A 91,190-nucleotide genomic window follows, 5' to 3' on the forward strand; every position below is an offset into this window, starting at 1 on the left:
GCGCCGGTGTGATCGTCGGCGGCATCGCGATGGGCTTCTGGGGCGGCCCCCGCCGGCAGCGGCTGCGCGGCATGCTCGGCCTCGCCGCGCTGCTCGCCGCCGCCGCCGTCCTCGGCGGCACCCAGCCGAGCGTGTGGATCGTCGGTGCCTGCGCCTTCGGCCTGTCCGCGGCGCTGTCGCTGGTCAACGGCGTCTACACCACGATCGTGCAGGTGAAGGTGCCGCAGCGCTACCACGGCCGGGTCTTCGCCCTGAACACCATGGTCGCCTGGTCGACGCTGCCGATCGGGCACGGCATCGTCGCGCCGCTCGGCACGAAGCTCTTCGAGCCGCTGCTGGCCCCCGGCGGCGCGCTCGCCGGGTCCGTCGGCGCCGTCATCGGCACCGGACCCGGCCGCGGGATCGCCCTCATGTACGTCGTGTTCGGCCTCGCCATGGCGGCCATGGTCGCCGTCGGTCTGCGGATCCCGGTGCTGCGCCGCTTCGACCGCGACGTGCCCGACGCCCTGCCCGACGACCTCGTCGGCATCCAGGAGCTGCGCCGGCGGGTGCCGGCCACGGAGGACGCCCGGCCGCTGGAGCCGGTCCGATGACCACCACCGCCAGACCGGTGCGCGCCCCGGCGGCCCCGGCGACTCTGCCCGAGCTGCTCGCCCACCGGGCGGACACCGAACCGGACCGGGTCGCGCTCGTCGCCGGCGACGAGCAGGTCACCTTCGGCCGGTGGCACGCCCGGGCCGGCGCGGTCGCGGCTGGGCTGCACGCCCGCGGCCTGCGCCCCGGCGACCGGGTCGCGCTGCACTACGGCACCGCGAGCTGGCACGACTACGCGGTCGCGTGCACCGGCGTGCTGCGCGCCGGGCTCGTCGCGGTGCCGATGTCGGACCGGCTCGCCCCCGCCGAGGTCCGCCACGTGCTCACCCACAGCGGCGCCACCGCGGTGCTGCGATCTGCCGGCCGTCCGGACACCGACCTGGCGTGGTCGGCGACCCTCGCGGAGATCGAGGCCGAGGCCGGCGGCAGTGTCCCGCCGCAGCCGCCGTCGCCGCGGGACCTCGCGCAGATCCTGTACACGTCCGGCACGACCGGGGTGCCGAAGGGCGTCGGCGCCACCCATGCCAACCTCGCGCACGGCTGCACCCTCGACCCGCGCCGCCGGCCGCTGGCGCACTCCACGCACTTCCTGCACGCGTTCCCGGTCGGCAGCAACGCCGGGCAGACGATGCTCGTCAACGCGCTCAACGCCCGCGCCGCCGCGCTCACCGCCGGCACGTTCACCCCCGGCCGGTTCGCCAAGCTCGCCGAGCGGTACGCCGCCGGCACCATCTTCCTCGTCCCGGCCATGGCGATCGAGATGCTGCACGCCAAGGTGCACACCACGCACGACCTGTCCGCGGTGCGGCTGGTCGGCTCGACCGCGGCCGCGCTGCCGCCGGCGGTCGCGTTGCAGCTCGCCGCCGCGTTCCCGGCCGCGACGATCGTCAACTACTACACCTCCACCGAGGCCGCCCCGGCGCAGACGTCGATGGTGTTCGACCCCGAACGACCCGGCGCGCTGGGCCGCCCGACGGTCGCGGCCGACCTGATGATCGCCGGGCCGGACGGGCGGCCGCTGCCCGCCGGCGAGGTCGGCGACGTGTGGCTGCGCTCGCCGGTCGCGGCCCGGTCCTACTACCGCGACGGCGACGCCTCCGCCGAGGTGTTCCGCGGCCGGTGGGTCCGCATGGGCGACGTCGGCCGGCTCGACGACGAGGGCTACCTGTACCTCGTCGACCGGGACTCCGACGTGGTCAAGTCCGGCGCGCACAAGGTGTCGACGCTGCAGATCGAGCACGCCCTGCACGAGCACCCGCTGGTGCGGGAGGCCGCCGCGTTCGGCGTGCCGCACCCGGTCCTCGGCACCGCGGTCGCCGCCGCCGTCGTCGCCGACGGCACCCTCACCGCCCCGCAGCTGCGCACGTTCCTGCTCGACCGGCTCGCCGGGCACGAGGTCCCGGGCCGGGTCCTGTTCCTGGACCGGCTGCCCCGCAACGACAACGGCAAGATCCTCAAACGTGAGCTGCGCCAGCTCCTCGACGACGACAGGGCGACCCAGTGACGACCCAGGCCATCCGGACCACCGCGGCGACCCCGCTCACCCCCGCCCAGCACGGCGTCTGGATCACCGAGCAGGCCCTGCCGGCCGGGGCCGCCTATCACCTCGCGGTGACGGTCCGGTTCACCGGCGGGCTCGACACCGATCGGCTGCGCGCCGCCTGCGCCGCGGTCGTGGCCCGGCACCCGGTCCTCGCCGGCGCCGTCGACGACACCGAGCTGCCCGTCCTCGTGCCGGCCGCCGCCCCGGTGGACCTCGTGGTGCGCGCGGGGGAGCCGGCGGACGTCGCGGCCCTCGTCGCCGCGCCGTTCGACCTGCGGCGCGGCCCCCTCGCCCGGTTCACCCTGCTGCGCACCGGACCGGACGAGCACCTGCTGGTGGCCGTCGTGCACCACCTGGTCTTCGACGGCACCTCCAAGCAGGTCCTCGTCGCCGACCTCGCCGCCGCGTACAACGGCACCGATCTGTCCACAGTGGACTCCGCGGCGGCGGTGCCGGCCGTGGACGTCGCGGGCGCCGCGGCGTTCTGGGCCGCGCGGTGGCAGGAGCCGGCCGCGCCGCAGCTGCCCGGCCTGCGGCACACCCCGCCCGGGACGGCCGGCGTCGCGGTGCCGTTCACCGTCGGCACCGGCGCCCTCGCCGAGGCGGCCACCGCGGCCGGCGTCACCCACTTCGAGTTCCTCCTCGCCGCCTGGCACGCGCTGCTGCGCCGGTACGGCAACGACACCGTCACCACCGCCCTGGAGCTGTCCACCGCCGGCCGCGACGCACCGCCGCGCATCGGGCTGCACGTCAACGAGCTGCCCGTCACCACCGCACCGGACCCCGCGCAGCCGTTCTCGGCGTTCGCCCGGTCCCTGCGCGCCCACCTGCGCGACGTGTACGCCCACCGCGGCGTCCCGCTCAGCCACGCCGTGCGCCTCACCCCGCGGGCGGCGCTCGCCCCGCTGACCGTCAGCTACCGGCGGCGTACCGACCCGCCCGCGTTCGCCGGCGCCGGCAGCACGGTCGACTGGCTCGTGTTCTGCGGCGCCGTGCGCGGCACCGCGAACCTGCAACTCGTCGAGGGCTCCACGGTCGTGGAGGGCAGCCTGCAGCTCGCCGCCGGCGCGTTCGACGCCGGGCAGGTCGCCGCGGAGTACCGGGCGCTGCTCGGCGCCGCCATGGCCGCCCCGGACACCGCGCTCGGCGACCTGCCGCTGCCGGCACCGGCGCCGGCCGGGACCGTCGGGTCCGCGCCGCAGGACACCGTCGTGGACCGGTTCCTCGCCCGGGCCGCGGCCGCCCCGGACGCGGCGGCGGTCATCTGCGGCGACCGGCGGGTCAGCTACGGCCGGCTCGCCGCGGCCGCCACCGGCCTCGCCGGCCGGTTGCGGCGGCAGGGGATCGGGCCCGGCTCGCTGGTCGGGATCGCGCTGCCGCGCACCGCCGAGCTGCTCGTCGCGGTGCTCGGCGTGCTGGAGACCGGCGCCGCCTACCTGCCCCTGGATCCGTCCTACCCGGCGGAGCGCATCGCGTTCATCCGCGACGACGCGGGCGCGGCCACCGTGCTCGCCGCCGGCGACGTCGCGCTGGACGGCACCGGCGGCACCGGCGACGCCGCGCCGGACGAGGCACCGTCCCCCGATGACGTCGCGTACGTCATCTACACGTCCGGCTCGACCGGGCGGCCGAAGGGCGTCGCCGTCCCGCACGGCGCGCTGACCAACCTACTGGACTCGATGCGCGACCACCTCGGCGCCACGGCCGGCGACACGTGGCTCGGGCTCACCTCGCTGTCGTTCGACATCTCCACCGTCGAGCTGCTGCTGCCGCTGACCGTCGGCGCCCGCGTCGTCCTCGTGCCGCCGGACGGACACCGCGACGCCGCCGCGCAGCTGCGCCTCGTCGACCGGCACGCGGTCACCCACGTGCAGGCCACCCCGTCCGGCTGGCGGCTGCTGCTGGAGGCCGGCCTCCCCGGCGGCGACCTGGTCGCGGTCACCGGTGGCGAGGCGCTGCCGGCCGACCTCGCCGCCGCGCTGCGCCCCCTGGTCAAGCGGCTCGTCAACGCGTACGGCCCCACCGAGACGACCGTCTGGTCGGCCCTCGCCGACATCGAGGCCGGTGCGCCCGTCACCATCGGCGGGCCGGTCGCCAACACCACCCTGCACGTGCTGGACGACGCCCTGCGGCCCGTCTCGGACGGCATCGCGGGGGAGCTGTGGATCGGCGGGGTCGGCGTCGCGCACGGGTACCGCGGCCGGTCCGGGCTCACCGCCGACCGGTTCCGCCCCGACCCGTCCGGCGCCCCCGGCACCCGCATCTACGGCACCGGCGACCGGGTCCGCCGCGGCCCCGGCGGCCTGGAGTTCCTCGGCCGGGTCGACAACCAGGTGAAGCTGCGCGGCCACCGGATCGAACCCGGCGAGATCGAGGCCCGCCTGAGCACCCACCCGTCGGTGGCGCAGGCCGCGGTGACCCTCGCCGACCCGCACGGCCCGCGGGCCCGCCTCGTCGCCTACGTCGTGCCGGACACCGCCTGCGGCACCGTCGACGCGGCGGCGTTGCGCGAGCACGTGGCGCGGGCGCTGCCCGGGTACATGGTGCCGGCGGCCGTGGTCGTGCTGGACCGCTTCCCGCTCACCCCGAACGGCAAGCTCGACCGGGCGGCGCTGCCCGCACCCGGCGACGGCGGACGCCCCGACGAGCCGCCGGCCGCCCGTACCGGCGACGACACCACCGCCACGGTGACCGCCATCTGGCAGGAGGTGCTCCGCATCGACGACATCGGCCCCGACGAGGACCTGTTCGACCTCGGCGGGCACTCCCTGACCATCACCCAGATCGCGGTCCGCATCCGCAAACGCCTCGGCGTCGACGTGCCGCTCGACGTCTTCTTCGACACCCCAACGATCGACGGCGTCGTCGCCGCGATCGCCGACCTGAGGGAGGCCCGATGAGCACGCCGGACACGTTCGCCGTCGTCGTCAACGACGAGGAGCAGCACTCGCTGTGGAACGCCGCCGAGGAGCCGCCCGCCGGCTGGCGGCGCACCGGCTTCACCGGCACGAAGGACGAGTGCGTCGCCCACATCGACGAGGTGTGGACCGACATCCGCCCGCTGAGCCTGCGCCAGCGGCTGGCCGCCCGATGACCGGGGTGGATCTGCGCGACCGGGTCGCGGGGATGGTCAGCACGGCGACCGACGGCGAGGTGAGCACGCAGGAGATCCTCGCCGCCGGCGGGTCCCTCGCCGCGCTCGGCGTCGGCTCCCTCGCCGTGCTGCGGCTCATCGACGCCCTCGACGACGAGCTCGGCGTCCAGCTCGACCTGGACGCGCCCGGCACCCACCTCGACGACTTCGACGACCTGGTGCGCACCGTGCAGGAGCGGGCGGTCCGTGATGACTGAGCCGCTCACCGAGCTGGTGACGACGGCCCGGGTGCCGTTCACCGGCGCGCGGTCGGGCGCCGGCCCGCTGACGTGGGGGCAGCGGGCCATCTGGCACGCGATCGGCCGCACGGTCCCGAACGACCACTACTTCAACCTGGACCGGGTCGTCGACCTCGGCCCGCGCACCGCGCCGATCGGCACCGCGCTGGACGCGCTCGCCGCCCTCGTCGCCCGGCACGAGGCGCTGCGCACCCGCCTCGGCGACCCGTCGGGCGACACCGGCGGCGCCGGTCAGGTCCTCGCCGGCGGCGGTGTCCTCGACGTGTCCATCGTGGACGGTGGTGGCGACCCGGCCGCCGCGGCCGCCCGCGTGCGGGACCTCCTCGCCGGCACCGCCTTCGACTACCGGGGCGAGTGGCCGCTGCGCGCCGCGCTCGTCACCACCGGCGGCGAGGTCAGCCACCTGGTCCTCGTGCTGTGCCACCTGGCCACCGACGGCCACGGCGCCGAGGTCCTCGCCCGCGACCTGCGGCTGCTGGTGCGGCGAGGCACCCGCGGGCTGCGCGAGCCGGAGACCACGCCGCTGGACCTCGCCGCCGAGCAGCACTCCCCGGAGGGGCACCGCCGCGGGGCGGCCGCCCTCGCCTACTGGGCCGAGCAGTTCGCCCGCATCCCCGCGACCATGTTCGCCACCCCCGTCGCGGCGCCGCAGGCACCCCGGTACTGGACCGGGCGGATCGTGTCGAGCGCGCTGAGCGGGGCCGTGGACGCGCTCGCCGCCCAGCACGGCGTCACCGGCTCCACGGTGCTGCTCACCGCCGCCGGCGCCCTCGCCGCGGCGGCCGGCGGGCACGCGACCACCGCCGTCATGCCGATCGTCAACAACCGGTTCACCACCGGCCACCGCGACCTCGTCAGCACCCTGTCCCAGGACGGCCTGTTCGTCCTGGACGTCGAGCGGCCCACGTTCGGCGCGCTGCTGCGCCCCGGCTGGCAGGCGGCGCTGCGCGGCTACCGCGCCGCCGCCTACGACCCCGCGGGCTGGGACGCGATGCTGGCCGGCGCCGCCGCGGCCCGCGGGACCGAGGTGCACCCGTACACGTGCTTCAACGACATGCGGCTCGTCGCGCAGGCCGGCGGGGGCCGCCCCACCCGGACCGCGGCCGACCTGCGCGCCCTGCAGCGGGGCACCCGCGTCGACTTCCCCGCCACCCAGGACCGCGTCGCCTGCCGGTACTGCCTGCACGTCACCCAGGACGGGCCGGCCCTCGTCGTGACGCTCACCGCCGACACCGCGTACCTGCCGCCGGCCGCGATCGAAGGCCAGCTGCGGGCGATCGAGGAGCTGCTGGTGCGCGCCGCCGGGGAAGACGTGCCGATGACCGCGCTGACCGGGCTGCTGTGACCCCGCAGGCGTACGCCCACGCCACTTCCTGCGTGGCCGGGACCCCGCTGCGGTTCGCGGTGCGCGGCGCCGGGCACGTCGTCGTCACCGACGCCGTCACCGGCCTGGTCATGCACCGCGACGTCGTCGACGGCCCCTCCTGGACGCTGCCGGTGCCCGCGTCGTGGCCGTCGTCGCTGTACCGGGCCACGTTCGCCGCCCCCGGCGCGGTCCCGCGCATCGACGGCGCCGGCGACGACGAGGCCTGGTTCGTGGTGCGCTCCGCGGCGCCGGTCGCGCCGATCCTGGTGTCGATCCCGTTCGCGACGTGGCAGGCGTACAACCGGGCGGGCCAGCCGTCCGAGGGCCTCTACTACGCGGAGGAGCCGACCCGGGCCACCGCCGTCACGTTCGACCGGCCGGGCGGCGGGCCACCGCCGGAGCGGTGGGAGGAGCCGCTGCTGCGCTGGCTGCGCGCCGCCGGGTACGAGGTGGAGTTCTGCTCCAACCTGGACCTGCACCTGGAGCCGGCGATCCTCGACGCGCACCGGGCGCTGGTCGTGTGCGCCCACGACGAGTACTGGACGTGGGAGCAGCGCGACGCCGTGGAGGGCTTCGTCCGCCGCGGCGGCAACCTCGCCGTCCTCGGCGCCAACACCGCGTGGTGGCAGATGCGCCTCGAGGACGGCGGCCGCACCATGGTCTGCCACCGCGACGCCACCACCGACCCGATCGCCGCCGTCGACCCGGGCCGGGTCACCGTCGAATGGTCCAGCGCCCCCGTCAACCGTCCCGAGAACACGATGACCGGCGTCAGCTTCCGCCGCGGCGCCGGCGCCTGGGGCGACGGGATGGCCGTCATCGGCCTGGAGGCGTTCACCGCCCGGTTCGCCGGGCACTGGGTCTTCGACGGCACCGGCCTCAGCGACGGCGACAAGTTCGGCCAGGGCACCCTCGGCTACGAGACCGACGCCGCCGACGTCGTCGAGGTCGACGGCGTGCCCCGGGCCACCGGCCGCGACGGCACCCCGCCGTCGTTCGTCGTGCTCGCCACCGCCGACCTGCGGCACTGGCGCCGGTACGGCCAGGGCGGCGCGGCCACCATGGGCGTCTTCGACCTCGGCGCCGGCACCGTGTTCACCGCCGCCACCGTCAACTGGGGCAAGGGCCTCAGCGACCCGGTCGTGGACCGCATCACCCGCAACGTCCTGGACCGATTCTCGGCGTCCATCCCGCCGCCGCCCGCCGCGCCCGTCGCGGACGGGGTGGCGGCCCGGTCCGCGCCGCGCGCGCCGGTGGCGGGCCGGCCCGCGCGGCGCGGCCCCGGTGATCACGGCTGGACCGTCATCGGGCCGCCCGCCGAGCTGCAGGCCCTCACCACCTGCGACGGGGCGTTCTACGCCGTCGCCGCCGACGGTGGCCTGCTCACCCGCGAGGCGTGCGCGCAGAACCTGCCCTGGCGGCGCATCGGCGACGCGCCCGGCGTGGTGTGCCTCGCCTCGCCCCGCGAGGCCGCCGGGCCGATGCTGCAGGGGCTGTGGGCGGTCACCGCCGGCGGCCGGCTGCGGTACCGGGACCCGGCCTTCGACGCGCCCGCCTGGACCGACGTGACCGACGCCCCGCCGGGCACCCGCTGCCTCGCCCTGTGCGACGCGGGCCTGTTCGCCGGCACCGCCGAGGACATCCTGTGGTACCTGCCCGCCCTGGAGCTCGGCAGCGGCGCCTGGCGGGCGGTCGGGGACGCCGGCGGCAGCCTGGCCCTGACCACGCTCGGCGGTCGCCTGTACGGCATCACCGCCGCCGACCGGGTCGTCAGCCGCCCGCCGGTGGCCCGGCCGCACCCGTTCACCGACGTGTGTGACGCTGCCGCCAGCCGTACCGTCGCCGCACACGCGGGACGTCTCGTCGGCGGCGGCCCGGGCACCCCGCTGCGGCACCGCCTGCCTGTTCAACACACTCATGGGGCCTGACAAGACCGACTTCGAAGCGCGACCTCGGCCGCGACCGCGTCGTGCCGCCCCTGGACGGCCTGTGGCCGGACAGGCAGCGCACCATCCTGCGGCAACCCGTCGCCGCCGCCGCGACCTGACCGCGCGGCTCGCGGCGCCGGCGGCTACGGTGATCTCGTGGCATGCCGAATCACCGAACTGGTCCTGGACGCCCGCGACCCCGAGCTGCTGGCCCGCTTCTGGTGCGAGGTGCTCGGCTACGTCGAGCTGTCCCGCGAAGGCGCCGACATCGAGATCGGCCCGCCCGGCATCGGCTTCGGCGGCCCGCAGCCGACCATCATCCTGAGCCGCTCCGACGAGCCCAAGACCGGCAAGCTGCGCCTGCACCTCGATGTCAACGCCACCGACCGCGACCAGGACGCCGAGCTGGAGCGCCTCCTCGCCGCCGGCGCCCGCCCCGCCGACGTCGGCCAGACCGGCGAGGAGTCCTGGCACGTCCTCGCCGACCCCGAAGGCAACGAGTTCTGCCTCCTGCGCCGCCGCGTCGCACCCGTGTGACCTCCCCGGGCGCAGCCGGCGGACCGTTCGGCACGCGCTGGGATCGCGTGGTTTCGACCTGGACGCGGGCAATGCAGTACCCGGGTGAGACGCCGCAGTGGTCCCGGCGGACCGAGGCTGATGGCCCGCGCCGACGCGAGCCGTCGTGCGGTGCGCTCCGAGTCGCCGGCGCCGGCCGCCCAGGTCCGCATCCGTCGAGGTCCGCGCGGCCGACGCACGTTCAGCGTGGCGACCCCGACCCGAAGGCCGGGGTCGCCACTGCTGTCAGGCCGAACCGGCCAGTGAGCGGGCCACCTCGTCGACCGGGGCCAGCAGCACCGTCTCGACCGGCAGCTTGGCCAGGGCGTCGACGTCGAAGCGGCTGTCCAGCTCGGTCACCGTCGCCTGGATCTCCTCGAGGCGGGTGCCGGTGGCGTCGAGGATCTCGCTGAGGTGGGTGGCCTCGGCGGTCTCGTGCAGGGCGACGTGCAGCAGGGTCAGGGCGTTGATGCGGGCGCCGGTCAGCTCGGGGACGAGCAGGACCAGGCGGCCGTCGCGGGCGCCGCGGACCAGGCGGACCATGCGGGACTGCACGGCGAGCCGCTTGGAGCCGCTCAGCTCCGCGCCGTCGCCGGCCCGGCTGGGCAGCCCCTCGGAGACGCCGGCCCGGCGCACGACGCGGATCGTGGTGCGCTGCGGCGACCAGCCGAGCTGGTAGCGGGTGGCGCCGTCGACGCGGTCGACGACGCGGGCGAAGGCGCGCAGGGCCACCAGGACCGAGTAGCTCATGGTGGCGGGGTCGGCGCCGACGTCGGCGATCGCCCGGGTCAGCGGGTTGTCGACCAGGTCGGAGTCGCCGCGGGAGGTGCCGACGGTGACGGTCTTGGCCTGGTGCTTGACGGAGTCGATGGAGCGGGTGAGGTCGTCGACGGCGGCGGTGATCCGGGCCCGGGTGAAGTCGACCGGGTCGGCGGCGACGCGGGGCGCCGTGACGAGGGAGCCGCCGTGGCGCAGCAGCAGCGCCGCGTCGGACAGCCGCAGCGCGGTGTCGCTGGGCAGCACGCCGCGCATCGTGCCCTCGGCGGCGTCGGCGAGGAACGGGTGCAGGTCGGCGCAGGCCCGTTCGATGTCCTGGAGGGTGACCTTGCCGCTGTCGACGGACAGCTCCAGCGCCGCGAGCGCGCCGCGCAGCGGATCGGCCTTCGCGTCGATGGCCCGCGCCGTGTGGTACGCGAACAGGTGCCCTGCGGCGGTGCTGAGGATCCACGCGAAGACCGGGTGGGCGGCCGGCACCCGGACCACCCACTGCGTCGCCCACGGCACGTCCATGCCCTCGTCGACGATGATGACGGGGGCGTTGCGGTGCGCGGCGAAGATGTCGACCTCCTTGGCGAGGTCGCGCACCTGGCCCGGCGGGGTGCCGGCGGCGCAGATGAGGATGAACGCCTCGGCGGACAGGTCGACGTGCTTCTTGTCCTCGACCGCGTCGGTGGACATGGTCTTGTAGCACAGCTCGGACAGCTTGATCCGGGCCTCCTCGGCGGCGACCCGGTTCGGGCCGGAGCCGACCACGGCCCAGTGCGGGTATCGCAGCGCGACCTCGCTGATCCGGGCGATCTCCGGCTCCAGGGCGCGCAGCTCGGCGAGCTGGTTGGGCATCTCCAGCAGCGCGTGCAGCAGCGTGTCCTCCAGCTCGGTGGCCAGCCGGTCGCAGACGCGGGCGATGTGCAGGCCGAGGACCGCGCCGGTGGCGACCTGCGAGTAGAACGCCTTGGTGGAGGCGACCGCCATCTCGACGTCGCGGCCGTCGGAGGTGTAGAGCACGCCGTCGCTCTTGTGCGCCAGGTCGCTGTCGCGGCGGTTGACGATGCCGAGCACGCGGGCGCCGCGGGCGCGGACCATGTCGACGGCGCGGTTGGTGTCGGTGGTGGAGCCGGACTGGCTGACCGCGACGACGCAGACCGTGGACATGTCGGGGCGCAGGCCCCATGCCGACAGCTCGGTCGCGGGCATCGCCTCGACCGTGATCGCCGGCTGCAGCAGCGGGCGGACGACGTTCGCGATGCCCCGGCAGGCGACCGCGGCGGTGCCCTGGCCGATGAGCAGGATCTCGGTGATCTCGCCGGCGGCGAACCGGTCGCGCAGCGTGCGGGGGAACGACGCCTCGCCGAGCACCGTGGTGAGGTGCTCGCCGTCGGGCACGATCCGGCCGCGGAGGCTGCGGCGGAACGACGACGGCGCCTCGGTGATCTCCTTGACCAGGTAGTGCTCGAACTGGCCGCGGGCGACGTCGCGGGTGGTGATCTCGGCGGTCGACACGTGCTCGTCGGTGACCGGGACGGGCCGGCCGAGCACCGTGTAGCGCTCCACGGCGGCGAGGGTGCCGGCGCCGGTGCGGTTGAGCGCCACGACGGTGCCGTGCTCGCCGTCGCCGTCCACGACCGCGCCGTCCAGCCGCAGGTAGCGGTCGGTCCAGCCGACCAGGCCGTACACCTCGCTGGCGACGAGGAAGCAGGCGGGCGCGAACCCGACGTAGAGCCCCTGGCCGCTGCCCCGGACGCCGAGCAGCAGCCGGTCGGGGTCCGCGTCGCTCTGCGCGGCGATGGCGAACGAGCCGTGGAACCGCCGGATCGAGGCGGCGAACGCGCGCACCGGGTCGCCGCCGGCGTCGATCTCGCGGCGCAGCATCACCGGGATGACCTTGGCGTCGGTGGTGATGCCGGACTCGTCGACCGGCAGCTCCAGGGTGTCCCGCAGGTCCAGGTGGTTGTCGATGTCGCCGTTGAGCACGGCCGTCGCGTAGCCGGTGCCGCCGTGGGCGCGGGTGGTGCTGTCCACCGGGTGCGCGTTGGCCTCGCTGATGCGCCCGACGCTCGCCCACCGGGTGTGCGCGAGGACGGTGACCCGCGCGCTGGGCATCGCCAGGACGGTGTGCAGGGCGTCGTCGGCCTCGATCGCGGCGCGCAGGAACGCGACGTTGTCGCCGAGCCGGCCGATGATCGAGGCCCGCTTGTAGACGAAGGTCAGGCCGGCGTCCAGCAGCGTGACGGCGGTGTGGCCGTAGCCGGGGTCGGTGCGGCCGGTGATGCCCGCCGCGGCGGCCCGGTCCCGCTCGTCGAGGGTCACCCAGACCTGCAGGCCGGCGGAGTCGCGCCCGCGCACCTCGAGGCGGTCGATCGCCTCCAGGGTCGCGTCGATCGCGAGGCAGGCGCGGCCCACGTTGACGTTGGTGAGCGCGCCGCGGGCTAGCCGGCTGACCCGCTGCGCGACCTGGACCCGGTCGTTGGCGATCGTCCACAGCAGGTCGCGGGCCTGCCCGGCGCGCCGCTGGACCGCCTCGAGCTGCTCGGGGTCCAGCAGGTGCCCGCCCTCGTCGAGGCCTCGGTCGAGCCCGTCGAGCCACGCGGTGTGCGCGTCGACCCGGTCCTGCACCTGGGTGCGCAGGTCGGCGTCGGCGGTCAGCCGGTAGCAGCCGGTCGGCGCGGTGAACAGCGCGGCGGCCGTGCCCAGCTCCTTGACCAGCACGTCCAGCAGGCCGGTCAGGCCGGCGTGCTCAGCCGCGCGGGCGGGGTCGGCGGTCGGCGGCTCGGGCAGGCTGTCCAGCAGCTGGGCTGCGGTGACCTCCTCGAGCTGGACACTGTAGTCCGGCAATGCGGCGACGATCCCACACACGTCGTAAACCCCTTCGCTACCCGCCCGGTGCGCCTTGGCGCTGTCGCAAGGCACCCCGCACGCTAGCAGCGATCGCCCATCCGTGGTGCGCGCAACGTCGCCTCCGGCGCCGTCAGGCCGTCACCGAGGCAACATAACCGCAGCTCAGAGAGGTTGCAAAATCGCGCATGTCAGATGCGCGATGTGTCGGTACGCCGCCCGCCGGATGCTCCAGTTGATGCCGAGCGTAGTTGGCGGGGCAGCGCACCGTGACGGTTTCAGGGGCGCAACAGCGTCTTGACCGCCCGCCGCTCGTCCATCGCGCGGTACCCCTCGGCGGCCTGGTCGAGCGGCAGCTCCAGGTCGAATACGAGACCGGGGTCGATGCGCCGCTCGAGGATCAGGTCGATGAGCTCCGGCAGGAACCGGCGCACCGGGGCCGGCCCGCCGTGCAGGTGGACGTGGGAGTAGAACAGCTCCGTGCCGGGCAGCTCGACGCCGTGCGCGACGCCGACGTACCCGACGTGCCCGCCGGGGCGGGTGGCGCGGATCGCCTGCATCATCGACTCCTGGGTGCCGACCGCCTCGACGACCGAGTGCGCGCCGAGCCCGTCGGTGAGGTCCTTGATCCGGGCGACGCCCTCGTCGCCGCGCTCGGTGACGATGTCGGTGGCCCCGTAGTGCAGGGCGAGCTTCTGCCGGTCGGCGTGCCGGCTCATCGCGATGATCCGCTCCGCGCCGAGCTGCCGGGCCGCGAGCACGCCGAGCAGCCCGACGGCGCCGTCGCCGACCACCGCCACGGTCCTGCCGGGGCCGACCTCGGCGGCGACGGCGCCGAACCAGCCGGTGCCGAGCACGTCGGAGGCCGCGAGGAGCCCCGGCACGAGGTCCTCCGGCGGTGCCTCCGGCGTCGCGACGAGGGTGCCGTCGGCGAGCGGCACCCGCAGCCGTTCGGCCTGCGCGCCGAGCGCGCCGACGGGCTCGCGGTGCACGCAGGAGCTCTGGTAGCCGGCCCGGCAGATCTCGCACGTGTTGTCCGAGGCGAAGAACGACCCCACCACGAACTGGCCCGGCTTGACGAGCCGGACGTCGCCACCGACCTCCTCGACGACACCGACGTACTCGTGCCCCATCGGCGAGGGCTTGTTCACCGGTTCGACGCCCCGGTACGGCCACAGGTCCGACCCGCACACGCACGTCGCGGCGAGCCGGATGACGGCGTCGGTCGGGTGCTCGATCCTCGGGTCCTGCCGCTGCTCGACGCGCACGTCGCCGGGCGCGTACAACACTGCTCCTCGCATGAGGTGATTCCTCTCGGTTTCCGTCCCGGTGGGCCACGACGCCCGGCAGCGCCGTCCCGGCCACCCCACGGTCGCCGGGGCCCGCGAGTCCCTCATGTCCCGGTGGGCCGGGTTCACACCTCCCGGGCGGCCGGCAGGGCCAGCGCGGGGCGCACGGCGGCGAACGTGTCGTGCATGCCGCGGGCGGCCGACAGCATGAGCATCCACTCGTTGCAGCCCTGCCACGGGCTCACGTCGGCGGCGCCGCCGCGGACCACCCGGCGGCCCGGCCCGGTGCGGGCGGTGCCGTCCACGGGCGCGCCGTCGTACCCGGGCGCGTACACGTCCGCGCACAGCTCGCCGAGCGAGCCCATCGCGGCCAGGCCGAACGCGTTCTCGCTCGCCGCGACCCGGTCCTCGGCCACGAACCGCTCCAGCAGCTCCGCCTCGTCGGGCACCCGGTCCCCGCGGTGCGTCAGCGTGGTCGTGCCGGCGCGGGCCGCGTACTCCCACTCGGCCTCGGTCGGTAGCCGGAACGGCAGCGCCGCGAGCAGGTCGTGCAGCTCACCCTCCAGCCTGGCGGCCACCCCGTCGTCCTCGGCGTAGTCGTCGCTGTAGTCGGGCAGCCAGTGCCGCACCTGTGCGACGGTGAGCGGGTGGCGGGCCAGCAGCAGCGGCCCGACGGTCACCTCGCGGACGGGGCGGACGGCCTCGAAGTCGCGCGGTGACACCTCGAACTCCTCGTGGGCCGCGAGACTTTCCCCGCGCTCCGCGATGCCGTGCAGCGCCGCGATCTCCCTGTCGGACAGGCCCATGCGGAACGTGCCGCCCGGCACCAGCCGGAACAGCACGCCGCTCGGGTCGTGCCGCCACGCCGCCCGTCCGGCGACGTCCAGCTGCGACCAGTCGTCACCCAGCGCGCTCAGCACGCGATGACGGTACCGCAGAGGCGGCGTCGAGCAGCTCGATCAGCCGCCGCTGCTGCGCGGCGTCCAGGCGGTCGATCATGGGGGTCAGCGCGCGCTGGATCTGCTCGTGCAGGCGGGCGGTGAGCTGCTGGCCGGCGTCGGTCATGTACACGTCGACGGCCCGCCGGTCGTCGGGGTTCTTGTCGCGGGCCAGCAGGCCGCGGCGTTCGGCGCGGTCGATCAGGCCGGACATCGTCGACTTGTCCAGGCCCAGGTACGCGGCCAGCTCGGTCACCTGCAGCCGCCGGTCCCGCAGGATGCCGAGGACCCGCAGCTGGGTCAGCGACAGGTCGTGCTCGGCGCCGGTGCGGGTGAGCACGCCCATCACCTGGAAGGCGTTGAGGACGAGCGCCTCCGCCAGCGGGTGCCGGCCATGCACGCTGCCGTCATCACCGCGTTCGACGCCCCACCGAGCTACCGCGAGCACCCCGAGCCCGTCGCCGCCGGCGAGCACGACCTGGTCGTCGACGTGCTCGCCGCCGGCCTGCACCACCTGACCCGGGCCAAGGCGAACGGCTCGCACTACTCCAGCACCGGGGCGCTGCCGCTGGTCCCCGGCGCCGACGCCGTCGTCCGCGACGCGCAGGGCCGGCTGCGGTACGCGGCGCTCGACGACACCCCGTTCGGCACGTTCGCCGACCGTACCGTCATCGACGAGCGGCGCAGCGTCGTGCTGCCCGACGAGGTCGACCCGGTCCGGATCGCGGCCGCGATGAACCCGGCGATGTCCTCCTGGGTCGCGCTGCGCCGCCGCATCGACTTCCGGCCCGGCGGGCGCGTGCTCATCCTCGGCGCCACCGGCAACGCCGGCCGGATGGCGGTCCAGATCGCCAAGCTGCTCGGCGCGGCGCACGTCACCGCCGCCGGCCGCGACCCCGCCCGCCTCGCCGCGCTGCCGGCCCTCGGCGCCGACCAGACCGTCACCTTCGACCAGATCGAGCGGGCCGCCGACGCCGACGTCGTCATCGACTACGTGTGGGGCGAGCCCTCCGCCGGCGCGATGATCCCGCTGCTCACCGCCCGCACCGACCGCGGCGCCCCGCTCACCTGGATCCAGATCGGGTCCCTCGCGGGCCGCACCGCCCCGATCCCGTCCGCCGCCCTGCGCGCCGCCCGCCTCCAGCTCGTCGGCAGCGGCATCGGCTCCGTGCCCGCCAGGCACTTCCTCGAGGAGCTGCCCGCCCTCGCCGCCGCCGTCACCCGCGGCGAGATCGACGTGCGGGCCCGCGCCGTGCCGCTCGCCGAGGTGTCGCACGCCTGGACCACCGCCGCCACGGACGAGCGCATCGTCTTCGTCCCGTGAGCCGGGTGCCGGCCGCTGCGAGGGCGGGACCGCCGCGGCGCGGCGACCTTCACCGCGGCGATAGGACGGCCTGCTCGGCCGACCTCCTCCCACGCCGTCCACATGCCCATGCGCCGGCGGGAGATGCCGAACGAGCGGCCGGATCAGCAGCCGGTCGCCGTGCCGGCTTCAGCGCAGGCCGGTGACGGCACCGATCGCCGCTGCCAGCGCATCCTCGGCCCGCCCAGGCAGGGTCCCGCGCCGGGCGGCGAGGCGGGCGGCGAGACCGGGCCCGGCCAGCCACTCGACGACCTGCCCGGGCCCCGGCCTGGGCGGGCCGTACAGGCCCTCGGGTTCCTCGACGGCCAGGTAGGCGTTCCAGGGCCGCGTCCCGGCTCGGATCGCGGCGATCTCCCGGGCGTACCCGGCCAGGTTCGCCAGGGCGACCGGGTCGCCCGAGTACTCCCAGTGGCGCAGGTACGGCCAGAGGTCGTCCTCGATCAGCATGATGCCGGTGAGGACCGGTTCGAACTCGCACAGGTGGACGTCCGCGGTGATCGACGCCTGCCAGTGCGCCGCCGCGAAGTCCCGCACCGCCGCGCGTTCCGGTGCGGGCCAGGTCGCGAAGTCACCGTACGCGAGGTGGCCGTAGACCACCTCGACGTGCTTGAGGTCGCCGAGGTCACCCCACAGCGTCAGCGAGTCGGCGGCGTACCGCCGCAGGTCCTCTTCGGCCAGCTCGCGAGGCGGCGCCCGGTGTGCCGTGTCTGCCGTGGCGATGGTAGGCCCTACCCGCCGGCCCGGCCGACGCGCGACGGCCCGGCGCCTGGGGCGGCCGGGCCGTCGGGGCGTGGTGCGCTGTTACGGGGCGGTCGGGTCGGGCTCCTTCTCCAGGGTGACCGGCCCGCCCGCGGGGACGTGGGGGACCGGTGCCCGGTCGCCGTGGCCGGGCCACCAGGCGGCGTGGCCGATGAGCGCGGTGAACGCCGGCACGAAGAAGAACGACATGACGAACGCCGACAGGACGATGCCGATCGCGACCGCGAACCCCATCTGCTGCAGGAACGAGATCGGCGCCAGCATCAGCACGCCGAAGGTGCCGGCGAGGATCAGGCCGGCCGCGGCGACGGTCGGGCCGCCGTGCTCGACGCCGAGCGCCGCGGCCTCGCGGGGTTCCTTGCCCTCCCGGGCCTCCTCGCGGAGTCGGGCGATCATCAGGATGTTGTAGTCGGTACCGATGGCGACGACGAACAGGTACAGGATGATCGGCAGCTGGAACGTGACGCCCGGCTTGCCCTGGAAGCCCTGGAAGACGTACACGGTGGCGCCGAGCGTCGCGGCGAAGTTGAGCAGCACCGCGACCACCAGGTAGATCGGGGCGACGATGCTGCGCAGCAGCAGGGCCAGGATGATGGCGATCAGGGCGGCGGCCACCGGCAGGATCACCGACAGGTCGCGGTTGTTGGCCGAGTTGATGTCGGCGAAGACCGCGGTCGTGCCGCCCACCAGGGCCTTGGTGCCCGCCGGTGCCTTCGAGTGCAGGTAGTCGCGCAGGTCGTCGCGGACCAGCTCGATGGCCTGGTTGGACACCGGGTTGAGGTTCAGCAGGACGTCGACGCGCACGACGTCGGGCCGGGAGCCGGGCACGGCCGGGCGGACCTGGCCGACGCCGGGGCCGCCCTTGGCCGCCGCCGTGAACGCCTCGACCGCCTGCTGGTCGAGCGGGGAGCCGTCCGTGGTGGTCAGGTACACCTCGGTGGGCTGGGCGGCGCCGGCCGCGAACGCCCTGGCCAGGTCGGCCTGTGCCAGCGCCGACTCGGTGTCCTGCGGGAACCCGGCGCTGAAGTCGTAGTCGGCCTTGTACGACAGGGTGCCGGCGGCCAGTGCCACCAGGACCAGCCCGGACAGCGCCGCGACGAGGGCCGGCCGGCGGCCGACGAGCGTGCCGAGCCGGCGCGAGATCGCCGCCTTCGGCTGGCGCTGCCACGCCTTGGACGGCCAGAACACGAACCGGCCGAGCTTCGACACCAGCGCCGGGATGAGGGTCAGCGACGTGATGAGCATGACGCCGACCGCGATCGCCAGGCCGGGGCCGAGCGAGCCGAAGAACCCGAGGGAGGCCAGCAGCAGCACCAGGAAGGCGACCACGACCGCGCCGGCGGCCGAGGCGATGACCTCGCCGACACGCTGCACGGAGACGATCATCGCGGTCTGCTTGTCGTCGCCGGCGCGCAGGCGTTCGCGGTACCGGAACAGCAGGAACAGGATGTAGTCGGTGCCGATGCCGTAGAGCACGATCAGCAGGATCGTCTGCAGGTCCTGCCCGACGTTCCAGTCCAGGGCCTTGCCGACGGTCGCGATGATGCCGGTGGTCACCGACATGACGATGCTGATCACGACGATCGGCAGCAGGGCCGCGATCGGGCTGCGGAAGATGACCAGGATCAGGCCGACGATGAGGATGAAGGTGGCGACACCGACGATGGCGAAGGCGCTGTTGAACGTGTCCTCGTTGTCCACGTACGCCGCGACGTCGCCGCCGACGCGGGCGGAGAGGCCGGTGCCCTTGAGGTCGTCGGCGAGCGAGGTGCGCAGCGTGCGGATCGCGTCCAGCAGTGCGGGGTCACCCGGCGAGTCGGCCTTCAGGCCGACGGTGACGAGCTGGATCGACTTGTCCGGCGCGACCGTCTGCGGGCCGGTGAGGTAGCCCTCGGTGCGGGCGATGCCGCGGGCCTTGAGCTTGTCCGCCAGCTGGGTGACCGCGGCACTGTCCGCATCGGACAGTGCCGCGCCGTCGGTGCGTTTGACGACGATGAGCGCGCTCGCGGTCGCCTGCTGGGCGAACGCGCCCTTGGCGAGCTGGATCGCTTGCACGGACTCGTATTTGGAGGGCAGGAAGTCGCTCTGCTCCGCCGACGTGATGTCGGTGAGCGACGGCGACAGACCGATGATCGCGACCGAGGCGACCAGCCAACCGGCGATCACCCACCATGCCCTGCGGACGACGAACCTTCCGAGCCAGCCGAACATACATTCCCCCTCTGTGTCGGCGCTGCCCCAAGAATAGGACGGCGTGGATGCCGGTCCGGTCAGGCGCGGTGGACGGTGATGTCGCCGAAGGACGTGTGCGCGCGGACCTCGACGGTCTCCTCGGTCTTCGCCGGCGCCTGGCCGAGGTCGTCCAGGCCGTTGCGGACCCGCCCGTGCCCGGTCTTCACGTCCAGCCACGCGGCGGTGCCGGCGGCGATGCCGACGTTCAGGTCGCCGGCCGCGGACTGCAGCGAGACCTGGCCGCGCGCGACCCTGCCGATGCGGATGGCACCGTTGGAGGACTTGGCGTCCACGCCGGCGTCGGCCCGCTCGACGGTGATCGCGCCGTTGGCCGCGCGCACCCGCAGGTCGCCGGCGACGGCACCGATGTCGGTGGTGCCGTTGGAGTTCTTGACGGCCGCGGCGCCGCCGACCTCGCCGATGCGGACGTCGCCGCTGCCGGTGGCGATCTCCGCGTCGCCGCCGATGGCGCCGACCGTGATGTGGCCGACGGTCTCCAGCCGGGCGGAGCCGGTGCGGTCCAGCCGGAGGTGCCCGACCGACGTCTTGAACCGGCACTCGCCGAGCGCGCCGCTGCTCCGCACGTCGCCGACGGCCAGGTCGCCGTGCACCGCGGACCCGGTGGGCAGCTCGACGCGCACGAGCACGGACCTGGTCCGCTTGGAGAAGTCGAACAGCCGGTGCTTCGGCCCGCGCACCGTGAGCGTGCCGTTGGCGTAGTCGACGCGGGTCTGCCGGGCGGCCTGCACGTCGGAGTCGTCGTGCTCGTCGCACGGGTGCACCTCGACGACGGTGTCGGTGCGGTCGCTCGCGACGAGCTGCACCTCGCCGACGGACAGCTCCAGCGAGACGGTGATCGGTGCGGGGGTGGCGTAGACAGGCATGGTGGTCCCCTCGGATCGGATGGCGTGCGGGAAACGGACGGTTACCGGGCCCAGCCGGTGTAGTGCTGCGGGCCGGCCCCTCTGCCGTGCCGGCCGGTGCCGGTGTCGCGGTCGGCGCCGCGCAGCGCGGCCGCGGCGGCGCGGGCCAGCCAGGCGTTGACGGAGCGGCCCTCCCGGCCGGCGGCCTCCTCGACCGCGGCCTTGAGCTGCTCCGGCAGGCGGACGTTGATGCGGGCGGTGGCGCCGTCCTCGAACGCGGCGGCGGGGTCGTCGGCCGGTGCCGCGCCGGTGTCGCCGTCGCGCGGCTGCTCCGGCTGGGGGACCGTCACGACGAACTCGGGGTCGCGGCCGCGCAGGCGCACCTGCACCGAGCCGGGTGCGAGGTCCCTGGTGATCTCGTCGGCGGCGGCCGACAGCGCCTCGAGCATGGCGAGCCGGATCGCCGAGTCCATCGACGCGGTGAGCCGTTCGACGAGGCCGGTGTCGTCGCGCCCGCCGGTCTCCGCGGCCGTCAGCAGCTCGCGACCGAGTGACGCCACGTACGGGTTCAGGTCCATGGCACCACTGTGGCACGCTGGTGTGCCACAGTCAACGATATTTGGCCCGGCGTGGCACCGGATGGCTCCGATGTCACGCCGGGCGGCTCACTGCAGGGTCTGGTCGCCGGTCCGGGTCGACCGGGCGGCGGTGGCGGTCGTGGTGCGGGGCGGGATGCTGGAGGTGTCGAAGGCGTACGTGATGACCGCGGTCGCGATCGCGTCGGCGTTCGTGTCCAGGGCGAACACGTTGACGTTGCCGATCAGCGTGTACTGGCCGCGCAGCTGGGCGTAGAGCGCCGCGTCGCCGCCCTTCTGCGTGACGCGGAACAGGTCGTCGCACGGGTCGTGGTAGCAGGGGTCGTACGCGACGCCGGCGACACCGCCGAACTTCGCGACGTCGGCCGCGGTCTTGACGCCCTCGGCGCCGGTGAACAGCCCACCGGCGGGGATGTTGACGCCGGCGGCGATGAACGGGCCGTAGTCGGACCGGCCGGTGAAGTCCGCGGGGTTCGTCGGCAGGCCGCGGGCGGCGAAGAACGCCTCGAACAGCGCCTCGATCTGCGCGGAGCCCAGCGGGCCGGGGCCCGCGCCCTGGGCGGCGGAGTCGTCGCCGTCGAAGACGCCGAACTGGTAGTTGGGCGAGGCGACCATGTCGAAGTTCAGGTACAGCTTGATCTGGGCCTGCTGCTGCGGGGTGAGGCTGTTGACGTAGAACGTCGAACCGACCAGGCTCGCCTCCTCCGCGCCCCACCAGGCGAAGCGGACCTTGTTCACCGGCTTCGTGCGGGCCATCTGCAGGGCGACCTCGAGCAGGGCGGCGCTGCCGCTGCCGTTGTCGTTGATGCCGGCCCCGGCCGGGACGGAGTCCAGGTGCGCGCCGGCCATGACGACGTTGTCGGCCCGCCCGGTCCTCGACTCGGCGACCACGTTCTCGGTGCTGCGGACCTCCGCGGTCGTCTCCGTCGCCAGGTGCACGGTCAGCCCCGGCGTCGCGGCGAACGCCTCGCCGGTGCCGTAGGAGACGCCGACCGCCGGGATCCCGACGGGCGTGCCGAGGGTGCCCGCCAGCAGCGCGTACCGGTCCGGTGCGGTGACCGGGTCGCCGTTGCCCTGGTTCATCACGATCGCGCCGGCCGCGCCCGCCGCCTCGGCGTTGGCGACCTTCGTGCCGAACGGGCAGCCGCCGCGCTGCATCAACGCGACCTTGCCGGCCACGGCGGCGGTGAAGTCGGCCGCCTCGCAGCCCGACGTGACGGCGGTGCGCGGCGCGACCAGGTTCAGGTCGACCGGCACCACCGCCGCCGTGACGTCACCGGAGCCGGAGCAGGTCATGACGTCGTAGTCGGTGCCCTCCACGTACGTCGCCGGCACCGGCGCGGTCTGCGCGAACGACGAGCTCGTCTCGTCACAGAAGTTGAACTGGAACGGTTGCCGGGTGACCTGGTACCCGGCGTGCTGCAGCAGGGTCGCCACGTAGTCGGCGCTGCGCTGGTGCCCGGGCGTGCCGGACGCGCGGTTGCCGCCGTTGAGGTCGGCGATCACCTGGAACGCCAGCAGGTGCCGCAGGACGCCGGGCAGCGTCACCGCCTTGGTCAGCTGCTTCGGTGTGCTGATGGTGGGGCCGGCGTGCGCCGGCTCCGCCAGTCCGATCGACCCGGCCAGGACCGCGGCGGTCGCCGCGCCCAGGAGTCTGCGAACCGAGCGAGACACCACGATGTGCTCTCCCATCCGTCGATGAGGTACAGGGGAGCAATGTAGGCAGATGCGGAAGATCGACGGAAGTCGCTGAGCGGATCGTTGTGCGTCACATGCCGTGCCCCCGGACCAGGGTGTCCAGCGGGATGAGCAGCGCGCTGAGCGAGCCGTTGGCCAGGGCGAACACGGTCCAGACGACCAGCAGCCACCGGGTCGTCCGGTGCCCGCCGACGGTGCGCAACCCGTGCCACAGGTCGGCGCGCAGCTGCGCCACGGTTGCCCGGCCGGCGGCGGCCACCGGGCGGCGGGTGGTGAGGAAGACGGCGCACCAGCACCGGCAGGTACTCGGCGGCGAGCGTCAGCCCGGTGGCCATGAGGGACCCGGTGAGCTGCAGCACGTGGGCGGGGACGGCCCGTGGCCCGTGCAGCGGGGGGCCTTCAGCCCGTCACGGCTGCGCCTTGTAGGTGGCGGCGGAGAAGTCGGCGGGCCGGCCGCCACCGGTGAGGTCCTGCACCCACAGGCCGAAGAACGCGCCGGTGAACCCCCACGCCCGGGCGGTGTCGCCGTCGAACTCCCGGGCGTGCTCGTCGGACAGGATGCCGGCGTCGAACGGCCCCCACTCGACGTCGCCGTACGAGGCGCGCAGCACGCCCCCGTCGAGGTCCAGGCGCAGCCGGACCGGCCCGTCGACCGGGACCGCCGGGCCGTGCATCGTGACCCGGCCGCGGTCACGGGACACGACGTCGGCGACGGTGCCCCGCTCGTCCCGGGTGACGCGCAGGAAGTACCAGTTGCGGCTGTTGTAGTACGCGGTGATCCCGGCCATCTGCTGGAAGTTGTCCGGCCGGAAGTCGACGGTGGCCTCGAACGTCGCGCGCAGGTGCTGGACCCGGCGGGCGACGAGGCTCTCCCCGCCGTACGCCCCGGGTGAGCGCCCACCGTGCACGCGCAGGTGCCCGGGGCGGGCGTCCACCGACACCCAGTCGCCGGTGGCGGGGCGGCGCAGGGTGCTCCAGTGCGGGCCGAGCGCGCCGCCGGCGAAGTCGTCGGTCTCCGGCTCCGCCGGCCACGGGTGGGCCGGCAGGTCGGGACCGGGCACCTCCTCGTGGGGCACGCCGCCGTCGATGCGCGGCCAGCCGTCGCCGGTCCACCGCACCCGCTGGATCGCGGTCTCCCGGCCCAGGACGCAGCGGCCCCGCGGGCTCAGCGGCCGCCCGGTGAGATGGGCGAAGAACCACTCGCCGCCCGGGGTGTCCACGAGGCTGCCGTGCCCGGCCTTCTGCAGCGTGAGATCCGGCCGGTGCAGCGTCGTGATGAACGGCGTGTCCGGGTCGGTCTCGTACGGGCCCAGCACGTCGCGGGACCGGGCGACCGTCGCCTGGTGGAACCAGTCGGTGCCACCCTCGGCGGTGACCAGGTAGTACCAGCCGTCCCGCCGGTACAGGTGCGGGCCTTCGGTCATGCCGGCCGCGGTGCCGGTGTACAGGTCGACCGGCTCGCCGACGAGCCGGCGGGTGGCCCGGTCGTACTCCTGGATGATGATGCCGTCGGCCCACGGCCGACCGGGGCGCCACTCGGTCCGGTTCGACAGCAGCCAGCTGCGCCCGTCGCCGTCGGGTCCGCAGTCGTGGAACATCGACGGGTCGAACCCGCGGGCGTGCAGCGGCACCGGGTCCGACCACGGCCCTTCGATCGTCGGGGCCGTCACCAGGTAGTTCGGGGTGTCCCAGAACCCGGAGTACGACTTCACGTCGGTGTAGATGAGGTGGAACAGCCCGTCGGCGTAGGACAGGCACGGCGCCCAGATCCCACCGGAGTCCGGGTTGCCGGTCATGTCCAGCAGGCGGGCGCTGTCCAGCGCGCCGCCGATCGGCCGCCAGTGCACCAGGTCGCGGGAGTGGTGCAGCCGGACCCCCGGGTACCACTCGAACGTGGAGGTGGCCAGGTAGTAGTCGTCCCCGACCCGCAGGATCGACGGGTCTGGATGGAACCCGGGCAGGACGGGGTTGCGGATGACACCGGCGTTCATGCGGTTGGTCCCCTCGTGTGTGTGGTCACCTGCCGCCGCCGCGAGTCCGCTCCGCGGGTGACGGCGCACGGCCAATCACAAGCCAGCAGCCGGAACTGGGCAATCGTTTTCGAAACCCCGGAGCTTGAACCCGGCCGGACGGGGTAGCGCGGAGCGGGACACCGACCGGAAAGGGGTCCGCATGACCGCCACCACGAAACCGATGCTGGAGACCTACCCGCAGCCGATCAACCTGGACCGCGCCGCCCTGGCCGGGGCGATCGACGCGCTCATCGCCTGCAGCGAGGCCTGCACCGCGTGCGCCGACGCGTGCCTCAGCGAGGGGATGGTCGCCGAGCTGACCAAGTGCATCCGCACGAACATGGACTGCGCCGACATCTGTGCGACGACCGCGCGGGTGCTGTCGCGGCACACCGGCTACGACGCCAACGTCAGCCGCGCGCTGCTGGAGGCGTGCATGATGGCCTGTGCCGCGTGCGCCGACGAGTGCGGACGGCACGCGGACACGCACGAGCACTGCCGCATCTGCGCCACCGCCTGCCGGGAGGCCGAGCGGGCCTGCCGCGACCTGCTCGACTCGATGCGCTGAGCCTACGGCGCCGGCGCGGCGGCGCGGGCCGGTGCGCGCGCGCAGCCGTGCCGGACGGCCCACCCGGCCAGCACCGCGGCGAGCGCGGCCGGGTAGCCGATCAACTGTCCGGTGTGGACGGTGAGGCCCAGCTCCGGGGCGAACTGGGCGACGTACCCGGCCACGGCGACGGCCAGCCACTCGGCCGGCGCGCCGAAGGCGACGAGCATCACCAGCAGCGTCGCGTACCACGGATAGCTCGGTGCGGTGACCAGCAGCGCGCCGCCGACCATGGTGGCGGCGGCGCGCCACGGCCGGGCGGGGTCGGCCGTGCGCCAGGTCAGCACGGCGAGCCCGGCCAGGACACAGGCGGCGGCCGGGGCGGTCAGGGCCGCCGGCAGGACGGCGGCGAGCAGCGCGAAGCGGGCACCGTCGGCGTAGCCCTCCTCGTGCAGGTACCCCGGCAGGTAGCCCAGGACGGCGGGCCCGGCGGCGAGCACGTGCGGCAGGTACACGGTGGCGACCGCGGCCGCGGCGCTCACCGCGACGGCGACCGGGCGGCGGCGCAGCAGCGCCGGCCCGAGCAGCGCGGGGGTGAGCTTCGTGGCGACGGCGAGGCCGAGCAGCACCCCGCCGGCGACCGCCCGCCGCGTGCCGGGGTGCCCGGCCAGCTGCCAGAGCGCGGCGGCGGCGAGCCCGGCGGCGACCACGTCGACGTGCGCGTTGTTGCCCGCCTCCAGGGCCACCAGGGGGCACCAGGCCCACAGCACCGCGCGGCGCGGGTCCCGGCCGAGGCGGCGCAGCGCGTACCAGAGCAGCATCCCGACGACGGCCGCGAACGCCGCCATCGTCAGCTGCATCGGCAGCTCCCGGGCCGTGCCGGGGGAGACGACCGCGACGGCCGCGAACACGGCCTCGGCGACCGGCGGATAGATCGTCGGCACGTCCGGCCGGTTGATGCGGGTGCAGCCGCTCGGCACGCACCAGTTCGCCGTGTCCGGCCACAGGAAGTCGTCGCGCAGCGGCTCCAGCTGCGGCGCGGACGGCGGGTACCGGTACACCTCGACGCCGGCGAGCTGGACCCGGCCGTCCCAGACGTAGCGGTACATGTCGTCGCTGCTGGTCGGCGGCTGGCGGGCGGCCACCAGGGGCAGCAGGACACCACCGGCGGCGATCAGCGCGAACGCGGCGCGGCGGTCCAGCCGCAGCACCTGCCATGCGCCGAGCCCGAACGGCAGCCAGGCCAGCAGGTACCAGCGGCCGGGCAGCAGCAGCGCGGCGGCGGTCGCGGCGAGGCAGCCGGCCGCGGCGGCGCGCCGCATCACCGGCCCTCCCCGGCACGGCCGCGCCGCACGCGCAGCGCCGCCCACAGCGCCGCCACGAGCCACACCACGGCGAGCACCCACAGCAGGCCGGGCCCGTAGGCGCGGGGAAACGCCGACGGGTTGCCGGCGACGCGGCCCGCGCCGATCACGAACGGCAGCGCCACCACGCTCACCACGGCGCTGACCGCCAGCGCGGCCTGGACCGGCAGCCGGACCGCCGGCGGCACGAACCGGGCGGTCAGCGCGCCGGCGGCCAGGACCAGCGGCAGCGCCACGAAGTCGTGGGCGGCGACCCCGGCGGCGAGGAACACGATCCGGCCGGCGACCTCGCCGGGCTGCTCGGTGAGCCAGCCGTGCAGGCCGTAGCCGAGCAGCGCCAGCCCGGCGGCGGCCAGGACGACCCGGGCCGCGGTCACCGGGGACCCACCGTGAGCGCGGCGACCCACTTCGTCTGCAGGACACCGGGGCGGTTGGGGGCGATGAGCCGGCACGGGTAGCCGTGGTCGAGGTGCAGCGGCGCGCCGCCGATCCGCAGCGCGAGCAGCGTCAGCGGGTCGCGGGCCACGGCCGCCTCCAGCACCGAGGTGCGGTACGGGCCGGACGCCTCCAGCGACTCGACGGTGACCGGCAGGTCGAGCCCGTCGGCGCCGGCGAGGCGCAGCAGGTCGGCGACGCGCACGCCCTGCCAGGACGCCCCGGCGCTCCAGCCCTCGACGCAGCTGATCGGCAGGTCGGCCGTCACCTGCGGCAGGGCCGTAAGGTCGGCGAGGCTCAGCGTGTGCCGGCCGCCCGGTCCGGTGAGGACCAGCCGGTAGGTGCCGTCGGCGCGGGCCACGCCGGCGGCCGCGGCGGTCTTGTTCACCGGTACGCCCTGCGGGCCGATCCCCGGCACCCGCGGGGCGAGGACGGAAAGGTGCCGCAGCGGCCGGACGGTCTGCCCGGCGGTCGCGACCGTGACCACCCCGGCGGCCGAGCCGGCGAGGGCGAGCACGCCCCGGCGCGTCCAGCCGCCCGGCGCCGGCGCGACGGGGTCCGGCGCCTCGGGGTCCGGCGCCGCCCGTCGCAGCAGCGGCAGCTTGGCCGCGACGTGCAGCAGCAGGGCACCGGCGAGCAGCCACGCGGTCCAGTAGTGCGCGCCGAGGAAGCCGAACGGCATCGCGGAGTACCAGTAGGCGATGTTCAGCAGGCCGGTGACCAGCTCGAACACGGCGGCGGCGGACAGCAGCGCGACCGCGGCCCGCTCCAGGGCGTGCGACAGGCCGCGCACCGCCGGCCAGGCGAACAGCCGCGGGTACACCGACCAGATCTTGGCGGTGAGCAGGGGCAGGCAGGCCAGGCCGGTGGCGACGTGCAGGCCCTGCGTGACGCGGTACAGCTGCACCGGGCGGGCCGGCCAGTGGAACCAGCCCGGCGGGTGCTGGATGGCGTGGCTGAGCAGGCCGGTGCCGAAGCAGACGGTGAACGCCGCGGCCAGCCACAGCCCGAGGTGCGCGGTCAGCCGGGTCGAGCGGGCGGTGGCGGTGAACCGGTCCTGCACCGTGCGCACCACGGTCAGCGGGCGAGCTGGGCGAACCATCGGCCGGCCTCCGTCCAGGACTCGACGAGCCGCAGCGCGGCCCGGGCCGCGACCGCGGCGGCGGCGTCCGCGCCGACGAACGCCCACGGGAACGGGGTGCTGGTGCGCCCGGGACCGGCCAGTGCCAGCCGCCCCCGCCACGTGCCGGCGCCGGGTGGGTCGAGCTCGACCAGGACCGTGCCGTCCGGCGCCAGCAGCGCCCGGCAGCGGCGCAGCAGCAGCTCCGGGTCGCCGCCGATGCCGATGTTGCCGTCGGCGAGCAGCGCGTGGTCCCAGCGGCCCTCGTCGGGCAGCGGCGCGAACAGGTCCTGGTGCGCGACCGGGGCCCCGTGCCGGCGGGCCAGCCGGACCGCCTGCGCGCTGGCGTCCACCCCGAGGACGCGGCGGCCGGCCGCGGCGAGCGCCCGGGTGAGCCGGCCCGGTCCGCAGCCGAGGTCGAGGGTGGCGCCCGGGCACCGCTCCAGCAGCGTGTCGTCGCCCGGGAGCAGGCCCTCGCACCAGGCGACCGGGTCGACCGGGCGGACGTCGGTGCCGTGCCGGTCGACGAGGCGCAGCCGGGCCGGTTCGCCGCGGGCGGCGCGGCGCAGCGCCGCACCGTAGACGACGGCCGGGGCGGTCACCGCGCCGCTCCGGCGGGCAGGCCGGCGACGAGCCGGGCGAAACGGCCACCCGGGCCGGCGGCCGCGACGGCGATCGCGTCGGCGACGGTGTCCACGTCGCGCAGCGTCGCGGTCCTCGCCACGGACAGGCCGTGCCCGCGCAGCGCGGTGAGCGTGTCCGCGCCGGTGCGGGCGGTCGACATCGGCACGCCGGCGACCGCGGCCCCGGCGCGCGGGTCACGCAGCCCGAGCAGCCACCAGCCGCCGTCCCTGGCCGGGCCGAGGACCGCGTCCGCGCCGTCCAGCCGCGCGGCGGCGGCGCCGAGATGGGCCGGCGTCAGCTGCGGGGTGTCCATGCCGACGAGCAGCGACGCGACGCCGGGCAGCGCGGTGTCCAGGTACGCGGCGGCGATCCGCTCGCCGAGCGGCCCGCCGCGCTGGCCGGCCAGGCGCCAGCCGGGCGGCACGACCGGCCGCCCGGCGGCGCCGTCCGGCTGGTCGAGCACGAGCGTGCGGGCCACGGCCGGCGTCGCGGTGAGCGCGTCGACGGTGTCGGCGAGGGCGGCCGCGGCCACCCCCGCCGCCTGCTCGAACGTCCACGGTGGACAGAGCCGGGTCTTCACCCGGCCCGGCACGGGCGCCTTGGCGAGCAGCAGCAGCTGCACCGGCGGCGCGCTCACCGGGCCAGCACCCGGCTCATGTCGCGCACGGCACGCAGCGTGCCGGCGACGGTGCCGGTGACCTTCGACCGGCCGCCGGCCGCGCGGGGCGCGTAGTCGACGTCGACCTCGGCGACGCGCCAGCCCGCGGCGGCGGCCCGCACCACCATCTCGAGGGGGTAGCCGAAGCGCCGGTCGGTCAGGTCCAGGGCGAGCAGCGCCTCGCGGCGGGCCGCCCGCATCGGCCCGAGGTCGTGCACCGGCACGCCGGCGGTGCGGCGCAGCCGCCAGGCCACCACGGCGTTGCCGGCCCGGCCGTGCAGCGGCCAGGCGCCGCGGGTGGTCGGCCGGCGCCGGCCGAGGAGCAGGTCGGCGTCGCCGCCGGCGACGGGCCCGGCGACCCGGGGCAGCTGGCGCGGGTCGAACGAGCCGTCGGCGTCCATGAAGCACACGACGTCCGCGGTCGCGGCCCGCAGCCCGGCGTGCGCCGCGGCGCCGAACCCGCGCGGGGCCGCGGTGACGACCGTCGCGCCGTGCGCGGCGGCGATCTCGGCGGAGCCGTCGGTCGAGCCGTTGTCGGCGACGATCGGGTGGTAGCCGGCCGGCATCCGGGCCAGCACCCAGGGCAGGGCGGCGGCCTCGTTGAGGCAGGGCAGAACGACATCTGGCACGTTCCGGACGCTACGCGTGATCTTGCGAGCAAGATCTTACGAGCCGCGAACCAACCATTACGAGGTGCGAACGTGGCCGGTCGCGGCGGTCCGGGCGCTCCTACGTTGAGCCCATGCGCATCCTCGTCACCGGCGGCGCCGGGTTCATCGGCCGGCACGTCGTCAACGCCCTGCACGCCGCCGGCCACGACACCGTCGTGCTCGACAGCCTGCACCCCGCCGCGCACGCCGGCGGCGGCCCGGTCCCCGACGGCGTCGTGCGGGCCGACGTCCGCGACGCCGGCGCGGTCGCCGCCGCCCTCCGCTCGGTCGACGTCGTCGTGCACCAGGCCGCGATGGTCGGCATGGGCGTCGACCTGGCGGACCTGCCCGACTACGTCGGCTGCAACGACCTGGGCACCGCCGTGCTGCTCGCCGGCATGGCCCGGGCCGGGGTGCGCCGGCTGGTGCTGGCCAGCTCGATGGTCGTCTACGGCGAGGGCGCCTACAGCTGCCCGCGGCACGGGGCCGTCGAACCCGCCCCGCGCCGCCGCGCCGACCTGGACGCCGGCCGGTTCGACCCGCCGTGCCCCGCCTGCGGCGCCACGCTGGTGCCGGGCGAGGTCGGCGAGGCCGCGCCGGTGCGCCCCCGCAGCGTGTACGCCGCGACGAAGACCGCGCAGGAGCACCTCGCCGCAGCGTGGGCGGCCGCCTGCGACGGGGGTGTCGTCGCGCTGCGATACCACAACGTGTACGGCCCCGGCATGCCCCGCGACACGCCGTACAGCGGCGTCGCGGCCATCTTCCGCTCCGCGCTGGAGGCCGGCCGGGCGCCCCGCGTCTTCGAGGACGGTGCCCAGCGCCGCGACTTCGTCCACGTCGAGGACGTCGCCCACGCCAACGTCCTCGCCGCCGGCGCGACCGCCGGGCCCGGCTTCCGGCCGTACAACGTCGCCTCCGGCCACCCGATCACCATCGCCACCATGGCCGCCACCCTCGCCGAGGCGATGGGCGGCCCGGCGCCCGTCATCACCGGCGAGCACCGGGCCGGCGACGTCCGGCACATCGTCGCCGCCGCCGGCCTCGCCCGCCGCGACCTCGGCTTCGAGGCCCGCATCCACCCGTCGGCCGGCCTGCGCGCCCTGGCGACGGCGCCCCTGCGCCCCGCCGCGCCGGCCGCCGCGCGGTGACCCGCGACGGTCCGCCGCGCCCCGTGGGCATCGCCGGCGTCGCTACCGTTGCGGCGCCGGCACGCGCGGCAGCAGGGCCGCCACGAGCAGGCCGATGACGGCGATGACGACCAGGACCGTCAGTGACGCGGCGTACGGCTGGCGGCCGGGCTGCGAGGCGGCCACGATCACCGAGCCGACCAGGGCGGTGCCCAGCGACGAGCCGAGGTTGGACACGGCGCGGGACAGGCCGGAGATGTCGCCCTGGTCGCGGTCGGGGAACGCGGACTGCACCAGGTTCACCGAGGCGGTGAGCATGGCGCCCAGGCCGACGCCGGCGACCAGCAGGCCCGGGGCGGTGCGCCACGCGCCGGTGCCGGTGGCGGCCAGGACGAGCAGCGTGACGGTGCCGAGCACGGTGAGGACGAAACCGCCGACGATCAGGGTGCGCTGGGTGCGCCGGCGGGCGAACCGCTCGGCGGCGGCCGAGGAGGCCAGGATGCCGACCGTGGCCGGGGTGAGCGCCAGGCCGGTCATGACGGCGCTGTAGCCGAGCGCCTCCTGCAGGTAGACCGCGGTGACGAAGAACGTGCCCTGCATGACGAGCCACTGCACCGCCTGCGTGCCCAGCCCCAGGTTCGCCGCCCGGTCGCCGAACATGCGCAGGTGGATCAGCGGCGTGCGGCCGGCGCGTTCGGTGCGGCGCAGGTGCAGCACGAACAGGGCGAGGGCCAGCGCGCCCAGGGCGAGCGACAGCCAGACCGGGGAGATGCCACCCTCGGCGATGAGGACGTGCCCGGCGACGGCGAAGTCGGTGCGGGCGCCGCGCCAGCCGTACGTGGTCGACTGCAGCACGCCGAGCACGACGAACATCAGGCCGACCGCGGACAGCACCGCGCCCGTCACGTCGAAGCGCGGCCGCGGGTCGGGGCGGGCGGGGTCGGGCAGCCGGCGGACCAGCACGACGATCCAGCCGATGACGAGCACCTGCAGCAGGAACGACGCCCGCCAGGTGATGAGCGAGGTGATCAGGCCGCCGATGAGCGGGCCGGTGGCCGCGCCGAGCGCACCGGCGCCGCTCACGATGCCGAAGTACTTCGCGCGCACGGCGAGGTCCGGCGACGCGACCGTGATCAGGATGTAGATCGGCGGGATCATGAGGGCCGAGCCGACGCCCTCCAGCAGGGCGTTGCCGAGCAGCATCAGGCCCAGCCCGGGCGCGACCGCGGCGAGGAGGGCGCCGGCGCCGTACAGCAGCAGGCCGGCGACCAGGCACCGCTTGCGCCCCCACACGTCGGTGAGCTTGCTGCCCGGGATCATCAGCGCGGCCATGGTGAGCGTGAACAGCGTGATGGTCGTCTGCACGCCGAAGACCGTGGTGTGCAGGTCGTGCGCCATCGGCGTGATGGCGACGTTCATGGCGGTGCCGGCGTAGCTGCAGATGAACTGGGCCAGTGCGAGGGGCAGGATCATCGCCCGGGCGGCGTCCGGCGGCCGGCTGGTAGGCACCTGGCGATAATGGCCGCGCGGCACCGCGGGCACACCATCCGCGCCGGATGAGCCCGGCCGCCGGCGGGTTCGCCGGATCGGCGCCCACGGCCGGGCCGGGCAACTACCGTGGAGCCGGTGGGGTGGTGCCGGCGGGTCTGTTCGGTGGTCACGGCGGTGGTGGTGCTCGCCGCGTGCGGCGGCGCCCCGCGCGGCACCCCGAAGACGCCGAAGGTCCCGCCGTCGGGAGTCCTGGTCCTGTACGACACGACCGGGCAGTTCGGCGACCTGGGCGAGCTGTACGCGGTGCAGGCCGGCAACCTCGCCTCGCACTTCGACACGTGGGAGTCCGCGCCCGTCGGCCGGTACCGGGCCGGCAGCGCCGCGCGGCACCGGCTGACGATCTACGTCGGGTCGACGTACGACGAGCCGCTGCCCGACGCGTTCCTGGCCGACGTAGCCGCCGGCGCGCCGGTGCTGTGGCTGGGGGCGAACATCTGGCAGCTGCTGGCCCGGCACGGCGGGGTGGGGCTGCGGTCGGCGGCGATCGACGACACGGTCGTGACGGCGGTGCGCTACCACGGCACCGAGCTCACCCGGCACCCGTCGGCCGGGTCCATGGTCCGGGTCGGGCTGGACGCGGCCGCCACCACGCTCGCCGAAGCGGTGCTGCCCGACGGCGGGGTGGTGCCGTACGCGGTGCGGGCCGGCGCGCTCACGTACGTCACGGAGGTGCCGCTGACGTACGTGATGTTCGACGACCGGTACCTCGTCCTGGCCGACCTGCTGTTCACGCTGCTGGCGCCGGACACGCCGCAGCGGCACCGGGCGCTGGTGCGCATCGAGGACGTCGGCCCGCACTCCGACCCCGCGCAGCTGCGGGCGATCGCCGACTACCTGGCGGGCCGGGGCGTGCCGTTCGCCGTCGCGGTGTTTCCCGTGTACGACGACGCCGCCGGCACCTACTCCGGCGGGGTGCCCGTGCACCGGACGCTCAGCGACGCGCCCGCCGTGGTCGAGGCGCTGCGGTACATGGCCGGGCACGGCGGCACGCTCCTCATGCACGGGTACACGCACGGCATGGCCGGCGCCCGCAACCCGTACGGGGTCAGCGCCGAGGACTACGAGTTCTACCGCGCCCACGTCGACGCCGACGGCTCGGTCGTGCTGGACGGCGCCGTCGCCGGCGACTCGGCCGGTTGGGCGCTCGGCCGGCTGGACGCGGCCCGGCGCGAGTGGACGGCGGCCGGGCTGACCCCGCCGGACATCTGGGAGTTCCCGCACTACACGGCCAGCGCCGCGGACTACCGGGCGATCGCCACGGCACCCGGCATCCGCGCCCGCTACGAGCAGGTCCTGTACTTCTCCGGCGTCCTGTCCGGCGACCCGGCGAGCGCCCGGTCGGTGAGCCAGTTCTTCCCGTACGTGGTCGACGACGCCTACGGCACCCCGGTCATCCCCGAGACCCTCGGCAACGTGGCCACCCAGCGCTTCAACCAGCACGGCGTGCGGCTCGCCCCGGACCTGGTCGCCTCCGCCCGCCGCCAGCTCGTGGTCCGGGACAACGTGGCGAGCTTCTTCTACCACCCGTTCCTGGGCCTGCAGTACCTGCCCGAGCTCGTGGACGGCATCCAGCAGCTCGGCTACACCTTCGTCGCGGCGCCGTCGCTGCTGTGACCCGCCCGGGCGCAGAGGGTCTCGAGGTCGTGGGTCATTCGCGGCGGGGGGCGGCGGGGGGTGCGCTGAGGCCGACGGTGAACAGGCGCCGGTCGACCTCGTTGAGGGCGAGCCGCAGCGCGCCCAGGGCGACGCTGTCCGCGCCCAGCGTCGAGGCGCGCACGTCCGGCACGCGCAGGCAGAGCTTCTGCAGCTCGCGGCGCAGCGGGTCGAGGACGAGGTCGGCGGAGCGGGAGAAGCCGCCGCCGAAGACGACGATCTGCGGGTCGAGGGCCAGGACGAGGGCGGCGGTGCCGACGGCGAGGTCCTTGACGTAGCGGTTGACGGCGGTACGGGCGTCGCGGTTGCCGTCGCGGGCGGCGTTGAAGACCCAGGCGGCGGCGTCGTCGGGGCTGACGGTGGTCGGCACGCCGGGGCAGCTCTGCAGGTGCGACGGGGCGGCGAGCCAGCGCACGGCCTTGAGGGCGCCGATCTCGCCGGCCGCGCCGCCGTAGCCGCGGCGCAGGACGCCGTCGATGATGAGGCCGGCACCGGTGCGCATGCCGGCGAGGAGGAAGACGATGTCGTCGGCGTCGCGGGCGGCGCCCTGCCAGCGCTCGGCCAGGGCGGCGAGCTTGCAGTCGTTCTCCACGATGATGGGGCAGGTGAACCGGTCGCTGAGGTGGGCGGCGACGTCCACGGTCTGCCAGCCGGGCAGCGGCGTGAAGAGGGTCGTCCTGCCGGTGGCGTCGACCGGGCCGGTGACGCCGACGGTGACGGCCCAGATGTCCTGGGCGGTCTTGCCGGCCTCGGCGAGGCAGGTGGTGAGCACCTGGTCGAGGGCGGCGAGGCGCTCGCCCGGGTCGGCGTCCGCGGCGACGGGGCGCCGGGCGGTCTGCACGACGGTGCCGTCGAGGTCGGCGAGGTGGGCCAGTATCTTGTGCGCGCCGACGTCGACGCCGATGACGTGGCCGGCGCTGGCGCGGAACCGGTAGCGCCGGGCGGGGCGGCCCACGACGCTGCTGCCGTCGGGCTCCACGACGGTGGCCCAGCCGCCGGTGACGAGGCCCTGGGCGATGACGTCGACGGCGGGGCGCGACAGCCCGGTGAGCTTCGCCAGCTCGGTGACCGTGGCCGGCGGCTGGTCCCGCAGGGCGCTGACGATCGTCAATGAGTTGAGCTCGCGCAGCCGCGTCAGGTCGGTCCCCGAGATGACCTGATCTGCCACTGTGCGCCCCTTGACGTGCGATGCCGGTATCCCCACCAATATTGCTATGGAGTTTACAAAGTCCGGGGGGAATCGCAAGCCCGTCACGATCGCCGTGGTCGGCGCGGGGCTGCGCGGGCAGCAGTACGCCCGGCTGGCTGAGGCGTCCGGCGCGGGGCGGGTGGTCGCCGTGGCGGAGCCCGACGCCGGCCGGCGGGCCGCGTTCGCCGCCCGGCACGACGTGGCGGCGGCGTTCACGACCTGGGAAGATCTGGCCGCGGCCGGCCGGATCGCCGACGTGGCGGTGGTCGCGACCCAGGACCGGCTGCACGTCGGGCCGGCCGTCGCGCTGGCCGGGCTCGGCTACCATCTGCTGCTGGAGAAGCCGATGGCGCCGACGGAGGCCGAGGCCCGGCGCATCGCGGACGCGGTCGCCGCGGCCGGTGTGATCGGTGCGGTCTGTCACGTGCTGCGGTACACCAGCTACACGCGTGCCCTGCGGGCGCTGCTCACCAGCGGGCGGATCGGCGCCCTGGTCAGTGTGCAGCACCTGGAGCCGGTCGGCTGGTGGCACCAGGCGCACTCGTTCGTGCGCGGCAACTGGCGCCGGGAGGCGGACTCGGGGCCGATGCTGCTGACCAAGTCGTGCCACGACCTCGACTGGCTGGCGTACGTGGTCGGCGCCGCGCCCCGGTCGGTGGCGTCCTTCGGCGGGCTGGCCCATTTCCGCCCCGAGCACCGCCCGGCGGGGGCGGGGGAGCGCTGCGTGGCCTGCGCGGTCGAGGCGGCCTGCCCGTACTCGGCGGTCCGCCTGTACACCCGCTGCCTCGACGACGCCGAGGAGTGGCCGCTCAACGCCGTGACGACCGGACGGACCCACGAGGCGGTCCTGCTGGCGCTGCGGGACGGGCCGTACGGGCGCTGCGTCTACGGTTGCGACAACGACGTGGTCGACCACCAGGTGGTGGCGCTGCAGTACGACAGCGGGGTGACCGCGACGTTCACGATGACGGCGTTCACGCCGATGCAGCGGCGGCAGACCCGGCTGTTCGGCACCCACGGCAGCGTCGATGGCGACGGGCGGCTGCTGCGGGTGACCGACTTCCGCACCGGCGCCGCCGAGACGATCGACACCCAGGAAGGTGACGGCGGCGCGCACGCCGGGGCCGGGCACGACGGCGGCGACGCGAGCCTGGTGGCGGCGTTCCTGGCCGCCGTCGCCGCGGGCGATCCGGCCCTGCTCAGCTCCGACATGGCGACCAGCCTGGCGTCGCACCGGGTGGTGTGGGCGGCCGAGCGGGCCCGGACCGCCCACACCGTCGTGACGCTATGACCCGGCCGTGCCGAGGAACCCGCCGGACTGCCGCGACCACAGCTGCGCGTACAGGCCGTCCCGCCGCACGAGGTCGGCGTGGGTGCCCTCCTCGACGATCCGCCCGGCGTCGAGGACCACGATGCGGTCCAGGTGGGCGATGGTCGACAGCCGGTGCGCGATCGCGATGACGGTGCGCCCCGTCATCACCTCGCTGAGCGTGTCGTGGATGGCGGCCTCCGCCTCGGAGTCGAGCGCGGACGTCGCCTCGTCCATGACGAGGATCGGCGCGTCGCGGTAGAACGCCCGGGCCAGCGCGATGCGCTGCCGCTGCCCGCCGGACAGGCGCACGCCGCGTTCGCCGACGTGCGCGTCGAGGCCGGTCCGGCCGTCCGCGTCGCGCAGCGCGGCGACGAACCCCTCGGCGGACGCCCGGCGCAGCGCGGTGCGCAGCCGCGCGTCGTCGGCCGCGCTGAAGCCGGAGCCTGGGCCGGCGACGTTCTCCCGGATCGAGCGGTGCAGCAGGGTCGCCTCCTGCGCGACCATGGCGATCCGGTCGCGCAGGCTCTCCTGCGGCACCGTGGTGATGTCGGTGCCGTCGACGAGGATCGTGCCGGACTCGGCGTCGTGGAAGCGCAGCAGCAGGCCCACGAGCGTGGACTTGCCCGCGCCGGACCGCCCGACGACGCCGACCCGTTCGCCGGCGGCGATGTCGAGGCTGAGCCGGTCCAGCCCGCCGTCGCCGCGGCCGTAGTGGTGGCTGACCGCGACGAAGCTGATCGCGCCGCCGCGCACCACGAGCGGGGCGGCGTCGGGCCGGTCGGGCACGGCCAGGGGCTGCGCCACGGTGCGCAGGGCCCGGCGCAGCGCACCGACCGAGCCGAACAGCGCCGACACCGCGTCCAGCAGCCACTCGGCCATCGCGGTGATGCGGAAGCTCAGCGCGAGCGCCGCCGCGACGAGTCCGAGGGGTGCCGACCCGGTCCGCCACAGCGCGATGCCGTAGCCGACGAGGCCGACGAGCAGCGCGCTGCCCAGCGCCATCATGCCGCTGTTGATGGTGACCTCGACCCGCTGCAGGCGCAGGTGGGCGCGCCTGGCCGCGGCGAACAGCCGCCGGTCGTGCCCGACCCGCGCGGCGTGGTCGCCGAGCAGCGCGAGGGTGTCGACGTTGGTGTAGGAGTCGACGAGGAGGCCGGTCAGCGCCGACTCCGCCTCCTGCAGCTCCTCGGCGGCCCGCCGGTACCGCGGCACCGCCCAGCGCATGAGTGCCGCGTACGCGAGGATCCAGCCCCCGAGCGGCAGCAGCAGCCGCACGTCGATCGCGGACATCACCCACACCGAGCCGGCGATGTAGGCGACGACGAACACCAGCGTGTGGATGACGCTGTAGGCGGCGGTGGCGGCCGCGTCGCCGCCGTCGCGGACCCAGGTGGCGACGCGCCCGGCGAGGTCGGCGCGGAACCAGCCCACGGACTGCCGGGACACGTGCCGGTGCGCCCGCCAGCGGGCCAGGGGCCGGGCGTTGACCCGGAACGCGATGTCGTCCAGGGCCTCGCTGACCGCGTTCAGCAGCGGCCTGACCAGCAGCACGAGGCCACCGACCAGCAGCAGCTCCGGGCCGTGCGCGGCCCACGGCGTGTCCGGGCCGGCGCCGGCGAGGATGTCGACGAGGCGTCCGGCGTAGCCGATGAGCCACACCTCGATCGCCGCGCACAGGACCGTGGTGGCCACGGCGGCGGCGACGACCGGCCGCAGCGGCCGGAACGTCTCGAACAGGAACGCCCGGACCCCGGCGGGCGGGGTCCGGTCGTCCCGGGTGGGGAAGGGGTCAACAGGGTTTTCGAACCGATCGAACACGAAGCGCCTCTCCGGCGGTCGGGACTGACAGCGGACCTGGGTGAGCGCCGGATGTCCTCATCGTGGTGATCCCTTCTCCGAGGTGGGCTTGCGTCGGTCAGGCGGGTGGGCCGAACCAGCGGGCGAGGTGGTCGTCGAGGTCCCACTGGTCGTCGCCGGCCCAGGCGACGTGCCCGTCGGGGCGCAGCAGCACGGCCGGGGCGTCCAGGGCGGCGGTGGGGTCGCCGAGGTGGTCGACCCGGTCCGCCCAGCCGCCGGCGGTCAGCCGTCCGGTGCGGTCCAGCAGCAGGCCGCGGCCGCGGTGCAGCAGGTCGTACAGCCGGCCCTGCTTGACGTCGAGGTCGGGCAGGCGGCGGCCCAGCAGGTCCGGGCCGGGGCCGAAGTCGTAGCGCACCCCGATCGCGGTGATCTTCTCCATGAGGTGGCGGTTCACCTCGTTGAAATCCATCAGCTCGGTGAGCAGCCGGCGCACCGCCTGCGGGCCCGGCCCGGGGGACAGCAGCTCCAGCTGGGCGCGGGTGTTGTCCAGCACGTCGGCGGCGACCGGGTGCCGCTCGGTGTGATAGGTGTCCAGCAGGGTGTCCGGTGCCCACCCGCGGACCTGCGCGGCCAGCTTCCAGCCGAGGTTGACCGCGTCCTGCACGCCCAGGTTGAGGCCCTGCCCGCCGATGGGCGGGTGGATGTGCGCCGCGTCGCCGGCCAGCAGCACCCGCCCGACCCGGTACCGCTCGGCCAGCCGGGTGGCGTCGCCGAAGCGGGACAGCCAGCGCGGCGAGTGCACGCCGAAGTCGGTGCCGGCCACGACGCGCAGCTGGTGCCGGAAGTCCTCGATGGTGGGCGGTCGCGACCGGTCGCTGACCCCCGCGGCGGGGACGATCACACGGTAGACGCCCTGGCCGAAGGGGGCGAGGCTGAAGCGCTTGTCGGTCCGGGCGACCTCGGCCACCGTGGCCGCGACCTCCTCCGGCGGCACACCGACCTCCAGCTCGCCCATGAGCGTCTCGTTGCGCGAGGGTTCGCCGGGGAAGCCGACGCCGAGCAGCTTGCGCACCGTGCTGCGGGCGCCGTCGCAGCCGACGAGATAGCGCGACCGCAGCCGCTCGCCGCCGGCCAGCTCGACGGTCACGCCGTCGGCGTCCTGATCGAGCCCGGTGACCGTGCACCCGTGCCGGACCTGCGTGCCGAGCCCGACCGCGTGGTCCTCGAGCAACTGGACGATGACCGGCTGCGGGATGCCGAGCAGGTAGGCGTGCGCGGAGTCCAGGCCCTCGGGCGCGGGCTTGGTGATGGCGGCGAAGAAGCCGGCGGCCGGGCGGCGCCGTCCGCGCTCGGCGATGCGCTCCAGCAGCCCGCGCATGGCCATCAGCTCGATGGTGCGGATGTGCAGGCCGACGATGCGGACGAACGACGAGGGCTCGGTGTCCTGCTCCAGGACGAGGACCCGCACGTCGTGCAGCCGCAGCTCGGCGGCGAGCATCGCACCGGTCGGACCGCAGCCGGCGATGATCACGTCAAACATGGAAGGTGTGGCCTTTCGGGAGTGCCTTCGGTGAAGAGGCGCTCCCGGCGACACCTGCGTCAGTCGCCCGCCCGTGACGGGTAGGGGAGCACCCACGTCGATCCAGCGTTCATGGGTCTCACCTCCTCGGGCGGTGTCACGGTCAGCTGCACGCTACAAGCCGCCGTGACACCGCGTCGAGTCCTTTGTTCGCCGGCGCGTCAGTTGCCGAACGAGATGCCGTCGATGGAGATGCTGCCGTTGCCGCCGTACCAGAACCCCATGGCGAGCTGGGCGGGGCTGTTGCGGCTGATGCCGTTGGCCACCATCGGGATCCTGATGTCCTGGTACGCGGTGGTGATGACCGGGTGGCCGCCGCCGTCGAGGGTGTAGTCGCCGAACACCTTGGTGGCGCCGCCCAGGCTCAGGTTGAAGTGGGTCTGCTCGCCGCCGGTGTTGCCCTTGATGCGCACGACCAGGTACGTGTAGGCGGACACGTCGACGCCGACGTCGCTGCCGAACCAGCCGCAGTTGTCGTACTGCAGCGTCAGCGCCCCGCCGGCCACGACGCCGCTGCCGCCGCCGTTGCCGAAGCAGTTGCCGCCGGTCCACTTCGCCAGGTCGTTCTTCGCCGCGGACGGGTAGGCGGGGTTGCCGTCGAAGTCGTCCACGCCGATCCCGCCGCCACCGCCCCCGGCGCTGGTGGTGACGGTCAGCGGGCCGGACGCCGCCGACACGTTCCCCGCGGCGTCGTAGGCGCGGACCGTGTACGTGTAGGCGGTCGACGCGGTGAGGCCGCTGTCGGTGTACGTGGTGCCGACCTGGGTGCCGCCGCGCAGGACGCGGTAGCCGGTGACGGCGACGTTGTCGGTGGAGGCGGTCCAGCTCAGCGACACGCTGGTGGAGGTCTTCGCCGGCGAGGTGAGCCCGCTCGGCGCCGACGGTGCCGTGGTGTCGCCGCCGCCGGTCGTGCCGACGCCGATGGCGCCGAGGCCGAGCCAGCCGTCGGCGTTCTGGGTCGCGTTGGCGAAGCGGAGCTTCTTCGCGGCCGGGCTGAGCGCCTCCAGGGGGTTCTTCACCCGCATCACGAGCTGGTAGGAGCCGGTCGCCACGCCGGTGAGGCTGACCCCCGCCTGGAAGTACTGCGGGTAGCCGAAGTCGCGGTACGTCGGGTCGGCGCCGACCCCCCAGTCGGGGAACGCGCGGATCCTCAGTGGCTGGACGGTGCGCAGGTCCCAGGGGGTGTCCCAGGTCTTCACCACGGTGCCGGCGGCGTTCTTCAGCCCGAGCGTGACCGTCCACGGGTAGTAGAACGGGGCGACGCCGTTGTTGGCGATCGTGACGCCGATGGTGGCGCTGCCGCCGGACACGGTGTTCTGGTAGTAGGCGTGGGTGGCGGTGAGGTCGTAGCCCATGAGCCGCACGGCCGCCGCGACGTTCGGGTCGGTCGGGGAGTAGCTCTGGCTGGTCTGGTTGATCTTCCAGGTGGTGTGCTCCAGTTCGATGCAGGCCCGCATGTTGTCGACCTGGCCGGCGCCGCCGGGCCACGCGGCGAACGCGGAGCTCTGGATCTCCGGCCGCACCTCACCCCCCATCGAGCTGGTGGTCCACTTGTTCTCCACGCCCATGTCGAGCGCGCGCTGCAGCTGCGAGTAGCCGGCGCCGCCGAGCGACTGCGGCAGCGTGACCCCGGCCAGGGGTGAGCCCTCGCGGTAGCAGAACGAGTCGTCGTGGTAGCCGATGTCGCGGGTGTTGGCGGCGCCGCCGGCGGAGTCCGGGTAGCGGATCTCCAGCTTGGTGGTGTTGAACGCGGCGTCGAAGGCCTGGACGATCTGCGCGCCGTGCGCGTCGGTCGGCATCAGGTTCGGGTAGCCGTCCGCGGTGTCGGTGTCGAAGGGCCAGGTGTGCCACTCGCCCCAGAGGCCGACGATGCCGAGGTTGATGAAGCCGATGCGCGGGTCGCCGTCGTAGCGGGCGCCGAACGCGGCGATGAAGTCGCTGACCGCGTTGAGCAGGTAGGCGCTGTCGTAGTCCGGGGAGACGGTGCCCCAGTACGTGTTGGTGCGGTACGTGACGTGCCCGTCGAAGCAGTGCGGGATGGCGTTGCCGGGATGGCTGCCGGTCCCGCCCGGGTACTCCAGGTAGAAGCGGATGGCGGCCTGGTTGCCGTAGGACGCGATCTCGTTGAGCGCGTTGTCCACGATCGTCCAGTCGTAGCTGGCGCAGTTGCCCGCGTTGGTCATCACCTCGGACAGGCCGAAGTAGCTCCACGCGAGTGACCGCGGGTAACCGGAGCTCTGGTTCTCGCCGGGGAAGTAGAAGCGCGCGAAGCCCTTGAGCGGGTTGTCCAGCGGGCTCGGGGCCGCGGTGAGCGGGTGGTCGGTCAGCGTCGGGTCGGGCGTGGCGGGCGCCGCCGGGCGGGCCGGCGGGCCGGCCGGCGCCGCGGCGCCGGGCGACGCGGCGGCGAGCACGGCCGTGGCGGCGGCCGTGCAGAGTGCGGTGGCGAACGCGAAGCGACGCCGCCGCGGGGCGGTACGCATGGATGGGCCTCCGGGACTTGGGGTGCGGCTCCACGTACCTCGATTTGATACGAGGAGGTGTTGACAAAGTTTCCCTGAGCTTCATCATTATTAACGGCCGCACACCCCCCGCCGCAAGACGCAGGACTCGAAGATTTTCGATGAAGAGACGAGGCCGGATCGTGACGATGCGTAACAGCCTGGCGGTGACCGCCCCGCCGTCGCCGGGCCCGCCGGCCGAGCCGGCCGCCGCCCGGGGCCCGCGCCGCCACCGTGACGACCGGGGCGTCGCGTGGCTGTTCCTGGCGCCCGTACTCGTCGGGTTCGCCGTGTTCTACCTGTACCCGACGGTCCGCGGCGTCTGGTACTCCCTCACCGACTACAGCCTGCTCAACACCCCGTCGTACGTCGGCGCCGACAACTACACCAAGCTGGTGACCGACGCACAGTTCTGGAAGTCGCTGCGCATCACCGCCTACTACGTGGTCGTCAACATCGGCTCGCAGACGGTGCTCGCCCTGGGCGTCGCCGCGCTCATGCACCGGCTGACCCGCTCGGTGGTGCTGCGCGCGACGATGCTGCTGCCCTGGCTGGTGCCGAACGTGACCGTCGGGCTGCTGTGGATGTGGCTGCTGGACGCCAACCTCGGCTTCGTCAACCATCTCCTCGCGGCGGCCGGGCTGGACCGGCAGGGCTTCCTCACCTCGCCGGACCTGGCGATGCCGTCCATCGCGCTCATCAACACGTGGGCCTACACCGGTTACACCGCGCTGCTGCTCTACGCCGGCATGCTGCAGATCCCGCCGCACCTGTACGAGAGCGCGTCGCTGGACGGCGCCGGCGAGCTGCGGATGTTCCGGCAGATCACGCTGCCGCTGCTGCGCCCGATCCTCGCCCTGGTGCTCGTCGTGTCGCTGATCGGCTCGTTCCAGATCTTCGACACCGTCGCCGTCACCGAGAAGGTCGTGCCGGTCGGCGCCACCCGGGTCATCTACTTCTACATCTACCAGCAGGCGTTCACGTACTTCCACATGGGCTACGCCGCGGCGGTCGCCATGGTGCTCGTGCTCATCCTCGGCCTGCTGACCGCCGTGCAGATGTGGCTGCTGCGCGCCTCGCGATCGGATCTCACCTGATGTCGACTGAGAGGGCCCGAACCATGCCCCGCCGCGTGCGTCCCGGACGGCTGCTCGCCTGGATCGTCCTCGTCGCGTTCCTCGTCGTCACGATCGTGCCGTTCTACTGGATGATCCGCACCGCGATCACCCCGGCGGCCGACATCTACGCCGACAGCGCCGGCGTCGTGCCGAAGCACCCTACGATGATCAATTTCTGGCGGGTGCTCGGCCTGGTCGACGAGCGGGCGGCGCGCGACGCCGGCGGCTCCGGCGCGAAGATCAACTTCCTGCGGTACACGCTGAACTCCGTCGTCTACAGCGGCATCATCGCCGTGGTCCAGACCTTCTGCTGCGCCATGGCCGGATACGCCTTCGCCCGCCTGCGCTTCCCCGGCCGGGACCTGCTCTTCGGCGCGCTCGTCGCGGCGCTGATGGTGCCGCCGATCTTCACCCTGCTGCCCAATTTCGCCCTCGTGCGCGGCCTGGACCTCATCGACACCTTCGCCGGCATGGTCGCCCCGTCGCTGCTGATGACCCCGTTCGCCGTGTTCTTCCTGCGGCAGTTCTTCCTGTCCGTGCCCCGCGAGGTCGAGGAGGCCGCCGTCATCGACGGCGCCGGCCGGTGGGGCGTCTTCTGGCGGGTCATCCTGCCGATGAGCCGCGGCCCGCTGATCACCATCGCCCTCACCACCGCCGTGTGGGCGTGGAAGGACTTCCTGTGGCCGCTGCTCGTCGGCCGCGGCGAGGACAACCGGGTGCTGACCGTGGCCCTCGGCGTCTTCCTCCAGCAGTCACCGAACACCCAACCGGACTGGACCGGTCTCATGGCCGCCTCCACCCTGTCCGTCCTGCCCGTCCTGCTGTTGCTGATCTTCCTCGGTAAGCGGCTGGTGCAGTCGCTCAACTTCACCGGCATCAAATGACCTCCCGCCCCGCACCCTGAAAGGGACCCCCGTGAATCCACGTCTCCGCACGGCTGCCGCGCTGACCGCCGCAGCGCTCGCCTTGCCGCTCGCCGCCTGCTCGTCCGGGTCGGCCGACGACGGCGGCAAGGTCACCCTCAACTACTGGCTGTGGGACGACAAACAGCTGCCCGCCTACCAGGCCTGCGCCGACGAGTTCACCAGGACCAACCCCAACGTCACCGTCAAGTTCACGCAGACCGCCTGGACGCAGTACTGGCAGAACCTCACCACCCAGCTCGCCAGCGGCAGCGCCCCCGACGTGTGGACCGACCACGCCTCCTACTATCCGCAGTTCGTCACCAGCAACCAGATCCTCGACATCCAGCCGTTCGTCGACAAGGACAAGGTCGACCTCGGCCAGTACCAGGCCGGCCTGGCGGACCTGTTCGTCAAGGACGGCAAGCGGTACGGGCTGCCGAAGGACTGGGACACGATGGCCCTGGTCTACAACACCAAGCTCGTCACCGACCCCACCGGGCTGGACAAGCTCACCTGGAACCCGTCCGACGGCGGCACGTTCGAGCAGGCGATCGCCAAGGCCACCGTCGACGCCCAGGGCCGCAACGGCCTCGACCCGGCCTTCGACAAGAACAGCGTGAAGGTCTACGGCTTCCTGCCGGAGTGGGCCGACGGCTCGCAGGGCCAGAACGGCTGGGGCGACCTCGCCGTCGCCAACGGCTTCACCTACCTCGACAAGAACCCGTGGGGCACGAAGTACAAGTACGACGACCCGAAGCTGGCCGAGACCATCGGCTGGTTCAAACGCCTCATCGACAAGGGCTACGCGCCCAAGTTCGACAAGCAGTCCACCCTCGGCCGCGACGCCGTCATGGACGCCGGCCAGGGCGCGTACACCATCGTCGGGTCCTGGACCATCGGCACCTACCTCGGCGCCGGCGCCAAGCAGCAGTACGCGTTCGCCCCGCTGCCGACCGGCCCGGCCGGACGCAAGACCGCCATCAACGGCCTGTCCGACGCGATCTACGCCGGAACCAAGCACCCCGAGCAGGCGTGGTCGTGGGTGAAGTTCCTCGGCTCGTCCGCGTGCCAGGACATCGTCGGCGACAAGGCCGTCGTCTTCCCCGCCCTCAAGTCCGGCACCGAGAAGGCCCTCGCCGCCCACAAGGCCGCCGGCCGCAACGTGCAGGCCTTCACCGACCAGGCGACCGCGTCCGGCGGCACCTTCTTCCTGCCGATCACCGACCACGGCAACGAGGTCAGCCAGATCGTGCAGGACGCCATCCAGTCCGTCGCCCTCGGCCAGGCCGCCCCGGCCGACGCCCTGAAGAAGGCCAACGACCAGGTCAACGGCCTGTTCAAGTAGGCCGTCCCCGGCTGATCCACGCGGCGGGGCGCTGTGCTGGCGCCCCGCCGCGTCACCAACCTGATGAGGAGAACCATGGCACAGCTCGTCGAGCTCGGCGGACGATCCTTCGCCCTCCAGCACGCCGCCCACGGCGCACCGCGACCCGTCCCCGGCGGCGTCGTGCTGCCTCCCGGGCGCACCGCGATCCTGCACGGGCTCGGCGACGCGTCGTTCTACCGGCACGGGCACAACTCGTGGAGCCCGTGCGGCTGGCGGCGGCTGAGCGAGGCACCGCTGCGCGTGCCGAACCCGCAGCGGCTCGTCACCGCCGACGACCCCACCTTCGACGACCCCACCCGGCACCACTCGTCCGCGGTCGCCGCGCTGCAGGACGCCGACGGGCGGACCCTGCTGCTCGGCGCGCTCGGCCTGGACACCCCGCGGCTCGCCGCCGACCACGACACCCTCACCGGCTGGTACGCCACCGGCGGCGCCGAGTGGTTCCTGGCCTTCGGCACCGAGGACGAGGTGTTCACCGCCTACACCGACCAGCTCGCCGAGCGCTTCGGCGCGGGCGGCCGGCGCGCCGGCAACGTCTGGTGCAGCTGGTACGCCTACTACGAGACCATCACCGAGACCCAGCTGGCCAAGGACATCGCCGACCTCACCGGGCTGCCGTTCGACGTCGTGCAGATCGACGACGGCTGGGAGGAGCTCGTCGGCGACTGGCAGCCCAACGCGAAGTTCCCCAGCGGCATGCGCAGCCTCGCCGAGCGCATCACCGACGCCGGCTTCACCGCCGGGCTGTGGCTCGCCCCGTTCATCGCGCTGCCGCACTCCCGGATCGCCACCGAACGGCCGGAGCTGCTGCTGCGCGGCCCCGACGGCAGGCCGGTCGTCGCCGGGTACAACTGGGGCGGCCCGTACCACGCCCTGGACCTGGCCCGCGCCGACGCCCTCGAGCACGTCGCCGGGCTCATCCGCACCGTCGTGCACGACTGGGGGTACCGCTACCTCAAGCTCGACTTCATCAACGCCGGCGCCGCACCGGTCCCGGGCACCGACCGGCACCGCGAGGAGCTCTACCGCGCCGCGCTGCGCGTCATCCGCGAGACCGCCGGCGACGACGTGTACCTGCTCGGCTCCGGCGCCGTGCTGCTGCCGTCCCTCGGCCTGCTCGACGGCCTGCGCAGCGGCCCCGACGTCGCCCCGATGTGGGACAACTACGCCTCCGTCGACCCGTCGGACGCCACCGCCCGCAACGCCGTCGCCAACAGCGTCCACCGGCTCTGGCAGTCCCGGCTGGTCGAGGTCGACCCCGACGTCATCTACTTCCGCAGCAAGCTCAACCTGCTGACCTCCCAGCAGCTGCAGTGGCTGCGGGACCTCGCCGACATCTGCCGCTTCCGGGCCGTGTCCGACCCGCCCAGCTGGCTGACCCCCGCCGAACTGGAGGACCTGCGTGACTATCTCGACGCCACCCCGGCGATCCGGCGCCTCGGCCGGTACCGGTTCAGCATCGACGGGCGCGACGTCGACTTCGGCCCGGCCGTCGCCGCGGACACCGGCGGCCAGCTCTACCCCATCTCGTGACATCGTGCACGCGTGCATGCTGCCCTCCGTGCGGCACCAGCGCATCATCGAGCTGCTGGCCCAGCGCGAGTTCGTCACGACCACCGACATCCGGCAGGTCACCGGCGCCTCGCTGGCCACCACCCAGCGCGACCTGACGGCCCTCGCCCGCAGCGGGGCCCTGACGCGCCTGCACGGCGGCGCCACCCCGGCGGCACCCCACGGCGAGACCCGGCTGCTCGCCGCGTACCTCGCCCGCGGCCGGCACGCCCTCGACCGCCACGACCTCAGCGGCGTCGAGCACGCCCTGCAGCAGGCCCTGGAGGCGTGCGCGCGGATCCGCCGGGCCGCCCCGCGCCCGCGCCGCTCAGCCGTGACGCAGGTCGCGGGCGAACCGCCGGTACTGCACCGCCAGCCACCCGCCCAGCGCCAGTGCCCCGATCGAGACCAGGTGGATTAGCGCCGCCACGACCGTGATCACGACCCGGGCGGCGCTCCGGCCCGGACGTGGCGGGACCTTGCCGGCCAGCTCGCCGGCGAGCGCCGCCCCGGCGGACAGCCGCCGGCCGACCGCCGGTCAGCCGGTGAGCGGCGGCGGGTCCGGCACGCGGTCGTGTTCCTGGACCGCCATCCCTGCACTGTCGACCTTCGCCCACGCCGCCGCGAGCGGGCCTTCCGGCGCTCGGCCGCGCCGCCGCTCAACCGGCCTGGCCGTCCAGCTCGTCGGCCTCGGCCAGGGCGAGCTGCGCGTCGGTGCGCAGCCCGATCGTGCCGGCGTACGTGGCGAACCGCCGCAGCTGCTCGGCGAGCGCCGACCGGGCGTCCTCGGGGTGCTCCCCGGCCCACCGGCGGGCTGCCGCGAGCGCCTCGCGCTGCGCGTCCAGCGCGGCCGGCCGTTGCCCGCCGGCCGCCCAGCGGGCCTCGGCCAGCGCACTCCACGCCAGCGCCACCGAGCGCGCGTCGCCGGACTCGCGGCACCCGGCGAGCGCGGCCTCGGCCTGCGCCACCCGGGCGGCCGCGGCGGCACCGGTGGGGGTGACGGCGGGCGCGGACCCGTGCGCCGGCGCGGGCGGCCACCCGCGGCGCTGCCCGGTGAGCACCGCCATCGCCGCCGCCAGCCGCCGGCGGCGACGCAGCTGCCGCAGCAGCGTCCGGCGTTGCGCCGCGATCTCCCGGTCGAGGGAGCGCAGGCGGCCCGGCGTGACGCCGTGCCGCTGCAGCAGCTCCAGGGCGCCGATGTGCACCCGGCGCCCCTCGACGCTGCCGATCGCCGCGACGCCCAGCTGCGGGAGCACGCGCTCGGCGTGCTCGCGCAGCTCCTGGTGGCGTCCGGTCGCGGCGAGCGCCTCCAGCAGCAGCAGGCTCGTCGACGTCCGCAGCCCGAACCGCTCCGCCCCGTTCGCGGCCGCCTCGCGCAGCGCGGCGACGGCCTCCTCGGCGCGGCCGTGGCGGAACAGGATCGTGCCCCGCGCGTGCAGCAGCGCGGCGTGCCGGGGCGCGACGGGCAGCAGCCGCTCCACGGTCGCCAGCGCCTCGTCGGAGCGCCCGCAGTGATCGATCATCAGCGCCACGTGCGCGAGGTCGGCCAGGACGTCCGGGCGGTCACTGGAGACGGGCGCCCGCTCCAGGTGCGCCAGGGACTCCTCGACGTCGCGCGCCGCGTCGGCGGTGCGCCCCCTGACGTGCAGGCACATGGCCCGGGTGGCGAGGGCGCGGGCCAGGCCGGACGGGTGCTCGGCGGCGGCCGGCCGCCACAGCTGCACGCCGTCGCCGGCGGCCGCGATCGCCCAGTGGTGCTCGCCGGCGTCGGACCAGCGCAGCGCCGAGACCTCGAAGCGCCGCGATGTCCGCCGCAGCATCCGCACCACCCCGGACGTCAGCGTACGGCGTGCGCGCCAGGCGCGTAGGCTCACGGATCGTGGATCAGGAAGACCGGATCGCGCTGTTCCTCGACTACGAGAACCTGGCGCTCGGCGCGCGCGACAACCTCGGCGGGATGACGTTCGACTTCCGGCCGATCGCCGACGCCCTCGCCGAGCGAGGGCGGGTGGTGGTGCGGCGGGCGTACGCCGACTGGTCCTACTTCGACGAGGACCGGCGGATGCTCACCCGCTCCCACGTCGAGCTGATCGAGATGCCGCAACGCATGGGCGCCTCCCGCAAGAACGCCGCCGACATCAAGATGGCGGTCGACGCGATGGAGCTGGCGTTCGAGCGGGAGTACATCTCCACGTTCGTGCTGTGCACCGGCGACAGCGACTTCACGCCGCTGGTGCACAAGCTGCGCGGGCTCAACAAGCGGGTCATCGGCGTCGGGGTGGAGAAGTCGACGTCCGCGCTGCTGCCGCCGGCGTGCGACGAGTTCCTGTACTACGACCGCCTCGAAGGCGTCGAGGTCCCCGCGGCCCGCACCCGCGGCAGCCGGCCCGCCCGCGCGGCGGAGCCGGACCACCGCCGGGCCGAGCCGGCGCGCGAGCCGGCACCGGCCGCGCCGCTGGAGGCGGAGCCGCAGCCGGTGCGCGACAGCGACGCGCTCGCCGTCCTCGTCGCGCAGACCGTCGCCGGCCTGGAGGGCAGCTCCGGCGGCGAGGTCACCGCGTCCCGGCTGAAGCGCACCCTGCTGCGCAAGGACCCGACGTTCAGCGAGTCCGACTACGGCTTCCGCGCGTTCGGGGAGATGCTGCGCCACCTCGCCGACCGCAACGTGATCGAGCTGGTCGCCGGCCCCGCCAAGGGCGACCCCGAGGTGGCGCTGCCCGAGCACGGCGACCAGGAGGCGGCGTTCACGCTGCTGCGCTCGGTGGTCCAGGACGTCGCCGCCACGACCGCCGGCGAGGGGGTCGCGCTGTCCGGCCTGAAGAACCAGGTCCGGCGGGTCCGCCCCGACTTCAGCGAGAAGAAGCTCGGCTACCGCACCTTCCTGCAGTTCTGCAAGGCCGCCGCCACCAGCGGCGCCGTCCAGCTGCGCTGGAGCCCCGACGCCGACGACTACCTGCTCACCGTGTAACCCCGGATCACTCGAGGAGGGCGCGGTGGCCGCGGCGACAACGATCGTGAACGCGAGGGTGTTCGACGGGGCGGCGCCGCGGGACTGGACGTCGGTCCGGTTCGCCGGCGGCGTGATCACCGGGTGCTCGGCCACCCCGGCCGTCATGGACGGCGACGAGGTGATCGACGCGGCCGGCGGGACCGTGCTGCCCGGACTGATCGACACGCACGTGCACCTGGTCGCCGGCGCCCTCGCGCGGTCGTTGACGTTCGGGGTGACCACCGTGCTCGACATGTTCAGCGAGCCCGGCGTGGTGGCCGCCGCCAGGGGGCAGGCGGGCTCCCGGCCGGACGTGGCCGACGTGCGTTCATCCGGCGTCGGCGCCACCGCGCCCGGCGGGCACCCGTCGATGCTGTACGACCCGTTCCCGACGCTGACCTCCGCCGAGCAGGCCCCGCGGTTCGTCGACGACCGGATCGCGGAGGGCTGCGACTACCTGAAGGTCTTCTCCGGCCCCGGCGGTCTGTGGCCGTCGCTGGACGCCGGCACGGTCACGGCGCTGGTGGCCGCCGCGCACACCCGAGGCCTGGTCGTCGTCGCCCACGTGAGCTCCACGGCCGGCCTGCGGCAGGTCGTGTCCGCCGGCGTCGACGTGGTGGCGCACGTCCCCACCGACGCCGACCTCGACGACGCCCTGGTCGCCCGCGTCGCCGAGGCCGGCATCGCGGTCGGCCCGACCCTCGCCACCGTCGAGAACACCCTCGGCGGGGCGGGCGGCGCGGCGGTGCTCGGGGACCCTCGGCTGGCCGGTGCCCTCGGCGACGTCTGGGTCCGCCGGCTGACCTCGGACGCCCCGGTGCCGCCCGGCCGGCACCTGCCGCCGTACTCGCGGGCCGAGGACAACGTGCGGCGGCTGGCCGACGCGGGGGTGACGCTGCTGGCGGGCACCGACGCGCCGAACCCCGGGACCGTGTTCGGCGCGAGCCTGCACCGGGAGCTGGAGCTGCTCGTCCGGTGCGGGCTCGGCCCGGCGCGGGCCCTGGCCGCCGCCACCACCGCACCGGCGCGGGTGTTCGGCCTCACCGACCGGGGCCGGGTCGCGCCCGGGCAGCGCGCCGACCTCGTCCTCGTGTCCGGTGACCCGCTCACGGACATCACCGCGACCCGCGGGATCGAGCGGATCTGGCGCGCCGGCATCCCCTGCGACCGGAACGCCTTCGTCGCCGGCGCCGCCGAGACCGCCCAGCTCGACGCGTTCGACGCCCGCATCGCCGCCGTCGTGGCCGCCGTCCGCGCCCGCCGCCCCGGCCCGCGCAACGACGTCAGTTGAGCACCTCCAGCAGCTGCTGGGCGACCGGGGCGGCGGAGGCCGGGTTCTGGCCGGTGTACAGGTTGCGGTCCACGACCGTGTACGGCTTCCAGATCTCGCCGCGGGTGAAGTCGACGCCGAGGGTGACCAGCTCGTCCTCCAGCAGCCACCGGGCCTTGGCGGCCAGGCCGACCGCCTCCTCCTCGTCGTTGGTGAAGCCGGTGACGCGGTACCCCAGGAACGGTGACACGCCCTTGTGCCGGGTGGCGAGCATGGCGACCGGGGCGTGGCAGACGACGGCGAGGGGCTTGCCGGAGGCGAGGGCGGCGGTCAGCAGCCGGCCGGAGTCGGCGTCGGCCCACAGGTCCTCCATCGGGCCGTGCCCGCCCGGGTAGTAGACCGCGTCGTAGTCCTCCAACCGGGCGTCGGCCAGCCGGATCGGGCGGCGCAGCTCGTCGGCGGCGCGCAGGACCGCCTCCAGCTCCAGGGCGATCTGGTCGCTGCCGGCCATCGACGGGCGCAGGCTCATCGCGTCGACGTACGGCACACCGCCGCCCGGGGTGGCGACGACCACCTCGTGGCCGGAGCGGGTGAGCGCGGTGTACGGGGCCGCGAACTCCTCGGCCCAGTAGCCGGTCGGGTGCCGGGTGCCGTCCTTGAGGGTCCAGTAGCTGGTACCGGTCATGACGAACAGGATCTTGGCCATGGCTCCCATCGTGCCGATCCGTCCGGGCGTAGCCAGACCCGCCGGGGGTGACCGGCACCGGGTCAGTGCTCGCCGCCGCGGGCGCTGCCGGTGTAGTACTCGAACATCAGCCCGGCCACGGTGAGGATGAGCCCGACGACGCCGACGCCGGTGAGCCAGTACTGGGACGTGGCGATGCCGAGGGCGGCGGTGGCGGCGCTGACGCCGACGCCGAGCGGCCAGTACGAGGACGGGCTGAAGAACCCGACGTCGCCGGCGCCGTCGGTGATCTCGGCGTCGGTGCGGTCCTCGGGGCGCGGCGGGATGCGGCGCGACACCAGCCACATGAAGCCGGCCGTCATCGCGCACAGGACGGCGGACAGGCCCAGGGCGACGGTGCCGACGCGTTCCACGCCGCCGGTCATGCCGGCGGTGAGCGCGGCGTAGACGACCGCCACCACGGCCAGGAAGCCGCCGATGACGGTGAAGACCCGGGTCTCAGTCCTCATCGTGCAGCTCCTGGGCGGGGCGGACCTCGCGCTGCGGGCGGTCCCGGGCGAGGTCGGCGATCCGCTCGCCGTACTTGCGGTCGAACGCGGGCCGTTCGGAGCGGATCCGGGGCAGCTCGGTGAAGTTGTGCCGCGGCGGCGGGCAGCTGGTCGCCCACTCCAGCGAGTTGCCGAAGCCCCACGGGTCGTCCACCGCCGCGACGCGGCCGAACCGGTAGGAGCGCCACACGTTCCACAGGAACGGCAGCGTGGACGCGCCGAGGATGAACGCGCCGATGCTGGAGATGGTGTGGAAGGTGGTGAACCCGTCGCTGGGCAGGTAGTCGGCGTACCGGCGGGGCATGCCGCGGCTGCCGAGCCAGTGCTGGACGAGGAACGTGGTGTGGAAACCGACGAACATCGTCCAGAAGTGGATCTTGCCGAGGGTCTCGTCCAGCATCCGCCCGGTCATCTTCGGGAACCAGAAGTAGACGCCGGCGAAGGCGGCGAACACGATGGTGCCGAACAGCACGTAGTGGAAGTGTGCGACGACGAAGTAGCTGTCGTGCAGGTGGAAGTCCAGCGGGGGACTGGCGAGGATGACCCCGGACAGCCCGCCGAACAGGAACGTGACGAGGAATCCGATGGAGAACAGCATCGGTGTCTCGAACGTGAGCTGCCCGCGGGACATGGCGCCGATCCAGTTGAAGAACTTGATGCCGGTCGGCACGGCGATGAGGAAGCTCAGGAACGAGAAGAACACCAGCAGCACCTGGCCGGTGGCGAACATGTGGTGCGCCCACACGGTCATCGACAGCGCGGTGATGGCGATCGTGGCGCCGATGAGGCCCTTGTACCCGAAGATCGGCTTGCGGCTGAACACGGGGATGATCTCGGTGACGATGCCGAAGAACGGCAGGGCCACCACGTACACCTCGGGATGGCCGAAGAACCAGAACAGGTGCTGCCACAGCATCGCGCCGCCGGTGTCGGCCTCGTACACCTTTGCGCCGAGCTTGCGGTCGGCCTCCAGGACCAGCAGTGCCGCGGCGAGGATCGGGAAGACCAGGATGACCATGAGGGCGGTGCACAGGATGTTCCAGGTGAAGATCGGCAGCCGGAACATGGTCAGGCCGGGCGCGCGCAGCGTGACGATCGTGGTGATCATGTTGACCGCGCCGAGGATCGTGCCGAGGCCGGACACGACCAGACCCATGATCCACAGGTCGCCGCCGATGCCCGGGGTGTGCCGCAGCGTGCTCAGCGGCGTGTAGCCGGTCCAGCCGAAGTCGGCGGCCCCGCCCGGGGTGGCGAAGCCGCTCACCACGAGGGTGCCGCCGAGCAGGTACAGCCAGTAGGAGATCGCGTTGAGCCGGGGGAACGCGACGTCGGCGGCCCCGATCTGCAGCGGGACGACGTAGTTGGCGAACCCGAAGACCAGCGGCGTCGCGAACAGCAGCATCATGATCGTGCCGTGCGCGGTGAACAGCTGGTTGTACTGCTCCGGCGACAGCAGCTGCAGGCCCGGGCGGGCCAGCTCGGCGCGCATGAGCAGCGCCATGAACCCGCCGACGAGGAAGAACCCGAACGACGACACCAGGTACAGCACCCCGATGTCCTTCGCGTCGGTGCTGCGCAGCATCCGGGTGAACGCGTTGCCGGGGACGACCGGGCGCACCGGCGGCCGGCCGGCGCGGGCCGCCCGCTCCGGCAGGACCGCGGTGCCCGTCGATGCCGCGTGGGCGGTCCGCACGGCGTCGCCCTGCCGGTCCGGCGCTCCGGGCTGCCGGTATCGCTCCGGCTCGGGCACGCCCACGGGCCGCGCCCCGCTGTCCGGCGGAGGCGTCGCTTCAGACATGATCGTCCTCCCCGTGCGGCCGGTCGGCACCGGCGCACGGGCGGTGGCCTGCCCCGGCGGTGCGCGGCGAAACCTCTCCGGCGGATGCCGGATCCGGCGGCCGGTCGAAGACCACCGGTTCGGCCGTGCCGGTGCGGGTGCCGGCCTGGCATCCTGAGACGGCCGGCGACGCACGGGGGAGGCGACATGGCGGCACCGCAGGAGTCCGCGCCGCGGCCGGACGCCGCGCCGCGGCGGGCCGACCGGCGCCCGGAGCTCGACGCGATCCGTCTGGTGGTCGTGTACGGCCTGGTCTGCTTCCACGCGGCGCTGGTCTTCGACACCCGCGACGACTACTACGTCAAGAACGCGACCACCACCGAGGCGACCACGTGGCTGGCCGGGCTGTGCGTCGTGTGGGCGATGCCCGCGCTGTTCCTCATCGCCGGGCTCGGGTCGTGGCACTCGATCCGGCGCCGCGGCCCGGGCGGCTTCGTCCGCGAGCGGCTGCTGCGGCTCGGCGTACCGCTGCTGGTCGCGTCGCTGACCATCCTGCCGCTGCCGCCGTGGCTGCGCCTCAAGGCGGCCGACCCCGGCTACACCGAGTCCTACCCGCGGTTCCTGCTGCGGTACTTCGACGTCCACCTGAGCCTGTCGGACCTGCCGTTCCTGGTGCAGGGTGAGTACTTCGAGAGCGGCCACCTGTGGTTCGTGGTGCTGCTGCTGGCGTTCTCGGCGCTGCTCGCCGCGCTGGCGGCGTGGCTGCCCTCCGGCCGCGTGGCGCGCATCCGCGACGCCGCCGCCGGCGCGACCGCCCGGCGGGGCGTGGTGCTGCTGCCGGCGCTGCCACTCGCGGTGATCGGCGCGCTGCTGGGCATGGAGGAGGCGTTCGCGGGCTGGAGCCGCTGGGCGTACCTGCTGTTCTTCCTCTACGGGTTCGCCCTCGCCGCCGACGACCGGTTCCGGGCGGCGATGCGCCGCGACGCCGTGCCGGCGGCGGTCGCCGGTGTCGTGCTCTTCGCGGCGGCCGGTTACGCGCTCGACGTGGCCGGCGACGACCCGTTCACGGACATGACCGTGCCGGCGGCGGTCGCGCGGGTGCTGTTCGCCCTGGCCGGCTGGTGCTGGCTGGTGGCGATCCTCGGGCTGCTGGACCGGCGGCGAACCGCCCCGGTCGGGGTCCGCGACGAGCGGCACCGGCCGGTGTACGACTACCTGAGCGTCGCCGCGCTGCCCATGTACGTGCTGCACCAGCCGATCGTCGTCGCGGCGGCCTACCTGGTGGTGCGGTGGCAGCTGCCGGCGCCGGTCAAGTACCTGGCGATCGTCGGGGCGTCCTTCGTGGCCATGTTCGCCGTCTACGAGCTGGTCGTCCGGCGCACCCGCCTGACCCGCCGGCTGTTCGGCATCCGCGGCTGACCCACCTTCCCTGCGCCGGCCGCCGCCCGCTGATACGTTCGGCCGCGTGACGTTCACCGAAGTCATGGAACGCGCGGCGCAGGTGTTCGACGCGCTCGGCGCCGCCGTGCTCATCGTCGGGCTGGTGTGGTCGGTGCTGCTGGCCGTGCGGGCCTGGCGGGGCGAGGGCGGCCGGCGGGGGTACCAGGCGCTGCGGGAGAGTTTCGGCGGGGTGCTGCTGCTCAGCCTCGAGGTCCTGGTCGCCGCCGACCTGATCCGCACCGTCGCCGTCGCGCCCACCCTGAAGAACGTGGCGGTGCTCGGTCTCATCGTGCTCATCCGGACGTTCCTGAGCTTCTCGCTGCAGGTGGAGATCGACGGGAACCTGCCGTGGCGCCGGGCGATGACCAGCGGCGCGGCGCACATCGCGCGGGCGGCGCGCGGGCCCGGCCCGGCGGGCGACCCGGAGTGACCCGCCGCGTTTGACGGTGCCGCGACCGGGCAGCCCTTCCAGTGCAGTGCGTCGGCAGTGCAGTTCGTTGGCATCCGGATGAGGTGGTGGGTCGTGGTCAGGTTCGGGTACACCCTGATGACCGAGCAGAGCGGGCCGAAGGAACTGGTCCGCTACGCCGTGCAGGCCGAAGAGCTCGGCTTCGACTTCGAGGTCAGCAGCGACCACTACTCGCCGTGGCTGACGGCGCAGGGGCACGCGCCCTACGCCTGGTCGGTGCTCGGCGCGGTGGCGCACGCGACCTCCCGCGTCGAGCTGGCGACCTACGTCACCTGCCCCATCCAGCGGTACCACCCGGCCGTCGTCGCGCAGAAGGCGGCCACCCTGCAGCTGCTCTCCGACGGCCGGTTCGTGCTCGGCCTCGGTGCCGGCGAGAACCTCAACGAGCACATCACCGGCGAGGGCTGGCCCCCGGTCGCCCAGCGGCAGGACATGCTGGAGGAGGCCGTCCAGATCATCCGGGCGCTGCACACCGGCGACCTGGTCACCTGGGACGGCGACTACTTCCGGATCGACTCGGCGCGGATCTGGGACGCCCCGGAGGGCGGGGTCCCGATCGGCCTGGCGGTCTCCGGTGAGAAGTCCGTCGAGCGGTTCGCGCCGCTCGGCGACCACCTCATCGCCGTCGAGCCCGACGCCGAGCTGGTCTCGGGCTGGCACGCGGCCCGGCAGGGCGGTGCCCCGTCCCGGGCGATCGGGCAGATCCCGATCTGCTGGGCGCCGGACCGGCAACAGGCGATCGATCTCGCCCACGAGCAGTTCCGCTGGTTCGGCGGCGGCTGGGCGGTCAACGCCGACCTGCCCACCCCGGCCGGGTTCGCCGGCGCCAGCCAGTTCGTGCGCAAGGACGACATCGCCGAGTCGATCGCCTGCGGACCGGACCTGGACGAGCTCGCCGAGAGCGTCAAACCGTTCTGGGAGGCCGGCTTCACCGACGTGGCGCTCGTCCAGGTCGGTGACGCGCTGCAGCAGCGGTTCCTCGACGAGGCCGCCGGGCCGCTGCTGGAGAAGCTGCGGGCGCTGGCCGACAAGTGACGTCTCAGCGGACCGCGAACCGTGCGGGGCGCGGGTCGACGTCGGGGAACGAGCCGTCGCCGAACAGCACCCGCGCGGCGGCGGCCCGCCCGGTCCGGCCGCGCAGGGCCGCCACCGCCGCCTCCACCGCGGCGGGGGAGCGCAGCCCCGCGAACATCCGCCGCAGCAGCAGGCGCCCCCGGAACCTGGCCCGCAGCGCGCCGCCGTCGTAGCGGCGCAGCACCTCCTCGTCGCCGCTGCGCAGGTAGCCGGCGGTGACGGCCGCGGCCAGGTCCGACATGCGCAGGCACGGGTCGAGCCCACCGGCGGTCAGCGGGGACACCGCGCCGGCGGCGTCGCCGACGAGCAGCCCGGCCGGGCAGGCCAGCCGGCGCAGCACCCCACCGACGGGGATCGGCCCGCCGCGCCGCTCGACCGGCCCGGCGGCCGCGGGCCGGCCCGGCGCGTCGGCGGCGAACACGTCCAGCAGCTGCCGCACCCCGGCGCGCATCGCCGCGGGGTAGCCGGCGACGCCGACGTGCGCGTGCCGGCCGTCGTCGATCACCCAGCCGAGGTAGCCCGGGGCCACCCGCGGGTCCAGCACGCAGTGGAACGCCGGCGCGTCCGGCCCGGCGGCGACCGGGTGGATCAGCTCGGCACCGACGATCAGCCGCCGGTTGACGTCCAGGCCCAGGTCCCGGGCCACCCGCGAGCGGGCGCCGTCCGCGCCGACGACGAACCTGGCCCGGACCGGCTCCGCGTCGGCGAACGTCACCACCCCGCCCGCCGTGCCGGTGTACCGCACGCCGAGCCGGACCCGCGCACCGGCGCCCTCGGCGGCGCGGCGGGCGTGCGCGTAGACGCCGGGCATGTCGGCGACCCGGTACTCGTCGCGGTCGCTGGTCAGGTGGACCGGCGCGCGCCGCGACGGCGGGTAGAGCAGCACGTCGCGGACCCCGGGTCCGAGCAGGTGCGCCGGCACGTCGAAGTCGTCGAGGGTACGTCGCACGAAGATCCCGGTCGTGCGGATCCCGGCCGACAGGGACCGGCGCCGGTCGACCACGAGCACGGCCAGGTCCTGCTCCGCGAGCCGGCGGGCCGTGTGCAGCCCGGCCAGGCCGGCGCCGACGACCACCACATCCACGTTCTGCATACCCGGCGACGGTAGGCCCGGATCCGCGGCGGCGCCCGGGCGTGCACGCGATCCGCGCCGGACCTCCACACCGCCACCACTCCTGTTCACCCGATCGCCGGGATCCCGCTGCGGGCGCGTGACGGCGCCGCTACTGCGGCACCGACGACCGGCGTGACCCGCCGTGCCGGCCGGTGCGGATCTTCTCGATGTGGCCGCAGTAGCACTCCACGTCGAGCAGCACCCCGGCGTCGGTGTTGCGCAGGTTGCGGATGCGGCGCTCGGACAGCAGGACGCGGGACCCGTGGGCAGGGCAGTCGATGACGAACATGTCCTCAGCCTGCGCCGGCCGGGAACATCGCAACAGTGGCAGACCTGCATACGATCGCGGGTTTTCTGCCATCATGGTGGCATGCAGCATCCGTTCCGCAGCGTCGCCGCCTACCTGCACGACGGCACCGGCGCGTTCGGCGCCGGTGTCGTCAGCGAGATCTTCGGCTACGACCGCAGCGCCCGTGGCCTGCCCCGCTTCGACTTCGCCGCCTGCACCGACCGCCCCGGCCCGGTGCGGACCGACGGCGGGCTGCGGATCGTCGTCGAGCACGGCCTGGACCGGCTCGCCGCCGCCGACCTCGTGCTCATCACCTCCTGGGAGCACTTCGAGGTCGAGCCGTCGCCGGAGGCGCTCGCGGCGATCCGTGCGGCGCACGAGCGCGGCGCCACCATCGCCGCGCACTGCACCGGCACCTATGTGCTGGCCGCGACCGGGCTGCTGGACGGCCTGCGGGCGACCACGCACTGGCGGTGGGCGGACCGGCTCGCCGCCCGCTTCCCCGACGTGAAGCTGGTCCCCGAGGTGCTCTACGTCGACGAGGGTCGCATCGTCACCGGCGCGGGTGCCGCCGCCGGCGTCGACATGTGCCTGTATCTGCTGCGCCGCGAGTACGGTGCCGCCGTCGCCAACGGCATCGCCCGCGACATGGTGGTGCCGCCGCACCGCGACGGCGGGCAGGCCCAGTACGTGGCGGCCCCCGTCCCGGCGGACTGCGACGACGAACGCCTCGCCGAGGTGCTCGGCTGGGCCCGCGAGCACCTGCACCTGCCGCTCACCGTCGAGATCCTGGCCGGCCGCGCACTGATGAGCCAGCGCTCCTTCGCCCGCCGCTTCGCCGCCGCGACCGGCTCGACCCCGCACGCCTGGGTGCTCTCGCAGCGCCTGCACCGCGCCGAGGAGCTGCTGGAGACCGCGGCCCTGTCGATCGAGGAGGTCGCCCGCCAGGTCGGCTTCGGCACCGCCGCCACGCTGCGCGAGCAGTTCGTCAAGCGGCGCGGCGTGCCGCCCCGCGACTACCGCAAGGCCTTCGCCTCCTGAGTGCCCCGCATGCGGTTGCCGGCCGGCGCGCTGGCATGATCGGGCGACCCGGACGGCGCTCGCCCAGGACGCCCCGGTGACCGAAGGTGGTGCCAGTGGGTTTCCTCGCACGGCGGGCGTCCCCGCGCGCCGCGGGACCGGCCGAGCGGTCCCTGGGGTTCCGGATCGATCAGGCCGGGGTGACCGGCGAGGCGGCCGCCCCCGCCGGCCACGACCTCGCCGCGGCGTACGACCTCATCTACGCGATCGCGGCGGGCAAGGACTACCGGGGCGAGGCCAGGGACATCGCGGCGCTGATCCGGCGGCGCAACCCGAAGGCGGACAGCATGCTTGACGTGGCCTGCGGCACCGGCCTGCACCTGTCGCACCTGCGGCACGCGTTCGCGCACGTCGAAGGGCTCGAGATCGCCGAGGCGATGCGGCAGGCGGCGCTCGAGCGGCTGCCCGGCGTCGCGGTGCACGCCGGGGACATGCGCGACTTCCGGCTCGCCCGGACGTTCAGCGCGGTCACCTGCCTGTTCTCCGCCATCGGCTACGCGCAGTCGGTCGATGAGCTGGAGCAGACGCTCAGCTGCCTGGCCGCGCACCTCGAACCCGGCGGCGTGCTGCTGCTGGAGCCCTGGTTCACGCCGGAGCAGTGGACGACGGACACCGTGCACTCGGGCGTCGCCCGCGACCGCCGCCGGCATCTCACCAGGACGTGCTACTCGGGCCGGTCCGGCACCGTGTCCACGATGCGGATGCACTACGTGCTCGACGAGTCCGGCGCCGGCGTCCGGCAGTGGGTCGAGGAGCACGTCATGACGCTGTTCACGCAGAAGCAGTACCACCGCGCGATCCGGCAGGCAGGGCTGCGCGACATCGAGTGGCTGCCCGGCTGGCGTGACCAACGCCGGCGCGTCGTCGCCGTCAAACGGTGACGCCGGCCGCCGCGCACCGGCACGATGACAGTGCCGCGCGCGGAAGGAGACAGCGATGAGCGACGGACAGGTGGCCCCCGAGGCCGGCGGCGTCACGGTGGAGGTGCTGGCGACGGTGGACCTCGACGGCGAGATCGAGGGCATGGCGGGGCACCAGCTGCGCATGCGCATGGTGACGATCGCGCCGGGCGGCGTCTTCGGCCCGGTGCACGACCACGTCGGGCGGCCGGGCACCGTCTACGTCCTGCAGGGCACGATCACCGACCACCGGGACGGCGTCGCCACGGACTACGGGCCCGGCGTGGGCTGGCCGGAGGACCGGCACACCGTGCACTGGCTCGAGAACCGGGGGACCGTGCCGGCCGTGGAGATCTCCGTCGACCTGGTCCGACGGGACTGAGCTGCGGCGTCGTCGCCGGCGCCCGTCCGGCATGGGCCGGCGCCGGGAAATGTGAAAGACTGACCGGCGTGGGTCAGCCAGCCTTGCCCCGGTGCGCGTGTTGCGGCTACCGAACAGGGTGCACTACTTGTCCGATCTGTTTCTGGACCGATGACGGCCGCACCGATCCGTCGGTGAGCGCGGTGCACGGCAGCCGCAACGGTGACTTGAGCCTTGCCGATGCCCGGCTCAACTTCAGCATCTACGGCGCCAGCGCGCCGCGGTACCGGGAGCTGGTGCGCCCACCCCGCGACGACGAGCGACCGTAGCGGGCGGCGCCGGCGCCGCGACGACGGTCGGCGGTAGCGCCCGGCGTCACTCGCAGCCGTCGTCCGGGTCGCGCAGGCGCGGCGGCGGCGGGGTGAAGGCCAGGTCGCCGATGTCGAGGCCGTGCCGGTGCAGCAGCTCCTGCAGCTGGCTGGTGGTGCACCAGTGCTCGGCGCCGCAGGGGTCGACGGCCAGGAACCAGTTGCGCGCCCCGGTCTCGTCGCGGTCGCACCAGGTCGGCTCGACCCGCCAGCCGGCGGCGTGCAGCACGGTCCCCACGCCCCGAGTGTCGGCCGGCCGCGGTGGCGGTACGGTGAGCGTCCGGGTGCAGCTGGGGATCAGCTCGCCGCCGCGCTCACCAGCGCGGTGGTGAGGCGGACCGCGTCGGCGTCGCTCAGCCCGTGCTCGTGGCACAGCGACCGCCAGGTCCAGAACGACGCGGCGTGCCCGATCGCGGCCCGCAGCCGGCGGCGCCGGGTGCCGCGGGCACGGAACGGCCGCAGCAGCAGGTCCAGCCGCTGCGCCTCGCCGGCCTCGGCGGCCTCGCGCAGGTGCGCGGGCAGGGTGGCCCGGTCGCGGATCACATTGGTGAGCATCGGCTCGCCGTCGCGGTAGAACCGGTACAGATCGGTCAGGGCGACCGCGAGCCGCTCGAACGGTTCGGCGGCGCGTGCCCACGCCGCGAGGTCGGGCGGGACCTGCCCGGCGGCCCAGTGCGCGCCGGCCGCGGCGAACAGGGCGCCGTCGTCGGGGAAGTGCCGGTACACGGTCAGCCGGGTGACGCCCGCGGCCTCCGCGACGGCGGAGACCGTCGTGGCCGCCGGGCCGATCGTGCCGTGCAGCGCGACGGCCGCCTCGACGATGCGCTGCCGGGTCTCGGTCACGTTGTCGGCGCGCTTGCCCATCCGGTACACCCGGGCGTCCGCGGAACTGTGCAACTGGGTCGACGGCCCCTTCCCCATGGTCGCGGGATTTCAGAAACCACAGGTGTTTCATCATATCCGGGCGGTCCATGACCGGGGCGACCGGCCCCGCCGGCGTCATCCAGCGGCGCGGGACGTGCCGGGCCGGCCGGACACGCGGCGCACCACCAGGCCGAACAGCACGCTCAGCAGGCCGGCGAGCGCGACGCGGCCCGCCGCGCCGCCGGTGACGGGCAGGCCGCCGGCGGTCGAGGTCACCGCCGGGGTGTACGTGGCGGTCGCGGTCTGCCCGTAGGCGTCGCTGACCCGGTACACGACCGGGTCCGGGGTGCCGGTGAACGTGGGCAGCGGCGTGAACGTCAGCCGCCCGGTCGCCGGATCCAGGGTGTAGGTGCCCTGCCCGGCGATGGTCAGGGTGGTGACCGGGTCGCCGTTCGCGTCGAGCAGCGTGACGGAGCCGCCCGCGGGGACGGGCAGGGTCACGTGCTGCGGGTCGGTCCGCTGCCCGACGCTGGTCTGCGGCGCGGGCGGCGCGAGGGCGGGCAGCGTGACGGTCGGCGTGTAGGTGGCCGCGGCCTTCTGCCCGTACGGGTCGGTGACCTGGTAGCTGACCGGCGGCGCGGTGCCGGTGTAGCCGAGCACCGCCACGAAGCTGATCGTCGCGCCGGTCTCCGCCGCCGCCACCAGGGCGTCCTCCAGATGGGACGACGCGGCGAACAGCGGCGGCGGCACGGTCGCCGGCGCGGCCACCGGCGGGAGCAGCTCCAGGGTGTAGGTGCCCTTGCCGGCCACGGTGAGCGTGGTGACGGGCCGGTTCGCGGCGTCCAGCAGCGCGATCGTGCCGCCCGCCGGGACCGGCAGGACCGCGGTCTGCGGGGTCGTGCCGACGCCGGTGGTCGTGCGGTCCGGCGCCGACGGTGGCGGCGGGAGGATGACGGTGGCCGTGTAGGTGCCCTCCGCCTGCTGCTGGTACGCGTCGGTGGTGCGGTACCCGGTGCTCGCCGCGCCGAGGAACCCGGTCTCGGGCTGGAAGCCGAGCCCGGTGCCGGTGACCGTGAACGTGCCCTTGCCGGCGACCGTCAGGGTGGTCACCGGGGTGCCGGCGCGCAGCAGCCTGACCTGCCCGCCGGCGGGGACGGCGACGGTGACGGCGTGCGCCGCGGTGCCCTGCCCGGTGCTGGTCAGATCCGGAGTGCTCGGCCCGGCGGGGGCGGCGACGGCCGGGGTGTAGGTGCCGGTGGCGCTCTGGCCGTAGGCGTCGGTGACCCGGTAGGTGACGGCGGCGGCGGTACCGGTGTAGCCGAGCGCCGGCGCGAACGTGATCGTGGCGCCGGCGATGGTGAACGCGCCGCCGGGCGTGGTGACGGTGCCGGCCGGTGCGCCGCCGGGCGCGACGAGGGTGGCGCCGCCGCCGGCGGGGACGGTCACGGTGGCGGTCTGTGCGGCGGTGCCGGTGCCGGTCGACGTCAGCGGCCCCGGTGCGGGCCCGGCGGGCGGGGTGACCGTCGGGGTGTAGGCGGCGGTGCCCGTCTGCCCGTACGCGTCGGTGACCCGGTACGTGACGGCGGACGTGCTGCCGCTGTACCCCGGCGCCGGGGTGAACGTGATCGTGGCGCCGGCGATGGTGAACGCGCCGCCGGGCGTGGTGACGGTGCCGGCCGGCGCCCCGCCCGGGCCGAGCAGGGTCGCGGAGCCGCCGGCGGGGACGGTGACGGTGGCGGTCTGCGGGGTGGTGCCGGTGCCGGTGGAGGTGAGGTTCGCCGGCGCCGGCCCGGCGGTGACCGCCGGGGTGTAGGTGGCCGTCCCGGTCTGCCCGTAGGCGTCGGTGACCTCGTAGGTGACGGCGGTCGCGGTGCCGCTGTGGGCGGGGACCGGCGTGAACGTGATCGTCGTGCCGGACAGCGTGTAGGTGCCCTGCCCGACCACGGTGACCGTCGAGGCCGGGCTGCCGCCGTCGAGCAGGGTCGCGGAGCCGCCGGCGGGGACGGTGACGGTGGCGGTCTGCGGGGTGCCGCCGGCGCCGGAGGACGTCAGGTTCGCCGGTGCGGGCCCCGCCGGCGCGGCCACGGCCGGGGTGTAGGTCGCGGTGCCGGTCTGCTGGTACAGGTCGGCGACCTGGTACGTGACGGCGGTGGCGGTGCCCGCGTACCCGAGGACGGGCGTGAACGTGATCGTCGCGCCGGACAGCGTGTAGGTGCCCTGCCCGGGCACGCTGACCGTGGTCGCCGGGGTGGCGCCGTCGAGCAGGGTCGCGGAGCCGCCGGCGGGGACGGCGAGGGTGGCGGTCTGCGGGGTGGTCCCGGTGCCGCTGGAGGTGAGGTTGCCCGGGGCGGGCGGCGGGACCGGCGGCGCGCCGTAGGTGTAGACGTCCTGTGCGGACGTGGCCGACGTGCCGGACGGGGTGGTGACGGTGACGTCGACCGCGCCGCTGCCCGGCGGGCTGGTCGCGGTGATCGTCGTCGGGCTGTCGACGGTGAACGAGGGCGCCGCCGCGGCGCCGAACCGCACAGCGGTGGCGCCGGTGAGGTCGGTGCCGGTGACGGTGACGGTGGTGCCCCCGGCGGCGCTGCCGGTCGCGGGGTTGAGCGCGGTGACCGCCGGGGGCGGGCCGGGCACGAGCATGCCGGTCGTCGCCGGCAGGCTGTCGCCGGTGCCGGTGGTGGTGTCCACGGTGACCGAGGCGATGTGCCCGACCGCCGAGGTCGTGTACGTGCCGGGCGTGCCGGGCACCGACACCTGCAGCGTCAGCGTCCCGGACGCGTTCGCCGGGACGGTGAGGCCGGTCAGGTAGGTCGCCGCGGTGCCGGCGATGGCCGGGTCGGTCGTGGCGCCGCCGGCGAACGTGGAGGAGCCCGGCACGTACGTGGTGCCCGCCGGCAGGGTCACGACGAGGTCGTCGAGCGTCGACGGGGTGGTGCCGGTGTTGGTGACCGTGACGGTGAGCGTGGCGGTGCCGCCGGACTGCGGGAGCGTGGCCGGGCTCGCCGACACGGCCAGGGTCGTGCGGTTGACCACCGCCGGGATCGCGGGCAGCGCCGCGAAGTTCGTGGTGGACGTGTGCTTGACCTGGGTGCCGCTGCTGATGTGGTTCATCGGGCTGACCGCCGTGGCGGTCGCGGTGGTGCCGACCACGGCGAACGTGAACTCGGCCGTGTAGTCGGTCGCGGAGGTGGAGCTGAGCCCGGTCAGGAACAGGGTGTCGGTGTAGACCCCGGTGTTGCCGCCGCTCAGCGTGATCTTCGAGGCGGTCAGCCGGTACGCGTCCGCCGGCCACGACGCGTAGGAGGCGGGCGTGGCGGTGAACAGCTTCGCCGCGCCGATCGTGCCGGTGTTGCCGACCACGGTCACCTTCACCGTCCCGCCGAGCTGCGACGTGGCGGTGCTGGAGACCGAGTCGACCTTGTTCGCCGCGGCGGCGATGTCCTCCTCGGCCGTCATGGTGAACGTGGCCCGGCACAGCGCCGCCGGGGCGAGGTCCGGGCGGGTGGTGTACACGTCGACCGCGTGCGTCTCGGCGCCGGTCGTCGCGCCGCTCGCGGTCAGGTAGAACGACGCGTTGCCGGAGGCCCCGGCGCCGAGCCCGCCGAGGTGCGCCAGGCCGCTCTCGCTGCCGGCCAGGCCGATGCGCGGCCCCGTGAACCCGGTCGCCTTCACCCACAGGTCGGCGTACCCGGCGCCCGTCGCGTTCTGGATCTTGTACATGGCGTAGGCGCTGTCCAGGGTGCCCGCCTGCAGGTACAGCACCGGCCCGGACGTGCGGGTCACCGTGACCGTCGCCGCGCCGCACGCCGGCGCGACCGCCAGTGCCGCGGCCGGCGCGACGGCACCCGTGAGCGCCGCGACGAGGACCGCGAGCAACGCCCTGACCGCACGCGGACCGCTCCGCCTCGCCGACATGCCACCATCCCCCGCCGAGATTCACGAAACGTGATCATTAGATCACGCGGAGTGGTTTCGCGCGGTGGTTCCGGCGCGGGCGGGACGGGGGTGGCAGGATGCCGTCATGGTCGATCGCGCGCTGCGGTTCGGGACGGTCGCGGAGGCGTACGAACGGTTCCGGCCCGGGTATCCGCAAGAGCTGCTCGACCTGGTGACGGCGTATGCGGGCGGGCCGGTGCGGACCGCGCTGGAGATCGGGGCCGGCACGGGCAAGGCGACCCGGCTGTTCGCCCGGCCGGGGACGGCGGTCACCGCCACCGATCCCGACCAGGCGATGCTCGACGAGCTGCGCGGGCACGTCCCGGCGGACGTCGAGACCGTGTGCGCGGCGTTCGAGGACCTGCGGCCGGGCCGGCGCTACGGGCTGGTGTACGCGGCGGCGGCACTGCACTGGACACGGCCGGACGGCCGGTGGGCGCGGGTGGCGGCGCTGCTGGAGCCCGGTGGCGTGTTCGCCAACTGCGGCTCGCCGGCCCGGCTGGCGGACCCGGCGGTCGAGGAGGCGGTCCGGGCCGCGCGGGCGTCATTCCTGGACAGCGATGAGATCCCGTCGCCCGACGGCACGCCGGAGGGGCGCGCGATGCAGTGGCCGGGCACGGAGCTGGCGCGCTCGCCGTGGTTCACGGACGTGCGGCAGTGCGTGATCGCGCGGCGCCTGCTCATGCCCGCCGCCGACTACGTCGGGCTCCTGTCGACCGTCTCGGCCTACCTCCAGCTGCCCGCGCCGCGGCGGCAGGAGGTGTACCGCCGCATCGAGGCGGCCCTGCCCGCCACGGTCGAGCTCGCCGCCGACATCACCGTGCACCTGGCCCGCCGGCGTATTGACGCACAGGTGGACGACGTGTGAGAGGTGAACTACGTTCGGGTCATGCGGTGCGAGGTGCGGGTTGACGGCACCGTCGTCGAGGTGCTGCCGCACGGCGATCTTCTCGTCGCCGGCGCGGTCCTGCTGCGCGCGGCGGTGCTGAAGTGCCTCGCCCGGGAGCCCGGCGCGGTCCTGCTGGACCTCGGCGGCGTCACCGGCTTCGACGACCAGGCCCTGTCCGTGTTCCCGCTGCTGGTCCACGCGGCCGCCGCGTGGCCGGGGATCCGGCTGATCGCGCACTCCGCGCCCCCGGCCCTCGCCGTGCGGATGCGGGCCCGGGCGGTGGCCCGCCAGCTCGTCATGGTGGCCGACGCGGCCGCGGCCCGGGAGCACGCCGCCGCCGACGGGGGACCGGCGCGGGTGCGGCTGGTGCTGTGCGACGGCGCCGACGACCTGCCACTGGCCCGGGAGGCCGTCCGCGCGGCGTGCGTGCACGCGGGGTGGGCGGGCATCGCCGACCCGGCCGAACTGGTGGCCGCGGAGCTGGTCGCCAACGCGGTCCGGCACGCCCCCGGCCCGTGGGTCCTGTCGATCTCCAGGTCGCCGCACCACCTGCACATCGCGGTCCGCGACCACGGCGCCGAGCCGCCGGTCGTGCGCACCGGCGGGGACTGGTCCACCGGCCGCGGCATGCGGATCGTCGAGGCGCTGAGCTCCTCGTGGAGCAGCACGCCGACCCCGGACGGCAAGGTGGTGTGGGCGACGATCCGGGCGCCCGGGGCACGGCTCACGGCAGCCGCCCCCCGGTCCGTCCCGTGGCGGCACTGACGTCGGTGTGGGGGCGCCCCGGCACATCGACGCACGCGCCGCCGGCGGGCCGCGGCGCGGCTGCGCAACGCCGGCCGAAGGTGCGACACTGCATCGAACGGCCCGAACACGCCGGCAGGAGGACCACGGCATGACCATGCGGGTCTCGGTGCGGGAGAAGGACGGCTACAGCATCGTCACCCCGCACGGTGACGTGTTCGCCGACACGTTCGAGCCGCTGTACACGGCGGTGATGGCCCTCGCCGCCGGTGACCGGCCGAGGATCGTGCTGGACCTCGCCGAGGTGCGCCTGTGCGACTCCAGCGGGCTGGGCATGCTGTTCTCCGCGCACCGGCTGGTCCGCCGGCGCGAGGGCAGCCTGCGCCTGGTCGGGGTGCAGCCGAACGTCGCGATGGTCCTGCGGATCACGAACATGGACCAGCAGCTGGACGTGCGCGGCTCCGTCGAGGCGGCGACCGGCGACTGGGAGACCTGACCCGGCGGCGCGCGGTCGCCGCCGGTCGCTTCACGTGGTGGCCAGGCGCAGCAGCTGCGGGGCGAGCCACGGCGCGACCACCTGCCGCACGCCCTCCGGGGTGAGGTGCAGCCCGTCGCTGCGGACCCGCACCCCGCCGACCTTCCACGTGAACGCGCCGTCCGGGCACAGCACCCGGTTGAGGTCCAGCACCACCGGCCGGCTCGGGTGCGCGGCGGCGACCTCGGCCAGCAGCCGGTTCCACGCGTCGACGCGGTCCTGGGTGTCCTCCGGCCACAGCCCGCCGTCCGGGCGTTCCTGGCGGCGGGTGTACGGCGCGGTCAGCAGCGCGACCCGGGCGCCCCGCCCGGCGGTCAGCTCCACGGCCCGGCGCAGCTGCCCGGCGAGGTACGCGTCGTAGGCCGGCTCGCCGACGTGCGTCCAGCGGCCGTCGAGCTTGCGGTCCATCAGCTCCCATCGGTCCAGCAGCACCACCACGACGTCGGGGTCCTGCGCCGCGGTCGAGCCGCCCCACCGGTACTCCCACGTGCCGCAGTACGGGTAGTTGGTGTGCGGCGCGCCGCCGTAGCGCAGCTCCGGCAGCACCGCGATGCCGCAGCCCTGCACACCCTCGTTGTGCAGGGAGAAGCCGAAGTCGGTCTGGTCGGGCCAGTACGCGCCGAGGGTCCACGACACCGAGTCGCCGATCACCATGACCCGCGGCGGGCCCGGCCGCCGCTCGGCGCGCCGCACCGGAGGCGCCGCCCCCGATGCCGCCCCGGCCGCCGCGCCGGCCTGGGGTGGGGCCGCCGGCGCGGACGCGTCCGCGGGCGCCGCGGCGAGCACCGGCGGTGGCACGACCACCGGGGCGGGTCCGGCGAGGACCACGACGACGGCGGCCGCGGCGGTCACCGTCACCGCCAGGCCCGCGGTCCGCCGGGTCGACCAGCCGCCGGCCCGGCGGGCCCGGCCCGCCGTCCGCCGGGCCGGCCAGCCTCCCGCCCAGCGGGCCCGGCCGGCCGGAGCGGGACGGCGCAGCGGCTGCTCGACGAGGTGGAAGCTGGCCGCGGCGACCGCGACCGTGACGGCGAGCCGCAGCGCCAGCAGCCGCGGCCCCGCCAGCCCGGTACGCCCGGCGTCCAGGACCGCGAAGAGCGGCCAGTGCCACAGGTAGCCGCCGTAGGAGATCCGCCCGAGCCAGGCCAGCGGCGCCGCGCCGAGCAGCCGCGCCACCGGCGTGGCCGGGGCGGCCGCGAGCTCGGCGAGGACCGCTGCGGCGGCGACGGCGGCGAGCGCGAACCCGCCCCGGAACAGCCGCGCGTCGCCGCCGCCGGCGAAGGCCGCGAGCGTGCCGAGCACCGCCGCGCCGGCGAGCGCCGCGGCCCGCCGCGCCACCGGGTGCCGCGCCGCGACCGGCAGCGCCGCGGCGAGCGCGCACCCGGCCAGCAGCGCCGCGGCCCGGGTGTCGCTGCCGAAGTACGCCCGGCCGGGGTGCAGCGGGTCGTACAGGACGGCGGCGGCCACCGCCGACGCGGCGAACCCGGCGGCGCACACCGCGCCGATCAGCCGCCGGGGGCGCCGGGTCCGCACGGCGAGCAGGATCAGCAGCGGCCACAGCAGGTAGAACTGCTCCTCGATGGCGAGGGACCAGGTGTGCTGCAGTGGCGAGGCGGCGGCGGTCTCGGTGAAGTAGTCCCCGCCGCGGGCGATCATCCGCCAGTTCGCCCAGTACGTCAGCGCCGCGACCGCGTCGCTGCGCAACGCCCCCGGCTCCTGCTCGGGCAGCAGGTACGGCCCGGCGGCGACCACCGCGCACACGAGCACGACCAGGGCGGGCAGCAGCCGGCGCATCCGGCGCGCCCAGAAGCCGCGCAGCGGGATCCGGCCGGTCAGCTCGGCCTCGCGCAGCAGCAGCGACGTGATCAGGAACCCGGACAGCACGAAGAACAGGTCGACGCCGAGGAACCCGCCGGGCAGCCAGGCGGGCATCCCGTGCACCAGCAGCACGCCGGTGAGGGCGACGGCGCGCAGGCCGTCCAGCGGCGGCAGGTGGCGCAACGACACGAGCGGCCGCTTCCCAGCGGTCGCGGCGACAAACGTCACACCGGTATGAGGCGATCGATTCGTCCGGCCACACCCGGGGTAGGGACGGGGGCATGACGCAGCGGACGGTCTCGGACGTGCTGGTCGAGCGGCTCACGGCGTGGGGCGTCGAGCGGGTGTTCGGCTACGCGGGCGACGGCATCGACGGGGTCCTCGGGGCGCTGCGGCGGGCCGGCAGACCCGAGTTCGTGCAGGCCCGGCACGAGGAGACGGCGGCGTTCATGGCGGTCGGGCACGCCAAGTACACCGGTGGGGTCGGCGTGTGCCTGTCCACCCAGGGGCCCGGGGCGGTGCACCTGCTCAACGGCCTGTACGACGCCAAGCTCGACGGGAAACCGGTCGTGGCCATCGTCGGGCAGCAGGTGTCCACCGTGCTCGGCAGCGCCTACCAGCAGGAGATCGACCTGGTGCGGCTGTTCGGCGACGTGTGCGCCCAGTTCGTGCAGCAGGCGCACACCCCGCAGCAGGTGCCGATGCTGCTGGACCGGGCGTTCCGCACCGCCGTGGCGGCCCGCGGACCGACGTGCGTGATCCTGCCGCACGACGTGCAGGGCGCGCCCGCGCCGGACCCGGCGGCGCACGAGCACGGCGTGCTGGTCACCAGCCCCGGGCTGCGACCGGCGCGGGTCATCCCGTTCGAGGAGGACCTGCGCGCCGCCGCCGAGCTGCTCGGCGCCGGGCGGCGGGTCGCGATCCTCGTCGGCCAGGGCGGCGCCGGCGCCGCGGACGAGATCGCCGAGCTCGCCGAGCGGCTCGGCGCCGGTGTCGCCGCGTCGCTGCTGGGCAAGCCGGTCCTGGACGAGGGCCTGCCGTTCCACACCGGCGTGCTCGGGCACCTCGGCACGACGGCCAGCACCGAGCTGATGCGCGGCTGCGACACGCTGCTGCTGGTCGGCACCAACGACCCGTGGACCGAGTTCTACCCGCGGCCCGGGCAGGCCCGCGCCGTGCAGATCGACATCGACGGCCGGCGGCTCGGCGTGCGGTACCCGGTGGAGGTGCCGCTGCTCGGCGACGCCCGGCCCACCCTGCGTGCGCTGCTGGACCTGCTGCCGGCCGCCACGGACCGGTCCTGGCAGCGGCGGGTGACGGCGTGGACCCGCGAGTGGCACGAGCTCGCCGCGGCCCGCGCGGCCGCCCCGGCGGAGCCGATGAACCCGCAGCACGTGATCCGGTCGCTGTCGGCGCGGCTGCCGCACGACGCGCAGGTCTCCGTCGACGTCGGTTCGGTCGTGTACTGGTACGCCCGGCACCTGCGGCTGCCGCCCGGCGTGCCGGCCCACCTGTCCAGCACCCTGGCGTCGATGGGTTCGGCGCTGCCGTACGGGCTCGCCGCGAAGCTCGCCCGCCCGGACCGGCCGGTGATCGCGCTCGCCGGTGACGGCGCGATGCAGATGAACGGCCTGGCCGAGCTCGTCACCGTCGCCGCGCGCCGCCACGACTGGGCCGACCCGCGGTTCGTGGTGTGCGTGCTGAACAACCGTGACCTGGCCGAGGTGAGCTGGGAGCAGCGTGAGATGGAGGGTGAGCCGCGCTTCGACGCGTCACAGCGGCTGCCGGACGTGCCCTACGCTCGGTGGGCCGAGCTGCTCGGCCTGCGGGGTGTGCGGGTCAGCGGGCCGGCGGAGCTGGACGCGGCCTGGGACGCGGCGCTGTCCGCGGACGGCCCGTTCGTCATCGACGCCGTCGTGGATCCGGCGACGCCGCTGCTGCCGCCGCTGCAGGACCTCGAGAAGGTCCGGCCGATGTACGCCGGGCTGGCCGCCGAGGACACCGATCTCGCCCGGCGCGCCGCGGCGTACCTGCGACGGGAACGTGCCGGAGAAGGCTTTGACGATCCGAACTGAAGAGCAACGCCCGCTGCTGGGCGTCGAACCGGTCAGCGCCCCGACGCAGACCACCGACCAGGCCCGCCGGGAGCCCGCCTGGCGCCGGGCCGGTGCCGCGGCGGCCGGGGCGTGGCAACGGGTCCCGGCGCACTGGCGGCAGGCGCTGGTCCTGTTCGCGGTGTCCAAGGCGGTCCTCACCGCCGTCGGCGTGTTCGCGCTGCAGGCGTTCGCGAACTCGCCGGGCAGCCCGCCGCCGGACGACACGCTCATGTTCCGGGACCGGCTCGGCGTCTCCTCCCACACCTGGTACTCGATGTGGTTCGCGTGGGACTCGTTCCAGTACCGCAACCTCGCCTCGACGCCGCTGCACGAGCCGTGGGAGCACTTCGGGTTCCCGCTGCTGTACCCGATGCTGGGCAAGGCGGTCGCGGTGCCGCTCGGCGGTGACACCGCCCTGGCGCTGCTGCTCATCGCCGAGGTCGCCTACCTGGTGCTGCTGTCCTACCTGTACCGGTGGGCGCTGCTGCTGACCGGCGACCCGGCGACCGCGGCCCGGACCACCCGCTACCTGGTGCTGCTGCCGACGGCGTTCCTGTTCCACGCGGCGCTGACCGAGTCGCTGTTCGTGTGCCTGGCCGTCGCCGCGTTCTACCACGCCGAACGCCGGCAGTGGCCGCTCGTCGGGGTCCTCGGGTTCTTCCTGGCGCTGAGCCGGTCCGTCGGATTCCTGGTGGCGCTGCCGCTGGCGCTGCTCCTGCTCGGCCAGCAGGACTGGCGCACCCCCGCCCGGGCGGTGCGGGCCGCCGTGCGCACCGGCTGGCCGCTGCTGCTCTTCCCGGCCGGCTGGTGGACGTTCATGGCCGCCGCCCGCTGGCAGACCGGTGACTGGCTGGCCTACCAGCACGCGCAGCAGCGCGGCTGGCAGATCGAGCTGCAGGACCCGGTGCGCACCATCTGGATCGCGCTGATCGGCCCCGCGCCGCTGGACCGCACCCGCGTGCTGATCGCCCTGGCCGTCCTGGCCGTCGCCGTGGCCGGGCTGCGCCGCCCGGGACCCTCGTACGTGGTATTCGCCCTGGTGATGGTGCTCGCCTCGATGACGATCGGCCCGCCGGTGTACAAGAGCCTGCTGCGCTACGCGCTGGTGGCGTTCCCGCTCGCGGCCGTGCTCGCCGGCTGGGCCCGCCACCGCGGCGTGGACACTGCGCTGACGGCGGTCCTCGCGGTGATGCAGGGAGCGGTGTTCGTGCTGTGGCTGGCGTACTGGACCCACACCGTGATCTGACCGGCCGCCCGCTACGACGGGACCTCCTCCAGCCGCCGGCGCAGCATGTCGAGGGTCTGGCGCAGGATCCGGGACACGTGCATCTGGGACATGCCGATCTGCGCGGCGATCTCGTGCTGGGACAGCCCGCCGTGGAACCGCAGCGCCAGCACCCGCTGCGTGCGCTGCGGCAGCTGGGCCAGCAGGACCCGCAGCGACTCGCGGTACTCGACGAAGCTCAGCTGCGGGTCGTCGCCGCCGAGCTGGTCGAGCAGGGTCTGCTCGTCGCTGCCGCCGCTGGGCAGGTGCAGCGACACGGGCCGGAAGGACGAGTTGAGCGCGAAGGCCTCCAGGACCTCCTCGCGGGAGAGTCCGACGCGCTCGGCGATGTCCTCGGCGCTGGGCGAGCGGCCCAGCCCCGACAGCAGCTCGTCGCGGACCCGGTTGACCTCCAGCCACCGCTGCTGCAGCGACCGGGGGACCCGCACCGACCAGACCCGGTCACGGAAGTGCCGCTTGATCTCGCCGGTGATGGTGCTCGTGGCGTACGGCACGAACTCCGCACCCCGCGCGGGGTCGAACCCGTCGACCGCCTTGAGCAGCCCGATGCAGGCGACCTGCTCGATGTCGGCGGTCTGCTCGGAGGTGCGGGTGTACCGGCGGGCGATGCGCCGCGCGGCCGGCAGGCACGCGTTGACGATCTTGTCCCGCAGCCGCCGCCGGTCCGCCGGCTCCAGCGGCTCCTGGTGCAGCCGGGCCAGGTCGGCGCCGACGTCCAGCGGCCAGTGCCGCCCGGTGAGGCGGATCCCGTCCAGGTCGAAGGACTCGGCGTCCGACCCGGCGTCGCCGTCCAGGACGATCTCGTCGTACACGCCGAGGGTCTTGGCCACCCCCGTGATCTCCAGGGCGGCCAGCGCGGCGCCCCGGACGTTCGTCAGGCGCAGCTCGCCACCGTGCTCCTCGGCGCGGTGGTGCAGGTACAGCAGCACCCGCTGGGCGGCGCCGTCGATCAGCCGCACGTCGGCGGCGTCCAGCACGATGTCGCACCGGCCGCGGTCGAACAACCCGAACACGACGTGCCGCAGGTAGGGCGCGGTGGCGAGGTCGATGACGCCGCCGATCCGCAGCAGGTCCCGCCGGCCGTGCTCGACGCGGGTGATCGTGAGATCCATGCGATGCTCCCCGTTCCCCGCGGTGCGCGGCTAGTCCCCCTGGGACCCCGACGTACCCATTTGCCGGATAGCAAACACATGAATTTCGAAATTGTTCGACCTACAGCTGCCCCGACCGCAGTCCTTGCAGCGCACGGGCACGGGCGACGATGCGCTGGGCCGCGGCGACGGCCCGCTCGGCCCGCTGGATCTCCTCCTCCAGCCGCCGGTACAGCTCGGCCCAGTCCATACCTGCTCGACTTGCCCCGGCCGTGGACCTGAAACACCGGTGGCGTGATCGTCACCCGAGCTGGGTGCGCAGCACCTCGCCGGCCTTCCACGCCTGCTCGGCGGCATCGTGGTGGCGGCGGTGCGCCGCCTCGTCGCCCAGGCCGGCGGCGTGCTGCGCCAGCTCCCGCAGCACCATCGCCTTCTCCTGCAGCGCACTGACGGCTGCCCACAGCGCCGCCTCGACGTTGTCGTCCCGCGCGGCGAGCAGCGTCTGCGGCGAGTAGGAGTGCCCGACGTGGCAGGCGTAGTGGATGGCGTGACCGGTGTCGAGGCGGTACATGCCGCCGCCGCAGTCAGGGCAGCCCAGCGCCACGGGCCGGCCCGGTCGGTCGATGGTCGAACGGCCGTCGGCGAGCATCTCGGTCTCCCACAGCAGGCTGTCGGTCGGCGCCATCTGCGCCGGCGTGTCCGGGGCGTCCGACCGGCCGACGAGCTCGGCGATCGCCGGACCAAGGTCCCTGGCGGGCAGCGCCGTGGCGTCCGGCACGGCGCTGAGCGCCGCCGCCGGCATGCCGTCGAACCGGGCGTCGTCGGGCCGCTGCACCAGCGCGACCCCACCGCGCTCGACGATGCCGGACAGCCCGGCCGCCCCGTCGTCGAGGCTGCCGGACAGCACCACCCCGATGACCCGGCTGCCGCACCACCGCGCCGCCGAACGGAACAGGGTGTCCGCCGCCGGCCTGGCCCGGTTCTGCCTCGGGCCGCGACTGTGGTGCAGCAGGTCGCGCTCGCCGATGAGCAGGTGGTGGTCCGGCACCGCGGCGTAGATGCGGCCGGGCAGGGCCTGTTCCCCGTCCTTGGCGGGCGCGGCCGGCAGCCGCCCGGCCCGGGCGAGGATGCCCCCGAGCGTGCTCGGCGCGCTCGGCGACAGGTGCAGCGCCACCAGCACCGCCGCTCCCAGCTCGGCGGGCAGGCCGGCGACCAGGCGCTGGGCGGCGTCGTGACCCCCGGCCGAGCCACCGATGACCACGACGTCCCGCCGGAAGGTGTCCACACCGGGCCCGCTACCCCTACCGGGGTGAGGTCAACCGTCCTGCGGCCGGCGCCGCCCGGGAATCGACGTTTCGTGCTCAGGGCGGTGGGCAGTCGGCCGGGTGAGGGGTATCGACGAAGGAGAGAATCATGACGAGTGCATCACAGTCCCGTGCGACGACCGGCGTGGCGATGCACCGGCCGGCGATCCAGACCGTCACCGCGGCCGTCGGCGCGGTGTTCCTGCTCGTCGGGATCATGGGGTTCATCCCGGGCATCACCACCAACTTCGATGAGATGCGGTTCGCCGGGCACCAGTCCGGCGCCGAGCTGCTCGGCGTGTTCCAGGTGTCGGTGCTGCACAACATCGTGCACCTGCTGTTCGGAGCCGCGGGGCTGGCCATGGCCCGCCGGGTCGACCTGTCCCGGCTGTTCCTGATCGGCGGCGGTGCGATCTACCTGGTCCTGTGGCTGTACGGCATGGTCATCGACCACGGCAGCGCCGCCAACTTCGTGCCGGTCAACAGCGCCGACAACTGGCTGCACCTCGGCCTCGGCGTCGGCATGATGGGCCTGGGTCTGGCCCTGGCGCCGCGGGGCCCGGGCCGGGCCGGCGACGGCTACCGCGGATGACCGCCGCGGTCCGGTGCCTGGCGGGGCACCGGACCGCTCCGCGGTGCCCGGTCGTCGCAGGGCGCAGGTCGGAACGGTCATGGCGTACCTCAGCAGCAGAGACGATCGAGCAGCGGCACACGGCCAACTACCCCGCCGTCCCCGGGCCACTCAACGGGCCGGCAGCAGGTGCACGACGGTCGGCGGCGGTGCCGACAGGGCCGCGACCCGCCGGTCGAGCTCCTCGTCGGCGCCGGTCATCCGGCCGCTGTGCTGGCGCAGGTGCTCGTCCCACGACGGCACCACGTACACCTCGACCATGCGGTCGGGGAACTCGCCGGCGCGGAACACGCCCCACTGCACGGCGCCGGTGCGCATCCGGGTCCGGCGCAGCGCGTCGGCCATCGCCAGGAACGCCGGCTCGTCCTCGGCGGCGATCGTGTAGGTCACCTCGACCACGACCGGCCCGGCGAACCGGTCGGGCTCGACGGTCAGCCGCGGCTGCGGCCACGGCGTGGCCGGGTCCCGGTTCAGGTGGCGGGTGTCGATCAGCGGCCAGAGCGGGACGGTCGCGGCGCCGGCCACGGTCACCGCGGCCGCGGCGAGCAGCGCGGGCACCAGCCCGGCCCGGTTGGCGAGCAGCCCCCACGCGAACGCGCCGACCGCCTGCCCGCCGAAGAACACGCTCTGGTACGTGCCGAGCCCGCGCGCCCGCACCCAGCGCGGCAGGAACAGCTGCAGCTCCGCGTTGGCGTTGGACAGCACCGCCATCCAGCAGAAGCCGGCCGGGACGAGGGCGAGCGCCGCCACCACCGGCTCGCGCACCAGCGCGAGCAGCGTCAGCACCAGCGCGTAGGTCACGCTGGCGGCGGCCAGCAGCCAGTTGTCGCTCAGCCCGGCGCGCAGCCGCGGCAGGACCATCGCGCCGAGCACGGCGCCGGCGCCGAGCGCGGCGAGCAGCAGCCCGTAGCCGCCGGCACCCATCCCCAGCTGCCGGCTGGACACCAGCGGCAGCAGGGCCCACAGCGACACCGCGGGCAGGATGAACACGCCGATGCGCAGCAGGAACCGGCGGACCGCCCGCGAGTGCCGCACGTACCGGCCGCCGGCGCGCATCGCGGCCAGGAACGGCTCCGGCAGCGGCGCGTCCTGCGGAGGCTGGCGCCGCCACAGGACCAGCACCACCGCGAAGACGAGGAACGTCACGGCGTTGATCCCGAACACGGCCGCCACCCCGACGTGGGCGACGAGGACCCCGGCGAGCGCCGGCCCCACCGCCCGGGCGAGGTTGACACTGATCGAGCCGAGCGCGGCCGCAGCGCGGATCTCGTGCCGCGGCACCAGCTCGGGGATCACCGCCTGATATGTCGGGCTGGTCATCGCCATGCCGCAGCCGAGGGCGAACGTGAGCGTCAGCAGCAGCGCGGGGGTCGTCTGCCCCGCCACGGTCAGCCCGGTGAGCAGCACGCCGACGGCGAGCTGGAACAGCTGCACCCAGATCAGCAGCCGCCGGCGGTCCAGCGAGTCGGCCAGGACACCGGCGGGCAGCGCCAGCAGCACCACGGGCAGGGTCCCGGCCGTCTGTACCAGCGACACCAGCGCCGCCGCGTCGGGCCGGTCGACGAGCAGCCACTGCGCGCCGACGGTCTGCATCCAGGTGCCGACCTGGCTGCCGAGCACGGCCAGCCACAGCACCCGGAACACGCCGTTGCGCAGCGGGCTCCAGGTCGACGGCGCGGCGTCCACCGCCGCCGCGCTCATCGCGGCCGCCCGCTCAGCCGGCGGTCGCCGGAGGCGCCGCCCGCACGGCGGTCAGGCGCCGGCGCGCGGCGCGTCGCCGTCACCGGGGCGCGCGCCGTCGTCGCGCCGCTCGCCGGCCGGGCCCCCACCGGCCCGCTCGGTCGCGGACCGCGGGGCGTCGGCCCCCGCGGGGTGGCTGGGCTTGGCGGGTGACGACGGCGGCGCCGAACCCGGCCGGCGTGGCTGCTCTGCACTCATCGAAACCTCTCCGCGGTGAAGCCGGTCGCAGGACGAGCGCCCACTACCCCGCCGCCGTCGCGGACAATCACTTTGCTCGACCCGCCGGCCCGGCGCACCGGCCCGGATCAGCCGTTGCGGACCGGCAGCCGGACGACCATCCGGGTGCCCGCCGCCGGCGCCGGGACGTGATGGATGCTGCCGTGGTGGCGCTCCACGATGGCGCGGCTGAGGGCCAGGCCCAGGCCGGCGCCGGGGATGCGCAGGTCACGGGTGCGGGTGGAGCGGTAGAAGCGGGTGAAGATCTGCCGGTGCTCCGCGTGGGGGATGCCGACGCCGGTGTCGGTGACGGTCAGCTCGGCCACCGCCGGGTTCGGCCGGGTCAGCGTGACGGTGATGCGGCCGCCCGCGACGCTGTGCCGCACGGCGTTGTCGAGCAGGGCGGTGAGGACCTGCCGCAGGCGGCGCTCGTCGCCGGTGACGACGACCGCCGGGGCCAGGTCCGCTTCCACGGACACGCCGGTGCCGGCGGTTCCGGCGGTCATCTCGTCGAGCGCGGCCCGCACGCACGCCGTGAGGTCGACCGGGTCGGCGGCGACGGTGGCGTGCCCGCTGTCCAGCGCGGCGAGGTCGAGCAGCTCGTCGACGATCTCGCGCAGCGCGGCGCTGTTGCGGGCCATCGCGTCGAGCATGTCCCGGCCGTCGGCGGCGAACCCGGCCGCGTCCACGTCGCGCAGCAGGTCGATGTACGCGGAGATGGTGGTCAGCGGGGTGCGCAGCTCGTGCCCGACGAGCGCCAGGTACTCGTCCTTGCTGCGGGCCAGGGCGAGGGTCAGCTCCTCGGCCCGGCGGCGCTCCAGGAACTGCCCGAGGTGCCCGGCGATGCCGGACAGCAGCACCGCGACCGCGTCGGTGGGGTCCTGGACCGTGTCGGCGAACCCGGTGAGCACGGCCAGGACCTGCCCGCCCGACGGCACGGGCACGGCCACGCCGGTGCCGCCGGCCGGGCGCGCGGGGTCCGCGGGGGCGGCGGCCGGATCGGGGTCGTCGGTCCACACGGCGCTGCCCGAGTCCCAGGCCGTGCCGGCCAGGCCGGTGCCGCGGCGCAGCTGCGCCGGGCCGTCGACGAGCACGCCGGGTGCGGCGTACCGGGCGGCCACGGTCAGCAGGTCGGCGTCGGTGTCCACGAGCCACAGCTCGGCGTGCGACCAGCCGAGTGCGGTGCCCAGCGCCCGCAGCACCGTGGCGCCGGCGCGTTCGACCGTGTCGGTGGGGGAGAGGGCCTCGGCGACGCCGAGCTGCGCCTGGCGGAACCGTTCGGTCCGCCGCCGCTCGGTGACGTCGTGCACGGCGACGACCGCGCCGAGGCGATCCCCGTCCGCGCCGGTGATCGGTTGCGCGTCGACCAGGACGATCCGCGGGTGCCGTGCGGGTCGCGGGACGGTGACCTCGATGCCCCGCAGGTGCTCACCGGCGAGGGCCCGCAGCAGCGGCACCGCGTCCGCCGCCGCGGTGTGCGCGGGGCGGTCCGGGTCGGTGGTGCCGGGCCAGGCGCGCAGGTCCGGGTCGTCGGGCAGCCCGCCGGCCAGTTCCCGGATGGCCTGGTTGGCGAAGGCGAGCCGACCCTCCGCGTCGCAGGCGGCGACGCCGGACGGCAGGTGCTCCAGCACCGTGTCGAGGAACCGGCGCTGCCGCTCCGCCTCCCGCCGCGCCTGCTGCTCGGCGACCCTGGCCTGCTGTTCGGCGACGAACGCCGTGCACGCCTGGGCGCCCTCGTCGACCCCGGCCAGCTGCGCGGCCGACCACGAGCGGGGCTCGCCGTCCATCACCGCGCACACGCCGACGATCTCGCCGGCCGGGTCGCGGATCGGGAAGCCGGCGTACGCGCGGATGCCCACCCGCCGCACCGGCGCGTCCGGCGGCACCCGCCGGTCGCTCCGCACGTCGTTGACGATCAGCGGATGCCCGTGGCCGATCACCCAACCGGCGAGCGTGGAGCGTGCCGGCGCGCGGCGGATCGCCTGGAGGCCCTCCGGCAGGCCGGAGCCGCCGGCGACGTACAGCGTGGCGCCGGCCGCGAGATGGATCGTCGCGGTCCGGGCACCCGCGGCGCGGGCCGTCACCGCGGCGAGCTTGTCCGCGGCGTCCTGCCACAGGCCGCCGGCGGTGAGCTCGAGCTCGGCGAGCGGCTCGCCGCGCACCACGGGTCGCGCCGGGTCGTCCTCGGCCAGCTGCGGTGTCCGCTCGCCCATGCACGCTCCCTCGACCGCCCTCGCCCCACTATAAGGGCGTAAAGGCGAAAAAGCGGGCGAGACGGTCAGGTCACCGGCGCCTGCCACGGCCGCCGAGCCGCCGGACCACCGCCCCGGTCAGCGCCCCGGTCAGCGCCCCGGTCAGCGCCACGGCCCCGAGCGCGGCGACCGCACCGGCCGGACGCGGCAGCCGCTGCCGCCCCCAGCTGCCGTGCACGGTGTGCGTCGAGGCCGGCAGCGGCGCCAGCACGTTGCCCGGGGTCGGCGCTACCGGCTCGCGGGACAGCCCGCCGGCGCGCATCAGCGGCCCCACGAGCAGGTCGTACAGGCCCGGCAGCGCGGTGAACGCGACCCGGGTGACCAGGTCCGCGGCGCCGACCGTGAGCATCGCCCGCGGCCGGCGGGCGCAGCGCAGGATCGCGCGGGCGACCTTCTCCGGCGGGTCCACCGGCGGCGGCGGGCGCCCGACCCGCCCGGCGAAGTTCGCGGCGTTGCGGTAGATCGGTGTGTTGACCGCCCCGGGCGCGACCAGGCACACGTGGATGCCGGGCGCGTCGCGGGTCTCCTGCCGCAACGACCGGACCAGCCCCTTGAGCCCCCACTTGCTCGCCACGTAGGCGCTCATGTACGGCGCGACGATGCTGCCCAGCAGCGAGCCGGCGAGGATCAGCACCCCTCCCCGCTGCGCCCGGAACCGGGCCAGGGCCACCCGGGCGACCGCGGCGGCGCCGAGCAGGTCGGTATGGACCACCCGGTCGAAGATGCCGGCCGGGACGTCCTCGAACCGGCCGTAGACCATGACCGCCGCCGTGTGCACCCACACGTCGACGCCGCCGAACTCCGCCACGGCGGCCGCGGCGACCTCGTCCAGGGTCTCCGGCCGGGTCACGTCGGCGGTGACGACCCGCACCGGCGCGCCCGCCGCCCGGCACTGCGCGGCGACCGCGTCCAGGGCCGGCCGGGACCGCGCCGCGAGCACCAGGCGGTCCCCGGCCTCGGCGAACGCCCGCGCCGCCGCGAGACCGACGCCGCTGGACGCGCCGGTGATGACGACGGTCCGCGGCCGCCCGATGTGATCACCCACGCTGCCCGGTTACCCGGGCGGGACGGCCCTACCCAAATCGACGCAGCGGCGTGGCGCCGCCCCTCGGCGGCGCCACGCCGGGCGGCTCACCGGACCGGTTGGATGCCGGTGCCGAGCTGCTGGTCGCCGACGTTCTTGCGCGGGGCGAACGTCGCCTTCGGCGTATTCAGGGCGGTCAGCGTCTCGTCGAGGAAGTCGCGCCAGATCATGCCCGGCAGGGTGCCGCCGAGGATCTTCGCGCCGGCGCGGTCGACGATCTTCCGCTCCTCGGCCTTGTTGCCGACCCAGACCGCGACGGCCAGCCCGTTGTTGCGGCCGGCGGGGTCGCTGGCGGTGTAGCCGACCATCCAGGCGTGGGCGTTGTCGGTGGTCGGCCCGAGCTGCCACGACCCGGCGATGCCGGCGACCTGGCGGCCGTCGCGCAGTTGCAGCCCGTAGTGCTGCGGCACGCCCTGCAGGACGGCGGTGAGGTCGTCGGCCATCGGCTCGGTGAAGCCCGGGATCCGGGCCGGCTTGACCGCCGCGGTGTAGGTCTTCCTGCCGTCCTGCCAGACCTCCTGCAGGAAGTGCGTCCTGGCCGCGACGCCCCGCGCGGCGAACGTGGCCATGCCGGCGGCCTGGTCCAGCACGGTCACCGGGTACTGGCCGAGGGCGACCTCCGTGTTGAAGAACTTCGGGAAGACGGCCTTGCCGTCATTCTTGGTCAGGTCGACCTTCATCTGCCGCTGGTCGACGTTCGCCCACAGCTGCGTGATGCCCGCCGCGCGCGCCGTGTCGATCACCTGGCCGGGGCCGACCTTCTCGGCGAGGCCGAAGAACGGCGTGCGCAGCGCCATGACCGTCGACTCCTCCAGGGTGCACCAGGTGGGCGACCCCGACGCGCAGGCCGGCGAGCCCTCGCTGTTCTCGCCGGCGTTGCGCACCGCGTTGTTGTTCCGGCCGGTGCGGCCGCTGGCCGGGAAGTCCTGCGGCGACGAGCCGTTCCAGTACGAGCCGGTCGTGTACCCCTGCTTCAGGCCGGCGGCGAGCGTGTACGCGTGGAACGTGGCGCCCGCCGGGTGCCCGCCGCAGCACGAGTCCTGCCCGTCGCTGAGCACGGGGTCGGCGTAGAAGCCGGCGTAGTCGCCGCCGTAGCCGGTGTCGCCGCCGTAGTAGGCCTTGACCGCGCCGGTGCCGGGCTCGACCGCGACGAGGGCCGCCTGCAGGTTGGTGGGCTGGTCGCTCATGTTCGACCCGGCGGTGCGGCTCGCCTCGCGCACCGCGATCTGCTGCGCCTTCTGGTCGATCGTGGTGACGATCTTCAACCCGCCGTCGCGGAGGCGGTCGAAGTGCTTCCGGCCGTCCGGGGCGGTGTCCTCGTACAGCAGCCGCCCGGTCTTCGGGTCGGTCAGCGCGGCGACCTCGCCGAGCACGTGGTGCACGATCAGCCCTTCGGGCCGGTCCATGCCGGAGCTGCCGAGCAGGGTGACCGAGTTCGCCCGCGCCTCGGCGGCGGTGAGGACCTTCGCCGGGTAGGCCGTCTTCACGTCGGCCTCGGCCGGCGCCACGAAGTTGAGCTTGGTCAGCTGCCGCTTGACCTGGTCGAAGCGCGCCCGGGCCCGCTGCGGGTCCACCGTCGGGTCGAACGGGCTGCCCTTGCCGTCGGTGCCCTCCGGCTGGTCGATCAGCCCGGCCAGCACCATGCCCTCGGCGAGCGTGAGGTCCTTGGCGGGTTTGCCGAAGTACGCCTGCGCCGCGGCCTGGATGCCGTAGGCGCCCCGGCCGAAGTAGACGATGTTGAGGTACATCGCCAGGATCTGGTCCTTGCTGTACTGCTCGTTGAGCTTGGTGGCGATGACCGACTCGCGCAGCTTGCGCGCGTACGACCCGCCCTCCAGGTCCGCCCACTGCCGCGCGTACTGCTGGCTGATCGTCGAGGCGCCGCGGTCGCCGTCACCGGCGAGGTGGTTCCACGCCGCGCCGGCCGCGTCGCCGTAGTCGACGCCGCTGTTGCTGTAGAACGTCTCGTCCTGGGCCGCGACGACCGCGTGCTGCACGTCGACCGGGATGTCCTGGATGGGGACCACGGTGCGGTTCGTGTCGCCGACGCGCGCCATGGGCGTCGCGCCGTCGGCGTAGTAGATCGTCGTCGTCTGCCGCAGGTCGACGTCCTCGGGCAGCGCGACGCTGTCGTAGTAGTACGTGCCGCCGGCGCAGCCGAGCCCGGCGAGGACGGTGAGCACCAGCAGCGTGACGAGCAGCCGCCTGCGCCAGCGCGACCGCCGCTTCCCGGCCGGTGGCGCGGCGCTGCCGGCGGCGCCGGCGCCCGCCGCGGCGGAGTCGGCCTTGCCGTCCGCCGCAAGGTCGATCACGGACGGCGACGCGCCGGTCGTGTCCTGCGGCGTGTCGTCCGCGGCTGGCGGCGGGGTGGAAGGGCTGGTCCGGTCGTTGTCGTCGTCCACGTGCCCACCCCGTCGTCGCGCCGGTCGTCTGATCGATCGCCACGGATAGTACAAAAGTGCCCGGGCTTCGGCTGCCCCACGGCGCCGGCACCCGGCCGGCAACCGGCGTTCACCCGGCCGCGCGTCAAGGCGGCGCCGGGAGTGCCGATAGGTGGTCCATGACCAACCGCGGCCGACGGCGTTCCTCCCGATTCCTGGCACTGCTGATGCTGGCGGTGCAGGGGGCGATGCTCGCCCTCGGCGTCGAGCCGGCCCACGCGGCGGGGCCCGGCGCGGTCGTCACCGACGCCGGGTGCGTCACCACGCTCGCCGCGCGCACCGACGACGGATCATCGGGTCCGGTGCCGCTCGGCTTCCCGGTCAACTTCTTCGGCACGACGTACAGCAGCATGTACGTCAACAACAACGGCGACGTCACGTTCGGCAGCCCGTACACCGGCTTCTCCGGCCTCAACCTGGCCGCGTTCGGCAGCCCGATCATCGCGGTCGCGTTCTTCGACGTCGACACCCGCGCGGCGGGCACGTCACCGGTGTCCTACGGCCCGGTCACCTACGGCGGGCGGCCCGCGTACTGCGTCAACTGGGTCGACGTCGGCTACTACAACAACGGCGCCGACCGGCTCAACAGCTCGCAGCTCATCCTCGTGGACCGCGCCGACACCGGCGCCGGCAACTTCGACATCGTCATGAACTACGACCGGCTGGCGTACGAGCCGGCCGGCGGGCTGACCGTCGGCTACTCCAACGGCACCTTCACCTACGTGTACCCGGGCTCCGGCGCCGCCGGGGCGCTCGTCGACGCCAACACCGCCACCGGCCTGGTGCACAACTCCGGCGGCAGCGGCCACGCGGGCCGGTACGTGCACCAGGTCCGCGGCGGCCAGCCGAGCCCGCCCGGCGCGCAGACCATCGACTTCCCCGCGCCCGGCGACGTCACGTACGGCGCCGCGCCGTTCACCGTCGCCGCCACCGCCAGCTCGGGCCTGCCGGTCACGCTCACCGCGTCCGGGGCGTGCACCGTGTCCGGCGCGACGGTGACCGTCACCACCGCCGGCGCCTGCACCCTGACCGCGAGCCAGGCCGGCGACGGCACGTACACCGCGGCCGCACCGGTGACCCGGACGCTGCAGGTGGCCAAGGCGCCGGTGGCCGTCTCCCTCGCCGGGCTCGCCCAGACCTACGACGGCACCGGCCGCCCGGTCACCGCGACCGCCGCCCCGGACCCCGGCTCCGGCACGATGACCGTCACCTACGACGGCTCGGCGACGCCGCCGGTCCACGCCGGCACCTACGCGGTGCAGGCCACGTACACCTCCGCGACGCATGCCGGCACCGCGTCGGGCACCCTCGTCGTCGGCCGGGCCGCGCAGACCGTCACGTTCCCGGAGCTGGCCGGCCGCAGGTTCGGCGGCGACCCCGTCCACCTCGCCGCGTCCAGCGACGCCGGGCTGCCCGTCGGCTACGAGGCCGGCGGCCCGTGCACCGTCGACGGGGTCACGCTGCACGTCACCGGCGTCGGCCAGTGCACCGTCACCGCCACCCAGGCCGGCGACGCCGACCATGCCGCCGCCGCGCCCGCCACCCGGTCCTTCGCCGTGGCCAAGGGCGTCGCCACGATCACCCTCGGCGGCCTGTCGCAGGTGTACAGCGGTGCCCCGCGCCCCGCCACGGCGAGCGCCGAACCGGCCGGCGCCGGCACCGTCCACGTCACGTACGACGGGTCCGCCACGCCGCCGGTCGCGGCCGGCACCTACCGGGTCGTCGCCACCGTCGACGGCCCGCGCTACCAGGGCACGCTCACCGCCACCCTCACCGTCGCCAGGGCCGCCCAGGAGGTCGCGTTCGCCGACCTGTCCGCCGCGACGTTCGGCGACGCGCCGCGCCCCCTGCACGCCGAGGCCACGTCCGGCCTGCCGGTCCGGTTCACCGGCACCGGCAGCTGCGAGGTGCGCTCGGGCACCCTCGCGTACGTCCGCGGCGGCGAGTGCGTCGTCACCGCGCACCAGGACGGTGACGGCGACCGGCTCGCCGCGCCCGCCGTGACGCGCTCCGTCGAGGTCGCCCGGGCGGTCCAGGCCGTGACGCTCAGCGCGCCGGCCCGGCTCACCGTCGGCGGCGCCGCGGCCGCCGTCACCGCCACCTCCAGCGCCGGCCTGCCGGTGCGGCTCACCGCCGCCGGCCCCTGCGAGCTGCGCACCGCCGCCGGCGGCGGCGTCCTCGCCGCGGCGCACGCCGGCACCTGCACCGTCACCGCCGCGCAGCCCGGCGACGACGGCCACCTGCCGGCGACCGCGGCCACCGCCACCACCCGTGTCGAGCGCGGCACCGCGACCCTGCACGTGCGCGGCCTGGCGCAGGTCGCCGACGGCGGGCCGCACCCGGCGCTGGTGCACACCACCCCGGCCGGGCTGGCCGGCACCTCCGTCACCTACGACGCGCTCGGCCAGGCGCCGAGGGCCGCCGGCACGTACCGGGTCGTCGCCACCCTCGACAACCCCGACTGGGTCGCGGCGCCGGTCGTCGCGCGGCTCACCGTGGCCCAGCCGGCCGCCGTGCCGGTGCGGGACCCGGCGACCGGGGCGCGCCCGGCGCTCACCCCGAGCCAGGCCCTGTCCACCCTCGGCGGCGCGCCCGACCAGGTCACCGTCACGCCCGCCGCCGGCGGCGGCGTCACGCTCACCGGCGCCGGGTTCACCGCCGCGGTCGCCGCGATCGGTCCCGGCGGCACCCGGCAGGCGGCCGGCGCGGACGGCCGGCTCGTCGTGGACCGCAAGCACCAGGTGTCGGTGTCGATGACCGGTTTCGCCGTGAAGACCCGCGCCGACGTGTGGCTGTTCTCCGACCCGGTCCTCATCGGGCAGGTGACCACCGACGCGCACGGCGCCGTCGAGGCCCGCCTGCCGGTGCCCGCGTCACTGCCGACCGGCCAGCACGCGCTGCAGGTCAACGGGGTCACCGCCGACGGCACCCAGCGCTCCCTGAGCGTCGGGCTGCTCCTCGTCGACGACCCGGCGACCACCCCGACCACCCCGACTGCCGCGGTGCCGGCCGGCGGCGGTACGCGCCCGCCGGTCGCGGCACCGGACCTGTCCGGCGGCGGCGACGTGCTCGCCCAGTTCCCGGCGTACCTGCCGGCGGCGCACGCCGACGCGGTCGTCACCACCGCCGTCGCCGGTTTCACGCTGCTCGCGATCACCGCCGGTGCCGGCAGCGTCGCCGTCGCCGGCACGGCCACCGGTGCCCGGACCGGCTCCCGCGGCGGCGGTGAGCGGCGCAAGGCGGGCAAGATCGCGTCCGGCTCCGCGAAGCACTTCAAGGAGCAGTGGGACGGCGCCGGTCGCGGCGACCGGTCGTTCACCTGGCGGCTGCTGCCGACCGGCTGGCTCGACCGGCACAGCCTCGCCCTGCCGCCGCGGGTCGCGCCGAAGTCGCCGCTGCTCGCGCGGATCCTCACCGACGGCTCGTACCTGCGGGCGATGCTCGGCGCCGGCTGGTGGGCGGTGCCGGCCGCCGGCGCGGCCCTCGGCGCGGCCGCCGCCGTGCACGGCCACGGCTCGCCGCTGCCGTCCGCCGGGTTCATGCTCGCGCTGGTGGTGCTCGGCATCCTCGACGCGTTCGCCGGGCTCGCCGCCGCCGTCGCGTTCGGCGCGATCGTCGTGGCCGCCGGTGGTGTCTCCACCACCGACACGCTGCGGCTGCTGCTCGGCGTGTGCGCCCTGTGGTTCGCGATCGCGCTGCTCGCCGGCGTCGTGCGGCCGTTCCGGCGGCCGCCGCCGCGGCGCGGCCTGGACTGGTGGACGCGCGGCGGTGACGTGCTCATCGCCTCGCTGATGGGCGGTTGGGCGGTGCAGAAGGGCATCGGCGCGCTCAACGGCCTCGCCGGTCACGAGCTGCCGATCCAGGGCGCGGCGGGCCCGATCGCGCTGGCCGCGGTCGCCGCGATCGCCGGCCGGATCGCGCTGGAGAGCGCCGCCGGGTGGGCGTACCCGGCACGGCTCGGTGCCGTGCGCCCGGAGAAGCTGCCGAAGCCGGGCAAGGCGCAGCGGCTCGCCGCGATCGGGCTGCGCACCGTGCTGTTCGTGTTCGTGGCGGTCGCGTTCCTCGGCACGCCGTGGCAGCTGTGGGTCGGTGCGCTGCTGTTCCTCGTGCCGCAGGTGCTCAGCGTGTACGAGGACGCGTTCCCGAACGCGCCGAAGCTGTTCCGGTTCCTGCCGAAACGCATCGTGAAGACGGTCTTCATGATGCTCGTCGGCACCCTGTCCGGGCTGGCCCTGGCGTGGCTGCTGGACGACCCCGCGGCGCGGATCCTCAACGGCTTCGTGCTGCTGTCGCTGCCCGGCCTGGTGTTCTCGGTCATCGAGCTGTTCGGCCGGGAGGGCGACGAGCGCGAACAGACCTGGCGGCGCGAGCTGGCCGGCGGCGCGGTCGTGGCGGTCGGCATCGCCGCGGCGTTCGGCGTCTTCTCCTGACGGTCACGGCGCGGGCGGATGGCTCCGGGTCGCCAGCCAGACCGCCGCGGTGACGAGCTTCGCCACGGCGGTCAGGGTGGCGGGCTCGACGCGGTCGGGTGTGTCCGCCGGGCTGTGGTAGCCGGCCATCCCGGCGCCGATGCCGACCGCGGCCAGCCCGGCGGCGGCGTACCGGCGGTTGTCCGAGGCGACCGGCCCCGCGGTCAGCGGCAGCCCGGTGTACCGGCCGGCCTGGTCGAGCGCGGCGAGCAGCGCGTGCGCGGGCCCGCCCGCCTCGACGGCGGCGGCCCGGTGCAGGTCGCCGGCGCCGTCGACGTTGACGACCAGCGGCGCCGCCCCGGCCCGCCGCAGCTGGGCGGCGTGGTGGGCGGAGCCGAGCGCGCCGGCCTCCTCGGCGTCGAGCAGCGCGACCGACAGCCGCACCTGTCGGGGGACCAGCGTCGTGAGGACCCGGGCCGCCTCGAGGACGACGGCGACGCCGCTGCCGTTGTCCGCGGCGGCCGGCTGCCGCAGGCCCGGGTGGTCGCCGACGCCGTCGTAGTGCGCGGTCAGCAGCACCTGCGGGCCGGCGCCGGCCGGCCAGGCGCCGTGCAGGTTGGCGGCGGGCACGTCGAGGCGGCGGATCGGGGTGTTCCCGGCCAGCCAGCCGTCGCCCGCCGCGGCGGCCGCGTGCAGCGCGGCGTGGGTGGCCGTGTCGAGGGTGAGGATCGGCAGCGGGCCGGGGTTCGGCCCGGCGAGCATCGTGAAGTGCCAGCCGTCGGCGTCCACCCCGCGCCCGATCAGCAGCCCGAGGGCGCCGTGGGCGTGTCCGTACGCGTCGAACAGCGTCATGCCGGCCGGCACGACCAACCACCGGCCGCCCGGATCCCCGGCGCCGGCGACCGCGAGCCCGCCGCGCCGGACGAGGGGCTGGTCGGCGGAGGCGAGGTGGACCGCGACGTCCCGGCCGAACGCGAGCCGCCGGACCGTGTCGCCGTCGAGCCACCGCACGTCCGGCGCGGCGTACACCTCGGGGACGAACCGGACCTCGAACGGCTCCACGGTCACGGTCGCGCCGAGGTCGGCGAGGTGCCTGGAGAGCCAGCCGCGGGCCGCGGCGCCGCCGGCCGAGCCGACCCGGCGACCGGCGAACGCCTCGGCGGCGAGGGTGGCGACGGTGGCGGCCATCCGCTCGCCGGAGACCGCGGCGGGCAGCGCGGCGAGCACCGCCGCGTCGGTCGCGGGTGGCCGGCCGGCGGCGGTGCTCATCCGCAGCAGCCCGCGCCGGACGCGACCGCCTCGGCCTTCGCCGACGTGCCGCAGCAGGCGCCGGCCCGCGCCGCCTCGGCCATGGTGCCGCAACAGGGCGCTGCCGCGTCGGGGCCGTCGACCGCCGGCAAGGTCAGGGTGGCCTGGGGCGGGTTGCCGCAGCAGCCGCCGGTGCCGGCCACGTCGAGGGCGGCGGCCGGGTCGCCGGAGAAACCGCCCGGGGTGTGGTCGCTGGTCATGGTTGAGCTCCTTCGCGTATCGGCCATTGTCCGGCACGGACTGTCTTGACGTCCGTCGAATCAAACGGTTGCACGCTGATTCGAGATCTGTCAACCTAGAGGCATGTCGAAACAGGCGCTGACGCTCACGGACCTCACCGCGGACGCGGCGTGCTGCCCGCCGATCGCGCGGCACCGGCTG

76 protein-coding genes (1 of these 76 only partly in view) are annotated in these 91,190 nt (G+C 75.0%); 34 read left to right on the plus strand and 42 right to left on the minus strand.

The features are described 5' to 3' along the window. The 8 genes from OP18_RS18120 to OP18_RS18155 all read left to right on the plus strand — a co-directional run. Positions 1-593, plus strand: partial view of a non-ribosomal peptide synthetase/MFS transporter gene (locus OP18_RS18120; protein ID WP_033360098.1) — the 3' portion only. The gene continues 4,960 nt to the left of window position 1, outside the view; the window shows 593 of its 5,553 coding nt (coding positions 4,961-5,553); its start codon lies off the left edge, out of view; its stop codon occupies positions 591-593. Further along, on the plus strand, positions 590-2,098 hold the full coding sequence (locus tag OP18_RS18125; protein ID WP_033360099.1) for a class I adenylate-forming enzyme family protein: 1,509 nt from the start codon (positions 590-592) through the stop codon (positions 2,096-2,098). Before OP18_RS18120 ends, OP18_RS18125 begins: the two co-directional genes overlap by 4 nt. Beyond that, the gene (locus OP18_RS18130; RefSeq protein ID WP_211273581.1) at positions 2,095-5,037 is read left to right on the plus strand and encodes a non-ribosomal peptide synthetase; all 2,943 of its coding nucleotides are present in this window, start codon (positions 2,095-2,097) and stop codon (positions 5,035-5,037) included. The genes OP18_RS18125 and OP18_RS18130 overlap by 4 nt, the downstream gene beginning before the upstream one ends. Continuing rightward, the gene (locus OP18_RS18135) at positions 5,034-5,231 is read left to right on the plus strand and encodes an MbtH family protein (protein ID WP_033360100.1); all 198 of its coding nucleotides are present in this window, start codon (positions 5,034-5,036) and stop codon (positions 5,229-5,231) included. The genes OP18_RS18130 and OP18_RS18135 overlap by 4 nt, the downstream gene beginning before the upstream one ends. Continuing rightward, positions 5,228-5,488, plus strand: a complete 261-nt coding sequence (locus OP18_RS18140) for a phosphopantetheine-binding protein (protein WP_033360101.1) — start codon at positions 5,228-5,230, stop codon at positions 5,486-5,488. The genes OP18_RS18135 and OP18_RS18140 overlap by 4 nt, the downstream gene beginning before the upstream one ends. After that, positions 5,481-6,875, plus strand: coding sequence for a condensation domain-containing protein (locus OP18_RS18145; protein ID WP_052386904.1), 1,395 nt, complete (start codon positions 5,481-5,483; stop codon positions 6,873-6,875). The genes OP18_RS18140 and OP18_RS18145 overlap by 8 nt, the downstream gene beginning before the upstream one ends. Before the next feature lie 32 nt (positions 6,876-6,907). Continuing rightward, complete coding sequence (locus OP18_RS18150; RefSeq protein ID WP_081970868.1) at positions 6,908-8,824, plus strand: N,N-dimethylformamidase beta subunit family domain-containing protein; 1,917 nt, start codon at positions 6,908-6,910, stop codon at positions 8,822-8,824. A 156-nt stretch (positions 8,825-8,980) separates the two neighbouring features. Beyond that, on the plus strand, positions 8,981-9,361 hold the full coding sequence (locus tag OP18_RS18155; RefSeq protein WP_033360102.1) for a VOC family protein: 381 nt from the start codon (positions 8,981-8,983) through the stop codon (positions 9,359-9,361). Between the two features lie 264 nt (positions 9,362-9,625). Here the strand turns inward: OP18_RS18155 and OP18_RS18160 are convergent, their stop codons facing one another. The 4 genes from OP18_RS18160 to OP18_RS18175 all read right to left on the minus strand — a co-directional run bounded on the left by OP18_RS18160 (position 9,626) and on the right by OP18_RS18175 (position 15,618). After that, positions 9,626-12,991, minus strand: a complete 3,366-nt coding sequence (locus OP18_RS18160) for an SIS domain-containing protein (RefSeq protein ID WP_052386906.1) — start codon at positions 12,989-12,991, stop codon at positions 9,626-9,628. A 278-nt stretch (positions 12,992-13,269) separates the two neighbouring features. After that, entirely contained in the window at positions 13,270-14,292 is a 1,023-nt protein-coding gene (locus tag OP18_RS18165; RefSeq protein WP_033360103.1) for a zinc-dependent alcohol dehydrogenase family protein, read from the minus strand. Between the two features lie 113 nt (positions 14,293-14,405). Beyond that, positions 14,406-15,200 carry a formylglycine-generating enzyme family protein gene (locus OP18_RS18170; RefSeq protein WP_245635423.1) on the minus strand — a complete coding sequence of 265 codons (795 nt, stop codon included), beginning with the start codon at positions 15,198-15,200 and terminating at the stop codon, positions 14,406-14,408. Next, on the minus strand, positions 15,181-15,618 hold the full coding sequence (locus tag OP18_RS18175) for a MarR family transcriptional regulator (protein WP_033360104.1): 438 nt from the start codon (positions 15,616-15,618) through the stop codon (positions 15,181-15,183). The genes OP18_RS18170 and OP18_RS18175 overlap by 20 nt, the downstream gene beginning before the upstream one ends. On the opposite strand from OP18_RS18175, the gene OP18_RS18180 reads away from it, so the two are divergent. Then, positions 15,613-16,542: a quinone oxidoreductase family protein gene (locus tag OP18_RS18180; protein WP_033360105.1), complete on the plus strand. Its 930-nt coding sequence runs from the start codon at positions 15,613-15,615 to the stop codon at positions 16,540-16,542. The two genes, OP18_RS18175 and OP18_RS18180, sit on opposite strands and share 6 nt — an antisense overlap. A gap of 168 nt (positions 16,543-16,710) precedes the next feature. Here OP18_RS18180 and OP18_RS18185 read toward each other — a convergent pair whose 3' ends face one another. The 7 genes from OP18_RS18185 to OP18_RS18215 form a co-directional block, all read right to left on the minus strand. After that, positions 16,711-17,178 (minus strand): hypothetical protein, encoded by a 468-nt coding sequence (locus OP18_RS18185; RefSeq protein ID WP_033360106.1) that lies wholly within the window; start codon positions 17,176-17,178, stop codon positions 16,711-16,713. Positions 17,179-17,382: 204 nt separating this feature from the next. Continuing rightward, the gene (locus OP18_RS18190) at positions 17,383-19,551 is read right to left on the minus strand and encodes an MMPL family transporter (protein WP_033360107.1); all 2,169 of its coding nucleotides are present in this window, start codon (positions 19,549-19,551) and stop codon (positions 17,383-17,385) included. Between the two features lie 59 nt (positions 19,552-19,610). After that, the gene (locus OP18_RS18195; protein WP_033360108.1) at positions 19,611-20,456 is read right to left on the minus strand and encodes a DUF4097 family beta strand repeat-containing protein; all 846 of its coding nucleotides are present in this window, start codon (positions 20,454-20,456) and stop codon (positions 19,611-19,613) included. 41 nt (positions 20,457-20,497) lie between these two features. Next, complete coding sequence (locus OP18_RS18200) at positions 20,498-21,013, minus strand: ribbon-helix-helix protein, CopG family (protein WP_033360109.1); 516 nt, start codon at positions 21,011-21,013, stop codon at positions 20,498-20,500. Positions 21,014-21,100: 87 nt separating this feature from the next. Beyond that, positions 21,101-22,705 carry a M28 family metallopeptidase gene (locus OP18_RS62555; protein WP_389252011.1) on the minus strand — a complete coding sequence of 535 codons (1,605 nt, stop codon included), beginning with the start codon at positions 22,703-22,705 and terminating at the stop codon, positions 21,101-21,103. 94 nt (positions 22,706-22,799) lie between these two features. Continuing rightward, positions 22,800-22,988 carry a hypothetical protein gene (locus OP18_RS18210; protein ID WP_033360110.1) on the minus strand — a complete coding sequence of 63 codons (189 nt, stop codon included), beginning with the start codon at positions 22,986-22,988 and terminating at the stop codon, positions 22,800-22,802. Between the two features lie 148 nt (positions 22,989-23,136). Continuing rightward, on the minus strand, positions 23,137-24,720 hold the full coding sequence (locus tag OP18_RS18215) for a glycoside hydrolase family 43 protein (RefSeq protein ID WP_033360111.1): 1,584 nt from the start codon (positions 24,718-24,720) through the stop codon (positions 23,137-23,139). 181 nt (positions 24,721-24,901) lie between these two features. On the opposite strand from OP18_RS18215, the gene OP18_RS18220 reads away from it, so the two are divergent. Beyond that, entirely contained in the window at positions 24,902-25,309 is a 408-nt protein-coding gene (locus OP18_RS18220) for a four-helix bundle copper-binding protein (protein WP_033360112.1), read from the plus strand. 2 nt (positions 25,310-25,311) lie between these two features. Here the strand turns inward: OP18_RS18220 and OP18_RS18225 are convergent, their stop codons facing one another. The 6 genes from OP18_RS18225 to OP18_RS59675 are packed head-to-tail and all read right to left on the minus strand — an operon-like array spanning position 25,312 to position 30,118. Next, positions 25,312-26,694: a glycosyltransferase 87 family protein gene (locus OP18_RS18225; protein WP_483782919.1), complete on the minus strand. Its 1,383-nt coding sequence runs from the start codon at positions 26,692-26,694 to the stop codon at positions 25,312-25,314. Next, positions 26,610-27,029: a hypothetical protein gene (locus tag OP18_RS18230; RefSeq protein ID WP_033360113.1), complete on the minus strand. Its 420-nt coding sequence runs from the start codon at positions 27,027-27,029 to the stop codon at positions 26,610-26,612. Before OP18_RS18230 ends, OP18_RS18225 begins: the two co-directional genes overlap by 85 nt. Next, the gene (locus OP18_RS18235) at positions 27,026-28,189 is read right to left on the minus strand and encodes a molybdopterin-dependent oxidoreductase (RefSeq protein WP_081970858.1); all 1,164 of its coding nucleotides are present in this window, start codon (positions 28,187-28,189) and stop codon (positions 27,026-27,028) included. The genes OP18_RS18230 and OP18_RS18235 overlap by 4 nt, the downstream gene beginning before the upstream one ends. Further along, positions 28,165-28,809 (minus strand): methyltransferase, encoded by a 645-nt coding sequence (locus tag OP18_RS18240; protein WP_033360114.1) that lies wholly within the window; start codon positions 28,807-28,809, stop codon positions 28,165-28,167. Before OP18_RS18240 ends, OP18_RS18235 begins: the two co-directional genes overlap by 25 nt. Beyond that, positions 28,806-29,468, minus strand: a complete 663-nt coding sequence (locus OP18_RS18245; protein WP_081970859.1) for a TIGR04282 family arsenosugar biosynthesis glycosyltransferase — start codon at positions 29,466-29,468, stop codon at positions 28,806-28,808. The genes OP18_RS18240 and OP18_RS18245 overlap by 4 nt, the downstream gene beginning before the upstream one ends. Next, positions 29,465-30,118 carry a glycosyltransferase family 2 protein gene (locus OP18_RS59675; RefSeq protein WP_033360115.1) on the minus strand — a complete coding sequence of 218 codons (654 nt, stop codon included), beginning with the start codon at positions 30,116-30,118 and terminating at the stop codon, positions 29,465-29,467. The genes OP18_RS18245 and OP18_RS59675 overlap by 4 nt, the downstream gene beginning before the upstream one ends. A gap of 113 nt (positions 30,119-30,231) precedes the next feature. Between OP18_RS59675 and OP18_RS18255 the strand changes: the two genes are divergently transcribed. After that, complete coding sequence (locus tag OP18_RS18255; protein WP_033360116.1) at positions 30,232-31,287, plus strand: NAD-dependent epimerase/dehydratase family protein; 1,056 nt, start codon at positions 30,232-30,234, stop codon at positions 31,285-31,287. 42 nt (positions 31,288-31,329) lie between these two features. Here OP18_RS18255 and OP18_RS18260 read toward each other — a convergent pair whose 3' ends face one another. Then, a complete protein-coding gene (locus OP18_RS18260; protein ID WP_245635424.1) occupies positions 31,330-32,775 on the minus strand; it encodes an MFS transporter in 1,446 nt (481 codons plus the stop codon). Positions 32,776-32,919: 144 nt separating this feature from the next. On the opposite strand from OP18_RS18260, the gene OP18_RS18265 reads away from it, so the two are divergent. Next, a complete protein-coding gene (locus tag OP18_RS18265) occupies positions 32,920-34,431 on the plus strand; it encodes a DUF2334 domain-containing protein (protein ID WP_211273583.1) in 1,512 nt (503 codons plus the stop codon). Between the two features lie 34 nt (positions 34,432-34,465). Here the strand turns inward: OP18_RS18265 and OP18_RS18270 are convergent, their stop codons facing one another. Next, positions 34,466-35,638, minus strand: a complete 1,173-nt coding sequence (locus OP18_RS18270; RefSeq protein ID WP_033360118.1) for an ROK family transcriptional regulator — start codon at positions 35,636-35,638, stop codon at positions 34,466-34,468. Between the two features lie 46 nt (positions 35,639-35,684). Between OP18_RS18270 and OP18_RS18275 the strand changes: the two genes are divergently transcribed. Beyond that, entirely contained in the window at positions 35,685-36,950 is a 1,266-nt protein-coding gene (locus tag OP18_RS18275) for a Gfo/Idh/MocA family protein (protein WP_033360119.1), read from the plus strand. Here the strand turns inward: OP18_RS18275 and OP18_RS18280 are convergent. From OP18_RS18280 to OP18_RS61865, 3 genes are all read right to left on the minus strand, one after another. After that, positions 36,945-38,789, minus strand: coding sequence for an ABC transporter ATP-binding protein (locus OP18_RS18280; protein ID WP_033360120.1), 1,845 nt, complete (start codon positions 38,787-38,789; stop codon positions 36,945-36,947). The genes OP18_RS18275 and OP18_RS18280 overlap by 6 nt on opposite strands. Positions 38,790-38,886: 97 nt before the next feature. Continuing rightward, the gene (rox, locus tag OP18_RS18285) at positions 38,887-40,308 is read right to left on the minus strand and encodes a rifampin monooxygenase (RefSeq protein ID WP_033360121.1); all 1,422 of its coding nucleotides are present in this window, start codon (positions 40,306-40,308) and stop codon (positions 38,887-38,889) included. A gap of 200 nt (positions 40,309-40,508) precedes the next feature. Then, positions 40,509-42,827, minus strand: a complete 2,319-nt coding sequence (locus OP18_RS61865; protein WP_033360122.1) for a fibronectin type III domain-containing protein — start codon at positions 42,825-42,827, stop codon at positions 40,509-40,511. A gap of 140 nt (positions 42,828-42,967) precedes the next feature. Between OP18_RS61865 and OP18_RS18295 the strand changes: the two genes are divergently transcribed. The 5 genes from OP18_RS18295 (at position 42,968) to OP18_RS52670 (ending at position 48,227) form a co-directional block, all read left to right on the plus strand. After that, a complete protein-coding gene (locus OP18_RS18295) occupies positions 42,968-43,942 on the plus strand; it encodes a carbohydrate ABC transporter permease (protein ID WP_245635425.1) in 975 nt (324 codons plus the stop codon). A gap of 35 nt (positions 43,943-43,977) precedes the next feature. Beyond that, on the plus strand, positions 43,978-44,847 hold the full coding sequence (locus OP18_RS18300; protein WP_245635426.1) for a carbohydrate ABC transporter permease: 870 nt from the start codon (positions 43,978-43,980) through the stop codon (positions 44,845-44,847). 31 nt (positions 44,848-44,878) lie between these two features. After that, complete coding sequence (locus tag OP18_RS18305) at positions 44,879-46,213, plus strand: ABC transporter substrate-binding protein (protein ID WP_033360124.1); 1,335 nt, start codon at positions 44,879-44,881, stop codon at positions 46,211-46,213. A gap of 75 nt (positions 46,214-46,288) precedes the next feature. Further along, on the plus strand, positions 46,289-47,788 hold the full coding sequence (locus OP18_RS18310; protein WP_033360125.1) for a glycoside hydrolase family 36 protein: 1,500 nt from the start codon (positions 46,289-46,291) through the stop codon (positions 47,786-47,788). 16 nt (positions 47,789-47,804) lie between these two features. After that, entirely contained in the window at positions 47,805-48,227 is a 423-nt protein-coding gene (locus OP18_RS52670; protein WP_052386909.1) for a DeoR family transcriptional regulator, read from the plus strand. A gap of 238 nt (positions 48,228-48,465) precedes the next feature. On the opposite strand, the gene OP18_RS18320 is transcribed toward OP18_RS52670, so the two are convergent. After that, positions 48,466-49,626: a hypothetical protein gene (locus OP18_RS18320; protein ID WP_156089603.1), complete on the minus strand. Its 1,161-nt coding sequence runs from the start codon at positions 49,624-49,626 to the stop codon at positions 48,466-48,468. A 59-nt stretch (positions 49,627-49,685) separates the two neighbouring features. On the opposite strand from OP18_RS18320, the gene OP18_RS18325 reads away from it, so the two are divergent. Beyond that, on the plus strand, positions 49,686-50,774 hold the full coding sequence (locus tag OP18_RS18325) for a PIN domain-containing protein (protein WP_033360127.1): 1,089 nt from the start codon (positions 49,686-49,688) through the stop codon (positions 50,772-50,774). A gap of 25 nt (positions 50,775-50,799) precedes the next feature. Continuing rightward, positions 50,800-52,086, plus strand: a complete 1,287-nt coding sequence (locus OP18_RS18330) for an amidohydrolase family protein (RefSeq protein WP_033360128.1) — start codon at positions 50,800-50,802, stop codon at positions 52,084-52,086. Here OP18_RS18330 and OP18_RS18335 read toward each other — a convergent pair. From OP18_RS18335 to ctaD, 3 genes are all read right to left on the minus strand, one after another. After that, positions 52,079-52,771, minus strand: coding sequence for a type 1 glutamine amidotransferase domain-containing protein (locus tag OP18_RS18335; protein WP_033360129.1), 693 nt, complete (start codon positions 52,769-52,771; stop codon positions 52,079-52,081). The genes OP18_RS18330 and OP18_RS18335 overlap by 8 nt on opposite strands. 62 nt (positions 52,772-52,833) lie before the next feature. Beyond that, complete coding sequence (locus tag OP18_RS18340) at positions 52,834-53,259, minus strand: cytochrome c oxidase subunit 4 (protein WP_033360130.1); 426 nt, start codon at positions 53,257-53,259, stop codon at positions 52,834-52,836. Next, the gene (ctaD, locus tag OP18_RS18345; RefSeq protein WP_081970860.1) at positions 53,249-55,096 is read right to left on the minus strand and encodes an aa3-type cytochrome oxidase subunit I; all 1,848 of its coding nucleotides are present in this window, start codon (positions 55,094-55,096) and stop codon (positions 53,249-53,251) included. Before ctaD ends, OP18_RS18340 begins: the two co-directional genes overlap by 11 nt. A gap of 186 nt (positions 55,097-55,282) precedes the next feature. Here ctaD and OP18_RS18350 point away from each other — a divergent pair, with 186 nt between their 5' ends. From OP18_RS18350 to OP18_RS18360, 3 genes are all read left to right on the plus strand, one after another. Beyond that, the gene (locus OP18_RS18350; RefSeq protein ID WP_052386910.1) at positions 55,283-56,494 is read left to right on the plus strand and encodes an acyltransferase family protein; all 1,212 of its coding nucleotides are present in this window, start codon (positions 55,283-55,285) and stop codon (positions 56,492-56,494) included. A 46-nt stretch (positions 56,495-56,540) separates the two neighbouring features. After that, positions 56,541-56,945 carry a DUF1622 domain-containing protein gene (locus OP18_RS18355; protein WP_245635427.1) on the plus strand — a complete coding sequence of 135 codons (405 nt, stop codon included), beginning with the start codon at positions 56,541-56,543 and terminating at the stop codon, positions 56,943-56,945. Positions 56,946-57,038: 93 nt separating this feature from the next. Beyond that, complete coding sequence (locus tag OP18_RS18360; RefSeq protein ID WP_033360131.1) at positions 57,039-58,019, plus strand: TIGR03557 family F420-dependent LLM class oxidoreductase; 981 nt, start codon at positions 57,039-57,041, stop codon at positions 58,017-58,019. A 4-nt stretch (positions 58,020-58,023) separates the two neighbouring features. On the opposite strand, the gene OP18_RS18365 is transcribed toward OP18_RS18360, so the two are convergent. Together OP18_RS18365 and OP18_RS18370 are read right to left on the minus strand one after the other, a co-directional pair. Then, positions 58,024-59,151, minus strand: a complete 1,128-nt coding sequence (locus tag OP18_RS18365) for an NAD(P)/FAD-dependent oxidoreductase (protein ID WP_033360132.1) — start codon at positions 59,149-59,151, stop codon at positions 58,024-58,026. A gap of 130 nt (positions 59,152-59,281) precedes the next feature. Then, positions 59,282-59,461: a hypothetical protein gene (locus OP18_RS18370; RefSeq protein WP_033360133.1), complete on the minus strand. Its 180-nt coding sequence runs from the start codon at positions 59,459-59,461 to the stop codon at positions 59,282-59,284. An 81-nt stretch (positions 59,462-59,542) separates the two neighbouring features. Here OP18_RS18370 and OP18_RS18375 point away from each other — a divergent pair, with 81 nt between their 5' ends. From OP18_RS18375 to OP18_RS18390, 4 genes are all read left to right on the plus strand, one after another. Next, a complete protein-coding gene (locus OP18_RS18375) occupies positions 59,543-60,502 on the plus strand; it encodes a helix-turn-helix domain-containing protein (protein WP_033360134.1) in 960 nt (319 codons plus the stop codon). A 95-nt stretch (positions 60,503-60,597) separates the two neighbouring features. After that, positions 60,598-61,422, plus strand: a complete 825-nt coding sequence (locus OP18_RS18380; protein ID WP_156089604.1) for a class I SAM-dependent DNA methyltransferase — start codon at positions 60,598-60,600, stop codon at positions 61,420-61,422. Positions 61,423-61,477: 55 nt separating this feature from the next. Beyond that, positions 61,478-61,822, plus strand: coding sequence for a cupin domain-containing protein (locus OP18_RS18385; RefSeq protein ID WP_033360135.1), 345 nt, complete (start codon positions 61,478-61,480; stop codon positions 61,820-61,822). 68 nt (positions 61,823-61,890) lie between these two features. Next, positions 61,891-62,130, plus strand: coding sequence for a CPCC family cysteine-rich protein (locus tag OP18_RS18390; RefSeq protein WP_033360136.1), 240 nt, complete (start codon positions 61,891-61,893; stop codon positions 62,128-62,130). Positions 62,131-62,176: 46 nt separating this feature from the next. On the opposite strand, the gene OP18_RS18395 is transcribed toward OP18_RS18390, so the two are convergent. From OP18_RS18395 to OP18_RS52675, 3 genes are all read right to left on the minus strand, one after another. Beyond that, complete coding sequence (locus tag OP18_RS18395; RefSeq protein ID WP_033360137.1) at positions 62,177-62,407, minus strand: hypothetical protein; 231 nt, start codon at positions 62,405-62,407, stop codon at positions 62,177-62,179. Positions 62,408-62,466: 59 nt separating this feature from the next. Beyond that, complete coding sequence (locus OP18_RS18400; protein ID WP_033360194.1) at positions 62,467-63,033, minus strand: TetR/AcrR family transcriptional regulator; 567 nt, start codon at positions 63,031-63,033, stop codon at positions 62,467-62,469. A 135-nt stretch (positions 63,034-63,168) separates the two neighbouring features. Beyond that, positions 63,169-66,948 carry a beta strand repeat-containing protein gene (locus tag OP18_RS52675; RefSeq protein WP_081970861.1) on the minus strand — a complete coding sequence of 1,260 codons (3,780 nt, stop codon included), beginning with the start codon at positions 66,946-66,948 and terminating at the stop codon, positions 63,169-63,171. A 106-nt stretch (positions 66,949-67,054) separates the two neighbouring features. Here OP18_RS52675 and OP18_RS18410 point away from each other — a divergent pair, with 106 nt between their 5' ends. From OP18_RS18410 to OP18_RS18420, 3 genes are all read left to right on the plus strand, one after another. Further along, positions 67,055-67,837, plus strand: a complete 783-nt coding sequence (locus OP18_RS18410; RefSeq protein ID WP_033360138.1) for a class I SAM-dependent methyltransferase — start codon at positions 67,055-67,057, stop codon at positions 67,835-67,837. Between the two features lie 3 nt (positions 67,838-67,840). Then, positions 67,841-68,623: an ATP-binding protein gene (locus tag OP18_RS52680; protein WP_052386912.1), complete on the plus strand. Its 783-nt coding sequence runs from the start codon at positions 67,841-67,843 to the stop codon at positions 68,621-68,623. A 130-nt stretch (positions 68,624-68,753) separates the two neighbouring features. Then, on the plus strand, positions 68,754-69,098 hold the full coding sequence (locus OP18_RS18420) for an STAS domain-containing protein (protein ID WP_052386913.1): 345 nt from the start codon (positions 68,754-68,756) through the stop codon (positions 69,096-69,098). Between the two features lie 30 nt (positions 69,099-69,128). Here the strand turns inward: OP18_RS18420 and OP18_RS18425 are convergent, their stop codons facing one another. Continuing rightward, positions 69,129-71,180, minus strand: a complete 2,052-nt coding sequence (locus OP18_RS18425; protein ID WP_033360139.1) for an acyltransferase family protein — start codon at positions 71,178-71,180, stop codon at positions 69,129-69,131. A 53-nt stretch (positions 71,181-71,233) separates the two neighbouring features. Between OP18_RS18425 and OP18_RS18430 the strand changes: the two genes are divergently transcribed. After that, positions 71,234-73,027, plus strand: coding sequence for a thiamine pyrophosphate-requiring protein (locus OP18_RS18430; RefSeq protein ID WP_033360140.1), 1,794 nt, complete (start codon positions 71,234-71,236; stop codon positions 73,025-73,027). Continuing rightward, positions 73,011-74,294 carry a hypothetical protein gene (locus OP18_RS18435; protein ID WP_081970862.1) on the plus strand — a complete coding sequence of 428 codons (1,284 nt, stop codon included), beginning with the start codon at positions 73,011-73,013 and terminating at the stop codon, positions 74,292-74,294. Before OP18_RS18430 ends, OP18_RS18435 begins: the two co-directional genes overlap by 17 nt. Before the next feature lie 11 nt (positions 74,295-74,305). Here the strand turns inward: OP18_RS18435 and OP18_RS52685 are convergent, their stop codons facing one another. The 3 genes from OP18_RS52685 to OP18_RS18445 form a co-directional block, all read right to left on the minus strand. Next, a complete protein-coding gene (locus OP18_RS52685; RefSeq protein ID WP_052386914.1) occupies positions 74,306-75,445 on the minus strand; it encodes a SigB/SigF/SigG family RNA polymerase sigma factor in 1,140 nt (379 codons plus the stop codon). A gap of 100 nt (positions 75,446-75,545) precedes the next feature. Next, positions 75,546-75,674: a hypothetical protein gene (locus tag OP18_RS61870; RefSeq protein WP_260710380.1), complete on the minus strand. Its 129-nt coding sequence runs from the start codon at positions 75,672-75,674 to the stop codon at positions 75,546-75,548. Between the two features lie 51 nt (positions 75,675-75,725). Then, a complete protein-coding gene (locus OP18_RS18445; RefSeq protein WP_033360141.1) occupies positions 75,726-76,709 on the minus strand; it encodes a chemotaxis protein CheB in 984 nt (327 codons plus the stop codon). A 128-nt stretch (positions 76,710-76,837) separates the two neighbouring features. Between OP18_RS18445 and OP18_RS18450 the strand changes: the two genes are divergently transcribed. Continuing rightward, positions 76,838-77,320 (plus strand): DUF4383 domain-containing protein, encoded by a 483-nt coding sequence (locus OP18_RS18450; RefSeq protein ID WP_081970863.1) that lies wholly within the window; start codon positions 76,838-76,840, stop codon positions 77,318-77,320. A gap of 150 nt (positions 77,321-77,470) precedes the next feature. Here OP18_RS18450 and OP18_RS18455 read toward each other — a convergent pair whose 3' ends face one another. The 5 genes from OP18_RS18455 to OP18_RS18475 form a co-directional block, all read right to left on the minus strand. Further along, positions 77,471-79,060 carry an MFS transporter gene (locus OP18_RS18455; RefSeq protein ID WP_033360142.1) on the minus strand — a complete coding sequence of 530 codons (1,590 nt, stop codon included), beginning with the start codon at positions 79,058-79,060 and terminating at the stop codon, positions 77,471-77,473. A gap of 51 nt (positions 79,061-79,111) precedes the next feature. Further along, the gene (locus tag OP18_RS18460) at positions 79,112-79,297 is read right to left on the minus strand and encodes a hypothetical protein (protein ID WP_033360143.1); all 186 of its coding nucleotides are present in this window, start codon (positions 79,295-79,297) and stop codon (positions 79,112-79,114) included. A gap of 107 nt (positions 79,298-79,404) precedes the next feature. Then, the gene (locus OP18_RS18465; RefSeq protein WP_033360144.1) at positions 79,405-81,528 is read right to left on the minus strand and encodes an ATP-binding protein; all 2,124 of its coding nucleotides are present in this window, start codon (positions 81,526-81,528) and stop codon (positions 79,405-79,407) included. Positions 81,529-81,598: 70 nt separating this feature from the next. After that, a complete protein-coding gene (locus OP18_RS18470; RefSeq protein WP_245635428.1) occupies positions 81,599-82,612 on the minus strand; it encodes an SDR family NAD(P)-dependent oxidoreductase in 1,014 nt (337 codons plus the stop codon). Between the two features lie 86 nt (positions 82,613-82,698). Next, the gene (locus OP18_RS18475) at positions 82,699-85,053 is read right to left on the minus strand and encodes a transglycosylase domain-containing protein (protein ID WP_052386915.1); all 2,355 of its coding nucleotides are present in this window, start codon (positions 85,051-85,053) and stop codon (positions 82,699-82,701) included. Positions 85,054-85,211: 158 nt separating this feature from the next. On the opposite strand from OP18_RS18475, the gene OP18_RS52690 reads away from it, so the two are divergent. Then, positions 85,212-89,522, plus strand: coding sequence for an MBG domain-containing protein (locus tag OP18_RS52690; protein ID WP_156089605.1), 4,311 nt, complete (start codon positions 85,212-85,214; stop codon positions 89,520-89,522). 3 nt (positions 89,523-89,525) lie between these two features. On the opposite strand, the gene OP18_RS18485 is transcribed toward OP18_RS52690, so the two are convergent. Both OP18_RS18485 and OP18_RS18490 read right to left on the minus strand, forming a co-directional pair. Continuing rightward, entirely contained in the window at positions 89,526-90,770 is a 1,245-nt protein-coding gene (locus tag OP18_RS18485; RefSeq protein ID WP_245635429.1) for a M28 family metallopeptidase, read from the minus strand. Beyond that, entirely contained in the window at positions 90,767-91,009 is a 243-nt protein-coding gene (locus tag OP18_RS18490; RefSeq protein ID WP_033360145.1) for a hypothetical protein, read from the minus strand. Before OP18_RS18490 ends, OP18_RS18485 begins: the two co-directional genes overlap by 4 nt. Between the last annotated feature and the right edge of the window lie 181 nt (positions 91,010-91,190).

Source organism: Dactylosporangium aurantiacum, assembly GCF_000716715.1.
Taxonomy (GTDB): Bacteria; Actinomycetota; Actinomycetes; order Mycobacteriales; family Micromonosporaceae; genus Dactylosporangium; species Dactylosporangium aurantiacum.

What these genes read in the sequence shown, in the direction of transcription:
- OP18_RS18125 (WP_033360099.1), top strand. Translation starts at nt 590, where the DNA reads ATGACCACCACCGCCAGACCGGTGCGCGCCCCGGCGGCCCCGGCGACT.
- OP18_RS18135 (WP_033360100.1), top strand. Translation starts at nt 5,034, where the DNA reads ATGAGCACGCCGGACACGTTCGCCGTCGTCGTCAACGACGAGGAGCAG.
- OP18_RS18140 (WP_033360101.1), top strand. Translation starts at nt 5,228, where the DNA reads ATGACCGGGGTGGATCTGCGCGACCGGGTCGCGGGGATGGTCAGCACG.
- OP18_RS18145 (WP_052386904.1), top strand. Translation starts at nt 5,481, where the DNA reads ATGACTGAGCCGCTCACCGAGCTGGTGACGACGGCCCGGGTGCCGTTC.
- OP18_RS18165 (WP_033360103.1), bottom strand. Translation starts at nt 14,292, where the DNA reads ATGCGAGGAGCAGTGTTGTACGCGCCCGGCGACGTGCGCGTCGAGCAG.
- OP18_RS18180 (WP_033360105.1), top strand. Translation starts at nt 15,613, where the DNA reads ATGCACGCTGCCGTCATCACCGCGTTCGACGCCCCACCGAGCTACCGC.
- OP18_RS18190 (WP_033360107.1), bottom strand. Translation starts at nt 19,551, where the DNA reads ATGTTCGGCTGGCTCGGAAGGTTCGTCGTCCGCAGGGCATGGTGGGTG.
- OP18_RS18195 (WP_033360108.1), bottom strand. Translation starts at nt 20,456, where the DNA reads ATGCCTGTCTACGCCACCCCCGCACCGATCACCGTCTCGCTGGAGCTG.
- OP18_RS18200 (WP_033360109.1), bottom strand. Translation starts at nt 21,013, where the DNA reads ATGGACCTGAACCCGTACGTGGCGTCACTCGGTCGCGAGCTGCTGACG.
- OP18_RS18215 (WP_033360111.1), bottom strand. Translation starts at nt 24,720, where the DNA reads ATGAACGCCGGTGTCATCCGCAACCCCGTCCTGCCCGGGTTCCATCCA.
- OP18_RS18220 (WP_033360112.1), top strand. Translation starts at nt 24,902, where the DNA reads ATGACCGCCACCACGAAACCGATGCTGGAGACCTACCCGCAGCCGATC.
- OP18_RS18235 (WP_081970858.1), bottom strand. Translation starts at nt 28,189, where the DNA reads ATGGTTCGCCCAGCTCGCCCGCTGACCGTGGTGCGCACGGTGCAGGAC.
- OP18_RS18255 (WP_033360116.1), top strand. Translation starts at nt 30,232, where the DNA reads ATGCGCATCCTCGTCACCGGCGGCGCCGGGTTCATCGGCCGGCACGTC.
- OP18_RS18275 (WP_033360119.1), top strand. Translation starts at nt 35,685, where the DNA reads ATGGAGTTTACAAAGTCCGGGGGGAATCGCAAGCCCGTCACGATCGCC.
- rox (WP_033360121.1), bottom strand. Translation starts at nt 40,308, where the DNA reads ATGTTTGACGTGATCATCGCCGGCTGCGGTCCGACCGGTGCGATGCTC.
- OP18_RS61865 (WP_033360122.1), bottom strand. Translation starts at nt 42,827, where the DNA reads ATGCGTACCGCCCCGCGGCGGCGTCGCTTCGCGTTCGCCACCGCACTC.
- OP18_RS18295 (WP_245635425.1), top strand. Translation starts at nt 42,968, where the DNA reads ATGAAGAGACGAGGCCGGATCGTGACGATGCGTAACAGCCTGGCGGTG.
- OP18_RS18310 (WP_033360125.1), top strand. Translation starts at nt 46,289, where the DNA reads ATGGCACAGCTCGTCGAGCTCGGCGGACGATCCTTCGCCCTCCAGCAC.
- OP18_RS52670 (WP_052386909.1), top strand. Translation starts at nt 47,805, where the DNA reads ATGCTGCCCTCCGTGCGGCACCAGCGCATCATCGAGCTGCTGGCCCAG.
- OP18_RS18320 (WP_156089603.1), bottom strand. Translation starts at nt 49,626, where the DNA reads ATGCTGCGGCGGACATCGCGGCGCTTCGAGGTCTCGGCGCTGCGCTGG.
- OP18_RS18335 (WP_033360129.1), bottom strand. Translation starts at nt 52,771, where the DNA reads ATGGCCAAGATCCTGTTCGTCATGACCGGTACCAGCTACTGGACCCTC.
- OP18_RS18340 (WP_033360130.1), bottom strand. Translation starts at nt 53,259, where the DNA reads ATGAGGACTGAGACCCGGGTCTTCACCGTCATCGGCGGCTTCCTGGCC.
- ctaD (WP_081970860.1), bottom strand. Translation starts at nt 55,096, where the DNA reads ATGTCTGAAGCGACGCCTCCGCCGGACAGCGGGGCGCGGCCCGTGGGC.
- OP18_RS18350 (WP_052386910.1), top strand. Translation starts at nt 55,283, where the DNA reads ATGGCGGCACCGCAGGAGTCCGCGCCGCGGCCGGACGCCGCGCCGCGG.
- OP18_RS18365 (WP_033360132.1), bottom strand. Translation starts at nt 59,151, where the DNA reads ATGCAGAACGTGGATGTGGTGGTCGTCGGCGCCGGCCTGGCCGGGCTG.
- OP18_RS18370 (WP_033360133.1), bottom strand. Translation starts at nt 59,461, where the DNA reads ATGTTCGTCATCGACTGCCCTGCCCACGGGTCCCGCGTCCTGCTGTCC.
- OP18_RS18375 (WP_033360134.1), top strand. Translation starts at nt 59,543, where the DNA reads ATGCAGCATCCGTTCCGCAGCGTCGCCGCCTACCTGCACGACGGCACC.
- OP18_RS18385 (WP_033360135.1), top strand. Translation starts at nt 61,478, where the DNA reads ATGAGCGACGGACAGGTGGCCCCCGAGGCCGGCGGCGTCACGGTGGAG.
- OP18_RS18400 (WP_033360194.1), bottom strand. Translation starts at nt 63,033, where the DNA reads ATGGGCAAGCGCGCCGACAACGTGACCGAGACCCGGCAGCGCATCGTC.
- OP18_RS52675 (WP_081970861.1), bottom strand. Translation starts at nt 66,948, where the DNA reads ATGTCGGCGAGGCGGAGCGGTCCGCGTGCGGTCAGGGCGTTGCTCGCG.
- OP18_RS18410 (WP_033360138.1), top strand. Translation starts at nt 67,055, where the DNA reads ATGGTCGATCGCGCGCTGCGGTTCGGGACGGTCGCGGAGGCGTACGAA.
- OP18_RS18420 (WP_052386913.1), top strand. Translation starts at nt 68,754, where the DNA reads ATGACCATGCGGGTCTCGGTGCGGGAGAAGGACGGCTACAGCATCGTC.
- OP18_RS18430 (WP_033360140.1), top strand. Translation starts at nt 71,234, where the DNA reads ATGACGCAGCGGACGGTCTCGGACGTGCTGGTCGAGCGGCTCACGGCG.
- OP18_RS52685 (WP_052386914.1), bottom strand. Translation starts at nt 75,445, where the DNA reads ATGGATCTCACGATCACCCGCGTCGAGCACGGCCGGCGGGACCTGCTG.
- OP18_RS61870 (WP_260710380.1), bottom strand. Translation starts at nt 75,674, where the DNA reads ATGGACTGGGCCGAGCTGTACCGGCGGCTGGAGGAGGAGATCCAGCGG.
- OP18_RS18450 (WP_081970863.1), top strand. Translation starts at nt 76,838, where the DNA reads ATGACGAGTGCATCACAGTCCCGTGCGACGACCGGCGTGGCGATGCAC.
- OP18_RS18455 (WP_033360142.1), bottom strand. Translation starts at nt 79,060, where the DNA reads ATGAGCGCGGCGGCGGTGGACGCCGCGCCGTCGACCTGGAGCCCGCTG.
- OP18_RS18460 (WP_033360143.1), bottom strand. Translation starts at nt 79,297, where the DNA reads ATGAGTGCAGAGCAGCCACGCCGGCCGGGTTCGGCGCCGCCGTCGTCA.
- OP18_RS18465 (WP_033360144.1), bottom strand. Translation starts at nt 81,528, where the DNA reads ATGGGCGAGCGGACACCGCAGCTGGCCGAGGACGACCCGGCGCGACCC.
- OP18_RS52690 (WP_156089605.1), top strand. Translation starts at nt 85,212, where the DNA reads ATGACCAACCGCGGCCGACGGCGTTCCTCCCGATTCCTGGCACTGCTG.
- OP18_RS18485 (WP_245635429.1), bottom strand. Translation starts at nt 90,770, where the DNA reads ATGAGCACCGCCGCCGGCCGGCCACCCGCGACCGACGCGGCGGTGCTC.
- OP18_RS18490 (WP_033360145.1), bottom strand. Translation starts at nt 91,009, where the DNA reads ATGACCAGCGACCACACCCCGGGCGGTTTCTCCGGCGACCCGGCCGCC.